We start from the raw sequence: 110,683 nt of genomic DNA on the forward strand, positions 1-110,683 counted from the left end.
TATGCTCCGGTCCGCATCGATCATCGACCAAACCGCCCGCATATCTCTTCAGATATCTATCAATGTCAAAGAGCACGGAGACAAAATCAACCGGCATCGCCTCAATCCCTTGGGGCGCTACCTGCCAACCGTATCTCCAAAATTTCCTTCGCCGTCAGCCCCTTGCGAGCCTTTCCGGCGCCCCGTTGCGGTGTGTTCCGCTTCGGTGAGGCGGTATTTACGGATCACACCGGGGAGTCGCAAGTGCCTTTTTCAAAAAACTTTCGCTTTTCTCCGACAAATCACTCAACACACTGAAATAGCTCAACTTTGCACACCACCGCAAATGCACCCAACTCACGCCAAACCAGCGCAGGGAAGAATCTTGCGCAAATCACCCACCCACGCGAAACCTCCTGCCAGGCATGCCCCAAGGGCACCCCACAAACCAAACCGAGTCACCAACGAAATGAACGAAATCGGACAGCCATGAGGACGGCAAACACCCCGAGCCAGAGCCAACCCTCATTCGAGATGACTTTCATCTGCCAGAGGTAGTGGATCACACCCAGCGCGACGGCCGGATAGACCAGCATGTGAATCCGCCGCCACGTCTTGCCCAGCTTCCGGACCGAAGCGTTGTTCGAAGTGATCGCCAGCGGGATCAGCAGCACGAAGGCGGAGATGCCGAAGAAGAGGTAGGGGCGCTTGATCAGATCGCGCGCCGCCTGCCCCCAGAGCATGCCCATATCCAGCACCGCCCAGGCGATCAGGTGCAGCGCCACGTAGAAGAATGCCAGCAAGCCAATCGCGCGGCGATACTTGATCAGGTTGAGACCGAGGAACCGGCGCGCGGGCGTGATCGCCAGCCCGCCGATCAGGAACCACAAGGCGATCTTGCCCAGACGATGCTCGATCCCTTTCACGGGATCGACACCGATGCCGCCGGTCAGTGTCAGCCAGACCACCCATGCCAGCGGGATCAGCCCGGCGAGATAGACCAACCAGCTGGGCACGCGACGCAGCGCGGTGTTGATCGGGGCGGAGAGCGTTGCGCTGTTCATCAATAGTACTTCGCGAGGTCCATGCCCTTGTAGAGCTGCGCGACCTCTTCGCCGTAGCCGTTGAACATCAGCGTCTCCTGACGGCCTGCAAAGAGACCCGCGCCCACGCGCCGTTCGGTCGCCTGCGACCAACGCGGGTGATCCACCTTCGGGTTCACATTGGCATAGAAGCCGTATTCGCGCGGCTGCAACTTGTTCCAGGTCGTCGGCGGCTGCTTATCCGTGAGCGAAATCTTCACGATGCTCTTGATCGACTTGAACCCGTATTTCCACGGCACGATCAGACGGATCGGCGCGCCGTTCTGGTTTGGCATCTCTTCGTCATAGAGGCCGGTCGCCAGAATGGTCAGCGGGTTCATCGCCTCGTCGATGCGCAGCCCCTCGACGTAGGGCCAGTCGATGCCGCCCTGTTTCTGGCCCGGCATCTGCTCGGGACGGTAGAGCGTCTGGAAGGCCACGTATTTCGCGGACGGCTGCACGCCGACGCGGTTCAGCAGGTTCGAAAGCTCGAACCCGATCCAAGGCACGACCATCGACCATGCCTCGACGCAGCGGAAGCGGTAGATGCGCTGTTCGAGCGTCACGGGCTTGAGGATATCGTCGAGCGGATAGGAGCCGGGCTTGTCGACCATGCCGTCGATCTCGATCGACCACGGGTCTGTCACCAGCTGACCCGCATACTGCGCGGGGTCGGACTTGTCCCAGCCGAACTCGTAGAAATTGTTGTAGGAGGTGATCTCCTTGAGGGTGTTCGGCTTGGCGTCGGTCGAGAATTTCGACGGTTTCGCGTCGATGCTGGCAAAGCTCGGTCCGGCGATCGAACCAAGTGCCATTGCCCCGGCACCCGCCATGATCTGGCGGCGGTTCAGGAAGTCGGCCTTGGGAGTCACATCGGCCCAGCTCGGGTCGGTTGGTCTCGTCTTGCGCATGGAAATCTCCTCTCTGCCCCTACATATGGAGCGGTGCCCGTCGCTTACACTTCGGAACTTACAGCGACATTGTTACCTCTAGGCACGTATAAAAATACGCGCCACTATCGAGACTGGATCAACGGGCGCCGCCAAGGCGCCCGATCGGGAGACAAGGGAGAGAGAGATGAAACGCTTCATCGGCGCCGCACTCGCGGCGGTCATCACCGTGGGCGCGAGCGCGACAACGGCTCAGGAAGCCCACACCTGGACCACCGAAGACACGTTCGACAACGTCACCTTCGCGGTGCAGAACGCGATCATCGGGGCGGGGCTCGTGGTCGATCACGTCAGCCATACCGGTGATATGCTGGAACGCACGAAAGACGCCGTGGGCGGCACCAAGACGCTGTTCACCGGCGCGGACGTCTTCTCCTTCTGCTCGGCGCAGACCTCGCGCGAGGTCATGGAGGCGGACATCACCAACTTTCAGTTCTGCCCCTACACGATCTTCGTCTACCAGACCCCCGAGGACACCGATCACGTGACCGTCGGCTTCCGCTCCTACGAGCAGGAATCAATGCAACCGGTGACCGATCTTCTGACCGGGATCGTCAAAGATGCGCTGATGCTCGACTGACCGATATATAGCCCGCGTGCGCACTCGCGCGCGCGAGCGCTCCGCTCAACTCGCGCCTCGCTCGGCCCGCGCCTCCAGCTGGCTCTTGCGGACATGGCGGATCACCTCGACCAGCAGCGCGGTCAGAAGCCCCACGTTCAGCAGCCCGTTCGCCGCGGCCATCCCGCCAAGGATGCGCCATTGATGGGTCAGCAGAATGTCGCCATAGCCCAGCGTTGTGAAACTCACGAGCGAGAAATAGACCGACTGCTCCATCGTGTGGAACACGCCGAGGAGGCGGAAGCAGAAAGCCCAGAGCCAGACGCCGGCAGTGACCATCGCCAAGGCCCAAAGAGCTGCGACGACGACCATCAGCATCAGTTTCGGACGGTGCGGCTCGCGCAGCATCCACCAGTGCAGCCGCGCGAATGTCGCCTCGATCGCCCAGGCGCTGAGCGCGGCGATGCATACGGTCAAGAGCATCATCACCGAACCGATCGCGATCTGAATGGTCATGGGCGTCTCCTCCTGCCCTAGCTATTTCGCGCCGCCGCACCCACGTCAAGCGCAGCGGTGCCGCACTGGACACAGCCGCTTGCCTGCCCTATCTCGATGCGACCATGGCAAAGCATTCAGACCCCAATTCCAAGCTGATCGCCGAGAACCGGCAGGCCCGTTATCACTACGCCGTCCAGGATACGCTGGAGGCGGGCATCGTGCTGCAAGGCTCCGAGGTGAAATCGATGCGCGTCGGGCAGACGAACATCGCGGAAAGCTATGCCTCCGTCGAGGATGGCGAATTGTGGCTGATCAACTCCTATATCGCGAGCCTGAACCAGGCCTCGCATTTCGGCCATGAGGAGCGCCGCAAGCGCAAACTGCTCGTGTCGAAGCGCGAACTTTCACGTCTTTGGAATGCGACCCAGCGCGAGGGGATGACCATCGTGCCGCTGAAGATGTACTTCAACGAGAAGGGCATCGCGAAGATCCTGATCGGTATCGCGAAGGGCAAGAAACAGGCCGATAAGCGCGAAACAGAGGCGAAACGCGACTGGAACCGCCAGAAACAACGCCTTCTCAAGCAGAATTACTAGGGACACAGGGCGGATTTGCCCGCCCTGCCCTTGCGTCTTGCGCACCGCTGAGTCTAAGCAATCCCGACCGGCAAAAGAGGCGCATGACGATGGATGACCCGAAAACGCTCGTATCGACGGATTGGCTCGCAGCCCATCTGAAGGATCCCGACCTGCGCATTCTGGACGCGTCGTGGTTCCTGCCGCAGATGGAGCGAGATGCAAAGGCGACCTACGAGGCCAAGCATATCCCCGGCGCGCGTTTCTTCGACATCGACGAAATCTCCGACAACCGCTCGGACCTGCCGCATATGGCGCCGCCGCCCGAGAAATTCATCTCGCGGATGCGCGCGATGGGCGTGGGCGACGGCCATCAGGTCGTGATCTACGACCAGCACTCAGTCTTCTCCGCGCCGCGCGTCTGGTGGACCTTCCGCCTGATGGGCAAGACGGATGTGGCCGTGCTTGATGGCGGCCTGCCGAAATGGGAGGCCGAAGGCCGTCCGCTCGAAGACATGCCGCCGATGGTCCGCGACCGTCACATGACGGTGCAGCGCCAGTCCGGTCTGGTGAAGGACGTCACCCAGGTCGCCCATGCCAGCAAGCTTGGCGATCACGAAATCATCGACGCGCGCCCGAACGATCGCTTCCTCGGCAACGGCACCGAGCCGCGCCCGGGACTGCGTTCGGGTCACATCCCCGGCTCGCGCAACCTGCCCTTCGGCGAACTGCTGACCCCCGAGGGCACCTTCAAATCCCCCGACGAGATCAAGGCCCTGTTCAAGGCCGCCGGCGTCGACCTGTCGAAGCCCGCGATCACGACCTGCGGCTCCGGCGTCAGCGCCGCGATTCTCGCGCTCGCGCTGGAGATCATCGGCAAGTCGGACTGGTCGCTCTATGACGGGTCCTGGTCGGAATGGGGCATGTATAACGACCTCAAGGTCGCAACGGGAGAAGCATGATGCTGAACAATCTCAAGCCGCAGGCGCCGGACAAGATCCTCGCGCTGATGGAAGAATACCGCGCCGATGAGCGCGACCAGAAGGTCGATCTCGGCGTGGGCGTCTACAAGAACGCCGAAGGTGAAACCCCGATCATGCGCGCCGTCCACAAGGCGGAAAAGCAGGTCTGGGAAAACGAGACCACCAAGAAATACGCGGGCCTCGCCGGCCAGCCGGAATTCCACGCGGCGATGGCCGAGATGGTTCTGGGCAAGGGCTATCCGGCCGACCGTCTGGCCTGCCTGTCGACCGTGGGCGGCACCGGCGCCTGCCGGATGGGCTTCGAGCTTGCGCGGATGGCGAACCCCGGCACAAAAATCTGGGTCTCCGATCCAACCTGGCCGAACCACCTCTCGATCCTGAAATTCATGGATCAGGACTTCACCACCTATCGCTATTTCGACTCCGAGACTCGCTCGGTCGATTTCGACGCGATGATTGAAGACCTGAAGGGCGCCAAGGAAGGCGACATCGTGCTGCTGCACGGCTGCTGCCACAACCCGACCGGCGCGAACCTGACGCTCGAGCAATGGGGCAAGGTCGCCGATCTGCTTCAGGAAACCGGCGCCGTGCCGATGATTGACCTCGCCTATCAGGGCTTCGGGGACGGTCTGGAAGCGGATGCGGCAGGCACCCGCCTGATCGCCGAGCGTCTGCCGGAAGTGTTGATTGCGGCCTCCTGCTCGAAGAACTTCGGCATCTATCGCGAGCGCACCGGCTGCCTGATGGTTCTGGGCTCGGAAGAGACCAAGAAGACCGTGCAAGGCAACCTCGCCTATCTCAACCGTCAGACCTACTCCTTCCCGCCCTATCACGGGCAGGCGCTGGTCACCCGCGTGCTCACCGATCCCGAGCTTCGCGCCGATTGGGAAGCCGAGCTGGAAGATGTCCGCACCGGCATGCTGGAACTGCGCCAGCAACTCGCGGACGAGTTGCGCAAGCTGTCGAACTCGGACCGCTTCGACTTCGTGGCAGAGCATCGCGGCATGTTCTCGCGCCTTGGCGCCACGCCCGAGCAGGTCGCCGCGATGAAGGAAGGCAACGCGATCTACATGGTCGGCGACTCGCGGATCAACATCGCGGGGCTGAACAAGAACAGCGTGCCGCTGCTGGCCCGCGCACTGATCGACGCAGGCGTCTAAGCACCTACCACAGAATAGAAATTCAAAACGGCGGCCCCTTCGGGTCGCCGTTTTTCGTAGCGGAATTTTCCGCCTTGCGCCCTTGAAATAATAAGCAGGCTCATAATATAGAGGCTTACTTTAATTTCAACGGAGCTCCGGATGCCCGATCAGAGCCTAGGTTTTCTCCTGCACGACGCGACGCGGTTGATCCGCCGTCGCTTCGAGGCACGCGCCAACGAATTCGGCCTGACCACCGCGCAGTGGCGGCTGCTCGTCTACCTCAAGAAGGAAGGCGCGCTGGCGCAGGCCCGACTGGCCGAGCTGCTCGAGATCGAACCGATTTCGGTCTCGCGCCTCGTCGACCGCATGGAAGAAGCCGACTGGGTCTGCCGCAAAGCTGATCCGAATGATCGCCGCGTCAAGCTCGTGCACCCTTCGGTCAAGGCGCGCAACGCTTTTGAGGATGCGCGCTCGATCGCGGACGACATCTATGAACAGGCGCTGGCCGGGTTGAGCGATGACGAAATCGCGACCGCATTGAACACCCTGCGCCAGATCATCCGTAACCTCTCCGAAGACACCTCCTCCACGTCAGAGACACATCATGAGTGACCAGAACCCGACCGCCGAGAGCGCGGAAACCCAATCGAAACAGAAACAGAAGAAGGGGCCGAAATTCTGGCTCCTCATTCTCGTGCCCGCCCTGATCGTACTGGGTGGCGCGTGGTACTGGCTCAGCGCCGGTGGCTCGCAAAGCACCGCCAACGCCAATTATCAGATGGCGCGAATCCCGGTAGCCTCGCAGATCTCGGGCCGCGTGACCGAGGTGTTCGTGCATGACAACGAGCACGTCGAGAAAGGCGCGCCCCTGTTCCAGATCGACAAGAAACCCTACGAGCTGGCACTGGCCAAGGCGCAGGCCGCGCTCTCGCAAGCCCGCCTGCAGGTCGAACAGCTGCGCGCCTCCTACAAGGCCGCGCTCGCCGACGAGAAACAGGCTGCCGACAATGCCGCCTATCAGGAGAAACAGCTCGCCCGTCAGGAGAAGCTGATCAAATCCGGCACCACCACGCAGCAGGCGCTCGACCAACAGCGCACGGCCACGCAAGCCGCGCAGAACACGCTGGCCGCCGCCAAGCAGAAGGTGGCCTCAGCCAAGGTCGCCCTCGACGGCAATCCCGAGATCCCGGTCGACGAACACCCCTCGGTGAAATCGGCGATCGTGGCGGTGAACGATGCCAAATACAATCTCTCGCAGACCGAGGTCGATGCGCCCACCGACGGCATCATCTATCAGGCAGCCTCCTTCAAGGCGGGCGAGATGGTCGGCGCGGGGACAAGCCTCTTCACGCTGGTCGACACCAGCGATGTCTGGGTGATCGCGAACTTCAAGGAAACCGCGCTGACCCACATGCAAGAGGGCCAGTCGGCCACCGTCGAATTCGACGCTTTCCCCGATCGCGAATATCACGCGACGGTCGAGGCCGTCGGCGCAGGCACCGGGGCGGAGTTCTCGATCCTTCCGGCGCAGAACGCGACCGGCAACTGGGTGAAAGTGACGCAACGCGTGCCGGTGCGCCTGCGGCTCGACGATGGCGCGAACCTCGATGGCCTGCGCGCGGGTCTCTCGGCCAGCGTCACCGTCGATACCGCCTCGCAGCCGCGCTACAAGCGTATCCTCGACAAGGCCAACAGCTCGGCCGCCGTGGCGGGCACGACCGAACAGGGGCAGTAAGCCATGGCTGACGCCGCCGAAAAGGAACCCAAGGGAATCGACCCGCATAACGTCCCGCATCGCGCGCTGATCATGGCGTCGCTGATGCTGGCGGTGATCATGCAGGTGCTCGATACCACCATCGCGAACGTGGCCCTGCCCGACATGCGCGCCGATCTCGGCGCGTCGCGCGACACGATCAACTGGGTGCTGACCTCCTATATCGTGGCCGCGGCCATCGTGACGCCGCTGTCGGGCTGGCTCGCCAATCGCTTCGGGCGGCGCGAGATCTTCATGGTCGCGGTGATCGGCTTCGTGGTCTTCTCGATGCTCTGCGGGATCGCGTGGTCGCTCGACGTGATGGTGATCTTCCGCCTCATGCAGGGCGTGTTCGGTGCGGCCATCGTGCCGCTCGCGCAGAACTTCATGCTCGACATCAACCCGCGCGAGAAGCACGGGCAGGCGATGGCGATGTTCGGCGCGGGCATCATGCTCGGCCCGATCATCGGCCCGACGCTCGGCGGTTACCTGACCGAGGTGATCAACTGGCGCTGGGTATTCTACATCAACGTGCCGCTCGGCATGATCGCCATCGCGGGGTCGCTCTTCTTCCTGCCCGAAACGCCCAAGAAGAAGATCGGCTTCGACTTCTTCGGCTTCGCGGCGCTGGCGGTGGCGATCGGCGCGCTGCAGATGATGCTCGACCGGGGCTCCGATCTCGACTGGTTCGCCTCGCGCGAAATCTGGATCGAGGCGGCGCTAGCGATCAGCGGGTTCTGGGTCTTCATCGTCTGGATTCTCAGCGCGAAAAAGCCCTTCCTCGAACCGAAGATGTTCCTCGACCGCAACCTCTCGATGGGGCTGCTGTTCATCTTCGTGATCGGGATCATCCTGCTCGCCTCGCTGGCGCTGCTGCCGCCGATGCTGTCGAATATCTTCGGCTATCCGACGCTGACGACGGGCTTGGTGATGTCCCCGCGCGGGGTCGGGGCGATGATCATGATGCTGCTGATCGGGCGGCTGGTGAAGGTCATCGACCTCCGCATCCTTGTCGTGGTCGGGCTGTCCTTCACTGCCTACTCGCTGCACATGATGTCGACCTTCTCGCCGCAGATGGGTCCGAAATGGATCATCGTCTCAGGCGTGATCCAGGGCTTCGGGCTGGGCTCGGTCTTCGTGCCGATCTCGACGCTGGCCTTTGCCACGCTCGACCCCAAGTACCGCGGCGACGGCACGGCGCTGTTCTCGCTGCTGCGCAATATCGGCTCGTCCATCGGGATTTCGATCGTGACCGCGCTGCTGACGCACAACATCGCGGTGAACCATGCCGAGATCGTCTCTGCGATCAATCCGCAGAACCTTTCGGGCGTGATGAACGGTGCAGGCAGCATCTCGAGAGAGGCCGCGCTTGAGGTGCTCAACAACCTCGCGACGCAACAGGCGGCGATGATCTCTTACGTGGACGATTTCAAGTTCATGATGTGGGTCACACTCGCGGCCATCCCGCTGGTCTTCTTCCTGCGCAAGCCGGATTACCAGAACAGAGGCGGACAGCAGACGCAACAAGGCGCTCCGGTCACCGAGTAAGCCGACACCAGACGCAATGAAAAAGGCCCGGGATCGCTCCCGGGCCTTTCGCTTTGTCTTGGATGCGGCGTCTTAGTTGACGAACTCCGGATAGGCTTCCATGCCGAGTTCCGCCTTGTCGAGACCCATCATCTCGTCCTCGGCCGGAGCGCGGATGCCCATCACGGCTTTGAGGATGAACCAGATGATTGCCGAGACCACGAAGACGAAGATGCCGACGATGATGATCGAGACGATCTGACCGTAGAAGGTGCCGTCGGGGTTGGTGATCGGAACCGCCAGCGTGCCCCAGATACCCGCGCCGAGGTGGACCGGGATGGCGCCCACGACGTCGTCGATCTTCAGCTTGTCGAGCATCGGAACCAGCAGGACCACGATGATACCGCCGATCGCGCCGATGATGGTCGCTGCACCGAGGCTCGGGGTCAGCGGCTCGGCCGTGATCGACACGAGGCCAGCCAGAGCGCCGTTGAGAACCATGGTCAGATCCGGCTTCTTGTAGAGGATCTGGGTCAGGATCAGCGCAGCGATCGCGCCACCGGCTGCTGCGGTGTTGGTATTGGCGAAGATGCGCGAGATATCGGCGACGTTGCCCACGGTGTTCATGTAGAGCTGCGAACCGCCGTTGAAGCCGAACCAGCCGAGCCACAGGATGAAGGTACCGAGCGTGGCGAGCGTCAGGTTCGAACCGGGCATCGCCTGGACCTTGCCGTCCTTGTACTTGCCGATGCGCGGGCCGAGGATCAGAGCACCGGCGAGAGCTGCCCAGCCACCGACCGAGTGCACGACGGTCGAGCCGGCGAAGTCGAGGAAGCCGAAATCGGCGTCAAGGAAGCCACCGCCCCATTTCCACGAAGCCTGGATCGGGTAGATGAAGCCCGTGAGGATCACGGTGAAGATCAGGAACGGCCACAGCTTGATGCGCTCGGCCAGCGTACCCGAAACGATCGACGCCGTGGTGGCGCAGAACATCAGCTGGAAGAAGAAGTCCGAACCGACCGAAGCGTAGGTCAGGTCGACCGAATCCGCGCCGACGCCGACAGGCTCGAGCGAGGTCGTCGAGAAAGCGCCGAGCACGCCGTTGATCGACCAGCCGTCGCCCGGATACATCAGGTTGTAGCCGATCAGATAGTACATGATCGCCGCGATCGCGAAGAGCGCGATGTTCTTGAGCGACTGCATGGTCACGTTCTTCGAGCGTACGAGGCCAGCCTCGAGCATCGAGAAGCCCGCGCCCATCCACATCACCAGGAAACCGGTGACGAGGAACATGAAGGTGTTCAGGATGAAGCCGATCTCGTTGGCCGGCGGATCCATCGCCGCAGGCGCGGCGGCATCCTGGGCCAGCGCCGGCAGAGCCACCGCGGTCAGTGCGACCGCAAGGCCGGTGATTTTCGAAAGCTTGTTCATTTTCCTACTTTCCCCTGTCGCGTCTTAAAGCGCGTCGTCATTGGTTTCGCCGGTGCGCACGCGAACCGCCTGCCCGACATCGAGAACGAAGATCTTGCCGTCGCCGATCTTGTCGGTCTTCGCGGCTTTCATGATCGTGTCGACCACCTCGTCGGCGAGGCCGTCAGCGACCACGATCTCCAGTTTGACCTTCGGCACGAAGTTCACGGCGTATTCGGCGCCACGATAGATTTCCGTGTGACCCGACTGGGCACCGAAGCCTTTGATCTCGGTCACCATCATTCCGCGTACGCCGATGGTGGTGAGCGCCTCGCGCACCTCCTCCAGCTTGAACGGCTTGATTGCTGCAATGATGAGTTTCACCTGACATCCCTTCCTTGTTCAGCCCTTTCGATGCCCGCTTGGCGACATCGCACGGTGATAAGAGGCCCTCTGCGCCCCTTTCGCACAAGGAAACGAGGTTCCGTCCGACTGGCAGATTCAGCGGATTCAGGCCCTAATTTGCACAATTTGTGCGCGTTGCCTAATTTTTAGTCACATTGCAAATCTGAAACGTGATTTTTCGCGGGTCCACATCTCGGGTCGGCCCGTGTAGATTGCGCGAAATTAAAACGCAGGCAGCGGAACAGGCAGATGACTCAGAAAGGCGGAGGGCGCGGGCGCCTCGTGGCCGACAAGCGCTATTCCTCTTCGAAGCAGAAACCCAAGGCATCGAAACCCGCCAAGCCGCGCAAGACCGCGCGCCGTGGCGGCGGCGGTGGCAAGCCTCCCCGGCGGCACGGACCGGTCACCGGCCTGATCATCGGCCTCGCGCGGCTGATCTGGCGCGTGATCTGGGGAATCGGCTGGCGACTCGCGATGATCGTCGCGCTCGTGGTGGGCGCGGCGACCCTGTATTTCTACTCGACCCTGCCAGACTACACGAAGCTGCTCGACGGCCGCACGCGCGGCTCGGTCACTATGCTCGACGATCAGGGCAAGGTCTTCGCCTGGCGCGGCGAAACCTTCGGCGGGCAGATCGACGCGAAGAACGTCTCCCCCTATCTGCGCGACGCCGTGGTCGCGACCGAGGACCGCCGCTTCTACCATCATTTCGGCATCTCGCCGCGCGGCATCGCCTCGGCGATGGCCATCAACATGCGCGAAGGGCGCGGCCCGTTTGACGGCAACGGTGGCTCGACCATCACGCAGCAGACCGCCAAGCTTCTCTGCCTCGGCGTGAAGTTCGACCCGAAGAAGTGGAAGAACGAAGCCGCCTACGAGAACGACTGCCGGTCGGGCGGTCTGCGCCGCAAGATCAAGGAAGTCCCTTACGCCTTCGCGCTGGAGCTGAAATACTCCAAGGACGAAATCCTCTCGATCTATCTCAACCGCGCCTATCTCGGGGCCGGTGCGCGTGGCTTCGAGGCCGCGTCCGAGCGCTATTTCGGCATCTCGGCAGCGAATGTCGATCCGCAGCAGGCTGCAATGTTGGCGGGCCTTCTGAAAGCGCCGAGCTACTACGCCCCGACCTCCAGCCTGAAGCGCTCGCAGGAGCGGGCCGCGACCGTGCTCAGCCTGATGCATGAGCAGGGCTACCTGACGGATCGTCAATATCTGGACGCGAAGAACAACCCCGCGACGCTGAGCCAAGCGGCGCAGAAACGCGCAGGCGGCTATTTCGCGGATTGGGTGATGGACACCATCCCCGACTTCCTGTCGCGCGACACGACCGAGGACGTGGTCATCAACACCACGCTCGATCAGCGCATCCAGTCCGCCGCCGAAGACGCGATGAAATCGGTCTACGAGAACAAGGTCTCGAAGGGGTCAAAAGCCGAGTCCGCGATCGTCGTGATGAGCGCGGATGGCGCCGTGCGGGGCATGGTTGGCGGTCGGGCCACGAAGGTCTCGGGAGCGTTCAACCACGCCACGATGGCGCAACGCCAGACCGGCTCGACATTCAAGCCCTTCGTCTACGCGACCGCGCTAGATCTGGGCTACACGCCGGATTCGATGGTCGATGACGCGCCGGTCACGGTGAAGATGCCCGGCTCGCCCGATTGGAGCCCGCGCAACTACGAGCGCAGCTACATGGGGCCGATCACGCTGACGACCGCACTGGAGCATTCGGTGAACGTCGCGACCGTGCGCGTCTCCGAGGCCGTTGGCCGTGAGAACGTCATCAAGGTCGCGGAAGGCTTCGGCTTCGCGCAGGACCTGCCGAACCTGCCCTCGGTGGCGCTCGGCGTCGGGGAATCGGACTTGCTCGACATGACGGGGGCCTATGCGGGAATCCTCAATGGCGGCTCCTCGGTGCAACCCTATGGCCTGACCTCGCTGACACTGAAGGGCGACGATCAACCGCTCTTCGGCAAACCCGGCGGGATCGGTGAGCGGGTAATCTCGCAAAAAGCCGCACAGGAGCTGACCTACATGATGCGCCAGGTCGTGCTGCACGGCACCGGCCGCCGCGCCAATATCGACGGCTACGAGATCGCGGGCAAGACCGGCACCACGCAGAGCGCCCGCGATGCCTGGTTCATCGGGTTCACCTCCGACTACGTGGTCGGCGTCTGGATGGGCAATGACGACAACTCGCCGCTGAAAGGCACCACCGGAGGCGGCCTGCCCGCCGAGATCTTCCACGAGACGATGAAGCGCGTGCTCGACGGCGAAGATCCCAAGCCGCTTCCGATGGCCCATCCGGGCGACTGGCAGGTGCCGGATCAGCAATATCAGAGCCAAAACCAGAGTGCGGGCCAAGCTCCTGCCCAGCGACAGCCGCAACGGCAACGCCGCGACCCGTCTCAGTCGATTCTGAACGAGCTGCTCAACATCTTCGGCAGCAATTGAGCGAGCAGACCCGAAAAAGAAGAACGCCCGGACCGCTGGCCCGGGCGTTCTTCTTCTCGACAGGCGCTCACCCGGGCCGAAACCCGAACCGCTTACCCGGCCCGCTTCAAGTCCTCGATCATCGCGTCGATATTGCCGCGGCGCCGGTCGAGCATCGCACCGATCTCCGCACGCTCGGAGGCGAGCATGTTCACCCCTTCGACGATCAGGTTGAAGAACTTGTCGCTGCCCGAGCGATCGGAGACCTGCCACAGCACCTCGAACGGCGCCTGCCCCGGCAAGCTCGCGAGCGTCTTGACCTCGTAGAAGGTCTTGACCGGACGCGCGCCCTGTATCTGGAACTTCGCCCCCTGAAACTCTCGGAAGCGCTTGCCGTATTTGCGCGAGAGATAGCCCTGGAACGCCTTGGTGAAGGCCGAGAGCTGCGCCGGGCTCGCCTGCCGCGCCGCGACGCCCAACGCCGAGCGCGCGATGACGTTCACATCGGCATATCTCGCGAAAATCCGCTCGAACATCGCGTAGAGGGCGGAACCGGTGCGACCAGAAGCGATGGCCGCATTTACATCGTTCACCGCTTTCTGGATCAGCGACCGCGCCTGTGCATCCGTCAGCGCGAAAGCCGACCCCGGCAACAGGGCCGCCGCGACACCCGCCGCGCCGAGGCCCAGAACATGTCGCCTACTGCGGCAGTAAGTCTTCGTAGGGATCGTAGGCATTCGCATCGCTGGCCTCCTCGCCGTTGAGTTCGTAGCGCCGGTTCTGCAGATACAGAAGCCGACTCTGGGCATAGCTGTCGGCACTATCGTACAGGATCGAATCGACAGTCGTGCCATACAAGTAGCGCTTCGCGATCTTGCCGCCGAAGCGCAGCGCTCCCGCGGCGATCCGCTCCTTGTCGGGCAGTGCGTTCAGCGGATCGATCACGAAATCGACCACCATCCCGACCGTATCGCGCGTCGTGGACGGGCCGAAGATCGGCAATTCCTGGTAATTTCCTTCGCCCACGCCCCAGACATGCAGCGTCTCGCCGAAATCGGTATCCGTCTCGGGCAGCGAAAAATCAGTCCCCGCCGGGTCGAAGATGCCGCCCAGCCCGATCGTCGAGTTGATGAAGAAGCGGAAAGTATTCTTCACGGCCGGCTCGGGGCGCCCTTGCAGGAGCGAGTTGAGCACTTTGCCCGGAAGGCTGAGATTGCTGCTGACGTTATAAAGCGTCTTCGTGAGCGGACCGGGCGGGCTCGTATCGGCTGGATCGCCCCGTAAGAACGCCGAATCAAGCTGCTTGTTGAACGCGTGGGTCTTGCGATTGGTGGCCTCGTAGGGGTCGTGAATACCCGTTGCGGGCGGTGCAGGCGCGCAGGCGGCCATCCCCAGCGCGAGCGCCGCAATCAAAGCCACCGCAGGCCGTAGCGCGCGCGGACGCGCCGAAGCTCTTTGTTCCATCCACTGCGCCAAAGTCGCTCCCCCTTCGTTGCGGCTTCAGTCCTGAAATAGATAGAGCGCATCCGGCCTTGTCGCAACGCGAGACACGCAGAACTCCGGAGTTCCGGACCCGTTCGATAGAATTGAACGAAAAAGATCGAGGGAATTAACGCCCTGTTCAGCGCGCGTGCGCCACTCTCGACATGCGCGGCGCTCCAAGCAGCGCCCCCATCTCGGGGAGGGCACGATGCCATATTCCAACACCGAAGAAGCGGTCATCAAACGCAACATCATCAAGGGCCGACGCGAAATGGCCCGCCTGCTGCGCGGGGTGCGTGGGCAATTTGCACTGGTCGCGATATTCGCCGCCTTCATCAATGTACTCGTCCTCGCCGGGCCCCTGTTCATGTTGCAGGTCTACGACCGCGTGCTGCCCGCACGGTCGCTGCCGACGCTGATCAACCTGTTCCTGCTGGTGGCCTTTCTGTTCATGATGATGGGCGTGCTCGATTGGGCACGGGGCCGCCTGCTCGCCCGGATCGGCGCGGATCATCAGCGCGGCCTCGAAAGGCGCGTGTTCGACGCCGCCATCGTCGACGTGACGGTCAACACGCAGGAGCGGTCGTCCAACAACGCCCTGCGCGATCTGGAAATTCTACAGCGTTACTATGCCTCCCCAGTCGCGGCAGCGGTGTTCGATCTGCCCTGGACGCCGCTCTATCTCGGGGTGCTGTTCGTCTTCCATCCCTGGCTCGGCGCATTGGCTTTTGCCGGGGGCGCCGCACTGATCCTGCTTTCATTCGCGACGCAATTCGTCACGCGCGCGCGGCTGGATGAGACGGCGCAGCTGGAGAACAAGGCCCGCTACCTGGGAAACGACTTTCTTCGACAGATCGAAACCATCGTTTCGCTTGGCATGCGCGAAAGCGGCTTCAAGCGCTGGCAGGCGGCGCGGCACGAATCCATGAACAACGCAATTCACACCACGGATGTCAGCGGCAGCTTCCACGCCGTGATGCGCGCCCTGCGGCTGCTCCTGCAAACCTCAATGCTCGCCCTCGGCGCCTACCTGGTACTGCAGGGTGAGGTGAGCGCCGGGGCGATGGTCGCAGCCTCGATCCTGATGGGCCGTGCGCTCGCGCCGGTTGAACTCGCCGTGGGCGGCTGGACGCAATGGCAGGGCGCCAGCCTTGCTCGCGACCGGCTGGCCGCCCTTCTCGGCGCCCACCCGCCGGAGCGAAAGGGCTCCGAATGGATCACGCCGAAGCCCCAGCTCACCGTGGAAGGCCTCACCATTCGCCCTGCGACGTCCGACCGCGCGACGCTCGACATGATCAGCTTCTCACTCGAACCCGGCGAAGCCCTCGGGGTGATCGGTCCGCTCGGTGCGGGCAAATCAGTTCTCGCGCGCAGCCTGTGCAACTTCCACCGTCCCAGCGCCGGCACGATCCGCCTCGACGATGTGCCGCTCGACCAATACGACCGCGACAACCTCGGGCGGCTGATCGGTTATCTGCCGCAATCGATCTCCTTTTTCCCCGGCACGGTAGCCGAGAATATCGCCCGGCTCGATCCAGCGCCGGACAAGGACCGGGTCATCGCCGCCGCAAAACGTGCTGGCGCGCACCAGATGATTCTCAAACTGCCCGCCGGATATGACACGCCGATCGAGTTCGAGGGAGCATCGCTTTCCGATCGTCAGCGCCAGCTCGTCGCGCTTTCGCGCGCGCTCTACCACGATCCGATACTCCTCGTTCTCGACGAGCCCAACCTGTTGCTGAACGGTGATGCCGGGCCGGGCCTTCATGCGATGCTGAGCGATCTGAAAGCGCATGGCGGCGCGGCGATCGTGATGACCAACAGCCCCGGGGCACTCGCTGAATGCGACCGTATCCTTGTGCTCGATCGAGGTGCGCAGCGCGCGCTCGGCGCGCGCGACGACGTTCTCAAGCGCATGATCGCCTCGGCCACCAAATCCCGTGTTGTGCCCGCCGCGGACAGTGCGGCGTGAGTGACGCGGACGTCCGTTCAGGACAGGAGAGCCGTCGCCAGGCCTCTTCGCTCCATCGCGTTCCGATCGGCTGCGGTCTCGCAGCGATCGTCGCCTTGTTCATCGGATGCGCCATATGGCTGACCTTCACGCGGCTCGCCGGACTGATCCAAGCCTCGGGCCGCATCGAAGTCGATAGTTCCCGACACGTGATCGAGCATCCGACGGGTGGGATCATCGATAAAGTCTACGTCAAAAGCGGCGATCACGTCACCCGCGGCCAAGTGCTTATACGGCTCGATGCGGATGACATCCGCACCGAGCTGGCTATCGTGGAAGCCTCAGAATTCGCGGTTCAGGCCCAGCGGGCGCGTCTGCAGGCCGAACGAGACGGGACCGAAAGGATCGCTTATCCGGCAAGCCTGTGGGAGGCGGCCAAGCACCGCGAAGATGTCGCGAAGCTGGTCGAGGGGCAGAAGGCTATTTTCGAGGCCCGCAAACAATCTTTCGCCCAGCAACGCGCGGATATGGCGCGGCAGATCCAGCAAATCAGCGCCCAGCGCGACGGAATCGACACTCAGGTCTCGGCCTTGGAACGCGAGGAGCGATTGATCGAAAAGGAACTGTCCCTCCGCGAACGGCTGAAGGATCGTGGACTTGCGACCTCGGCGCAAATCCTCGCACTCACCCGCGAGCAGGTTTCGCTGGAGCGACAACTCGGCGCGCTGCGCGCCCAGAAAACGCAACTTACGGTGCAAAGCGGCGGCGTGGTGCTCACCGCGTCGCGGCTGCAGTCGCAACGCCGGGAGGAAATCGAATCGCAACTCGAGTCCCGCAACGCCCGTGCCATCGAACTCTCGGCGCGCGCGACCCATCTGCGCCGCGAACTGGCGCGGCGCACCCTGCGCGCCCCGGTCAACGGCACGGTGCACGACGTACGTCTGCGCGGCGCGCACGCGGTGCTGCGCCCGGCGGAAATGGCGATGGCGATCGTCGAAACCGGACGGCCGCTTGTTATCAATGCCAGGATCGATCCGATCAACGTCGATGGCGTCGCAGCGGGCCAGAGCGCGATCCTGCGCTTCCCCGGTTTGTCGCGGCGAATATCCAGCGATTTGATCGGAAAGCTCACCCGGATTTCCCCCGATACGCTGACCGACCCGGTGACGGGGGAGAGCTATTACCAAGTGCAGGTCACCTTCGACATTGGGCAGCTCGACACGCAGGAAAGCTCCCTCTTGGTTCCCGGGATGCCCACAGAGGTCTTCCTGCAAACCGAGCCGGTCTCGCCGATCCGCTACCTGCTCAGCCCCTTCCTCGATTTCTTCGCACTTGGGGGAGCGGCAGGATGAAGGTTCGGCCCGACACGGTCACAACCGATCGAGCAAGGCGCGCGTCGGCCAACCGTCCGCAGGCAGTCCGAGCTTCTCCTGCGCCGTCTGGACTGCGTTACGAGTGTTCGCGCCAAGGATGCCGTCCACCGCACCCACGTCATAGCCCTTCGCAACGAGCTTTTGCTGCAGCCGCTTCATCTGCGCCACGCTCAGTCCCGGTTCCGGCGCGCCGGGATCGAGGCGCGGCGCTCCTTCGAGGCGTGTGGCAAAATAGGCCGCGCTGGTGACGTAGACGAAGCTCTTGTTCCACTCGAACAGCACGCGGAAATTCGGATAGACGATAAAGGCGGGCCCCTTGCGCCCCATCGGCAAAAGGATCGATCCGCGCAGGCTGCTGGCAAGCTGCCCTTGCCGCGCACGCACCCCGCGTGCCTTCCAATCGGAGACCGGCAATTCAGTCGTCAGCCCGGTCTTGGACCAATCGAGATCGTCAGGCACCGTGACCTCTTGCATCCACGGCTCGTTCGGCCGCCACCCCATATCGCGCAGCATATTCGCTCCCGACATCAGCGCATCGGGGGCGGACGTCTTCAGACGCACATGCCCATCGCCATCGCCGTCGACACCGTTGCGGAGGATGTCGTCCGGCAGCATCTGCACCTGCCCGATTTCTCCCGCCCAGGCACCGGTGGTTCGCTGGGGATCGAAATCGCCGCGCCGGAAAAGCTTGCCCGCAGCGATCACCTGTGGGCGGAACAGCGCGGGCCGACGGCAATCATGGGCCAGCGTCAGAAGCGCGTCGCGGGTGTTGAAATCGCCCTGCACCGCGCCGTAATCCGTCTCGAGCGCCCAGAACGCCAGCAGCACCCCGCGCGAGACGCCATAGGTCTGCTCCATCCGGTCGAAGGTCTTCGCATAGCGCTTGGCGTTCTTTGCCCCGTTAACCATCCGATTCTTGCTGATCACCGCGCTCGCAAATTCGAGGAATGTCTTGCGAAACACCCCTTGCGCCCGGTCCGCCCGCAGCACGGCCGGGCTCTGCCGCGCACCGGCGAGGAACGCATCAGCCTGTTGCGCGTTCAGTCCGGCCGCCTGCAGATCGCTGCGAATTCCGGACAGGAAACCGGACCAGCTCCCGCCGCACTGCGCATGGGCCAAGCCGGGGGTGAGCATGGGCGAGAAAGCGAGGGTCAGAATGAGCAAAGCCTTACGCATGGGAGCCTCCGGGTTGCGCGGTTCCCCTCAACGCTATCTTGGGCGACCCAGAGCGACAACCCGATGTGCCAGCCGTGCAAGCCGTTGCAATTTCAGCACTCTTCGCAGACGCAGCATCGGATCATCTAAATGGTTAACTTGCTTTTTACATTGGTGTGATCAGCATGGAGCATGGGGAAGCTGTTGGAGGATGTCATGGAATTCCTGCCCAAGGAGGTCCTTGAAGGACTGCGCGCCGCGCAGAAGCGCGATGCGGCGAAAAAGGCGCGCCTGCGGGTTCTCGCGGGCGGCCAGATCTGGCCGGTGCTGCGCCGGGTTCCAGGCGGATTCGCGCTGGACGCGGACGAGGTCACGCATCTGCGCGGTCATGTCGATCTTTACGACGGCGAGACCCATGTCGCGACTTGCCTGATCGTGGCGTCGGAGATTCAGGGGCATGAGTTGATCTGCACCGTGAAGCGGGAAACCGCGGTCAGCGATCGCGCAGCGCTGGACTTCGTGCAGGAAGCGCCGACTCTCTCGGGCTACCTGACGAAGCTCTGAGCGAGCTAGAGATTTCAAAGGAAAGGGCCGGAAAACCGGCCCTTTTTCATTGCAGATCAGCGAAGGCCGCCTGCAGTCGGTCGACCGCCTCGCGCACCCGCGCCCGCGGCGTGGCGAGGTTGAAGCGCAGGAACCTTTCGCCCCCGGCTCCGAAGGTCGCGCCGAGATTCACCGCGATCTTCGCTTCTTTCAGAACGCGCGACTGGTATTCCTCGGGTTCCATGCCGGTGCCGGAGAAGTCGACCCAAGCAAGATAGGTCGCCTCGAGCGGCATCGAATGCAGCCCTGGAATCTCTGCGATCCCCTGATCGAAGATGCGCCGGTTCTCGTCGAGATAGGCGTTCAGCGCATCGACCCACGCGGCGCCCTCGGGGCTGTAGGCTGCCGTCGCCATCGCGATGCCGAAACTGTTGGGTGAAATCCCCAAGGCAGCCATCCGCTTTGCGAATCGGGCGCGCAGGTCCGGATCCGCAATGATCACGTTTCCGGTGTGGGTGCCCGCGATGTTGAAGGTCTTCGTGGTGGCCGTCATCATCACCAGCGGCAGATCGGGCGCGGCGTTCGCCATCGGGATATGCGTTTCGCCCGGCATCACGATGTCATGGTGAATCTCGTCCGAGACCAGCACCAGCCCGTGGCGCTTCGCGAACTCGGCCGTGGCTTCCAGTTCTGCACGGGTCCAGACGCGGCCGCCGGGGTTGTGCGGCGAGCAGAGGACGAGCATCTTCTCGGCCCCGGTCATCAACCCGTCCCAGGCGTCGAAATCCATCTCGTAGCGACCATCGACCAGCTTCAGCGGGCACTCGCGCACCTCGCGCCCGGCCGCACGGATGACCCGCGCGAAGGCGTGGTAGACCGGCGTCATCAGAACGACCGCATCGCCCGGATCGGTATAGGCGTCGACGCAGAGCGCCGTGCCGTTGACCAGCCCATGGGTCGTGAAGATCCAACCCGGTTCGATCTCCCAGCCGTGCCGTTCGCGCATCCACCACTGGATCGCGGCACGGTACTCGTCCTCGCCGCCCCAATAGCCATAGATGCCCTGCCCGACCATCTCCTCGAGCGCGCGCTGAACGCAGACGGGCGGGCGGAAATCCATATCCGCGACCCACATCGCGATCCCGTCTTCGGGCGACACGCCGTAAACCTTTTCCATCGCGTCCCATTTCTGCGAATGGGTGCCTACGCGGTCGATGATTTCGTCGAAGTCGGGTTTGCTCATTTGCGCCTCTCTCTGGTCGGATTGGGCGCATCTGAGCAAAAGCGAAGCCGGGTTACAAACGGCGTTTTGTCACTGGCACAATCACCGCCGCCATTGCACAGAGGCATTGCTTCGCCTAAATCCCTGCCCATGACGCTACGACCGATCCTGATCCATCCCGATCCGCGCCTGAAAAAGGTCTGCGAGCCGGTGCCCGAAGTTAACGACGAGATCCGCAAGCTCGCCGATGACATGCTCGCGACCATGTATGACGCGCCCGGCATCGGCCTGGCCGGGCCGCAGGTCGGCGTGATGAAGCGGATCTTCGTGATGGATTGCGTGAAGGACAAGGAAGCGGCCCCCGAGCCGATGGTCCTGATCAATCCCGAGATCAGCTGGACTTCGGAAGAGACCAATGTCTACGAGGAAGGCTGCCTCTCGATCCCGGATCAATATGCCGAGGTGACGCGTCCCTCCGAGGTGCGGATGAAGTGGCTCGGCCTCGACGGGCAAAGCCATGAGGAACAGTTCGACGCGCTTTGGGCGACCTGCGCTCAGCACGAGTTCGACCATCTCAACGGCAAGCTGTTCATCGACTATCTCGGTCCGATGAAGCGCAAGATGATCACCCGCAAGATGGAGAAGCTCAAGCGCGAGCGCGCCCGTGCGGGCGCGGCCAAGGATCCGATCCTCTGATGGCTGCGCGCGCGTTCATCCCCTATGACGACCGCCGCCTGCATCGCCAGGCCGAGCCGGTCGAGACGATCACCGAAACCGTCCGGATGATCTGGGACGACATGGTCGAGACGATGGACGCGATGCCCGGCGTCGGCCTCGCCGCGCCGCAGATCGGCATCATGATGCGGCTTGCGGTCGTCGATGCGTCGGACAAGCGCGGTCAGGCCGTGCGGATGGCGAACCCCGAAGTGCTGCATGCGTCGGTGCAGATGCGCAAGCACGAGGAGGCCTCGCCCAACCTGCCCGGCGTTTTCGCCCCGATCGAGCGGCCTCGCGCTGTGACGGTGCGCTTCCTCAATGAAGACGGCGAGATGGAGGACCGCGATTTCGTGGGGCTCTGGGCGACGAGTGTCCAGCACCAGATCGACCATCTCAACGGCAAGATGTATGTCGATCATCTCTCGCCCCTGCGCCGCAAGATGCTGGTGCAGAAGTCGAAGAAACTCGCGAAAGGCTAAGCGATGCGCGTCATCTTCATGGGAACGCCGGAGTTCTCCGTCCCCGTTCTGGAGGCGCTGGCCGGCGCGCATGAGGTTGTCGCCGTCTATAGCCAGCCGCCCCGCCCCGCCGGTCGCGGCAAGAAAGAGCGCCCCTCACCGGTCCATGCCAAGGCCGATGAACTGGGGATCGAGGTGCGCACCCCGCGAAATTTCAAAGCCCCCGAGGATCGTGAAGCCTTCGCCGCGCTGAATGCCGATATCGCGGTCGTCGTGGCCTACGGGCTGATCCTGCCGCAGGCCATTCTGGATGCGCCCGCGAAGGGCTGCCTGAATATCCACGCCTCGCTGCTCCCGCGCTGGCGCGGGGCCGCGCCGATCCACCGGGCGATCATGGCAGGCGACAGCCAGACCGGCATCTGCATCATGCAGATGGAAGCCGGACTCGATACCGGGCCGGTTCTGCTGCGCGAAGCGACCGAGATCGGCGCGACCGAGACCACCGGCGAGTTGCATGACCGGCTAAGCGCAATGGGCGCCCGGCTGATCCTCGATGCGCTGTCCGAGATCGACTCGCTGATCCTTCAGCCTCAGCCGGAGGATGGCGTCACCTATGCCGCGAAGATCGACAAGGCCGAAGCGCAGGTCGATTGGACGCGCCCGGCCGACGAGGTGATCCGCCATATCAACGGCCTCTCGCCCTTCCCTGGCGCCTGGACCGAGATCGCGGGTGAGCGGATCAAGCTGCTGCGCGCCGCCCCGGCAGAGGGCAGTGGCGCGCCGGGCGAAATCCTCGACGGGTTTACGATTGCCTGCGGCACTGGCGCGCTGGAAATCCTCGAGGCGCAACGCCCCGGCAAGCGTCCGATGTCGGGCGACGACGTCTTGCGCGGCCTGCGCCTGCCCGCTCGCCTCAGCTGAGCGCAACTACCTTCCCAAAACGCACAACTTGCGGCAGACTTGCGGGAAAACCACAAGGAGCAGTCGATGACCCCCCGCATGAGTGAGTTCGCCTGATGGGCGTTCTGTTCGGCTTTCTCGCGACGGCAGGCAGCCGCATCGTAGGGATTGGCTTCGCACTCGCCATCTGGCTGCTCGCGCGCCCGGGAGGCTGGGCCGTGCTCGTGGTGCTGACACTGCTCGCCTTGCGCGTGTTTCCCGGTCACCAAGTTTGAGTTCAGAAGGTCGAGGCCCAGATGTTATTCGTTAATTCCCTGAGCGGCAGCGATATCGTGATGATCGCCATCGCGATGCTGCTGATCCTGTCCGTCTTCCTCGGCGTCCGGATCGTGCCGCAATCCGAAAAACATGTCGTGGAGAGATTCGGCCGGCTGCGCGCGGTGCTCGGCCCCGGCATCAACTTCATCGTGCCCTTCCTCGACCGCGTGCCGCACAAGATCTCGATCCTCGAGCGCCAGCTGCCCAATGCGATGCAGGATGCGATCACCGCCGACAACGTGCTGGTAAAGGTCGAGACCTCGGTCTTCTACCGAATTACCGAGCCGGAGAAGACCGTCTATCGTATCCGCGATGTCGATGCGGCCATCGCGACGACGGTGGCGGGGATCGTGCGCTCCGAGATCGGGGTGATCGAACTCGACGAAGTGCAATCGAACCGTGCCCGTCTGATCGAGAAGGTCCGCGAGCAGGTTGCCGTGATGGTCGACGATTGGGGGATCGAGGTGACCCGTGCCGAGATTCTCGACGTCAATCTGGACGAGGCGACCCGCGCCGCGATGCTGCAGCAGCTCAACGCCGAACGCGCGCGTCGGGCGCAAGTGACCGAGGCCGAGGGCAAGAAGCGCGCGGTCGAGCTCGCCGCCGAAGCGCAACTGTTCCAGGCGCAGAAAGAGGCCGAAGCCCGCCGCATCTCGGCGGATGCCGAAGCTTATGCGACCGAGGTGGTTGCGCAGGCGATCGCCAAGAACGGGCTCGAGGCCGCGCAATATCAGGTCGCGTTGAAACAGGTTGATGCGCTGGCGCAGGTGGCCAAGGGCGAAGGCAAGCAGACCGTGATACTGCCCGCCGCAGCCCTGGAAGCCTTCACCGACGCTTTCCAACTGCTGAGGAAAGCATGATGGACCTGTGGCAACTCCCGTGGGTCTGGGTCGTCGCCGGTCTTGTGCTGGGCGTCGCAGAGATGCTCATCCCCGGCTTCATCTTCCTCGGCTTCTCGATCGGGGCCGTCGTCACGGGCGCGCTCGTCTGGATCGGCATCGTCGGAAATTCGGTCCCGATCACGCTGATCACCTTCGCGATTCTGTCGATCATCGCATGGCTCGTGCTTCGCAAGCTGATGGGCGTGCGACGCGGTCAGGTGAAGCACTGGCATGACGATATCAACGAGAACTGACCCCGTGTGACGAAACCGCGTCCGGCGGGTTCCCGCGCACCCCGGGAACTGGAAGCGGCCTATCGATGTTCTCTCGCCAATACGCAGAGAGAGATGAAAATCGACAGGAGATCATCATGTCTGACACGCATAATCACGAACGCTCGGGTCTGGGCGGCATCTACTTCGTTCTGGGCGCGGTCGTCGTTGCGCTCGGTATCGTCCTTTGGCTGATGATGGCGCCCGGGGACGAAAGCGCCACCACCGCGCCCGCAGAAAGCGACGCAAGCTCCACTTCGGTCACGATCGAAAACAGCGACTCCGCTGCCCCGGCGGATTCGTCGGGCGCGACCGCCTCGGGCGATGCTGCGGCGGGCGATACCGCGGCTAGCGACAGCGGCAGCACCGACACCAGCGGCGCTGCCGCCGAGGCCACCACGCAGAGCGGCGGATCGAACTGATTTCCGCCCTTCTGGATCACGCGCAAGTGAAGCGGCGTCCTGCGGGGCGCCGTTTCATTTTGCGCCGCGCTCCGCCTATCTGAGGACAGGAGGAGGAACGCAGGCCATTGCCTCGCGTTTCCTTTACCGAGGGACCAAAGCGAAGAGGCGAGCAGAAATGGCCAAGGATTCGAACCGACAAAGCAGTATCGGCGGCCTGATACTCACCCTTGTGGCGCTGGTCGCGGCGCTGGGTGTCGTGGTCTGGTTGGTTGCGGATACGCCGGTTGACGGGGGCGATGAAGCCGCCACCGATCCACCGAGCGAACAGCAGATGTCAGATCCGAATGCCGCGAAGGTCGAAGTCGCGCCGAACTCGAAGACGAGTGGCCCGGCCACCGGCGGCGATGGCCAGTGACCTAAGCGCCAGTCAGCCCCGAAGCTCTTGGAGGATCGCTTCCGCCGCGGCGCGCGGATCGGGCGCGCGGTGGATTGGGCGGCCAACGACGATATGGTCAGCGCCTGCGTCCACGGCGGCTGCCGGGGTCGCGATCCGCTTCTGGTCGCCGAGGTCGGCCCCGGTCGGGCGCACGCCCGGCGTCACGATCAGCTTGCCGGTTGCCTCGGGCAATGCCCGGATCATCGCCGCTTCCTGCGGCGAAGCGATCACGCCATCCGCACCCGCGTCGAATGCACGGCCCGCACGTTCGGCGACGAGATCGCTGATCGCACCCTCCTTGATGAGCGCGCCGTTCAGGTCTTCCCGGTCGAGCGAGGTCAGGATTGTCACGGCGAGGATTTTCAGGTCGGTGCCCGCGGCGCCTTCCTTCGCGGCCTTAACCACATAGGGATCGCCATGCACGGTGAGGAAATCAAGGTCGAACTGCGCCAGACCGCGCACCGCGTTTTCCACCGTCGCACCGATATCGAACAGCTTCATGTCGAGGAAGATGCGCTTGCCCTGATCCTGCTTCAGCTCGCTCGCCAGCGCGAGGCCACCGCCGGTGAGCATCCCCAGACCGATCTTGTAGAAGGACACCGAGTCGCCCAACTGGTTTGCCAGCACGAGGCCTTCATAGGCGCTCGGCACGTCGAGGGCGACGATGAGACGGTCGTCGGCGGGCAGGGTCATGTCGGTCATCGCAGAGCGCTCCTTTTCAAGATCGCCCCCTGATGCGGATCAATCACCGCTACGTCAAGCCGTTCGCGGGTTCACAGCCCGCCGATACCACGGCGCTGCGCTTCGCGGGTCAGCGCACGAGTAAGCTGTCGATGTGGGATGTTCTGGCTGGCTTCGATTCTGACGGGCACCCGCAGCGGCTGCGCGACCCCGGGGATGAAGAATTCTACGATCGCCTCGAAACGGCGTTGCGCGGCATTGTAGATCAGGCGCGCGATATGCGTGGCGTTGCCATGGTGCATGGACCCGGACCCTCCTCTGTGGTCGTCCTCTATGCTTGTCTTCACGTAAACGCTAAACCTTGCGATCTGGTTTCCTCCTGCGGCGAAATGGTCCATCGAAAAGACTTGAAGCGGCGCATGCCACATCCCATTTTTCATAGCGAGACCCGGTCAGGACGGCGCCTAATACAGGGCCAGACACATCCCGGGGGCTTTAAAAAAGGAGAATGCCGATGAACATGGAGAAGTTCACGGAGCGGTCTCGCGGCTTCCTTCAGGCCGCGCAGACGATCGCGATGCGCGAGGGTCATCAACGTGTGGTGCCCGAGCATCTTCTGAAGGCATTGATGGATGACGATCAGGGGCTGTCGGCCAATCTGATCAAGCGCGCCGGTGGCGAGCCTGCCCGCGTGCTCGAGGCCGTCGATCTGGCGGTGTCGAAACTGCCGAAAGTGTCGGGCGGCGACGGGCAGGTCTATGTCGAGCAAAGCCTCGTGCGCGTGCTCGACGAGGCCGAGAAGATCGCCAAGAAAGCGGGCGACAGCTTTGTGCCGGTCGAACGTGTTCTGATGGCTCTGGCCATGGTGAACACGCGCGCCAAGGACGCGCTCGATGCGGGCGCTGTGACGGCGCAGAAGCTCAACGCCGCGATCAACGACCTGCGCAAGGGCCGCACGGCGGATTCGGCCTCGGCCGAAGAGGGCTATGAGGCGCTCAAGAAATATGCGCGCGATCTGACCGAGGCCGCCGAGCAAGGCAAGATCGACCCGATCATCGGTCGTGATGACGAGATTCGGCGCACCATGCAGGTGCTCAGCCGTCGGACCAAGAACAACCCGGTCCTGATCGGTGAACCCGGCGTGGGCAAGACCGCGATCGCGGAAGGCCTCGCGCTGCGCATCATCGACGGCGACGTACCGGAATCGCTGCGCGACAAACGGCTTCTCGCGCTCGACATGGGCGCGCTGATCGCCGGTGCGAAATATCGCGGTGAGTTCGAAGAGCGTCTGAAAGCGATCCTCAAGGAAATCGAGGCCGCTGCGGGTGAAATCATCCTGTTCATCGACGAGATGCACACGCTCGTGGGTGCCGGGAAATCCGACGGCGCGATGGACGCGGCGAACCTGATCAAGCCGGCGCTGGCCCGTGGTGAGCTGCACTGCGTGGGCGCCACGACGCTTGATGAGTATCGCAAATATGTCGAGAAGGACGCGGCACTGGCTCGGCGCTTCCAGCCCGTGATGGTGGAAGAGCCGACGGTCGAGGACACGATCTCGATCCTGCGCGGTATCAAGGAGAAATACGAACTCCACCACGGGGTGAAGATCTCCGACTCGGCGCTGGTCTCGGCTGCGACACTCTCGCATCGCTACATCACCGACCGCTTCCTGCCCGACAAGGCGATCGACCTCGTGGACGAGGCCGCCTCGCGCCTGCGCATGGAAGTGGACAGCAAGCCCGAGGAGCTCGATGCACTCGACCGTCAGATCCTGCAGATGCAGATCGAAGCGGAAGCGCTGAAGAAAGAGGACGATACCGCTTCGAAGGATCGTCTCGAGAAGCTCGAGAAGGAACTGGCGGATCTGCAGGATCGCGCCTCGGAAATGACTGCCAAGTGGCAGGCCGAGCGTGACAAGCTGGAATCGGGCCGCAACCTCAAGGAGCAACTCGACAAGGCCCGGGCCGAACTGGATCAGGCCAAGCGCGAAGGTAATCTCGCCCGCGCCGGTGAGCTGAGCTACGGCATCATTCCGAGCCTCGAGAAGCAGCTCGCCGCGGCCGATGAGGCCGAAGGCGAAGAGCTGATGGTCGAGGAATCGGTGCGCCCCGAGCAGATCGCCGAAGTGGTCGAACGCTGGACCGGCATCCCGACCTCCAAAATGCTGGAGGGCGAGCGCGAGAAGCTGCTGAAGATGGAAGACGAGCTACACAAGCGCGTCGTCGGTCAGAATGCAGCGATCACCGCCGTGTCGAATGCCGTGCGCCGTGCACGTGCCGGGCTCAACGACGAGAATCGCCCGCTGGGCTCGTTCCTCTTCCTCGGCCCGACCGGTGTGGGTAAGACCGAGCTGACCAAGGCGGTCGCCAACTACCTGTTCGACGACGATCAGGCGATGGTGCGGATCGACATGTCCGAGTTCATGGAGAAGCACTCCGTGGCCCGGCTGATCGGTGCCCCGCCCGGGTATGTCGGCTATGACGAGGGTGGCGTTCTGACCGAGGCGGTCCGGCGGCGTCCCTATCAGGTCGTGCTGTTCGACGAGGTCGAGAAGGCGCATCCGGACGTGTTCAACGTGCTGCTGCAGGTGCTCGACGATGGTGTGCTGACCGATGGTCAGGGCCGCACGGTCGACTTCAAGCAGACGCTGATCGTGCTGACGTCGAACCTCGGCTCGCAGGCGCTCAGCCAGCTGCCGGATGGTTCGGATGCAGGCGAGGCCAAGCGTCAGGTGATGGATGCGGTGCGGGCGCATTTCCGCCCCGAATTCCTGAACCGTCTCGACGAGATGGTGATCTTCGATCGCCTGAACCGCAAGGACATGGACGGGATCGTGGAAATCCAGCTCAAGCGGCTGGAGAAACGTCTGGCACAGCGCAAGATCACGCTGGATCTGGACGAGTCGGCTCACAAGTGGCTCGCCGATGCAGGCTACGACCCGGTCTATGGCGCGCGTCCCCTGAAGCGGGTGATCCAGCGCTCGCTGCAGGATCCGCTGGCCGAGGCGATCCTTGGCGGCGAAATTATGGACGGTGCGACGGTCGAAGTCACGGCTGGCCCGAACGGGCTGATCGTCGGCGGTCACGTGGCCCCCTTGGGTGGCACGAAACCCGCCGATGGCGTGCCGCTGCACTAAGAGCCACCTGAAGACGGATTGAGAGGGGCGGAGCGATCCGCCCCTTTTTCGTTAGCATCAAGGGGCGCTGCCCCTCTTGGCTGCGCCAATTCAGCCCGGGATATTTCCGCCAAGGCGAAGAGAGAGTATCTAAGGGATACACCCCCGGATCGAGAGCCCATGCCTGCCCTTTGTCGCCATTGCCTGAAGAGTTTTGACGAGGCGCCGAAGCGTTGCCCCGCCTGCGGCAAGGCGCGCATCGTGGCGCATCCGGAGCTGTTCGACCTGCCCATCGCACATATCGATTGCGACAGTTTCTATGCTTCGGTCGAGAAGCGCGACAATCCCGAGCTGTCTTCGCAAGCGGTGATCGTGGGCGGCGGCACGCGCGGAGTGGTGACGACCTGCTGCTACATCGCGCGAATCTCAGGGGTGCGCTCGGCGATGCCGATGTTTCAGGCGCGCAAGCTTTGCCCCGATGCGGTGATCATCAAGCCGCGGATGGAGCATTACGCCAGCGTCTCGCGCGAGATCAGGGCGAAAATGGTGGAGCTGACGCCGCTGATCGAGCCGCTCTCGCTCGACGAGGCGTTCCTCGATCTGGGCGGCACGGAGCGGCTGCACCATGCGCCGCCTGCCCTCCTGATGGCGCGGCTTGCGCGCGAGATCGAGACGGAGATCGGGGTCACGGCCTCGGTCGGTCTTTCGCATAACAAGTTCCTCGCCAAGATCGCCTCGGATCTCGACAAGCCGCGCGGGTTTTCGGTGATCGGGCGCGGCGATACGGAAGAGTTCCTCCGCGACAAGCCGGTGTCGATCCTCTGGGGCGTGGGGGCGGCAACGCGCTCGGCCCTGGGGCGTGCGGGCATCCGCACGCTTGCCGATATTCGCCGCGCGGGGCTGTCGCGGATGGAGGATCGCTTCGGCGCGTCTGGGCGGCGCCTGTTCGAACTGGCGAACGGCCATGATGCCCGCCGGGTCTCTCCCGACTCGCCGATGAAATCCGTGTCGAACGAGACCACCTTCAACACTGACATCGCCGATCGCGAGGCACTGATGGGCAAGCTGTGGCATCTGGCCGAGAAGGTCTCGGCCCGGATGAAGGCGCGCGATCTGGCGGGGCGGACCGTGACGCTGAAGCTGAAAAAGGCGGATTTCGCGACGGTGACCCGGCAGACCCGGCTGGAAGAGCCGAGCCAGCTGGCCGACACGCTCTATCGGGCGGGGGAGACGCTGTTCGACAAGCTGCCGAAGGGGCAGGCCTACCGACTGATCGGGATCGGGTTCTCGGACCTCATGGCGGCGGATGGGCGCGATCCGGCAGGCGACCTGCTCGACCCTTATGCGGGCAAGCGCGCAAGCGCGGAGCGGGCCAAAGATGCGATCCGGGCGCGATTCGGGGCGGATGCGATCCGCAACGGGCGCGGCTGGGACGGGGAGTGACTTACTCCGCTGCGTGGCGCAGCGGATGTGCCCCGAGATCAGCAATCTGACGCGCCGCCCGGCTCATCAGCGCAGCGAACGCATTGAAATTCTCGTTCGGCGCGATGCGGTGCTGGTCCATGTAGAGGGCGCGGTCGATCTCGATCTGGATCGCGTGATAGCCCTCGCGCGGATGCCCGTATCGCTGGGTGATATAGGCTCCGGCAAAGGGGCTGTTGCGCGCGACGTTCAGCCCCTCGCCTTCGAAGATCAGTTCGATCTCGCGCACGATCTCCCGGTCGGCACTGGTGCCGTAGCGATCGCCGAGCACGATTTCCGCGCGGCGCGGGCCGGTCGTGGCCAGCGCCTCGGAGGGCATCGAATGCATATCGAGCAGAATTGCCTGCCCGAAAGCGTCATGCGCCTCGGCCATCAGCGCTTCAAGCTGCGCGTGATAAGGTCGCCATACATGGTTGATCCGCGCCTCGGCCTCAATCAACGGAATCTTGCCGCGATAGATCGCCCGCGCACCGGATACCACGCGGGGAATCACCCCGAGACCAGCCGCGACGCGCGGCCCCGGATGCGCCCGGTCCAGCCCGGCGATCAGCGCCGAATCAAGCTCGTCCTCCGCCCGATTGAGATCGACCCACGCCCTCGGATATTGCGCACAAAGAAGCGGGGCGCCGAATTGCGGCACATCCGCCAGCAACTCATCGACGAAGGCGTCTTCGGAAGACCGCAGGCGCAGCATGTCCAGAACGGCGCGTTCCTGCAGGCTATGCGGGTAGTGTGCACCGGAATGGGGCGAGGCGAAGACCGCAGCGGTCCGCAACGCCTTGGGGCGATCCAGCCGGAACGGCGGCAAAAGGGCTGGGATGTCGGACATGAAACCTCTTATGATCGCTTAATATCCTACACCGGAACGCTTTCGCGCCAAAAGCCTCTTGAAAGCCGTTTCGACTCTTTATATAGACCCCCAGACCGACGCGACACCGCGCCTTTCGGTTCCCTTCGCGGCCTAGCCGCAAGCGCGAATCAAAGGCACCAACGGGGTCGAACGGGTGTGGGCGGTTAGCTCAGCGGTAGAGCACTACGTTGACATCGTAGTGGCCACTGGTTCGATCCCAGTACCGCCCACCATCTATTCACCGCCCCCGGCTTGCAAGCCCGGGGCATTCGTTTTTCAAGGCGCACCGCGCGCCGCGATACAGGAGAAGGCCGATGAAGGTCCGCAACTCGCTCCGCTCGCTCAAGCAGCGTCATCGCGATTGCCAGGTCGTGCGCCGCAAAGGCCGCGTCTACGTGATCAACAAGACGCAGAAGCGCTTCAAAGCCCGTCAGGGCTGAGGCAGCCGAGCCGAAACGAATAAAGGCCGCGCCAGGGATTTCCCGGCGCGGCCTTTTTCTTTGTTCAGCGCTTCGAGGCTGAAAGGGATCGGCGCTTATTGCACGCCGATCGCCCCGGCCAGAAGCTGCGCCACGGTGGCCTGATCGAGGTAGCCTGTAGCTTCCAGCCCGCCCGCCGTCTGATAGCGACGAATCGCGCGGCGCGTATCCTTGTCGAACACACCGTCGACCTTGCCGGGCTTCAGGCCCATCTGGGCAAGGCGTTGCTCCACCAGCGATTTCGCGACGCCGGGCAGGTTGAGGGCGGCCTCTTTCGCGGCGGCCGCATCCATCGCGTCGCTTTGCTGATTCTGTTGCTGCAGCTCGGCAATGCGTGCCTCGGCCTCGGCTTTGAAGGCCGGGTCGGAGCGGCTTGCGAGATAATCCCGGTAGCTGGCGATGGTGTCGGCTTTGCGCGCGGCGTCCCAGTCTGCGCGATCCGCAGCCTGAGCCTCGGAGCGGCGATCCGCTTCGATCTTGTCGAGACGCTCCTGCGCGAGTTCCGCGAAAAGACCGTCGGGATATTTTTTGAGATAGGCGCGCAGCCCGGCCTCATCACCCGCCTTGCCGGTCTGCTCCCAATAGGCACGGTCCTGCTGGTCGATCTTGGCCTGACGCGCCTCGGCCTCTGCCTTCAGCTCGGCGGCGCGCTTCTCGCCCTGCGCCGTGAGCGCGGTGAGCTGTGCGCGGGTCAGGTAGCTCGTATCGTCGAAGCCGTTGGCCTTCTGCCAGCGCGCGATCGCCCCGCGCGAGCCCGGCCCGAAGATGCCGTCGACGCCTTTCGGGTCGAATTTCAGGATCGTCAGGTACTGCTGCACCTCGCGGCGCTGGTCGCGGCTAAGGTTCAGCGCCTCCTCCGCGACCTTCGCTTTTTGCTGCGGTTCGTCACGCAGTTGCTGGATGCGCTGTTTCGCCTGAGCGGCATTCGCGCCATTCGGGTAGCGGTCGAGATAGAGCTGATAAGCGGTGATCGAATCCTCGGAGCGCGCCATGTCCCAATACGGGGCAGACGGGTCTGCTTCGGGGGTCTTCACCGGGGCGGGTTTCTTCCCCGTCGGCTCGGTGACCAGGGTGAGATCTTGCGTCATGTAGCCACTGGCGGTCAGGTCTGCAGATTGCGCCGACCGCATCAGCGAGGCGCCAGGCTCGGTCAGATTGCCCGACATCAGGCTCGCGACGTTTTTCGGGCTGCCGCGCAGCACCGTCACACCTTGCGGAATGTCGAGCGTGCCGATCCCGGGTTGGGTCAGGCCGTTGCCGTTGCCCGCGTCATCCGCCGCGCCGAGCAGCAGCACCGCGCGGCCCGGATGCGCGGCCAGAACCGTCATCACGGCGGACAGCGGCAACGCCTCGCTCACCGCTTCGGGCAGCGAGGTGTCGCGGACATCGACCGGCAGATACCACGTCTCGCCGTCGGAATGGGCGAAGCGACCCGAGAGCGCCACGACCAGCCGGTCGGCCTCGGGCGCGCGGGTCACGAAATCGCGGAAGCGGGAGCGGATCTCGGCGGCGTCGGCGTCATCCTCGATCAGCACCGAGAAACCTGCCGTCTGCAGCTTCGCTTCGCTATCGGTCAGCGCGGTACCCGAGCGAAGATCGTCGATCCGCTGGTAATTGGAATTGCCCAGAAGCAACGCCAGATCGGCGGCATGGGCGGGAAGGCCTAGCGCCGCGATCGCGGCACCTGTCAGAAGAAGTTTACGCATGGGGTCCTCCATCTCTCTTACGCGAGGAAACCCCTGAGATCGCGGCTGGGTTCCTCAGTCGTAGCTGCGCTGGTCGTCGATGACCTTACCATCATTCGGAAGCGACCCCGGCGCCACCAGTTCGATCACGCCTTTCATCTTGAGCGCCGCGCGCACGCCGCCGTCGAAACGCGTCGGGTCGTCGGCCTCGGTTTCGATCTGCACGGTCATCACGTCCATCTCGCCGTCGCGCGTGGCGATGACGCGGGCCTTCTGCACCTCTGCATGGGCGGAGACGAAGCTCGCCACCTGTTCGGGGCGTACGAACATGCCCTTGATCTTGGTGGTCTGATCGGCGCGGCCCATCCAGCCCTTGATACGCATGTTGGTGCGCCCACAGGGGCTGACGCCTTCCATCACCGCCGAGAGATCGCCGGTGGCGAAGCGGATCAGCGGGTAGTCGGGATTGAGCGTGGTCACGACGACCTCGCCGACCTCGCCGGGGGCCACCGGATCGCCGGTGCCGGGGCGGACGATCTCGACGATCACGCCTTCGTCCACGATCATCCCCTCCATCGCGGCGCTCTCATAGGCGATGTTGCCCAGATCGGCGGTGGCGTAACATTGCAGGCAGGAGATCCCGCGGTCGGCATAGCTCTGGCGCAGGCTCGGGAAGAGTGCGCCGCCCGACACGGTGGCCTTGGTGATTTTCAGAGCCTCGCCCATCTCTTCGGCTTTCTCGAGGATGATGCGCAGGTAATCGGGCGTGCCCGCGTAAACCGTCGAGCCGATATCGGCGGCGGCGCGGACCTGCAGCTCCGTCTGGCCGGTGCCTGCGGGCAGCACGGCGGCGCCGACCGTGCGCGCGGCATTTTCGAACATCATCCCCGCCGGGGTGAGGTGGTAACCAAAGCAGTTCTGCACGATATCGCCCGGACCGACGCCTGCGGCATGGACGAAGCGCCCCAGCCGCCACCAATTGTAACTGACATCGCCGGGCTCGTAGATCGGACCGGGCGACTGGAAGATATGGGCGAAGGCATGTGCGGGTTTCATGACCAGCCCGCCGAAGGGTGGCGCGCCTTTCTGCGCAGAGCCGAGGTCGGACTTGCGTAGCACCGGCAGCTTCGCGAGCGCCTCGCGCGATGTGACAGCTCTCGGGTCGACGCCTTGCAGATGCGCCGCGATCCCCGGAGCTGTCATCGCCGCGCCGATCAGAGCCGGCAGGCACTCCGCCAAAGAGGCCTCACGCGCGTCGGCGCTGCGGGTTTCCAATTCGTCGAAATGTTCGCGCATCTCTCGACCCTTTCCGTTCAGCGGACAGACCGCCCCTGTGCCGCGCCGAAAATGCTGCGCAGCAATTTAATTGAATCAGTAGGTTAGCGTCACGCCAGCCAGCGTTTCCGGCGGCGATAGCTTCGCACGTCGCGGAAGCTCTTGCGGCCTTCGTCGGACATGCCGAGGTAGAATTCCTTCACGTCCGGGTTCTCGCGCAATTCCTTTGCGGGACCGTCCATGACGATGCGGCCGCTCTCCAGAATGTAGCCGTAATGCGCATAGCGGAGCGCGACGTTGGTGTTCTGCTCGGCCAGAAGGAATGTGACGCCTTCGTTCTCGTTGACCGATTTCACGATCTCGAAGATCTGCTCCACCAGCTGCGGCGCGAGACCCATCGAAGGTTCGTCCAGCAGGATCGTCTCGGGGCGGCTCATCAGCGCGCGGCCCATCGCGACCATCTGCTGCTCCCCGCCCGAGGTATAGCCCGCCTGCGATTTGCGGCGCTCCTTGAGGCGCGGGAAATAGGTGTAGACCATTTCCAGATCGTCCTGGATCGCGGCGCGCCCGTCCTTGCGAGTATAGGCACCGGTCAGCAGGTTTTCCTCGACGGTCAGGTGTTCGAAACAATGCCGCCCCTCCATCACCTGGATCACGCCCTTGCGGACCAGCTCGGCGGGGGAGCCGTCCTGCACCCGTTCGCCGCGATAGGTGATCGAGCCTTTCGTCACCTCGCCGCGTTCGGACTTGAGCAGGTTGGAGATCGCCTTGAGCGTCGTCGTCTTGCCCGCGCCGTTGCCGCCCAGAAGCGCGGTGATCCCGCCCTTGGGCACGCTCAGGCTGACCCCTTTGAGCACGAGGATGACGTGATTGTAGATCACCTCGATATTGTTGACCTCGAGCAGGGTCGTGTCGGATTTCGAAGCGTCGAGCATGGTTCTCTCCGGGACATTGGGGTGGCCCCCGGCGGCGCGCGCCGGAGGCCGTTTTCGATCAGTTACACTGGTTGGTGATGCCGTTTTCCGAAGCGAAGGCTGCGGAATCTTCTTCGATCAGCGGGTTGAGCACGTCCTTGTCGGATTCGATCCAGTCGGAGGCTTCGTTCCACTTCTTCGCAGCGGCATCCCACTGGAAGACCTTGGCGGAGCCGGGGCCCCCGTGGTTCTCACAGCTCGCCTTGATCGGCTGGGCGAAGTTCGGCAGGCCGAGCTCTTCCAGACGGGCTTCGGTCAGGTCGAGGTTCTCGAAACCGTCGCGCACTTCGGCGGCGTTGACGTTCGACTTGCCGGTCATTTCCTGCGCCTTGCGGATCGCTTCCGAGATGATCATCGCCGCGTACATGCCGCGCGAGTAGAGCATCGTGCCGACCTCATCGCCCGCACCCGAGGCCTTGCCGGCATCGACCACGTATTTCTTCAGGTCGTCATAGACCGGGTAGTCCATGCCGGTGCCGTGGAACGAGAGCGCCTTGTAGCCCGAGGCCTTGTCGCCTGCCGGAGCCACGTCGTTCTCCGAACCCGACCACCAGACGCCGATGAAGTGATCCATCGGGAAGCGGATGTTGACGGCTTCCTGGATGGCGACCTGGTTCATGACGCCCCAGCCCCACATCAGGACATAGTCGGGCTTGTCACGACGGATCTGAAGCCACTGCGACTTCTGCTCCTGCCCGGGATGGTCCACGGGCAGGGTCGACAGCTCGAAACCGTGCTTCTTGGACAGCTCTTCGAGCGTGCGGATCGGCTCCTTGCCGTAGGCGGAGTTGTGGTAGACCAGCGCGATTTTCTTGCCTTTGATGTCGCCACCTTCCTGATCAATGATGTGTTTGATCGCAACCGAGGCGCCATCCCAGTAGTTGGCCGGGAAGTTGAAGACCCACTTGAACACCTTGCCGTTCGCGGCCGAAGTGCGGCCGTAGCCCGGGGTGTAGAGCGTGATGCCGTCAGCGGTGACCTTCGGGATCAGCTGATAGGTGATGCCGGTCGAGAGTGGGTTATAGGCCAGCGCGCCTTCGCCCTTGGTGGACTCATAGCATTCCACGCCCTTCTCGGTGTTGTAGGCGGTTTCGCATTCGGGCGTCTTGACCATCTCACCGCCAATGCCGCCGTCACGCTCGTTAAGCAGGGTGAAATAGTCGTTGAAGCCATCGGCGTAGGGGATGCCGTTCGCGGCATAGGGCCCGGTGCGATAGCTGAGGTTCGGCACCACCAGTTCGGCGAAAGCCGGGGCCGTGGTCAGCGTCATCGCCGCCGCGACCAATGCGGTTAGGGTCTTCTTCATTCGGTTCTCCTCCCAGAATGTTCGAGTTTTGCGCCGGGCGTTTCCCGGTTCTTTGTGTTGGGCGGCCCGGCCCTCAGTGCGGGAAGGGCCAAAGCCGGAGTTTCTCTTTCGCGACGCGCCAGAGCTGTGCGAGGCCGTGCGGTTCCGCGATCAGGAAGGCCACGATCAGCCCGCCCACGATCATCAGCTCGATATGGGCGGCGAGATCCGTGGGCCAACCGAAGGTGCCGACGAGCACGTTCTTGAGGAAGACCGGCAGCAGCACGAGGAAGGCAGCACCCGCAAACGAGCCGAAGATCGAGCCCAGACCGCCGATGATCACCATGAAAAGGATCAGGAAGGACTTCTGGATGCCGAAGGCTTCGCCCACTTCCGCCGCGCCAAGGTAGACCGCGAAGAACAGAGCACCCGCGATGCCGATGAAGAAGGAGCTGACCGCGAAGGCCGACAGTTTCGTCGTCAGCGGGTTCACCCCGATGATCTCGGCGGCGATATCCATGTCGCGGATCGCCATCCATTTTCGCCCCACGGTGCCACGCGTCAGGTTGCGCGCGACCAGCGCCACCAGCGTCAGCATCACGAGGCAGAACATGTATTTCGCCATCGCCGAGGTCTGCGCGCCAGTCACGAAGACGCCGAACACGGTGCGCTCGGGCGCGTTGATCTGACCCGAGGCCGAGTAATTGTAGAACCACGGCACCTTGTTGAAGAGCCAGACGAGGAAGAACTGCGCCGCCAGCGTCGCCACCGCGAGGTAGAAGCCCTTGATGCGTAGGCTCGGCAGGCCGAAGATCACGCCGACTGCCGCCGTGATGAATCCCGCGATGATCACGTGGAAGAAGATGTTGATGTCCGGGAAGGCCGTCATCAGTTTGTAGACGGAATAGGCGCCCACCGCCATGAAGCCGCCGGTGCCAAGGCTGACCTGCCCGGCATAGCCCACGAGGATGTTCAGCCCGATCGCCGCGATGGCGTAGATCAGGAAGGGCACCGCGACCGCGTTCGCCCAGTAGTCGTTGATGAACAGCGGCACGATCCCGAAAGCGACCACCAGCACCGCGTAATAGCGCAGCCGGTCGAACTTGATCGGGAAGGTCTGGCTGTCCTCCCGGTAGGATGTCTTGAAATCACCTGCTTCGCGGTAAAACATCAGCCTCTCCCTTTCGCCAGGGAGAGCGCGTCGTCCCCCGTCAGCAGTCGCCGCGCCGGATCCTCACCCAGGCCCAGAGCCCGGCACCCGCCCCCAGGGCGGCCAGCACGATATTCAATGTTTGCAAGGTGGTCGGTTCTTCCGGCGGCGCGGCCAGCGCGATCCATCCGAATGCGAGCGCAGCTCCCCAGCCAATCGTGAACACGGTTGCGCAGGTCTTCATCGGTAACGGTCCTCCCAATGATCGTCACATCAGCGCGACGACACTGGGCTCCCCTCCCGTTGACGCCACGATATGCGGCAGCTTGTCGCACCCCTGCGACGCGATCAAGATTTTTCTCACCTTGCCGTGACAGCATCGTGATCATCGGTCAGACCCTCTCGATGATCTTCTCGCCGAACAGACCCTGCGGCCGGAACACGAGGAAGACGAGCGCGAGGACATAGGCGAACCAGTTCTCGGTCGCACCGCCAAGGAAGGGCGCCCCGATCAGCAGTTCGAACAGTTTCTCGCCCACACCGATGATCAGACCGCCGACGATGGCGCCGGGGATCGAGGTGAAGCCGCCCAGCATCAGCACCGGCAGCGCCTTGAGCGCAATCAGCGAAAGCGAAAACTGCACGCCCGATTTCGACCCCCACATGATGCCCGCGACCAGCGCCACGAAGCCCGCGATGGACCAGACGAGGATCCAGATGAAGCGCAGCGAGATCCCGACCGAAAGCGCGGCCTGGTGATCGTCTGCCACGGCACGCAACGCCCGGCCCTGCTTGGAGTATTGCGAGAACACGGTCAGCGCGGCCACCAGCAGCACCGCGACGATGGCCGCGACGATATCGAGATTGTCGATGAAGAAGCCGTAGCCGAACATGTTGTAGGTGACGGTGTCGATGGTCTCGTTGATGCCCTGCGGCAGCCCCACATCGAGCGTCTTGATGTCCGAGCCCCACATCACGTCCCCGAAGCCTTCGAGGAAATAGGCCATCCCGATTGTCGCCATGAAGAGGATGATCGGCGCCTGGTTGACCAGATGCTTGAGCACCAGCTTTTCGATGATGATCGCGAGGATCACCATCACGCCCGCCGCAAGCAGTATCGCGACGATCGCCGGAATCTCCCACGGGAAGTTCGTGTAGTGATTGCCCGTCATCGCGTTGATGAGATGGGCGAAGGGCACCTGACCCTTCTGGATGCCGACCAGCGTCAGCGCCGCGAAGAGTGCGAGCACGCCCTGCGCATAGTTGAAGATGCCGGAAGCTTTGAAGATCAGCACGAAGCCCAGAGCCACGAGCGCGTAGAGCACCCCGGCCATCAGGCCGTTCAGCGTCACCTCGGCGGCGTAGAGAACGATATCAGGCATGACGCGCCTCCGATGTCTGAATTGCGAAGCGGATGGTCTCAGTCATGGGCCACCCCCAGATAGGCGTCGATCACGTCTTGATTGTTGCGCACCTCGTCGGGCGAGCCGTCACCGATCTTCTTGCCGTAATCCATCACGACCACGCGGTCGGAGAGATCCATCACGACGCCCATATCGTGTTCGATCAGGACGATGGTGGTGCCGAATTCGTCGTTCACGTCGAGGATGAAGCGGCTCATGTCCTCTTTCTCTTCGACGTTCATCCCGGCCATCGGCTCGTCGAGCAGCAGGATCTTCGGCTCCGCGGCAAGCGCGCGCGCCAGTTCCACCCGCTTCTTCAGGCCGTAAGGCAGACGCCCCACCGGCGTTTTCCGGATATTCTGGATCTCGAGGAAGTCGATGATCTTCTCGACCTTCTCGCGGTTCTCGTGTTCCTCGGCGGCGGCACCGGTCCACCACCAACCTGCCTGCGCCACGAGACCCTTCTTCATATGGGTCAGCCGACCGGTCATGATGTTGTCGAGCACCGACATGCCGTCGAACAGCGCGATGTTCTGGAAGGTGCGTGCGATACCAAGACGCGCGACCTGATAGGGTTTCATCGGCCCGCGCTTGATGCCCTTGTAGAACACCTCGCCCTCGGTCGGGATATAGAAGCCCGAGATGACGTTCAGCATCGAGGATTTCCCCGCGCCGTTCGGACCGATGATCGCGCGGATTTCGCCCTCGCGGATGTCGAAGGAGATATCCTTGATCGCCACCACCCCGCCGAAGCGCAGCGTGATGTTCTTCATCTCCATGATGACCCCGCCGATCTGGCGGCCGTCGGCGGTGACGTATCCGTCTTGCATGTCTTTCATTCCGCCGCCTCCGCCATCTGTTTCGGGGCCACGACCTTCGCGTCGGCGATCTTCAGCGTCGCCTTGATCGAGCCCTTGCGCCCGTCCTCGTAGGTCACTTCCGTTTCGGTGTAGATCTCGTCGCGCCCGTCATAGAGCGCCGCGATCAGGTCGGCGAATTTCTCGCCGATCACGTTGCGGCGTACCTTGCGGGTCCGGGTCATCTCGCCGTCATCGGCGTCGAGTTCCTTGTGCAGGATCAGGAAGCGATGGACCTGACAGCCCGAGAGCATCGGGTCTTCGGCGATGCTTTCATTCACCTCTTCGACGTGTTCGCGGATCATCTCGTAGACGCGCGGGTGGCCCGCAAGCTCCTGGTAGGAGGCGTAGGAGATGTTGTTGCGTTCGGCCCAGTTGCCGACCGCCGTGAGGTCGATATTGATGAAGGCCGTGCAGCGATCGCGCCCTGCGCCGAACACCACCGCCTCGAGGATCGAGGGGTAGAACTTCAGCTTGTTCTCGACATATTTCGGCGCGAACAGGCGACCGTCGGCCATCTTGCCCACATCCTTCGCGCGGTCGATGATCCGCAGATGGCCGGTGTCTTCCTCGAAGAAGCCCGCATCGCCCGTTGCGACCCAGCCTTCCGGGTCCTTGGTCGAGGCCGTACTTTCCGGGTTCTTGTAATACTCCACGAAGGTGCCGGGGCTGCGATAGAAAACCTCGCCATTGTCGGCGATCTTCACCTCGACGCCCGGCGACGGCACGCCCACCGTATCGGCGCGGACTTCGCCATCGGGCTGCTGGGTGATGAAGACCGACGCCTCGGTCTGGCCGTAGAGCTGCTTCAGGTTGATCCCGAGCGAGCGGTAGAAGGAGAAGATCTCCGGCCCGATCGCCTCGCCCGCCGTGTAACCCACGCGAATGCGCGAGAAGCCCAGCGTGTTCTTGAGCGGGCCATAGACGAAGAAATTGCCCAGCGCATATGACATCCGCTTGCCGAAGCTGACGGGCTTGCCGTCGAGAATGTCGGGGCCGACATCGCGCGCGACCTTCATGTAATGGTCGAACAGCTTCTTCTTCAGCTTGCCCGCATCTTCCATGCGGATCATCACCGAGGTCAGTTGGTTCTCGAAGACCCGCGGCGGCGCGAAGAAATAGGTCGGCCCGATCTCACGCAGGTCGATCATCATCGTCTCGGGACTTTCCGGGCAGTTCACGGTGAAGCCCGACCAATAGGCCTGCCCGATCGAGAAGATGAAATCGCCCACCCATGCCATCGGCAGGTAGGCCAGAACCTCGTCATTATGGTTCAGGTGATCGAATTCCGAGGACGCCTTCGCAGTCTCGATGATGTTGCGATTCGACAGGACCACGCCCTTCGGCTTGCCCGTCGTGCCCGAGGTGTAGAGCATCACGCAGGTGCTGTCATAGGTCAGCTCGGCGATGCGCTTGTCGAGCTCGGCCTCGTAGCGCGAATGGCCCGCGCGGCCTTCGGCCTGCACGTCCTCCAGCGCGTTCATCCGCGAGTGGTCGTATTTCCGCATGCCGCGCTTGTCGGTGTAGGTGACATGGGTGACCGCATGGATGCGGTCCTCGATCTCGACGATCTTGTCGACCTGCTCCTGATCGCCGCAGACGACGAAGCGCGCGCCGCAATGCTCCATCACATAGGCCATCTCTTCGGCCGCCGCGTCCTGATAGAGCGGCACCGGAATCGCGCCGCACATCTGCGCCGCGACCATCGACCAGTAATGCATGGGGCGGTTGCGCCCGATGATGGCGACATGATCGCCCCGCTCCACGCCGAGGCTCAGGAAACCCAGCGCCATGGCGCGGATTTCCTCGGCCGCTTCGGCCCAGCTCCAGCTCTGCCAGATCCCGAATTCCTTTTCGCGATAGGCGGGGTAGCCACCGTATCGGGCCACGTTCCGCGCCAATAGCGCAGGAATCGATTGGGCAGAGTCCTGCCCCTTCGCGACTGCGTCAGCCAAATTTTCCTCCCTCGCGCCGGTATGTCCGGCGTCCCTCGACCGCTCTGGGCGCTCCTCCGCGCACAGTTCGGCATGGCTCGACAGTCTCTGTCAAAGTTTTCGTGATCTTTTCGTGATTGTAACGAATTCTTACGACTTCGCTGCGCAGCGAAACGCGCTTTGCCGCGCCGTCCGCCGGTGGTAGCAAAAGCCAAGGAGCGGGAGGGGCAAGGTGAGCGAAACAAGCCGCGAGCGGCTGACACAGGCGGGGCTGAACCTCATCGGACAGGCGCTGTCGATCTTCGACAGCGATCTGCGGCTGGCCGTGTCGAACCGACAATACCAGCTGATGTTCGACCTGCCCGATGCGCTGACCCGACCCGGCACCACCTTCGAGGATACGATTCGCTTCCTCGTGACGCGGGGCGAATACGGCGAGGTGGACGATATCGAGGCCGCCGTCCGCGAACGGGTCGAGACCGCGCGCGCCTTCGAGGCCCATTACATGGAGCGGCAACGCGCGAATGGGCGCACGATCTCGGTCGAGGGCGCGCCTCTGCCCGAAGGCGGCTGGGTCACGGTCTATACCGATATCACGCCGGTGAAGCGGCAGGAGGCACTGTTGCGCGCGCGATCCGAAGAGTTGTCGGGTCAGCTCCTCGACCATGCCGAGGCGCTCGCGGCGGCGAACCGCGAACTCGCCGCGACCAACATGGCGCTGGAGGAAACCTCGCGCCAACTGGCCATCACCGAGGCCCGCACCCGGCAGGTGACCGAGATGATGCCTGCCCATATCGCGCGGGTCGATCGCGACCTGATCTACACCTATTCCAACCGGCGTCTGTCAACCGTGATGCCCGGCTCGCTCGCCAATGCGGTCGGCCACCATGCGAGCGAGGCGCTCGGCCCAGAGACCTATCGCAAGATCACCCCCTGCTTTCGCCGCGCGCTTGCCGGCGAGGCAAGCGTGGTCGAGATCACCCATGACCCGTCGGGCCGCCGCATCCGCGTGGCGCTGACCCCCGATCTCGCGGGTGAGGACAAGGTAACCGGGATCTATATCCTCTCCACCGATGTCACGCACGAAGCGCAGGTCCGCGCGGCGCTGGCGCAAACGGCGAAGCGCGAATTGGCAGCGCAGCTGTCCTCGGGGCTGGCGCATGATTTCGCCAATCTGCTGACGATCATCCTCGGGTTGCAGGGGCGGCTCGAACGGATGGAGGGGCTGCCTGCGGAGGCGCAGGAGGCGATCCGCGCGACCCTTGGCGCGGCGCGGCGCGGCGGCACGCTTCTCGACCGGATCGCCGCGATCTCGGGACCGCGCGAGTTGCGCCCGCAGGCGGTGGTGCTGGACGATCTCTTCGACGATCTCGCCGCGATGGCGGGGCCGACGCTGCACGATCCGGTGACGCTCGACTTCGCCAATAACGGTCTGAGCGACCCGATCCTGCTCGATCCCGGGCCGCTGCAGGACAGCCTTCTGAACCTGATCCTGAACGCCAATCACGCAATGCGGGCGAAGGGCGGCACGATCAGTATCGAGGCCCGCGCGGTACGCGACACCTGGGTCGAGATCACCGTCACCGATCAGGGCGGAGGCTTCTCGGACGAGGCGCTCGAACACGCGCTCGACCCGTTCTTCACGACAAAGGGCAAGGAGGGCTCCGGGCTCGGCCTGTCGATGGTCTATGACCAGACCAAGCTCGCGGGCGGCACGCTGCGGCTGGAGAACACCGAGGACGGAGCGCGCGTAACGATGCGGTTACCGCTGAAAGCCGCCGCCCGGCAAGCCGACCCAATGATGGTTCTGCTGGTCGAGGATGACGAGGACATCCGCGCCAGCACCCGAGACATGCTCCGCGCCCTCGACCATACGGTCGTAGAGGCGGGTACGATCGCCGAGGCCGAGGCGCTTCTGAACCTGCCCGACATTGAACTGGTCCTGTCGGATATCCAGCTGCCCGGACCGCGCAGCGGGGTGGATCTTGCCCGCAGTATCGGCGATCAGGTTCCAATGATCCTGATGACCTCGCTGCCACCGGGCGATGCGCTGCGCGCGCAGGCCCCCTGCCCGGTGCTTCAGAAACCCTTTACCGCCGCGCAGCTTGCGGCGTTGCTTGCGGGAGTGCCTCGATGAGTGCCGACCATCCCCTTGTCGCGATCCTCGACGACGAGCCCGAAATTCGCCGGATGCTCTCCGATGCGCTCGAAGAGGCCGGGTTTCGCACGACCTGCTATGCCCGCGCAACCGAGTTCGAAGTTGGGCTGAAGCGCTCTTCGCCGGATGTCTGCCTCGTCGATCTGGGGCTACCTGATCGCGACGGACTGGCGCTGGTGCATCGGCTGGCGCTGGAATCCGGCGCTGCGATCATCATCATCTCGGGCCGCGCGCAGGTGCAGGACCGGGTGACTGGGCTGGAGCTTGGTGCGGATGATTACATCATCAAGCCCTTCGATCCCGCCGAGGTCGTGGCGCGCATCCGCGCCCGCCTGCGCAAGGGGCGCAGCGAAAGTCCCGCGCAGGCGCAAACCGCCCGTTTCGCAGGCTGGACCGCGCATTTCGACCGCTACCTCCTCGTCGCGGAAGATGGGGCCGAAACCTCATTCTCCCATGCCGAGGGGGAAGTGCTGCGGCTGTTTCTCGAAAGCCCGAACCGGCTGATCACCCGTGCGCAGATGCAGGAAAGCTTGGGCGGCGCGGCGGGCGAGAGCTTCGACCGGGCGATGGATGTGCGGATCTCTCGGCTGCGCACGAAGCTTCGCGAAGATCCGAAAAACCCACGCCTTATCAAAACGATATACGGCGCGGGGTACATCTTCCTGGGCGAAGTCCGCTGGAGCTGAGGACATAGCCCGCGCTGCGGGCAGCAAGGCATTAACCTCTTTTTGCTGGCCAAAACCGCTCCGCTCTGATTCACTTCACGAAATCGGGATACAGGGGCACTGCCATGCTCAATCTCCTTCTACACACGCCGACATCGCGACGGTTCTATCGCGTGGAAGTCTCCGACAACCTGTTCGGGGAATATACCGTGCTGCGCGAATGGGGGCTGCAAGGTCAGACCGGCGCCTCCTGCCTGCGCTGGTTCTCCAACCTGCGCGAAGCGGTCCATGCCGCCGAGCGGTTTCGCCGCCGGGCGCAACGGCGCGGCTACGCGCTGAGCGCGGCGGACGCAGGCGGCACGCAAAGCTGACGCGGCGAGCCGGATCGGTTCAATCCTCGGACTTCTCGGCCTTCGCCGCCGCCCTTTCCTCGCGCTTGATCTTCGCCCGCATCTTCTCGAGCCGCGCCTTGAGCCGACTACGCCGCCGGTTCTGATAGGCGGTGATGATCGGCAAGGACACGTAGTAGCAGATGGTCGCCGAGATCACGCCGGGAACGATTCCGCCGATCAAGTAGGGTAGCCAGACGTCGGTGAAGAACCGCTCCAAACCGCTCCATTCGGCATGTTCGGGGGTGAACATCGCCCAGAAGTTATGCAGCAGATCGTGGCTCGCCGCCTGAAAGGTCTGCAGCAGGCTTTCGGGCTCTCCGCCATGATCGAGCCGGTCGCCCAGGATCTTGTGCCCAAGCTTCGTCGAGAAGACAGCGATGATCGGGAAGGTGACCGGATTGCCGAAGAAGGTGGCGAGGATCGCCGCGAGGATATTGCCGCGCATGATCCAGGCCACGGCCGCCGCGCTGACGAAGTGAAATCCGAAGAGCGGCGTGAACGAGACCAAGACCCCGGCCCAGACGCCGCGGGCGATGCGATGCGGGCGGTCGGGCAGTCGGTTGACGCGGTGCTTGACGTATTGGAAAGCCCGGGACCAGCCCGAACGCGGCCAGATCGCCTCGCGCAGGTTGGCCAGAAGCCCCCTTTTTTCGCGCCGCCTGAAGACCACGCCGCCGTCCTTTCTCCCCCCTGCGCCGTGTGCGTCAGGGTTTGCGCGACAGGTTCCTGATCCGCTCCACCTGCGCCACGTCGCTCTCCGCCTCAAGGGCGGTAAGCAGGCGATGCATATGTTCCGCATCGCACAATTCGACCTCTACGAGCACCGAATAGAAATCCGGCTTGCGCTCCACGAAGTTGAGGTCCGAAATATTTGCCTTCTGCTGGCCGATCAAGGTGCAGATATGTCCCAGCACGCCCGCGTCGTTCGAGATCGTGACCTTGAGCGTCGCGGTATAGGCAGGCGGGTGTTGCCCGGTTTTCCAATGCAGATCGACCCAGCGTTCGGGCTGATCCTCGAACTCTTCGAGAGCGGGGCAATCGATGGCGTGGATCACCACGCCCTTACCGCGATAGGTGATGCCGACGATCCGCTCTCCCGGGAGCGGCTGGCAGCAATCGGCACGGCGGAAGCTCTGATCGGCGGCGAGCCCCAGAACGGCGCGGGTCGGCTCGATCTCGGCGCCTTCGCGGCGTTGCGCGAGTTCCGGGTAAAGCGCGTCCAACACGTCCGAGGCCGCCAGTTCCGCAGATCCGAGCCGCGCGAGAACCTCGTCCTGATCGCCGATCCCCAGCGCCTTGCCGGCGGTGCGCAGCGCCTTGTCGGTCACGCGGCGGCCGACATGCTCAAACGCCACCCGTGCCAATTCCTGACCCAGCTTGATGAAGCGGTCGCGATCTTCCTCACGCAGCGATTTGCGGATCGCTGCCTTGGCGCGCCCGGTCGCCACTATATCGAGCCAGGTCAACTGCGGACGCTGGCCCGAGGCGGTGATCACCTCGACCGACTGGCCGTTTTTCAAGCGCGTCCAGAGCGGAACGCGGATGCCGTCGACCTTGGCGCCGACACAGCTATTGCCGATACGCGTGTGGATCGCATAGGCGAAATCGATCGGAGTGGCGCCTTTCGGCAGCTTCACCACATCGCCTTTCGGCGTGAAGCAGAAGACCTGATCGGAATACATCTCGAGTTTGACGTTCTCGAGAAACTCGTCGTGATCGCCATCGCCATCGGGGTCCGAGAACCGCTCGCTCAACGAGGCCAACCATTTCGCCGGATCGACCGCGAAGGGGTTCTGCGCGCGCTCGCCATCGCGATAGGACCAATGCGCCGCGACGCCTGCCTCGGCGACTTCGTGCATCTGGCGGGTGCGGATCTGCACCTCGACGCGCTTGCCGTCGCGCCCCGACACCGTGGTGTGAATCGAGCGATAGCCGTTGGTCTTCGGCTGGCTGATATAATCCTTGAAGCGGGTCGGCACCGCGCGCCAACGGTGGTGGATCAGCCCGAGAACCCGGTAGCAGTCCATCTCGGTGCGAGTGATGACGCGGAAGCCGTAGATATCCGACAGGCGCGAGAAGGTGAGCTGCTTCTCCTCCATCTTGCGCCAAATCGAATAGGGCCGCTTCGCGCGACCGAACACGTCGGCGTCGATATCCTCGTCTTCGAGCAGCGCGCGGATGTCGGCGGTGATCTTCGGTATCACATCGCCGGTTTCCTTTTGCAGGCTGACGAAGCGCCGAATGATCGAGGTGCGCGCCTCGGGGTTGAGTACCTTGAAGGCGAGGTCTTCGAGTTCCTCACGCATCCACTGCATACCCATCCGGCCTGCGAGCGGCGCGTAGATCTCCATCGTCTCGCGCGCTTTCTGAGCCTGCTTTTCCGGCCGCATCGAACGGATCGTCCGCATGTTGTGCAGGCGGTCGGCGAGCTTCACGAGGATCACCCGCAGGTCTTTCGACATCGCCATGAACAGCTTGCGGAAGTTTTCCGCCTGCTTCGAGGCCGCGTTCGAGAGTTGCAGGTTGGTCAGCTTGGTGACGCCGTCGACCAGCTCGGCGATCTGCTCGCCGAACATCCCGGCGACCTCGCCATAGGTCGAGCGCGTGTCTTCGATCGTGTCGTGCAGAAGGGCGGTGACGATGGTCGCATCATCCAGACGCTGTTCGGTCAGAATCGCCGCCACCGCGACGGGATGCGAAAAATAGGGCTCGCCCGAATGCCGGAACTGCCCTTCATGCATATCCTTACCGTAGGCATAGGCCTTCCGGATCAGATCCGCATCGGTCTTGGGATTATAATTGCGGACGAGCGCGATCAGGTCTTCGACGTCGATCATTCGCGCTCGTTCCGGCCAATCAGTGGATTACTCGCGCCCTTGCGCGTCCATCAGCGCGCGCAGCATGCGCTCTTCGCTCATGTCGTCCTCGACGGCACGATCGGGGGATTCGCCACCCATGAGCATCGCCATCGAGTCCTCTTCGGGCTCGTCGACCTCGATCTGGGTCTGGTTGCTCTCGATGAGACGCTCACGCAGATCCTCGGCCGATTGGGTCTCCTCGGCGATTTCGCGCAGAGCGACGACGGGGTTTTTATCGTTGTCGCGCTCGACCGTGATGGGAGCGCCAGCAGCGATTTCGCGGGCACGATGCGAAGCAAGCATTACCAGCTCGAAGCGGTTCGGAACCTTGTCAACGCAATCTTCAACCGTCACGCGGGCCATGAATCTCTCCAGAAGAACTCGGATTGAGGGCCCTACTTAGGCTTTGCAGTGCGGAAACACAAGCGCCCATCCACCCCGCCCGCAGGGTTTTGCCCCCCTCATAGCGGAGAAATCGACGATTTTTCCGCCTCCGGAAGCGCTGCAAGCATCTCCATCACGCTTTGCCCCGTCACCGGATGGGGCCAGAGCGGCGCGATTTCGGCAAGGGGAATCAGCACGAAAGCCCTGTCCTGCAAGCGCGGATGCGGCAGGATCAGCTCGCTCGGGGCCTCGCGCTGCTGCGCGTCCTGCGGAAGATTCTGCCAGCGCAAAAAGGCGTCGCGATCCGGCAGAACCCGCTCCTCTGATGCAATCAGGTCAACATCAATGACCCGCGCGCTCCAGCGGCCTTCCCGCACGCGGCCAAATTCTTCTTCCAAGACATGAAGTTGCGCGAGGACATCGCGAGGTTGCAAATTGCATCGCATTTTGCAACAAGCGTTCACGAAGTCGGGACCGGCCCCAGCGGGAACGGCGGGCGTCGACCAGAAGCGGCTAATTGCCACCATGGAAAAACCCAGTTGCTCCAAGCGCTCCAAAGCGGCGCAGAGCGTTTCGCGAGGAGACCCATATTGGCTCGGTAAATTCGCCCCTAAAGCGACCAAATAGTTAGTGTCCATAAAGACAGATTCCGTTTCCCTCGCGAAATGCGATATGTCCTAGTTAAATCTGGTCGGCCCTCCCCGCCTGTGCAAGACTAAGATACGGTTAATCCTTTCCGTATCGGCACATGAGCGATCTGGTCCACCCCACCTGTGCAAGAGGACTGTATGTTCTACAAGGACGAACGACTCGCCCTGTTCATAGACGGATCTAATCTTTATGCGGCCGCCAAGGCGCTTGGCTTTGATATTGATTACAAGCTGTTGAGACAAGAATTCGAGCGCCGCGGCAAACTCGTGCGCGCGTTTTATTACACAGCCCTCCTGGAGAGCGAAGAATATTCGCCGATCCGTCCGCTGGTGGATTGGCTGAATTACAACGGCTTCGCGATGGTTACCAAGCCCGCGAAGGAATATACGGATTCCATGGGCCGCCGAAAGGTGAAGGGCAATATGGATATCGAGCTGGCCGTCGACGCGATGGAGCTCGCACCGCGCCTCGATCATATCGTGCTGTTCTCTGGCGATGGCGATTTCCGGCCGCTGGTCGAAAGCCTTCAGCGTCAGGGCTGCCGTGTCTCGGTCGTCTCGACGATCCGCTCGCAGCCGCCGATGATCGCTGACGAACTGCGTCGCCAGGCCGATAATTTCATCGAACTCGACGCGCTGCGCGAAGTTATCGGGCGTCCGCCTCGCGAGCCGCGCGAAGGCGAAGACGGCAGCGAGAGCTGATCCGGGGCCTGACGCGGGCCGTAATTCGTGATTGAAGGGGCGTGCGGATCACCTGCGCGCCCTTCGTCTTTTCCGGGATCGTTCTCCCGGCTGCTTTTCACGAAAGCCCTGATGCTCGAAAACGTCTCCCTGCTCGGCCTCTTCGTCTCGGCCCTTCTGGCCGCCACGCCGATCCCCTTCCAGTCGGAAGTGGTTTTTGTGGCGCTGCAGACCCTCGGCACCCAGAATATCTGGCTGATGATCCTCGTCGCCGCCGTGGGTAATACGATCGGCTCGCTCGTCACTTATGCGATCGGTCTCGGCGTGACCCGCTGGAAAGATCGCAAATGGTTTCCCGCGAACGAGACGCAGCTCGCGCGCGGCCACCGTTGGTTCGAGCGCTGGGGGATCGGGCTATTGCTGCTGAGCTGGGCGCCCGGAGGCGACCTGATCTGCCTCGTCGCGGGCATCCTGCGGATGTCGATGTGGCTGTTCCTGCCGCTGGTCTTCATCGCGAAAGCGGGACGCTACGCGGTGCTGGCATGGCTGACGGCACAGGCCATCGGGCTTGCAAGCTGATCGCCTCTGGACGCGAGGCTGGTGGAGCTTTACGTCTGAACCCGAACAAAGGAGCGCGCGATGAAACCCTCCCTGACACTCTATCTCGCAGCCCCGCGCGGCTTTTGCGCGGGCGTCGACCGGGCGATCAAGATCGTCGAGATGGCCCTCGAGAAATGGGGCGCCCCGGTCTATGTGCGCCACGAGATCGTGCATAACAAATACGTCGTCGACAGCCTGCGCGACCAAGGCGCCGTCTTTGTCGAAGAGCTCGACGAATGCCCCGACGACCGACCGGTGATCTTCTCGGCCCACGGCGTGCCGAAATCGGTGCCCGCCGAGGCTTCGCGGCGCGAGATGATCTATGTTGACGCGACCTGCCCGCTGGTGAGCAAGGTCCACAAGGAAGCCGAGCGGCACTCGAACGAGGGGCTGCAGATGGTCATGATCGGCCATGCCGGCCACCCGGAAGTTCTCGGCACGATGGGGCAACTGCCTGAAGGCGAGGTGCTACTGGTCGAAACGGTCGAAGACGTGGCCAAGATCACACCGCGCGACCCCGACCAACTGGCCTTTATCACCCAGACCACGCTTTCGGTCGATGACACGGCAGCAATCGTCGAGGCCCTGCAGGACCGCTTCCCGAAGATCGTCGGCCCCGCCAAGGAAGACATCTGCTATGCCACCACGAACCGTCAGGCGGCGGTGAAGGCGATGGCCGATCAGATCGACGCGCTGCTGGTGATCGGCGCGCCGAACTCGTCCAACTCGCGGCGTCTCGTCGAGGTCGGCAAGGCTTCGGGCTGCGCCTATTCGCAACTCGTGCAACGCGCCGAGGATATCGACTGGCGCGCGCTGGAAGGCGTGAAGACGGTCGGCGTGACCGCAGGCGCGTCAGCACCGGAAGTGCTGATCGACGAGGTGATCGACGCTTTCCGCCAACGCTTCGACCTGACGGTCGACCAGATCGAAACCGCCCGCGAGGACATCGAGTTCAAGGTGCCGCGCGTATTGCGGGAAGCCTCGTGATGCGCGGTATGGGTCCGAAAATCCCCGGCGGCGCGCTGATCCTCGGCCTTGCCGGGCTGATCCCGTTCCTTTGGGGCGTGCTGGTGGTGCAGACCGGGCAATTCGCCTTCGTCGCCGATCCGCGTGTAGCCGTGCTCGCCTATGGCCTGATGATCTTCTGCTTCATGGCGGGCAGCCTCTGGGGCTTCGCGGCGCGGGCGGAATGGGAGACGGGCTATTTCCTCGCCGTGGCCCCGGTCCTCTTCTTCATCGCTTTCGTGGCGCTCGGGATGCCGGTGAATTTCGTGCTGCTTCTCGGCTTCCTCGCCCTGCTGCCGCTCGACTGGCTGTTCCAGAAGTTCGGTCATACGCCGCTCTGGTGGCTGAAACTGCGCATCGGCCTGACGGCAGTCGTCGTCGCCTGCCTGATCGCGATCGTAAGGACGTAACGAGATGAAGCTTTATTCGATGCCCTCCTCGGGCAACAGCTACAAGGTGCGTCTGCTGATGGCGCTGCTCGGTCAGAGCTACGACCGGGTCGATGTGGAATATGACAGCGACGCTTTGGCCGAGGCTCATGAAAGCGGGGCCCTTCCCTTCGGCAAAGCACCCACGCTCCAACTCGATGACGGGCGGGTGCTGGGCGAATCCAACGCGATCCTGACCTATCTCGGCGAAGGCTCGCGCTTCGTGCCGGAGGATCGTTTCGCCCGGGCGCAGATGCTGTCCTGGATGTTCTGGGAGCAGAACCAGCACGAGGGCGTCATCGCCGTGCGCGCCGCGATCCTCTGCTATCCGCATCGCGGCCATGAGCGAACGCAGGAGACGCTTGACGCGCTGGAAGTGCGCGGCCACGTCCTTTTGGGCATCATGGAGCAGCGGCTGGAGCAGGCGGATTGGCTTGCAGGCGACGCGATGAGTCTCGCCGATATCTGCCTCTACGCCTATACCCACACCGCCGACACGCGCGGCGGCTATGATCTCGAGCCCTTCCCGGCGCTGCGCCGCTGGCTCGACCGGATCGCTAAGCTCGACGGCTATGTGGGTCTCGATGGCTAAGCTTTACGCATGGACGGATGGCGCGTGCAGCGGCAATCCCGGCCCCGGCGGCTGGGGCGTCTTGATGCGCGCGATGGACGGCGAAGCGGTCGTCAAGGAGCGCGAGCTCAAGGGAGGCGAGGCCGAGACCACCAATAACCGGATGGAGCTTCTGGCCGCGATCAACGCGCTGGAGGCCCTGACCCGCGACACCGCGATCACGATCACCACAGACTCCGCATACGTGAAGAACGGCGTGACCGGCTGGATCCACGGCTGGAAGCGCAACGGCTGGAAGACTGCGGCGAAGAAACCGGTGAAGAACGTCGATCTCTGGCAGCGGCTCGACGAGGCGCAGCGCCGCCATCTCGTGACCTGGGAATGGATCAAGGGCCATGCGGGCCACCCGGAGAACGAGCGCGCCGATGAATTGGCCCGCGCCGGGATGGAGCCCTTCAAACCGGCCAAGCAAAAATGACCGCCTTACCCGCATGGCTGGGAGATTTTCCCGTGGGTGCGGCACTGGATTACGCTTCGGTGCTGGTCTTCGCACTGACCGGGGCGCTGGTCGCCTCGCGCCAGCAGCTCGACCTCGTGGGCTTCATCTTCGTTGCCGCGCTGACTGCTATCGGCGGCGGCACCCTGCGCGACCTGCTTCTCGGCCGTGACCCGGTCTTCTGGGTCGGCGATCCCACCTATGTGCTGATCGCGGCGGGGGCGGCGGTGGTGGTCTTCTTCACCGCGCACCTCTTGGAAAGCCGCTATCGTGCACTGCTGTGGCTGGATGCCTGCGCATTGGCGGTGGCGGTACCGGCGGGCGTGGCGATCACGATGCGGCTGGAGCATGGCCCGGTCATCGTGCTGATCATGGGCATCGCCACCGGCACCTTCGGGGGCCTGATGCGCGACGTGGTTTGCAACGAGGTGCCGCTGGTCCTCAAACAGGGCGAGCTCTACCTGTCCTGTGCCTTCGCAGGGGCAGCGAGCGCGCTGGTCGCGACGGCGCTCGGAGCGGATACGCTGCTGGCGCTGCTGATCTGCGGCGGCGTGACCTTTGCGCTGCGCGCTGGATCGCTGCGCTTCGGCTGGAAGCTCCCGGTCTACAAGGCCCGCCCGCCGAGGCAGTATTAACCGAAGTAACTCAGCACGACCGGCGCGAGGAAGGCGGTCAGCACCGCGTTCAGCCCCATGCCGATGGACGCAAAGGCCCCCGCAGTCTCATGTACCTGAAAGGCGCGCGCCGTGCCGATCCCGTGGGCCGCGACGCCCACCGCGAAGCCCCGCGCCCGCCAGTCGCGAAAGCCCAGCAGGTTGAGCATCGGCGTCACCGTGATCGCCCCGATCATCCCGGTCAGGATCACCAACGCCGCCGTCAGCGACGGCTCCCCGCCCAAGCTTTGCGAAATCCCGATAGCCACCGGGGCCGTCACCGATTTCGGCGCGAGCGAGGCGAGCAACTCAGGCCCCGCCCCCATCGCCTTCGCAATCGCCAGAACCGAGACGATGGCCGTGACCGACCCCGCCACCAGCCCCGCTACGATCGGCAGCAGGGCGCGCTTCACCTTGGGCAGGTTCGCATGCAGCGGCACCGCCAGGCAGACCGTCGCCGGACCCAGCATGAAATGCACGAATTGCGCCCCATCGAAATAGCGCTGATAGGGCGTGCCGGTCATCAGGAGCACCGCGCCGAGGATCACCACCGCGATCATCACCGGATTGGCGAAGGGGTTGCGGTTCACGCTTTTGAAGATCGCATCCCCGATCCAATAGGCGATTAGCGTCGCCCAGAGCCACAGCAGCGGTTCGGAGGACAGATAGGACCAGAGCTTGAACGGATCAGTCATCCACATCGCTCCGCGTCAGCTTCGCCACCGCGACGAAAACCGCCGCACCGACCACGATCGCCAGCATGGTCGAGACCACCAGCGCCACCGCCAGCCCCACCCCATGCTCGCGCAGCGCGCCGAGATGCGCGACGATCCCCACGCCCGCCGGCACGAAGAGAAGCGACAGGTGTTGCAAGACGAACTGGGCAGTGGGGCGCACGATCTGCTGCACCTTGCCCGAGACGCTCATCACGATCAGCAGGAAGATCATCCCCAGAACCGGGCCGGGAAGCGGTAGCTGCAAGGCGCGGGACAGGATCTCGCCGGCGAGTTGGCAGGCGAGGATCAGGGACAGGGCTGGGATCATCGGTCGGCTCCTTGGGTCGCTTTCGATGCTAAGCCTGCCCGCACAAAAGGAAAAGACGGACTATTCAAGAGCTTCAGGCGAGACACGCTCCTCCCGGCTTCGAGAATCCGGAGCGCAAATTGCGCGAAACACCGGCGAGAATACGCCAATATCTTGTGGATAATGCCGCCATCATCTCCAGATGAAGTGTCTTCCCATTGACTCGCAGGCCTGCTCTACGGACACTTCTCAGTACTCATTCAGATTCGGAAAGTTCGGCAATTGCGCTTCTCTCGGCTACGTCTCAACGGTTTCAAGAGCTTCGTGGACCCCACGGATCTCGTGATCCATGACGGGCTGACCGGCGTCGTCGGGCCCAATGGCTGCGGCAAGTCGAACCTCCTGGAAGCGCTGCGCTGGGTGATGGGCGAGAACCGCCCCTCGGCGATGCGCGGCGGCGGGATGGAAGACGTGATCTTCGCGGGGGCCTCGTCGCGGGGCGCGCGCAATTTCGCGGAAGTCGCGCTGCAGATCGACAATACCGAGCGGCTCGCGCCCTCGGGGTTCAACGACAGCGACGGGCTGGAGATCGTGCGCCGGATCACCCGCGATGCGGGCTCGGCCTACAAGGTGAACTCCAAGGACGTGCGCGCTCGAGACGTTCAGATGCTGTTCGCGGACGCCTCGACCGGCGCGCATTCGCCCGCACTCGTGCGGCAGGGCCAGATTTCCGAGCTGATCAACGCCAAGCCGAAGAACCGTCGCCGCATCCTCGAGGAAGCGGCCGGGATTTCCGGGCTCTATCAGCGCCGCCACGAGGCGGAGCTGAAGCTGAACGGCGCCGAGCAGAACCTGACGCGCGTCGATGACGTGATCGAGCAACTCGCCTCGCAGCTGGCTACCCTCGCCCGGCAGGCCCGTCAGGCCGCGCGCTACCGCACCATCGGCGAAGAGCTGCGCCGCGCCGAGGGGATGCTGCTGTATCGTCGTTGGCGCGAAGCCGATCTGGCCCGCACGACCGCCGAAGAGGCGCATCGCGAGAAGGTCACCGGGGCCGCGCAAGCCGAGAGAGCCTCCCGCGAGGCGGCGAAAGCCCGGCAGGGCAAGGAAGACGCATTGCCGCCGCTGCGCGAGGAAGAAGCCATCGCAGGCGCGATCCTGCAACGCCTCACCGTACAGCGCGACGCGCTCTCGGATCAGGAAGATCAGGCGATTGCGCGGATCGAGACGCTGAAGGCGCGGATCGAGCAGCTCGTGCGCGACATGGAGCGCGAAGCGGGCCTAAATCGCGATGCGGGGGAGACGATCGGGCGGCTCGAATGGGAGCAGGCGCAGATCGCGAAAGCCTCCGAGGGGCATGAAGACAAGCTGGCCGCAGCGGTCGATGCCGCCCATGAGGCCGCGCAGATTCTGCAGGAGCGCGAGGCGCAACTGTCGGAACTGACCGAGGATGTCGCGCGGCTCGCGGCCCGCCACCAGTCGTCGCAGCGTTTGGTGACCGACAACCGCGCAACGGCCGAGAAATCCGAGGCCGCCGCCGCGCAGGCGAAGGAAGCTGCCGAGGCTGCTGCCGCCGCGCTTGCGAAGGCGAATGCGGAATTCGAGGCGGCCGAAGGCGCACAGACACAAGCGCAAGCTGCCGCCGAAGCTGCCGAAGAGTCGTTGGCCGCCGCCGATGACGCGCGCGCCGAGGCGCAGGGCCGCGAAAGCGCAGCCCGGGCAGCGCGCTCGGAGGCCGAGGGCGAAGCGGGGGCCTTGCGCGCCGAAGTCTCGGCACTGGCTCGTCTGGTCGAGCGCGAAGCCTCCAACGGTCAGCAAATTCTCGACCGCGTCCGGGTGGATCGTGGCTACGAGGCGGCCCTTGGTGCCGCCCTCGCCGATGACCTGCGCGCGCCGGAAGTCGGCGAGGATGACGCGACCGGCTGGCAAGCCCTCCCCGACTATCCCACGCCGCACCCCCTGCCCGCCGGGGTCGAGCCGCTCTCGGCCCATGTCGACGTGCCCGACGTGCTGGTCCGCCGGATTTCGCAGATTGGTCTGGTAGAGGATTATGACGAGGGCGCGCGGCTGCAGGATCAGCTGGCCCCCGGTCAGCGGCTGGTGTCGACCGAGGGCGACCTGTGGCGCTGGGACGGCTATCGCGCCGGCGCCGAGGATGCCCCGACCGCCGCCGCACTGCGCCTGCAACAGCTCAACCGTCTGGTGGAATTGAAGCGCGATCTCGAAGAGGCCGAGGCGCGCGCTTCGGGCGCGAAATCCGCTCATGAGGCGCTGACCGCCGCGCTGGCCGAGGCCACACGCGCCGATGCCAGCGCCCGCGAGGCGCGCCGCGAGGCCGATCGCCGTCTGGCCGAGGCGGGCCGCGCGCTCAGCCGCGCCGAGGCCGATCGTTCCATCGCCAGCTCCAAGCTTGAAAGCGCACAGCTCGCCGTCGCACGCCACGAGGAAGAAGCTAGCAGCGCGCGGATGGCGCTGCGCGAGGCGGAGAATGCGCAATCCTCCCTGCCCGATCTGGACGCCGCGCGCGGCGACGTCGAGGCTGTGAAGATGACCGTCGAAGCGGCGCGGATGACGATGATGACCAAGCGCTCCGCCCATGACGAAATCCGTCGCGAGGGCGAGGCGCGGCTGAAGCGTCGGCAGGAGATCACCAAGGAAATCTCCGGTTGGCGGCACCGGCTGGAGACCGCAGAGAAACGCTCCGCCGAGCTGGAAACCCGCAAGATCGAGAGCGAGGCGGAGTTGAAAGACGCCTCCGCCGCCCCTGAGGAATTGGCCGCGAAACGCGCCGAGCTGTCGGAAGCCATTGCCACCGCCGAAGCGCGTCAGGCCGAAGCGTCGGAAAAGCTGTCGGGCGCGGAAACCGCCCTGCGCGAGGCGCAGCTGGCCGAGCGCGAGGCCGAACGACTGGCTGGCGAGGCGCGCGAAGCCCGCGCCCGCGCCGAGGCCCGCGTCGACGCGGCGCGCGAAACCGTCGCCTATGCCGCCGAACGCATCCTCGAGGAAACCGAGAAGTCGCCGCAGGATCTGCTGGAAAGCCTCGATACCGATCCCGATAAGATGCCCGACGCGGAGAAGCTCGACGCGGAAGTGAACCGGCTCAAGCGACTGCGCGAGAGCCTCGGCGCAGTCAACCTGCGCGCCGAGGAAGATGCGCGCGAGGTACAGGAAGAGCATGACGCGCTGGTGCAGGAGAAATCCGATCTCGAAGAGGCGATCCGCAAGCTGCGCGCCGGGATTTCGGGACTCAACCGCGAAGGGCGCGAGCGTCTTCTGACCGCGTTCGAGCAGGTGAACGAGAACTTCCGCACGCTGTTCACCCACCTCTTCGGCGGTGGCTCTGCGAACCTGCAACTGGTCGAAAGCGACGACCCGCTGGAGGCCGGTCTCGAGATCATGTGCCAGCCGCCGGGCAAGAAGCTGTCCACGCTGTCGCTGTTGTCGGGCGGGGAGCAGACGCTGACCGCGATGGCGCTGATCTTCGCGGTCTTCATGGCCAACCCCGCGCCGATCTGCGTGCTTGACGAGGTCGACGCGCCGCTAGACGACGCCAACGTTACGCGCTTCTGCGACCTGCTCGACGAGATGACGCGGCGCACCGATACGCGCTTTTTGATCATCACCCACCATGCGGTGACGATGGCGCGGATGGACCGGCTGTTCGGGGTGACGATGCAGGAGCAGGGCGTGAGCCAGCTCGTCTCGGTCGACCTGAAGAAGGCCGAGGCGCTGGTGGCGTAACAGCAAGGGGCTCCGCCCTCGTCGCCGTAGGGCGACAAAACTAAAGGGTGAAGGGGCTCTACCCTGCGCTATCGCGCCCCGGGATATTTTCATCAAGAAGAAGAGAAGCGATTCCGCTTGCGGGAGAAAAGGCGCGCGCCTAGCCTCGCGTCGAATTTCACATGGAGGGCGCAATGGCCAAGATCGAAGCACGTCTCGAAGAGTTGGGGATTCAGCTTCCCGATGCCCCGGCACCGGCCGCGAATTACGTGCCCTTCGTGCGCACCGGCAATCAGCTGTTCGTCTCGGGGCAAATCTCGAACGGGCCCGAGGGTCTGATCCGCGGCAAACTCGGCGACGGCATGGATGTCGAAGAGGGCGCGATGGCGGCGCGTTTCTGCGGGCTGGCTCTGATCGCCCAGGCGAAAGCCGCCATCGGCGATCTCGACAAACTCCGCGTGGTGAAGCTGGTGGGATTCGTGAACTCCACCGCTGATTTCACCGATCAGCCCAAGGTCATCAACGGCTGCTCCGACCTGATGGTCGAGGTCTTCGGCGAAGCCGGGCGTCACGCGCGTTCGGCGGTCTCGGCGGCTTCGCTGCCGATGGGCGTCGCAGTCGAGATCGAGGCGATTTTCGAGGTCGCGTGATGGCATTGCATCCTGATTTTCTCCGGCTTCCGATCGCGCATAGGGCTTTGCACGACTACACGCTGGGCCGCCCTGAGAACAGCCGCGGGGCGATCCGCGCGGCAATCGCCGCGGGTTACGGAATCGAGATCGACGTGCAGCTCTCCGCCGATGGCGTGCCGATGGTGTTTCACGACTACGCGCTGGACCGGCTGACCGCAGAGCGCGGCCCGGTACGCCAGCGAACGGCGGCGGAGCTGGGTGCGATCCATCTGAGCGGCACGGAGGAAGGTATTCCGACCCTCGCCGAAGTGCTGGAGATCGTGAAAGGCCAAGTGCCGCTTCTGGTCGAGATCAAGGATCAGGACGGGGCTCTCGGTTCGCAGATCGGCGCGCTGGAGGAGGCGACGGCGCTGTTGCTGCGCGATTACGAGGGCCCGGTCGCAGTGATGTCCTTCAACCCCCATGCGGTGGCGGCTTTCGGCGAATTGGCCCCGGACGTCGCTGTCGGTCTGACAACCTCGGCCTACCAGCCCAATGACTGGGCTCTGCTGCCCGCGGCGCGCGGCGACGAGCTGCGCCACATCCCCGATTTCGATCGCGTCGGGGCGGCCTTCATCTCGCATGAGGCGAAGGACCTGAACGCGCTTCGGGTGACCGAGCTGAAATCGCTCGGCGTGCCGGTTCTGTGCTGGACGATCCGCTCCGTCGACGAGGAGGCGCTGGCGCGGCGGGTCGCCGATAACGTGACCTTCGAAGGCTACCTCTCGGCGCTTCCGGCTTGACGCGGAGCGCGCGGGGCACAGATTCAGGCAAAGGATCGCCTAACCTCCCGGGATGAAATGGATCAAAGCGTTGAAATCACGCTTTATTCGGATATTTCCGAAATAAGTGAAACAGACTGGAATGCCTGCGCCTGCCCCGAAACCGGGGATGGGGAACGGGCGTTCGACCCGTTCACCACACATCGGTTTCTTGCCGCCCTCGAGGCCTCCGGCTCGGTCGGGCCGGGCACGGGCTGGGATGCGCGGCATCTGGTGGCGCGGATGGGCAATCGGATCATCGGCGTCGCGCCGCTCTACGTGAAATCGCACAGTCAGGGCGAATATGTCTTCGATCACGGCTGGGCCGATGCGTTCGAGCGCGCGGGCGGGCGCTATTACCCCAAGCTGCAATGCGCGGTGCCCTTCACCCCAGTGGCCGGGCGGCGTCTGCTGGTTCTGCCGGGGCTGGAAGAGGCCGGGGGCCGCGCGCTTCTGGCTGGCATGGCGCAGATCGCGGAAGGGGCCGGGGTTTCCTCGGTCCATATGACGTTTTGTACCGAGGACGAGGCTGAGCTTGCCACCGAAGCGGGCTGGCTGCCACGGATCGGGCAGCAGTTCCATTGGTTCAACGAGGGGTATGAGAGTTTCGACCAGTTCCTCGGCGAACTGAGCTCACGCAAGCGCAAGGCTTTGCGCAAGGAGCGTCAGCGGGCGCAGGCCTTCGGCGGCGAGATCGTGCAGTTGACCGGCGACGACATACGGCCCGAGCATTGGGACGCGTTCTGGCAGTTCTATCAGGACACTGGCGCGCGAAAATGGGGCCGCCCCTACCTGACTCGTGCCTTCTTCGATCTTCTGCACGAGATGCGCGACGACGTGCTTCTGGTGCTTGCGATGAACGGCGACCGCCCGATCGCCGGTGCGCTGAACCTGATCGGGCGCGAGGCTCTGTTCGGGCGCTACTGGGGGTGTATCGAGGATCACCCCTTCCTGCATTTCGAGCTTTGCTACCATCAGGCGGTCGATTACGCGATCGCGCACAAGCTGAGCCGGGTCGAGGCCGGCGCGCAGGGCGAACACAAGCTGGCGCGCGGCTACCTGCCCGTCGCCACCCATTCGGCGCACTGGATTGGCCATCAAGGTCTGCGCGGCGCGGTCGCGGAGTACTTGGAAGCCGAACGCGCCGCCGTGGACGAAGATATCGAGATACTTACCGAAATGGGCCCATTCCGGAGCCCCTCGGGTGGCAGCGATGAGCAGGCGTGATAAGTAGCAGTGTTAAAGGACGTATGACGGGAGCGATGAATGAATTTCAATGACCTGACCGATGTCAGCGCGTGGCTGACGCAGGATCGGATCGATGCGGCCATCATGGTTGCGGTGAATGTGGTGGCTGCGCTGGTGATCCTGCTGGTCGCAATGGCGATCTCGGCCTGGGCCAAACGGCGCATCGTGGCGCTGTCGCAGCGCTACAAGCGGCTGGACGACACGCTCTTCGGCTTCCTCGGGAACATGGTGAAATACCTGATCCTCGCGATCGGGGTGATCTTCATCCTAAACCGCTTCGGCATCCAGACCACGTCGCTGGCCGCCCTCGTCGGTGCTGCCGGTCTGGCCATCGGTCTCGCGCTGCAGGGCACGCTGTCGAACCTCGCCGCCGGGGTGATGATCATCCTGTTCCGCCCGTTCCGCCAAGGCGACTACATCGCCGCGGGCTCGGAAAGCGGCACGGTGACCGAGATTCAGCTCTTCTACACGGTCCTGACGACCTATGACGGCATCCAGATCATCGTGCCCAACAGCGACATCTGGTCGAGCGCGATCACCAATTACTCCGCCAATCCGACACGTATGATGGATCTGACGATCGGCGTCGCCTATGACGCGGATCTCAAGAAAACGCAGGAAGTGCTGGAGAAGATCTCGCTCTCCGATCCGCGCGCCCTGCCGGAGCCCGCGCCGGTGATCCGCGTGAAGCAGCTCGGCGACAGCTCGGTCGATTTTACCTTCCGTGTCTGGGCCACAACCGCCGACTTCTGGGGGCTTCAGGCGGAATATACCCGCAAGATCAAGGAGGAGTTCGACGCGAACGGCATCGGCATCCCCTTCCCTACGCGCACGCTCGAAGTGGTGCAGGTGCCGAAGATCGAAACCCGCAGCGTGACACGCGAAAGCGGCGCCGCTTGAACTGGCGGCCCGCTGCTGCAAGGCTGCGGGCCAGCTTAACGTATCAGGGAGTAAGCGATGACTTCGAAGCTCGAACCCGAGGAACGCAGGGCGCTGCTGAACGCGCTTGAAGATACCGGATGGCGCGCGGCCGATGGACAGGATGCCCTGATCAAGCGGCTCCTGTTCAAGGACTTCTCCGCCGCGTGGGGCTTCATGAGCCAAGCCGCGCTTTGCGCCGAAAAGATGGATCACCATCCCGACTGGCGCAACGTCTACAACAAGCTCGAGATCACGCTGACGACCCATGACTGCGGCGGCATCAGCGTGCTCGATATCGAGCTAGCCGGTGCGCTGGACTCGCTGGCCGAAGGCGTCGCCGAGGTCGATCGCGACATCGGACGCCCGTTGATGCGACTGGCCGAGCCGGTTCCGAAAGACGAAGACTGACGAAAAACGCCCGGCTCCTTGGCCGGGCGTTTTCCTTTGCATTTGGGCCGCGGATCAGATCTCCGCGAGAAGCCCTTCGCCTGCGGAGGCTTCACAGGTGCCGGGGCTTTCCTCGACATTCAGCTGCTTGACCACACCGTCCTCGACGAGCATCGCATAGCGCTTCGAGCGGTTGATGAGACCCGCGGGCGGCGCCGTGAAATCCATCTCGATCGCCTGCGTGAATGCGGCTTCCGGGTCGGCCAGCATGGTCAGCCCCGCCTCGGTCGCGCCCGTCGCCTCGCCCCACGACTTCATCACGAAGGGGTCGTTGACCGAGACGCAGATGATCTCATCCACGCCCTTCTCCGCAAATTGGTCCTTGGTGCGGATGAAGCTCGGCACATGGGCGGTCGTGCAGACGCCGGTATAGGCGCCCGGCACCGCGAAGATCACGATCTTGCGGCCCTTCATCTTGTCGCCAAGGCTCACGGGTTGCGGCCCTTCATCGCCCATCGCGAGGAGAGTCGCGCCAGGAAGAACGTCGCCGGTCGAAATAGTCATGAAAAGCTCCGATTTGTTCGCGTTGCACTTGTTCCGCCCGTCGATATAGGGTCATGCGCGAGCCGGGCCAGTGGAGAAAGATATGGGTGGAATAGTGATCGTCGGCGCGGGACAGGCCGCAGCCTCGATGGCCGCGAAACTGCGGGCACTGAAATATGACGGCACGATCACCGTGATCGGCGCAGAGCCGGTGCCCCCCTATCAACGCCCACCGCTGTCGAAAGCCTATCTGCTGGGCGAGATGGAGCTGGAGCGGCTGACCCTGCGCGCCCCGGACTGGTGGCAGGAAAACGACATTACGCTGCGGCTCGGCACCTCGGTCACCGCAATCGACACCGAGGCGCGGACGGTGACCCTGTCGGATGGCGAGACGCTGGATTATGCCGAACTGGCGCTCTGCACCGGGGCCACGCCGCGCCGCCTGCCCGCCGCGATTGGCGGCGATCTGGGCAATGTCTTCACCGTGCGCAACCTCGCCGATGTCGACCGGATGCAGCCCCTTTTCACCGCCGGCAAGCGGCTGGTCGTTATAGGCGGCGGCTATATCGGGCTCGAGGCGGCCGCGGTCGCGCGCAAGCTCGGCCTCGAGGTGACGCTGGTCGAGGCCGCACCACGCATCCTCGGCCGCGTCGCCTGCAAGGAGACCGCAGACGCGATCCGCGCGCTGCACAGCGAGCGCGGCGTGAAAATTCTCGAAGGGGTCGGCCTGACGCGACTGACCGGCGAGGGGACCGTCACCGGCGCGATCCTCGAGGACGGGCGCGAATTGCCCGCCGATTTCGTGATCGTGGGCATCGGCATCACCCCCGACGAGGAAGTCGCCCGCGAAGCCGGTATCCATTGCGAGAACGGCATCGCTGCCGACGAACAGGGCCGCACCTCCGCGCCCCATATCTGGGCGGCGGGGGATTGTGCCTCCTTCCCCGGCACAGAGGAGCGGATCCGCCTCGAATCCGTCGGCAACGCGATCGACATGGGCGAGCTGGTCGCCGAGAACATGCTGGGTGCAGGTCGTCCTTACGCCCCGAAAGCGTGGTTCTGGTCGGACCAGTTCGACGCGAAGCTGCAGATCGCCGGGCTCAATGCAGGCTACGACCGGGTCGTCACCCGCCGCGATGAGGGCAGCAGCTTCTGGTATTTCCGCGACGGCCGCCTGATCGCAGTGGACGCGATCAATGACGCGCGCGCCTACATGGTCGGCAAGCGCCTGATCGAAGCTGGCAAACCCGTCACGTCCGAGGCGGTCGAGACCACGGCAGAGCTGAAAGCCCTGATGAAATGAGAATTATCGGAGGCGCGAAACGCGGGCTGAAGCTGGCGGATGTGGGTGTAGGCGATATGGATGCCCATCTGCGCCCCACGACCGACCGCGTGCGGGAGTCGATCTTCAACCTGCTGACCAATGGCGGGCACGGCAATCCGGTGCCCGAGGCGCGGGTGCTTGACCTCTTCGCAGGTACCGGCGCACTGGGGCTGGAGGCGCTGTCGCGCGGCGCGGCTCGCGTGGCTTTCGTCGATGACGGCACCGCCGCCCGCGCGCTTCTGCGCCGCAACATCGAGGCTATGCGCGCGATGGGCGTGACGGATGTCTGGCGGCGCGATGCGACCAATATGGGCCCCAATCGCGGCCCCGGCTACGACCTCATCTTCCTCGATCCGCCCTACGGGATGGGCTTGGGCGAACGCGCCCTCGCCTCCTGTCTCGAGAATGGATGGATCGCTCCGGGTGCGATGATCGTTTGGGAGGAGAACACCGCGCCGATCCTGCCCGCCGCCCTCGAACAGCTCGACCAGCGTCGCTATGGCGACACGCTCGTAACTCTTGCCCGGATGCCCGAATGACGCAACACCACCCGATCCCGCACGCCGTCCTGTTCGATTGCGACGGGGTGCTCGTCGACAGCGAGCCCGCGACCTTCGATCTGATTCAGGAAGAATTCGGCCGCTACGGCGTGCACAAGACGATCTCCGAACTGGAAGACGCCTTCATCGGATCCACCATCGAGAACGTCTATCAATGGGGCCGCGAGCATGGGGCCGATCTGCCAGAGGGCTGGGTCGACAGCTATTACAAGGCGCTCTACGCGCGGTTGCGCGAGGGGACCGAGCTGATGCCCGGCATCCCGCGCCTTCTCGCGCGTCTCGATGCGGAAGGCATTCCCTTCGCGGTCGGCTCGAACGGCCGGAAAGCGAAGATGGAGGCGACACTGGGCCAGCACCCGGATATCCGCACGCGGCTGGAGGGGCTGCTGTTCTCGGGTCAGGACATGGGCATGCCAAAGCCAAAGCCCGATCTCTACATCCATGCCGCGCGCCATCTGGGCGCCGATCCGGCGGCCTGCGTGGTGATCGAAGACAGTCCTACCGGGGCGCGTGCGGCGAAAAACGCGGGGATGCGTTGTTTGGGCTACTCGCCGAAAGGCGACAATCCGCGGCTCGCGGCGGAAGGCGCAGAGCTCTTCACCGACATGCGTCAGGTGCCGCGGCTCATCGGCCTCGACCCCTGATCTTCGGCTTGGCTAAAATATCCCGGGGGGTGAGCCGGGATCAGCCGCCTTCCAGTGGAAGGACGCCCCGGCGAACGCCCGAAGCGCAAGCGCAGGGCTGGCGCAGCCAGCGGGGGCAGCGCCCCCACTAACTCCTGAACCTTAGCGCCAAGTCGGGTGGAAGCGCCCCGCCGGCGAGGTGGTGAAGATCTCGCAGCCATCGGCGGTCACACCCACCGAATGCTCGAACTGCGCCGACAGCGATTTATCCCGCGTCACGGCGGTCCAATCGTCGGCCAGAACCTTTGTCTCGGGGCGGCCGAGGTTCACCATGGGCTCGATCGTGAAGATCATGCCCTCTTCGAGCATCGCGCCGGTACCCGCGCGCCCGTAATGCAACACGTTCGGCGGCGCGTGGAACACCTTGCCCACGCCGTGACCGCAGAAATCGCGCACCACCGACATGCGGTTGCTTTCGACGAATTTCTGGATCGCGTGGCCGATATCGCCAAAGGTGTTGCCGGGCTTCACCTGCTCGATGCCGACCATGAGCGAGTCATGGGTGACCTGAATCAGACGCTCGGCCTTGCGGCTCAGGTTGCCCGCGACATACATGCGCGAACTGTCCCCGAACCAGCCGTCGAGGATCACGGTCACGTCGATATTGATGATATCGCCGTCCTTCAGCTTCTTGTCGCCCGGGATGCCGTGACAGACGACATGGTTCACCGAGATGCAGCTCGCGTGCTGATAGCCGCGATACCCGATGGTCGCCGAGGTCGCGCCCAACTCGCCCACGCGGCGTTCTATAAAGGCGTCGAGTGCTGCGGTCGTGACCCCCGGCTCCACCAGGTCGGCGACCTCGTCGAGGATCTGCGCCGTCACCTGCGAGGCGGCGCGCATTCCTGCAAAATCGCTCTGATCGTAGATCCGGATCCCGTCCTTCGTGGTGCGGCCCTGAGTATCGTCCAACGGTCTGCTCCTTAAGGGTTTCGGCCTTTAGATAGTCACAAAAGCGGGGCTTGGCCAGTGCCCGGGCTTTTCGCGCCCCGTTCCGCGCCCTATACCAAGTCGAAAGGAGCCTCACAGATGCCAAATCCCACCGCAGCGATCCTGATCATCGGCGATGAAATCCTCTCGGGGCGCACCCGCGAGGGAAACGCCCATTATCTGGCCGGACAGCTGGTCGAGCGCGGAATCACCTGCCGCGAGATCCGCGTGGTGCCGGACGACAATGACGTGATCGTTGCCGCGGTGCGGGAGCTTTCGGCAGCCCATGATCACCTTTTCACCAGTGGCGGGATCGGCCCGACCCATGACGATATCACCGCCGATGCGGTAGCCGAGGCGATGGGCGCCAAGCTCGACGTGCGCGAGGATGCCAAGGCGATCCTCGCCGCGCATTACGCCGCGCGCGACGCTGAGTTCACCTCCGCGCGCCTGCGCATGGCGCGGATCCCCGACGGGGCCGAGCTGATCGAGAACCCGGTCTCTGCCGCGCCGGGTTTCTCGCTGGGCAATGTCCATGTGATGGCGGGCGTGCCGAACATCTTTCAGGCGATGGTCGAAGGGCTTTTGCCGAAGCTCACCGGCGGCGCGCCGATGCTCTCGCGCAGCCTGCAGGTTCTGCGGGCGGAATCGTCGGTGGCCGATGATCTGCGCGCGCTGGCTGGCCGCTTCCCCGACCTTTCGATCGGTTCTTATCCTTTCGTTCAAGAAGGCCGCTACGGCACCAATCTCGTGCTGCGCGGCACCGATCCCGATCAGGTCGAGGCGGGCTTCGCCGCGCTGACGGCCGCCTTCCCGGAGGGCACATGATCGACGCCTACGCGATCATCGACGCGACCTGGCCAGCCGCCGAATATCGCCGTGCAGGCGGATTTCTGATCCGCGATGGGCAAGGCGGCGGATCGCGCGTCAGCTGCGCTACGCTGGAAGTCCCGCTGGAGCAGGCCGACATTCCCGCCGCCGAAGCTGCGCATCGCGCTTTGGGCCAGCGTCCGCGCTTCATGATCCGCGCGGGAGACGAGGCGCTCGACGCGGTTCTGGAGGCGCGCGGCTACGAAGCTTATGACCCGGTGCGGATCTGGTCGGCTCCGATCGCGGCGATGCAGGGCGAGGTGCCGCCCGTGACCGCTTTCGCCCATTGGCCGCCGCTGCAGATCGCCCGCGACCTCTGGACCGAGTTGGATGTCGGGCCCGAGCGGCAGGCGATCATGGACCGCGCAGAGGTGCCGAAAACCTGCGTTCTGGGCCGCAAGGACGACCGGGCCGCGGGCGTTGCCTATATCGCTCTCTACGAGGACGCGGCGATGCTCCACGCGCTCGCCGTTGCGCCGAAATACCGCCGCATGAGCCTCGCGCGCGAGATGATCTACGAGGGCGCTCGCTGGGCCGTTGAGGCCGGGGCAGAGCGGTTCGAGATGATCACGACGCTCGCCAATGACGCCTCGAACGCCCTCGCCGAGAGCTTCGGCATGGAAGTTCGCGCGCAGTATCACTATCGCCGCGCGCCGGAGGTGGCATGATCCGCCGCGCGCCACTCCTGCTGGCCAGTCTGCTCGCCGCCAGCCTGCCCCACGCCACATGCGCCGCCTCGTTAGATCTGACGTTGCCCGCCGGCGCCACCCAATCCGCGCAGGAAACGAGCCCCGCCACCAGCTACCAATTGGCGGTCGGTCCGTGGCAGGACGGCAAGCTCGAGACCCGCGATCTCGAGGGTGCGCGCTCCGACACGGCCTATCAGCTGCGGGCCAATCAGAATACGACGCTACAGATCCTCGCGCCGCTGCGCGATCAGCTCAAGCAGGCGGGCTACGACATCCTCTATGAGTGCGACACGCAGGCCTGCGGCGGCTTCGATTTTCGCTACGCGCTCGACCTGCTGTCCGAGCCCGCGATGCATGTCGATCTGGGCGATTTCCGCTACATCGCGGCGCGCAAGGATGCCGATTACCTTGGGATCACCGTCTCGCGGTCGTCCGAGTCGGGCTTCATTCAGGTGACCGAGCTGCGGGTGCAGGACGTCACCCCCGCTCGGCCCGACGACCCGCTCGGCGCGCCGCAAACCGCGCCGGTTCTGCCGCGCGCCGATGCCCCGGCCGTCGCCCCCTCCGCGCTTGCGCAGACGCTGGAGGCGCAGGGCTCGGTCGCGCTCGACGATCTCGACTTCCCATCGGGGGCATCCGCGCTCGGCGAGGGCGATTTCGCCTCGCTGCAGGCGCTGGCCGAGTTCCTCAAGGCCAACCCGGATTATCAGGTGATGCTGGTGGGTCATACCGATGCGGTCGGTTCGCTCGCGGCCAATATCGCGCTGTCGAAGAAACGCGCGCAATCGGCACGGCAAAAATTGATCGGCGATTACGGGGTGGCGGCGTCACAGGTCAGCGCCGAGGGGGCGGGCTTCCTCGCCCCGCGCGCAAGCAATCTGACCAAAGAGGGACGCGAGAAAAACAGACGGGTCGAAGCGGTTCTCACCTCGACCCGGAGTTAGCGCCAGCCGGCGGAATGGCCCGGCGCGGGAGGGAGTTCGGTCTCACCAGTTGTCGGGGCCCTTCTCGGCGAAGGTCTTGGCGAGGAAATCGATGAAAGCGCGCACTTTCGGCTGTGTGAAACGCCCCGGCGGATAGATTGCGTAGATGCCCAGCGTTTCCATCGGCAGATCGGGCATCGCTTCTTCCACGAGGCCCTCGCGCATCGCGTCGGCATAGAGGAACGAGGGCAGGTAAGCGATCCCGAGACCGGCCGTCGCGGCATGCAGCAGCGACTGACCGTCATTGACCGTCAGCCAGCCCGCCGAGCGGACCTGACGCCGTTCGCCCGAAGGCGCGGTCAACTTCCAGACATTGCCCGCCGACTGGTTCGAATAATGCAGCAGTTTGTGGTTGTTGAGATCGTCGATCCGCTCGGGGCGGCCGAATTTCTTGAAGTAGTCTGGCGAGGCGATCATCCGGCGCGAAGTCTCGGTCAGCTTGCGCGCGCGCAGGCTCGAATCCTCCAGTTCGCCGACGCGGATCGCCATGTCGAACCCTTCGGAAATAAGTTCGACGTAGCGGTTGTTCAGCACCATATTCACGGTGATTTCGGGGAATTCCTGCAGGAATTCGCCCAGAACGGGAGAGAGAAGGTTCACACCGAAATCGGTGGCGACCGAGATGCGCAGCAGCCCCGAGGGCGCCGTCTGCATCGACGTCACCAGCGCATCGGCCTCGCCCGCATCGTTGAGAACGCGACGCGCGCGGTCGTAATAAGCCAGCCCGATTTCCGTCGGCGAAACGCGACGCGTGGTGCGATTCAGAAGACGTGCGCCGAGGCGCGCCTCCAACGCCGAGACATGCTTCGACACAGCCGATTTGGAGATGCCCATCTTCTTGGCTGCATCGGTGAAGCCCCCCTGATCCACAACCGTGGCAAAGGCTTCCATTTCAGTCAGGCGATCCATCCCAAACACCCTTCGGCTTGTAATTTCTGTTTCTTATTTTCCGCTTATCGAGCCGAAATCGGGCGCAATTTAGACTTCGCGGCGACAATACGAGGGTAACAATGGGAGAGAATCCCGCAGGTTGGTGACCTCTGCGAAACGGTGGCGCTTTCGCTCTGACGCCGCGTTTGACGTGACAAGCCTGGCCTTGCGCCGCAGAGTGCGGGCCAAATCAGGGAGGGTTACATGAGCCAATATCCGCATATCTTCACGCCGCTCGATCTGGGCCACGTGACGCTGCCGAACCGCGTGCTGATGGGCTCGATGCACACCAATCTCGAAGAGCGCGGCGACTGGAATGCGGTGGCCGAGTTCTATGCCGAACGCGCGCGCGGCGGTGTCGCGCTGATGGTGACGGGCGGCATGGCCCCTAATAACGAAGGTGGCGTCTTTCCCGGCGCGGCGGGGCTGTTCACCCCCGAGGACATCGCGCATCACAAGATCATCACCGACCGCGTTCACGAAGCGGGCGGCCGCATCGCGATGCAAATCCTGCACGCCGGGCGCTATGCCTATGGCCCCGATTGCGTGGCGCCCTCTGCGATCAAGTCCCCGATCTCGCCTTTCCCGCCGAAAGAGCTCGACGAAGCCGGGATCGAGAAGCAGATCGCCGACATCGCCACCGCCGCCGCGCGCGCCCGCGAGGCGGGTTATGACGGCGTCGAGGTGATGGGCTCCGAGGGCTATTTCCTCAACCAGTTCCTCGTACGCCACACCAACAAGCGCGAAGACGGTTGGGGCGGCTCGTTCGAGAACCGGATGCGCCTGCCCGTCGAAGTGGTCAAGCGCGTGCGCGAAGCGGTCGGCCCCGATTTCATCGTGATCTTCCGCATCTCGCTGATCGACCTGATCCCCGACGGCTCGACTTGGGAAGAGGTCGTCACCCTCGCGAAAGCCGTCGAGGCAGCGGGCGCCACGATGCTCAACACCGGCATCGGCTGGCACGAGGCGCGGGTGCCGACCATCGTGACGTCGGTGCCGCGGGCGGCCTTCACCTGGCTCACCGGGCGGCTCAAGCCCGAGGTCTCGATCCCGGTCATCACGTCCAATCGCATCAACACGCCTGAAGTCGCCGAAGAGGTGCTGGGCGACGGCTGCGCCGACATGGTGTCGATGGCGCGCCCCTTCCTCGCCGATGCGGATTTCGTGGTGAAGGCGAAAGAGGGCCGCGCCGCCGAGATCGCACCCTGCATCGCCTGCAATCAGGCCTGTCTGGACCACACCTTCCAGGGCAAGGTCTCGAGCTGCCTCGTGAATCCGCGCGCCGCGCATGAGACCGAGATCGTCATCACCAAGACCGAGGCGCCGAAATCCATCGCCGTCGTCGGCGCGGGCCCGGCGGGCCTGTCTGCCGCGATCACCGCGGCCGAGCGTGGCCATGCCGTGACCCTGTTCGACCGCGCCTCGGAGCTCGGCGGGCAGCTGACCATGGCGCGCGCGATCCCCGGCAAGGAGGAATTCCACGGGCTCACCGACTGGTTCAAGACCATGATCGAGAAGACCGGCGTGACGGTGAAGCTGGAGACCGAGGCCACGCCCGATCTCCTCGCCCCCTTCGACGAGATCATCATCGCAACCGGCGTGCAGCCGCGCGACCCGGAAATCCCGATCGAGGGCGGGCAGGTCGTGAGTTACATCGACATCCTCAAGGGCCGCGTCACCGCCGGCAAGCGCGTCGCGGTGATCGGCGCGGGCGGCATCGGCTTCGACGTGGCCGAATTCCTGACGGTGACCGAAAGCCCGACGCTGGATCTGGAAGAGTGGAAGCGCGAATGGGGCGTCGGCGATCCGGCGCAGACGCCGGGCGGGTTGACGAAGCCCGAGCCCGAAGCCCCAGCCCGCGAAGTGACGCTGCTGCAGCGCAAGAAGGAAAAGCTCGGCCGCCGCCTCGGCAAGACCACGGGCTGGGTTCACCGCGCGGCGCTGCATATGAAGGACGTGAAAATGATCGGCGGCGTGAATTACGAGAAGATCACCGCCGAGGGGCTGCATGTCACTTTCGGTGAGGCGCGCGAGAACCCGACGCTGATCGAGGCCGATACGGTGGTGCTCTGCGCGGGCCAACTCTCGGACCGCTCGCTGGCCGATCAGCTGATCGCGGCGGGTCGCAGCCCGCATGTGATCGGCGGCGCGGATGTGGCGGCGGAACTCGACGCGAAACGCGCCATTGATCAGGGCACCCGGCTCGCCGCGGCGCTCTGATCAACTCTTCGGATTGGAAGAAATATCCCGGGGGGCTCGCATCGCGAGCGGGGGCAGAGCCCCCTCCGTCTTCAAATCTGTCGCCGTCCGGCGACCGGGGGGCAGAGCCCGCTCCCGGCCTCAGTTTGATCGCCACGCCCCGCCATCTGCGCCAAAGCGGCTCGCCAGATCGGCGACCAGCGCCATGTCCACCGCATCCAGCGGCCCCTCATGGCGCGGGCGGAAGCGCAGGCGGAAGGCTGGCAGGATCGTCGCGAGCGGCGCTTCCGGGTAGCCAAGGCTCGAGGCCAGTGCGAGGAAACTCTCGGGATCGACCGCGGGCGCAGCAGCGCCCCGCTCCGGCCAGATCGCCAGTCCCTGCCGCGCGAGGCGCTGCCAGTCGAAACGCGGGCCCGGGTCGATCTTGCGCTCGGGCGCGAAATCCGAATGGCCAATGACGTTCTCGGGTGCAATTTCCCAGCGGCGCATGATCTGCCGCAGCAGCTCTTCCAGTGACGCCATCAGCGGCTCGGGGAACGGACGATCGCCCTCGTTGTCCAGTTCGATACCGATCGAGCGCGAATTCACATCGCCCAGCCCCTGCCAGCTTCCCAAGCCCGCATGCCAGGCGCGCATCTCCTCTGGGACAAGCTGCTCGACCGAGCCATCACGCCCGATCAGCCAATGCGCGGAGACCTCCGCCTCGGGCAGGCAAAGGCGCGTCCGCGCGGCCTCGCAGGACCACATCGCGGTGTAATGGATAATGATCAGTTCCGGCACCGCCCCCTCGCGGCGCGGGCCGTAATTGGGCGAGGGCCAGTCGGCGCTCACTGACGCGCGGTCTGGAACGGCGTCGGATCCCAGTCGCAGGCGAAACCGTCGCCATCGGGATCGAGGTTCAGCCGGTCTTTCTGCGGCCCGCCTGCGGAGAGGAAGGCGCGTTGCGCCTGATCGGCAGAGACGTATTTCGCGCAGGCCTTGCTCGACGAGGTCAGCTTGATGCCCGAGCGCTTGTAGACCGAGTCGCCCGGACGGTTGGACACCGACAGCGCATAGGCAGCGAGGTTCGGCCCCGAGCTGTCCTGATTGCTGATCGTGTTCTGCGCGGGCGCGCTGCTCGACGCGGTGGTGTCGAAGTTCGGCGAGCTGGCCATGGTGCTGGAACCGGCAGTGCTGTTCGACGCGTCGGTCTCCTGCAGCGCGGCCATCGCATCTGCCCCGATCGCGGCGCCGCTATTGTCGCTGCTGTCGGAGCTGGAGGTCGAAGGATTGTCGCCGATGGTGCCGCCCGCATCGATGGTCGGTGCGGAAAGCGCGTTGGTCGTGCCGGGCGTCGCCGTGCCGGTCGCGTTCAGCGGCGCGCCGGGCGCATCGGGGTTGGTCGAGCCGTTGTCGGTCGGCAGGACGCTTTGTGCCGAGGGCGGCACGATGGGCTGGCCGCGCAGTTCGGCCTCGCGACGGGCTTCGGGGCCGCTGTCGGGGATCGAAGAGATACAGCCCGAGAGGGCCAGAACGCCGCCGAGGATCGCGAGTGCCTGTTTCATGTTACCACCATTTCTCCGGTTTGGCCGAGAAGCCCGCGGCCTGTTCGAGGACGTGGGCGTGGTTCAGCAGATCGCCCTCTTCCCAGGGCCGCCCGATGAGTTGCAGCCCCAGCGGAAGGCCCTTGCTGTCCAGCCCGCACGGCACCGAAACGCCGGGAAGGCCTGCAAGGTTCACCGTCACGGTGAACACATCCTGCATATACATCTCGACCGGATCGGCGCCGTCCATCTCGCCCAGACCGAAAGCGGCAGACGGGGTGGCAGGCGTCAGGATCGAATCGATGCCCTGCGCGAAAACTTCTTCGAAGTCGCGCTTGATCAAGGCGCGCACTTTCCGGGCGCGGTTGTAATAGGCGTCATAGAAGCCTGCCGACAACACATAGGTGCCGATCATCACGCGACGCTGCACCTCGGGGCCGAAGCCTTCGGCGCGGGTCTTCTCGTACATGTCGACGATGCCCTCGCCTGCCGCGAGCTTGGCGCGGTGGCCGTAGCGCACGCCATCATAGCGCGCGAGGTTCGACGAGGCTTCCGCGGGAGCCACGACGTAATAGGCGGGCAGCGCGTATTTCGTATGGGGCAGCGAGATATCGACGATCTCGGCCCCCGCATCTTTCATCATCGCGATGCCGTCGTCCCAGAGCTTCTGGATCTCGGCGGGCATACCATCGATGCGGTATTCTTTCGGGATACCAATCTTCTTGCCGCGAATGTCGCCGGTCAGCGCGGCCTCGAAATCCGGGACCGGAATATCGGCGGAGGTCGAATCCTTCGGATCGTGCGAGCACATCGTGCCAAGCATGATCGCCGCGTCGCGCACCGATTTGGTCATCGGACCCGCCTGATCAAGCGAAGAGGCGAAGGCCACCACACCCCAGCGAGAGACCCGGCCATAGGTCGGCTTGATGCCGACGATGCCGGTGAAGGCGGCGGGCTGGCGGATCGAGCCGCCGGTATCCGTGCCGGTCGCGGCAAGGCACAGGTCGGCAGCCACAGCCGCGGCCGAACCACCCGAAGACCCGCCCGGGGTCAGTTTCCGGTCATCGATCTTCCAGGGGTTCACCGCAGGGCCGTAGCAGGCGGTCTCGTTCGACGAGCCCATCGCGAATTCGTCCATCGACAGCTTGCCGAGCATCACCGCGCCCGCGTCCCACAGGTTCTGCGTGACGGTGGATTCGTATTCCGGCTTGAACCCGTCGAGGATGTTCGACGCGGCCTGCGTCGCCACACCCTTGGTCGCGAAAAGATCCTTGATCCCCAGCGGGATGCCGCACATCGCGGGCGCGTCGCCCGACTTGATGCGCGCATCGGCGGCCTTGGCCTGCTCCAGCGCGATCTCAGGGGTCTTGTGCACGTAGGCGTTCAGCGCGCCTGCGCCTTCGATTTCGCCCAGGCAGGCCTCGGTCAGCTCGACCGAAGTCACATCGCCCTTCTTGAGCGCATCGCGCGCGTCGGCAATCGTCAGTTTGTTCAGGCTCATTCGACCACCTTCGGCACGGCAAAGAAGCCCTCGCGGGCATCGGGGGCGTTCTTGAGGATTTTCTCGGGATAACCACCATCGGTCACCTCGTCGACGCGGCGCTTGAGGCGCATCGGCGTCACGGAGGTCATCGGCTCGACGCCCTCAACGTCGACCTCGTTGAGCTGCTCCATGAAGGTCAGGATGCTGGAGAGTTCCTGCGCGAGCTCGGGCAGATGGTCTTCGGGCACCCGGATCCGGGCCAGATGCGCCACTTTGCGGGCGGTGTCGATATCGATGGACATGTGCTTCTCCGCTTGTCTTGGAAGGCGGTTTAGCCCGAGCCACTGGGGCTTTCAAGCGCCGCGCCCCGGCATCGGCGCGCCCCTGCCCTGTCCCACGCGAATTTGCGCGCTAATCTTGGAACATGCGCAGGGCTTATACGTCACCCTGTCACAACCGAAGTGCCTAACGGAGGAAATCCATATGAAACTCATCTGGCTCGGCCATTCCGGCTTCCGCATCGAAACCGGCGACGCCGTGATCCTGCTCGATCCGTTCCTCACCGGCTCGCCGGTCTTTCCCGACGACAAGCGCGGCGAGGCGATCGAGGGTGCGACGCATCTGCTGCTGACCCACGGCCACGGCGATCACGCTTCGGACGCGGTGCCGATCGCGAAGGAACTGGATATCCCGATCTACTGCATCCACGAGCTGTCGATCATGCTCGGGGCCGAGGGGGCCGAGACGGTCGGTTTCGGCAAGGGCGGCACGGTCGATCTGGGCGGTGTGAAGGTCACGATGGTGAACGCGACCCATTCCGCCTCGGTCGATTACAAGGACGGCAACCCGGCCTATGCGGGCCAGCCCGCGGGCTTCATGATCGAGGCCGAGGGCCACACGATCTACGTCAGCGGCGATACCGACATCATGGCCGACATGGACTGGATGGGTGAACTGCACAATCCCGATATCGGCATCCTCGCGGCGGGCGGCCATTTCACGATGGACATGAAGCGCGCGGCCTGGGCGTCGAAGAAGTATTTCAACTTCAAGACGGTCATCCCCTGCCACTACAAGACCTTCGATGCGCTGGAGCAATCCGCGCAGGCGCTGATCGACGGTCTGCCGGGGGTGGATGTCATCGAACCAGAGATGCTCAAAGCGATCGAAATATAAGCTGCAGCCCGCCGGGCGAGGGCTGGCTTTGCTTGCAGCCTGAAGCCCGGCGCGCTAGCTTCTCGCCCGGATCGGGAGGCCGAATAGATGTCAGACTTACTGTCCTTCAAGGAGATGTGCGAGCGGTTCGACGTGACCCCGCGCACGCTGCGCTATTACGAGTATATCGAGCTTCTCAATCCCCAGAAGGAAGGCCGCTCGCGCTATTACGGCCCGCGCGAAATCGCGCGGATGACGTTGATCTTGCGCGGGCGTCGATTTGGCTTCTCGCTCGAGGAGTTGCGCCAATGGCTGCTGATCTATGATCAGCAAGGCACCGAAGAGCAGAACCGCGTCTGGGTCGAACTGGCCGACCGGCAGCTTGACGTGCTGACGCGACAACGCGAAGAATTGGACGCGGCAATCGACGACCTCCGACAATTGCGTGATCAGGTTCAGGACACTCTTGATTCTTGAGCCTGAAATGCATTCCTTAACGTCAGCGAGGTCGTGTGAACGCCTTGTGAGCTTGACGATTATGGCCAGTTTCGACGAAAGAAACTTGCTTTACCGTACGGTAAAAATTCCCTGACATTACGTCATTGGATTCGTGACGCCACGTTACGGTGACGCGAACGTAAAGAAGTCTTGTATTGTGACTGCGGACAGACGATCTGCCGCGTCGCATTACGCAAAGGAAACGCGAGGCAGAGAGTATGACCGACACAGTAATGACGATCCGCGAGATGTGCGATGCCTTCGAGGTGACCCCGCGCACCCTGCGGTTCTACGAAAGCAAGGAGTTGCTGTTTCCCATTCGCGAGGGACAGAAACGGCTGTTTACGCGGCGCGACCGCGCCCGGCTGAAACTGATCCTGCGCGGCAAACGTTTCGGGTTTTCGCTGGAGGATATCCGCCAGCTGCTGGACCTCTACGAGATGGGCGACAAGCAGAAGACGCAGCTGAACGAGACGATCAAGCTCGCACAGCAACGTCTGGAGGAAATGACGCGCCAACGCGAGGAACTGGGTCAGGCGATCGACGAACTGGCCAGTCAGATCGAGTGGGCGGAGAAGGAACTGGAGAAGGCGCGCCACGACGACGCGGCCTGATCCGCGACGACTAAAGGGAGCGAACCATGTCGAGCTTTATCGCCAACACCAAAGACATGCAGTTTGTGCTGCATGACCTGCTCAAGGTTTCGGATTCGGACGTGCCGGGTTACGAAGAAATGGACCGCGACTTCACCGAAGCCGTTCTCGACGCTGCGGGCAAGGTCTCGTCGGAGGTGCTGGCCCCGCTGAACGAGGTGGGCGACAAGGAAGGCTGCGTGCTCGAAAACGGCGTGGTCCGCACGCCCAAAGGGTTCGACAAGGCGTTCGAGGCGATGAAAGAGGGCGGCTGGACCGCGCTCGACTGCGATCCTGAATTCGGCGGTCAGGGCATGCCCTACCTGCTGAACTGCGCGGTGGGCGAGATGTTCGTCTCGGCCAACATGGCCTTCAACATGTACCAGGGCCTGACCCACGGCGCCTATTCGGCGATCCACACCCACGGCACGGACGAGCAGAAGCAGACCTATCTGCCGAAGATGGTCACCTGCGACTGGACCGGCACGATGAACCTGACGGAGCCCCATTGCGGCACCGATCTGGGTCTCATGCGCACCAAGGCCGAGCCGCAGGATGATGGCTCCTACGCGATCACCGGCACCAAGATCTTCATCTCGGCGGGCGATCACGACCTGTCGGATAACGTGATCCACCTCGTGCTGGCGAAAGCGCCGGGCGGTGGCGAAGGCACCAAGGGCGTCTCGCTCTTTATCGTGCCGAAATTCCTCGTCAACGAGGACGGCTCGCTGGGCGAGCGCAACTCGCTCTCGGTCGGCAAGCTCGAAGAGAAGATGGGCATCCACGGCAACGCGACCTGCGTCATGAACTACGACGGCGCGAAGGGCTGGCTGCTGGGCGATCTCCACAAGGGGATGCGCGCGATGTTCACCATGATGAACGAAGCGCGTCTCGGCGTCGGCCTTCAGGGCTATGCCGTGGCCGAAGCCGCCTATCAGGAAGCCGTGGCTTACGCGAAGGACCGCATTCAGGGTCGCGACGTGACCGGCGTGAAAGCGCCCGAGAAGGCCGCCGATCCGATCATCGTGCACCCGGACGTGCGCCGGATGCTGATGGACCAGAAGAGCTTCGTAGAGGGCGCCCGCGCCTTCACCTTCTGGGGCGCGCATCTGATCGACCGCTCCCATGGGCTCAACGACGCCGAAGCCGAAGGTCTGATCTCGCTGATGACCCCGGTCATCAAGGGCTTCCTTACCGACAAGGGCTTCGAGACCGCCGTCTCCGCGCAGCAGGTCTTCGGTGGCCACGGCTATACCGAGGACTGGCCGATGTCGCAGCATGTGCGCGACGCGCGCATCGCGATGATCTACGAGGGCGCCAACGGCATTCAGGCACTCGACCTCGTGGGCCGCAAGCTCGCAGCCGACGGTGGCAAGCACGTCATGGCCTTCTTCGAGATGGTCAAGGCAGAGTGCAAGTCGCATGACGACGATGAGCGGATGAAGCCCTTCACCGATGCGCTGAAGAACGCCTCCAAGCAGCTTCAGACCGCGGGCATGTTCTTCATGCAGAACGGCATGAAAAACCCGAACGCGGCGCTGTCGGGCAGCTATGACTTCATGCACCTGATGGGCCACGTCTGCCTCGGCCTGATGTGGACGCGGATGGCGAAAGCCGCCTTCACCGCGCTCGACAACGGGGCGTCGGACACTGCCTTCTACGAAGGCAAGATCGCGACGGGCCGCTACTACATGGCGCGTCAGCTTCCCGCCTGCGCCATGCATCTGGCGCGGATCGAGAGCGGTGCGGACCCGGTCATGGCGCTGACCGACGACCAGTTCTGAGACGAACGGATCAAACGAAAATGAACGGCGGGCCTCGGCCCGCCGTTTCAATTTTCGATCACCGCCATGTCAGGCGAAGTGTAGCGCCGGGCGATTGTTTTGCGGCCATGCAAGTCTAACCTCGGAATCTCAACCGAGACACGATTCCCGCCGAGCCCCGCCGCCATGTATCTCAATAACGCAGAAACCCACCGCCGATACGATGCCGCGCTCGCAGAGCTGCGGGCGCGGGGCGTGTTCCGCTCGACCCGCCCTTCCATGGGCGCGCGGGTACTGCATTGGCTGGGCTTCGAGCCGCGCCCGATTCCCTATCTCGACTGGAAGCAGAACCTGCTGATCTTCGGCGCCGGGTTCGCGGTGGCGCAGCTCCTCGTGGATCATCTGCTGAGCGCGACGGAGGGCATGTCCTACGCGCCGCATCTGGTAACGCTGGTGATCTCGGCGCTCGCCTTCGGGGCGCTGATGGCGCTGTGGCAGATCCACCGCAAGAACAAGCTCGGGCTGAGCGATTGGGACGACCTCTAGGCGCGGTCCCGATGCTTGGCTTCGGAGCACGGGCGGTCTGGCCAGCGCGCAGGTTTCTTCCTAAGCTGCGCGCAACCTGACGCGCCTTCCCGCGCTACATTGCCCCGGAGCCTGAATGCCCAAACGACTGCGCCTGACCCGTCGCTTTCCCGTCGCCATGACCAATGACGCCTATCGCAGCCTCAACCGCTTCGCGCAGGAGGCGGAAATCACGCCCGACGAGGCGCTGACCTTCCTGTTCGAGCATTTCAACTCCGTCACCCACGAGGAAAATCTCAACCACCGCCTGCGGCTGTTCAAGGCCGAGCTTGGCGAGCGCAAAGCCTGATTTCGAAAGGACATCCATGACCCGCCTGTCTCTCGCTTTCGCTGTCGCATCCCTTGCCGTCTCGGCCCTGCCCGCCTTTGCCTTCGACTCCGCCGACCGCAACGCTGTCACGCAGGAGGTCGCGGGCTTCACCAAGGCGGTGGAAGAGAAGGACTACTCGGTCTTCTTCGACACGGTGCCGCCGAAGATGATGCAGGCCATCGCGGATCAGACGGGCGTACCGAAAGAACAGCTCGAAGAGATCATGCGCAAGCAGATCAACGACGCGATGGCCTCGGTCACGATCGACGAGTTCGAGATGAACACCAACGAAATGAAAACCGGCGAGACGTCTTCGGGCCGGGCCTATGCGCAGATTCCGACATCGACGGTGATGGAGGTGCCCGATATGGGCAAGGTGCGCTCGACCAATACCACGCTGGCGCTGCAGGATGGCGAGGAATGGTATCTTGTGCGCATCGACAGCCCGGCGCAGATCGCGGTATTGCGCAAGGTGTATCCCGATTTCGAAGGAATCGAGTTTCCCAAGGGAACGATGCAGGCGGTGCGCTAACCGCGCCGCTCCTCTCGCTTTTTCCGTGCTTTCCGTTCACGTCCGTTCACCTCTCGCAACGGAACGTCACCCTCTCCCTCGCGTTGGACGCAACGTCGTGATCGAATGACGTTGCGGCGGAATGCCCACGAGGGGCTTACGTTCGCGTCACTTAGGGGCCAGATTGGCATCGTGATCAGGGAGGACCGCAACGAATGGCGGCACAACTTTATTGCTTCGGAGAGTCGGGGAACGCTTACAAGGCGGCGCTGACGATGGAATTGGCGGGCTACGACTGGGAGCCGGTCTATGTCGATTTCTTCAACGGCGAGGCGCGCAGCGCCGAATACCAGGCGCTGAACGAAATGGCCGAGGCGCCCGTCTTCAAAGAGGGCGACCTGACCCTGTCGCAATCCTGCGTCATCCAACTTCACATCGCGGAGCAGACCGGCAAATTCCTCGCCGAGGACCGCAACGAAATGCTGCGCTGGATGTTCTGGGATGCGCAGAAAGGCTCGGGCCAGCAAGGCGGGTTGCGCTTCCTGATGAACTTCCTGCCCGAAGAGAAGCGTCCGCAAGAAGCGATCGGCTGGCTCAAGGGCCGCGTGCTGACCGCGATCAAGACGCTGGAGAAACATATGGAGGGTCGCGACTGGGTCGTCGGCGACCAGCCCAGCTTGGCCGATTTCGCCTGCTGCGGCTATCTCTACTACCCCGAGCCCTTTGGGTTCGACCGCAAGGAATTCCCCAATATCGACCGTTGGCTGGATGGCATTGCCGCCCTGCCCGGTTGGAAACACCCCTATGATTTGATGCCCGGCAATCCTTCCGACCGGGCGTGAGGAGGAACCATGACGGAAGCCTATATCTATGACGCAGCCCGCACTCCGCGGGGCAAGGGCCGCAAGGACGGCTCCTTGCACGAGGTCAGCTCGGTCGCGCTGTCCGCGCGGCTGCTGAACGCGGTGGCCGAGCGCAACAACCTCGAAGGCCATGCGGTCGAGGACGTAATCTGGGGCAACGCGACCCAGGTGATGGAGCAGGGCGGCTGCCTTGCGCGCTCGGCGGTGCTTCTGTCGGATCTCGACGAGCGCATCCCGGGCCTGTCGATCAACCGCTTCTGCGCCTCGGGCATGGAAGCGGTGAACCTCGCCGCGAACCAGGTGCGCGGCGGCGCGGGCATGGGCTATATCGCAGGCGGCGTCGAGATGATGGGCCGTGTCGCGATGGGCTCGGACGGCGCGGCAATCGCCGTGGACCCGTCGCTCGCGATGAAGACCTATTTCGTCCCGCAGGGCATTTCGGCCGATATCATCGCCACCGAATACGGCTTTAGCCGCGAAGACGTCGACGCGCTCGGCGTGGAATCGCAGCGCCGTGCGGCGGAGGCGATCAAGGAAAACCGTTTCGCAAAATCCATCGTGCCGGTGAAGGACCAGAACGGTTTGACCATTCTCGAGCAGGACGAATTCCCGCGTCCGGGCACGACGATGGAATCGCTCGGCAGCCTGAAGCCGTCCTTCAAGGAAATGGGCGAGGTCATGCCCGGCTTCGACAAGGTCGCGATGCTGAAATACCCGCACCTCGATCACATCAACCACGTCCATCACGCCGGCAACTCCTCGGGCATCGTGGACGGGGCCGCCGCCGTGCTGATCGGCAACAAGGAATTCGGTGAGGCGCATGGCCTCAAGCCGCGCGCGCGCATCCGCGCCACCGCGAAGATCGGCACCGATCCGACGATCATGCTGACCGGCCCGGTGCCCGTGACCGAAAAGATCCTCGCCGATTCGGGCATGTCGATCTCCGACATCGACCTGTTCGAGGTGAACGAGGCGTTTGCTGCGGTCGTGCTGCGCTTCATGCAGGCCTTCCAGGTCGACGCATCGAAGGTCAACGTCAACGGCGGCGCGATCGCGCTTGGCCACCCGCTCGGCGCCACCGGCGCGATCATCATCGGCACACTGCTGGACGAGCTCGAACGCCGCGACCTGAACACCGGTCTGGCCACGCTCTGCGTTGCGTCCGGCATGGGCGCCGCGACCATCATCGAGCGCGTGTGAGGGAGGAACAAATGGCTGATTTCAAATACGAACTTGGCAGCGACGGCGTTGCCGTCATCACTTGGGACGTGCCCGAGAAGTCGATGAACGTGATGAGCATGGAGGGCTTCGCGCTTCTCGACAGCTTCATCGACAAGGCGCTGGCGGATGACGCCGTGAAGGGTGTCGTGATTACCTCCGGCAAGCCCGATTTCGCGGGCGGCATGGACCTCAACGTCATCGCGCAGATGCGCGAAGGCGGCGCTCAGGCGATCTTCGACGGGGTCATGCAGATGCACCATGTCCTGCGCAAGATCGAGCGCGCCGGCATGGACCCGAAGACCAACAAGGGCGGCAAGCCGATCGCGACCGCGATCCCCGGCACCGCGCTCGGCATCGGTCTGGAACTGCCGCTGTCGACGCACCGCACTTTTGTCGCTGACAACCCGAAGGCCAAGATCGGCCTGCCCGAGATCATGGTCGGTATCTTCCCCGGCGGCGGCGGCACCACCCGCGTCTCGCGCAAGCTCGGCGCGATGGCGGCGGCGCCCTTCCTGCTGGAAGGCAAGCTCTCGGACCCCAAGAAGGCGAAAGCTGCGGGCCTGATCGACGAGGTCGTCGAGGATCCGCTAGCCGCCGCGAAGGAATGGGTTTTGGCCGCGAAAGACGCCGATCTGGTCAAACCGTGGGACGCGAAGGGCTTCAAGATGCCCGGCGGCGCACCCTATCACCCGGCGGGCTTCATGACCTTCGTCGGTGCTTCCGCGATGGTGCATGGCAAGACCGCGGGCATCTATCCGGCGGCCAAGGCGCTTCTGTCGGCGGTCTATGAAGGCGCGCTCGTGCCCTTCGATCAGGCGATCAAGATCGAGGCGCGCTGGTTCACCAACGTTCTGCTGAACCCGTCGTCGACCTCGATGATCCGTTCGCTCTTCATCAACAAGGGCGCGCTGGAGAAGGGCGCGAACCGTCCCGACGTGTCGGACCAGAGGGTGAAGAAGGTCGGCATCCTCGGCGCGGGCATGATGGGCGCAGGCATTGCCTATGTCTCAGCCAAGGCCGGTATCGAAGTCGTGCTGATCGACAACAGCCAAGAGGCCGCCGATCGCGGCAAGTCCTATTCCGAAGGCATCCTCGACAAGGGCATCTCGCGCAAGAAGGTCACCGAAGAGGGCAAGGCCAAGACGCTCGGCCTGATCAACGCGACCACCGATTACGCCGCGCTGGAAGGCTGCGACCTGATCGTGGAAGCGGTGTTCGAAGATCCGGGCGTCAAAGCCGAGGTCACCAAGAAAGCCGAAGCCGTCATCCCGCAGGATGCGATCTTCGCGACCAACACCTCGACCCTGCCGATCACCGAGTTGGCCAAGGCCAGCGCACGCCCCGAGCAGTTCATCGGCATCCACTTCTTCTCGCCCGTCGACAAGATGATGCTGGTCGAGATCATCAAGGGTGCCGAAACCGGTCCTGTGGCCGTGGCCAAGGCGCTCGACTTCGTGCGCCAGATCCGCAAGACGCCGATCGTGGTGAACGACGCGCGCTTCTTCTACGCCAACCGCTGCATCATCCCCTATATCAACGAGGGGATTCGCATGGTGGCCGAAGGGGTGAACCCGACGCTGGTGGAACACGCCGCGACTATGGTCGGCATGCCGCTCGGACCGCTGCAGCTGGTAGACGAGACCTCGATCGACCTCGGCGTGAAGATCGCGAAGGCCACCAAGGCGGCGATGGGCGATGCCTATCCCGATGAGGCGGTCGATGACGTGCTGTTCTGGATGGCCGACGAAGGCCGGATGGGCCGCAAGTCGAACGCGGGCTTCTACGACTATGACGACAAGGGCAAACGCCAAGGCCTCTGGGATGGGCTCGACGCCAAGTTCCCGCGCGCCGACGAGCAGCCCGACGTGCATCACGTGCAGCATCGCCTCCTGATGGCGCAGGTGCTGGAAGCCGTGCGCGCCTTTGAGCAGGGCGTGCTGGAAGACATCCGCGAGGGTGACGTGGGCGCGATCCTCGGCTGGGGCTTCGCCCCGTGGTCGGGTGGCCCGTTCTCGTGGCTCGACATCCTCGGCGCCGGCAAGGCGGTGGAGATCTGCGAGGCGCTCACCGCGCAATACGGTCCGCGCTTCGAAGCCCCCGCCCTGCTGCGCGACATCGCAGCCAAGGGTGACACCTTCTATGGTCGTTTCGGCGACGGTCAGGCCGCGAAAGCCGCCTGATCCGACGGCGCCAGAAAACCAGAACGCCGGGACCGAAAGGCCCCGGCGTTTTTCTATGCGCGCGCCTTCCTCTGCGCCGAAGCGTTCGCCTATTCCCGGGCAAAGGAAAACGCCGCACCCTGGTCTGGGGGTGCGGCGTTCGGCCTGTCAGAATTTCAGGAGGGGATCAGGCCGGGCTATCACTCTGCCGCGTAAGCATGTGCGGTCAGATCTTCGTCGATCAGCCCCGCGACGATCGAGCGCGCCATCTCGAGCGACAGCGTCTCGTAGTTCGGGCCCGCATCATCGTCGAAGAGCGCTTCGAGCCGGTGGCTGTTGACCGAACCGCAATGGACCATGCCAGAACCATTAGCGTAGACGATCTCCTCCTCCTCAAACTCCAGCACGATCACGTCGATCGGACGGTGGGGTGTAATCCGATCGATCCCGCGATAGCCTTCAAGTGCCGAAGCGGGGATCACGGCGAAGGGGTCACCGTAAATTGCCTCGGCCATGTCGCTTTCCACCATCATGTTCTGTTCAGGCAAAAGCAGCATCGGGGTTTTGTTGCCCAACGCGCCGACCGGCACGGCGAGCGGCTTGCGATGGTCCGGGCAACGCCCGTGACCGAGCCAGAGTTGAGTCCGTTTGACGTCCGCGACGGGACGCAGGCCACTGTCGAAAGTCATGACCATGTCACCGGCTGCGATCGCTTCCACCGGGCGCCAGCCCATGGCGGTGGCGATGCGCGTTCCGGCGACGATTCCCGACGCAGCTCCGTTGTCGAGCATTCGCCCGGAGGTTGCGCCCGCCAGAGCGGTATCAAAGGCGCAATCGTCGTCCCAGGTCGTCGTTGCACTGCGGGTCATGTCGGTCTTCCTTCTGAAAGTCGGCGAGGCCATTTCTTGGTCCTACCCAGATCAATTGATTCCTAGGGAGTTTCCGGGGCCGAAAGGTGACCGAAATGTGGCAAACCTATACTTTCGGACAGTAAGTTGCTCACGGACCCGTGATTGACCTATCTTTTTGGATAGGGGACACGCTCGATTGACCTATCTTTTTGGATAGGGACGCGTTCACCGCCCGTAAGAATGGCCCAAAATGCGTCGCAATCTGCAATCGCGCGAAAATTTAGAATCGGTAACCGAACCGCGCGATGTCTTCGGCACAGAGTTTTGAAACCGCTTCAGCGTCGGCATCCGAAAAATACTCGCGCCAGTTGCGCTTCCGCGCGGAAATGTTGGATCGCGCGAAGGGCGTCACGGAAAACCCCAGATGCGTCGCGAGGGGTGCGGCATCGGCCTCTACATCTTCAAGGCGAATATAAAGGTCGCAAATCTCCTCCCCGTCCGGCAGCCGCGTGTAGCTGCCATAAGGGGCCGCCGCGAGCGATGCCTGGGTGTGCGGATGGTTTATGAAGTCCGAAAAGCTGAGTGACTTTGCTAACGCCACGGCCGGATGCGCCATCTGCTGCTCGCGCAACCAATGGTAGTAGCTGACGACCCGATCCCACGGGTTCCGCACAAGTGTGAAAGTGAAATAGGCCCGAGCCTGCTCTTCCGTATAGAGCCCCAGCCCGTCGCTCAGCGTGGAATGCTTCCAAAGCCGCCCTTGCGTCTCGCGGCCCGCCAGCCTGCGTTTGCGCCGCTGCGCCTTGGGCGTGTCTCCGATCAGAAGATCGTCCGCCATGGCGCGGTCCTCCAGCGCGAGCGTCAGCGCCGTGCCGCCCGTCTTCGGGATGTGAACGAAGATATAGCGACGGCCATGCGAAACGATCATGCGCGAGACACTATCTCTGACGAAAGATGACGCAAACCCCCTTTTCTTTCGCGCGGAGCCGCCTGAAGATGCCCGAACAATTGAGGAGGAGGTTTTCATGGGCTGGCTTGCCGACGAGACGGGTTTGGAGAAATGCGCGGCGAATTACGCCCCGCTTACACCTTTGTCGCATCTCAACCGCGCGCTGGAGGTCTTCCCCGAGCGGCTGGCGGTGATCTACGGCAGCCGCTCTTATAATTACGTCGATTACCACGCGCGCGTGAGCCAGCTCGCCTCGGCGCTCAAGGCGCGCGGCGTGAACTCGGGTGACGTGGTAGCGACGATCCTGCCCAACACCCTGCCCCAGATCGAAGCGCATTTCGGCGTGCCCGCCTGCGGCGCGGTGCTGAACGCGATCAACACACGGCTCGATGTCGATACCGTCGCCTATATCTTCGAACATGGCGGCGCGAAGATCGTGCTCTGCGACGTGGCCTTCCTGCCGGTGGCCGAAGAAGCCGTGAAGAAGATGAAAGGCCCCGCGCCGCAGATCGTGGAGGTGGCCGACCCCGATCACGGGTTCGAGCCGACCGGGCATTACCTCGAATACGAGGCGCTCGTAGCCGAGGGCGATCCGATGTTCGACTGGATCATGCCTGAGGACGAATGGGAGAGCATCGCGCTCAACTACACCTCCGGCACGACCGGGAAGCCCAAAGGCGTCGTCTATCACCACCGCGGCGCCTATCTCTCGACGCAGGCGAACGCGATCTCGTGGCGGATGCAGCTTTACCCGGTTCTGCTGACCATCGTGCCGCTGTTCCATTGCAACTCCTGGACCCATAGCTGGATGGCCCCGATGATGGGCGGCACGGTCGTCGGCTGCCGGGACGTGACCGCGAAGAACATCTATGACGCGATCGCCGATCACGGGGTGACGCATTTCGGTGGCGCGCCGATCGTGCTCAACACCATCGTCAACGCCAAGGACGAGCATCGCCGCCCCTTCGATCACGTGGTCGAAGTCTTCACCGCCGGCGCCCCGCCGCCCGCCTCGACGCTGGCCGCGATCGAACCGCTGGGCTTCAACGTCACGCAAGTCTACGGGCTGACCGAAACCTATGGTCCTGCCGTGGAATGCACCTGGAAGCCATCCTGGGACGGCGCAACCGGCGAGGAACGTGCCGAACTGAAGGCGCGCACGGGCGTGTCGATGCCGATGCTCGAACAGGTCACCGTTCACGATCAGGGCAAGGAGGTCGCCCGCGACGCTCAGCATCTGGGCGAGATCGTCTTCCGCGGCAACATGGTGATGAAGGGCTACTTCAAGAACCCGCAGGCGACGCGCGAGGCCTTCGAGGGCGGCGTGTTCCACTCCGGCGACATCGCCTTCATGCATCCCGACGGCTACATCAAGATCACCGACCGCGCGAAGGACATCATCATCTCGGGCGGGGAGAACGTCTCCTCGGTCGAGGTGGAAGGCGTGATCTGCGCCCACCCGGCGGTCTCGCTCGCCTCGGTCGTAGCGAAGCCCGACGAGACCTGGGGCGAGGTGCCCTGCGCCTTCGTCGAGCTGAAGGAGGGCAAGGAGGCGACGGAAGAGGAGTTGATCAAGTTCTGCCGCGAGCGGCTCGCGGGCTTCAAGACGCCCAAGCGCGTGGTCTTCTCCGAACTGCCGAAAACCTCGACCGGGAAGATCCAGAAATTCGAGCTGCGGGCCGTGGCCAAGCTGCTCGACGCGTAGGTCTTTCTTCTACGCGTGCGCGCGCCCGCGCGAGGGCGCGCGCAAAAGGCTCAGCTTTCGCTCTCGGCGCAATGCTGGCGGAAGGCGCGCGACAGCATGTCCAACTCGGTGCGCAGCAGGTCGATCTCGGCGCGCAGATCACCCGCGAGCGGCGCGCCTGCTACCAGAGAGAAGCGGTCGATCACCTCGCCATCCGATTTGCGGCAGACGAGGAAGGTCAGTACCCCCTCACTCAGCAACTCCGCCGGGATCGGCTGCGAGAGGCGCCAGTCGCCCGGCTCGCCAGTCAGCAACAGCCCTTCCAGCACCTCGCCCTGATGGCGCACCTCAAGATCGGGCGTCTCTTTCTCGTGGCTCACCGCCTCCCAGCGCCCGGCCTTGATCCGTGAATTTTCCAGCATCCTCGCCTCCGTCACAGCTCGGCGCGCGGGTAGCGCGCGAAGGTGAGATCGCGGATCACCACCTCGTTCATCCGTGGGTTTTCGAAAATCAGGTCGACCCATACCTTTTCCAACCGCCGCTCGTTCATCCGCGTATAGGCCAGATCGAATTCGACATAGCGCGCGCCCTCGCCTCGGGGCAATTCGCGCACCAGCTGCTCCGAATTGGGGCCGTGCTTGATGTTGAGGCGGCAGAACACCTCCAGTTCCCGCTCGCACTCCAGCTGCATCTCCAGCCGGATGAGATGGTTGAGTTGCAGCCCGCCAAGCGCCGCATCGGGCAGGTCGAGCACCAGCGACAGGAACGAGCCTTCGAAGCGCAGCACATCGAGCCGCAGCCCGAACGGCGCGAGCGTCTCGCCCTTGGTATTACGGATCTGGCGCAGCGTTATCTCGGACCGAGGGCAGTCATGGAACAGGATGAGGTCATAGCCAAGCTTGTCGCGACTTTGCGCCCCCGCGACACCGTGCGGATGCGCCTTCACCCGCCAGAGCAGCGGACGCCACGCCCAGTCACTGCCCGCGGGCTTGCGAACCGACGTATCACCGGGAAAGGCCGTCAGCCGCTGCTCGGTCGCGCGGAGCACCGTGTCGAGCTCGTTGCGCAGCGCGCGCGCCCGGGCGCGCAGACTGCGCAGTCCATCAGGCCCAAGCGTGGGCACCGTGGACGCCGCATCGCGCCAGCGCCGCAAGCTGCGCCGCTCGGCAATCCGTTGCAACAGCGATCCGCCGTTTCGCCCCGCCATGTCCCGCCCTTCTTTCCCGTCCTGCCGTTGCCGCTTGCGGCATCACAGCAGTTATTCCTTATCAGCGGATTCTGAGAAAGGGAAATTTCCGGGCGAAGTCATCATGTTCCGGCGTGGCGACGCGCGCTCGGAGCGTCACGTCCGCACGGTCAGTTCGCGGCGCGGATCGCGGCGATGAATTTCTCCAGCAACTGGCGCTGCTGGGCGTAGCTCAATTCGCCTTCCTTCAGCGGCATAACCGACAGCGCGGTGATCCGCCCGCCAAGCGCGGTGACGCCCCGCAGATAGGTCTTGGCGATCGGCGGCCCGCCGGTGCCGGAGCGATCCTCGACCCGCAGCAGCAAGGTGCCATCGGCGATATCGGTGCCTTTGATAGTGACGTCGCCCGCCTCGCCGGATCGCGACAGCGCCGCCCGCCCAATCTCGGAATGGAAGAAATCGCCGATCTTCTTGAGCCGATCCCGTGACAGCTTGCCGGAGCCATCCTCCAGCGCGGGCGGCCCGACGGTGACGCTCAGCAGCGCGGGCTCTGGCGCATGGGCATCCTCGGCATTGCGCGAGATTGCAGCGCAATTGCCGAACAGCGCGAACCCCCCCGCACCGGAATTGCGCAGGCTTTTCGGATCGACGCACCAGCCCTTCGGCGCGGCTACCGTCAGCGCGCCATTCGCGAGCGTGGTGCGGGCTTTTGCGACCTGCGCCGAACCGAAGGCTGTCGGCTGACACCCCGCCAGCAATCCGGTGCCCCCCAGCGCGAGGGCGAGGGGGGCCAAAAGACGCGACGAGCGGTGTTTGACAGCAGAAATCATGAGTTTTGAGATAGCCTCAGGGCCCTCAACGCGCAAGTCTGCCGGGGCTCGCCGCACTGCGGCTGCGCGGGGTTCAGCCCAATGTGATCCGGCGCGCAGCTGCCGCGCCATCCTCCGGATCGTGGCTGACCATCAGGCAAGGGATCCGCTCGGCCGCGAGATGCTGCAGCGTGAAACTGCGGATCTCGGCCCGCAGCTCCGCGTCGAGCGCGGCGAAGGGCTCGTCGATCAACACCGCGCGGGGCCGGGCAAGCAGAGTGCGCATCAGCGCCGCACGGGTGCTCTGCCCGCCCGACAGCGTCGCCGGATCGCGATCAGCCATGCCCGCAAGCCCGGCCTGTTCCAATGCCGCCTCGACCGCCGCGCGCCGGGCCGCCTTGCCCTTCACCTGCCCGGGCAGCCCGAAGGCCAGATTGTCGCCCACCGAGAGATGTGGGAAAAGCTGCGCCTGCTGAAACAGCATCCCGATGCCGCGTTTCTCGGCGGGCAGCTGCGTGACGCTTTCGCCATCGAGCCGCACATCGCCCGAGGCCGTGAACCCACGCGGCAGGTGCCCGCCGATATGGGCGAGCAGGCTCGACTTGCCGATCCCGGACGGCCCCATCAGGCAGACGGTCTCGCCAGGCGCCACGACCAGCGACAGCGGCGCGAAGAGCGGCGCGGAGGTGCCGGGCGCGGTCAGGCTCAGATCGATCAGCTCGAGGCTCATGCCACTCCTCCGCGCAACCCGCGCCGATTGCGATGCCACCATGCCGGCACGGCGAGCGCCAGCGCGAAACCCAGCCATGGCAGCGCCGCCTGCATGAGCGCGAGGATCGCGGCCAGCCGCCGATCCGCCCCCGAGGCGAGCGCGACCGCTTCGGTCGCCAGCGCCTGAACGCGCCCCGCCCCGGGCAGCAGAACTGCGAGATATTGCGCGACCGACACCGCGACCCCGATCGCCGCCGCCGCGCAGATCGGACCGAGCAGCATCGGCAGCTTGATCCGCAGCAGGCGTCGCGTCGGCCCGGCCCCGAGGCTCGCCGCACTGGCGAGATGCGCCGGGTCGAGCGCGCGCCACGGCCCGGCCAGCGCGATCATCACATAGGGAAAGACGAACAGCAGTTCGGCCCATGTCACCGCGACCGGCCCGGGCGGCAGGCCGAGCCAGAGAAACCCCGTCGTCAGCCCCTGCAGAAACCCGATCTGCGGCAGCAAAAGCGGCAGGACGATCAAGGCGCCGAGCGGCAGGCGCTTGCCGGAGCGATCCTCGCTTTCCAACCAGAGCATCGCGAGGATCACCGCCAGCCCGGTCGAGACCAGCGCAAGGGACAAGCTGGTCAGAGCGGGCCCTGCCCAATCCGCGCTGGCCCAGCGTTTGAGCGTCAGATCGGCGGGCATGGCATCGGGAAAGCGCCAGAAGCTCGCGAGGCTCCACAGGATCAGCGCGCCGAGCGATCCGATCGCCAGCAGACCGCCCGCCCCGATCAGGCCAGCGCCGCTCCAGTTTCGCCGCGAGGTGCCGCGATGCCCAGCGCGGATCGCCGTCTTGCCCAGCCGTGCCACCGCGCGCTCGCCGGCCATCCAAAGCGCCGCACTCGCCCCCATCACCACCAGCAGGATCACCGCCAGCGCCGAGGCGGGCACCGCCTGCGCGGGATCCGGCGCGCCGTAGAGCCGCAGGATCCGCACCGCCAGCGTCGGCGGGTTCGACGGCCCGAGGATCAGCGCCATGTCCACGACCGACAGCGAGAAGGCCAGCACGATCAGCACCGGCAGGCGCAGCGCCGGGTAAAGCTGCGGCCAGACGATCCGCGCCCAGACGCGCCCCGGCGCGTAGCCAAGCGCACGCCCCGCCGCCATCTGCGCCGCCACCGGTCGCTGCGCGACGGCGACCAGCGTCATCAGCGTCAGGAACGGCACCTCTTTCAGCATCAGCCCGACGATCAGCGACAGCCCCCACGGGTCGCCCACAGTGACGATCTGCGGCGGCAAGTCCCAGCCAGTCGCCCAGGGCGAGATCAACCGCGCGGCCCAGCCCGAGGGCGCGATCAGGAAGGCCAGCCCGATCGCCAGCGCCGCATGGGGCGCCGCGAGCAGAGGCGTCAGCCAGCGCGACGCCGATTGCCGCGTCATCAGCCTGCGCGCGAGCGGGATCGAAGCCGCAAGCGACAGCAGCGTAGCCCCCAAACCGGTCACCAGCGTCAGCCGCAGCGAGGTGAGGATACCGGGCGCGGCCAGCGCCTCGGCGAAACCGTTCCAGCCCAGCGCGACCCGCCCCAGCCCCGGCTGCCAGCCGAAGCCGGTCGCCAGCGTCAGCGCCGCGCCCAGCAGCACCGGCGCGCCGATCACCAGCGTCAGGATCGCCCCGGCGAGCCGCATCGGAACCTCACTTCGTGTAGCGCTGCGCCCAGTCCTCGGTGAGCTTGGTCATCCAGCTCGGGTGCGGCTCGGGCAGGGTCGGGCCCAACTCCTCCAGCGTCGGCAGCGCGGGCGCGGTGGGCAAATCAGCGAAGGCCTGTTTCGCCGCCTGGTCCAGCTTCGCCGGATCGAGCACCGAGAAACTTCCCAGCACGCGGATGTCCTGCATATGCGCCTGCGTGGCCGGATCGAGCAGGAAATTCGCGACCAGCTCCGCCCCCGCCTGATGCGCCGCGTTATAGGGAATCGCGACGTAGGAGATATTCCCGATCGTGCCACCTTCGGGCACCCAGACACGGACCGAGGGCGGCAGCACGCCCTGTTCGATCATCGCGGCGGGCGCGGCGGGATCGAAGAACATCGCGAAATCGACCTCGCCATCGGCCAGCAGTTGCGCCTGCACGCTTTCGTTCTCGGGGAAGGATTTGCCTTCGCGCCACATCAGCGGGCGCAACGCATCGTACCACGCCCAGAGCGGCGCGGTTTCCTTGGTATAGGCCTCGTCCGTCACGGGCTGCGACAGCGCCGCCGGATCGGGCGCCAACTCGACCAGCGCCTGCTTGAGGAAGCTCGCCCCCATGAAATTCGACGGGTTGGGATGGGTGAAGCGGCCCGGATGCGCCTTGGCCCAATCCAGAAGCCCCGCCATATCCTTCGGCGGTTCGTTCACCCGCTCCGCATCATAGGCGAAGGCGAATTTCGCAAGCCGCCAAGGGCTCTCATAGCCCTCGGTCGGCACGGTGAAATCGGTCGTGGCCGCCGAGCCTTCCGACAGGTCGAGATATTTCGCATTGGGCAGATCGCTCACGAACGGCCCATGCAGCAGCCCCGCGTCCTTCATCGCCAGAAAGTTCGGCCCGTTGATCCAGATAAGGTCCACCGCGCCGCCGTCATCTTTGCCTGCCGCCTTCTCGGCCTGCACGCGCGAAACGGCTTCGGCAGTGTCGGACAGTTTCACCTGCTCGACCGTGACACCGTATTTCTCCTGCATCTGATCGGACACCCAGTCGATGAAAGCGTTGGTGCGCGGATCGCCGCCCCAGGCGTTGAAATAGACCGTCTGGCCCTTCGCCTCAGCCTGCGTCTGTGCCCAATCGGCGAAGGCGGGCGCGGCGAGCGGCAGCGCGAGACTCGCGGCAAGAACCGGGACGGCAAGAAGGTTTCTCATACTCTCTCCGTTCAGGAAAACGCCCGCCAGCCCATCAGCCAGCGGGTCACGGTGGTCACGAAACAGGCGGCGGCGAAGATCCCGGCTAGGATCGGGAAGGCTTGCGGAAACAGGCAGATCGCCGCGAAGAACAGGATCGTCTCGGCCCCTTCGGTAAGGCCGCCGAGGTAGTAGATGCCCTTCGTCGGATAGGCATCGGTGCTCATCCCGCGCTTGGCGGCGATCGAGGCGAAAGCGAGGAAGCTCGACCCGGTGCCGACGAAGGCCGCGATCAGGATGGAAGCGGCGAGCGCGTTACGGGCCGGATCAGCCAGAGCGAAGCCCACCGGGATCAGCGCGTAGAACAGAAAATCCAGCGCGATATCGAGGAACGCACCGCGATCGGTCGGCCCCTTGATCCGCGCGATGGCCCCGTCGAGCCCGTCCGCGACCCGGTTGATCAGGATCAGCGCCAGCGCCAGCCAATAGGCGTGCAAGGCCAGCGCCGGAATCGCGAGCAGACCCAGCGCGAAGCCCGCCACCGTCACCTGATCGGCGCGGATATCGCGCGCGGCCAGCGCCTCGGCGGGGGGCTGCATCATGGCACGTTGCAGCGGCAGGAGAGCTGCGTCGATCATCCGCGCCTCCATGTCATGAAGCGCTCGGCGATACGTAGCGTTCGCGGGTTCACATGCGACTGCCGCCAGCGCCCGGCGGCGTTCTTCGCGGCCTCCGACCAGCTCGGATAGATATGCGGCGTCGAGAGAATCTTGCCCAAGCCCAGCCCGTGCCGCATCGCCAGCGCGAATTCCGCCAGCACCTCGGCCGCATGCGCTCCGCAGACCGTGGCACCGAGGATCTTGTCCGAGCCCTTCGCGGTGAGAATCCGCACGAAGCCCTGTCCCGCGCCTTCGGCCAGCGCCCGGTCCAAATCGCCAAGCGGATATGTCGTGACTTCGTGATGCACGCCCTCGGCCTCGGCCTGAGTCGCCGTGATCCCCACCCGCGCCAGCTCCGGCGTGGTGAAGACCGCATGCGGGATCGGCGCGGCATGGGCCTTGAAGCGCCAGAACGGCGAGGCCAGCGAATTCGCCGCCGCGATCCAGCCCTGATGGCCCGCGGCGTTGGTAAGCTGCAAGGGCCCGGCCGAATCGCCTGCGGCGTAGATATTCGGCATCAGCGTCTCGAGGTAGTCGTTCGTCTCGATCACTTTGTTTGCCGGAATGCCCAGCTCCTCCAGCCCAAAGCCTTCGAGCCGCGCCTTGCGTCCGACCGCGACCAGCAGCGTGTCGAACTGAATCTTGGAGCCGTCTTCCAGCTCCAGCCATTTACGTCCATCCGTGCTGGACTCCTCCCGCCCGAAGCGGATCGCCTTCGCACCAAGCTTCAGATCGGCCCCATCGGCGCGCAACGCGGCCGCGATGGCGTCCGAGGCCTCGGTATCTTCACGGATCAACAGCCGCTCCGCCGCCTCGACGACCGTCACGCCCGCCCCAAGACGCGCCAGCGCCTGCGCTATCTCGCTGCCGATCGGGCCACCGCCAAGGATCACCATCCTCTCGGGCGGCGCAGGCATCGCAGCGAGCGCCTCCCACAGCGTGTCCGAGGTCAGGGGCTCGACCGATCCGATCCCCTCGATCGGCGGGATCACCGGAGCCGCGCCGGTCGCGAGCACGACGCCGCGCGTCGTCAGGCGCTGGTCGCCCACGCGCACGGTCCACGGGTCTTCCAGTCGCGCATGGCCTTCGATCACCTCGACGCCCAAACCTTCATAGCGCTCCACGGAATCATTCGGCTCAATCTGCGCGATCACCTCGGATATCCGCCGCGTCACGACGGACCAATCGACCGAGACATCCGCGCGCACGCCCAGCGCCTCGGAACCGCGTGCCACACCCACAGCCCTCGCCGAGGCAATCAGCGCCTTCGACGGCACGCAGCCGAAATTCAGGCAATCGCCGCCCATCGGGCCGTCCTGCACCAGCGTGACTTTCGCCTTTGCTTGGGCCGCGACATAAGACGCCACAAGCCCCGCCGCCCCTGCGCCGATGACGATCAGGTTGCGGTCGAACTTGGCCGGGCGCTCATAGCCGCGATAAGCGCGCTTGCGCGCCCAGAATCGTAGCGCCGCGCGCGCCACCCACGGAAACACCGCCAGCGCCGCGAAGGCGCCGAGCAGCCCCGGTGAGACGATCCCCGACAGGCTGCCCAGATCGCCCAGTTGCGCGCCCGCCGCGACATAGACGGCCGTGCCGGGCAGCATGCCGAGCTGCGAGACGGCATAGAATTTCCATGCTTTCATCCGGGTCAGCCCGAAGGCGAGGTTGATGACGAAGAACGGCACGACCGGAATCAGCCGCAGCGAGAACAGATAGAATTCCCCGTCGCGCGCCGCCCCTTTCTCGATCTTCGCAAGCCGTGGGCCAAGCCGCCCGCGCACCCAGTCGCGCATCAGGTAGCGCGCGACCAGAAAGGCCAGCAGCGCCCCGATGGATGACGCGAAGGAGATCAGCACCAGCCCCTGCCAGAATCCCAGCAGCGCCGCGCCCAAAAGGGTCAGCCAGACCGCAAAGGGCAGCGACAGCGCCGTAACGACAACGTAGGTGACGAAGAACCCGATGGGCAGCGCCAGCGGATGCGCCTCGCGCCACGCCGCGAGACTGTCGCGCAGGGCGCGCAGCCGTTCGGGGTCGGGATCGGCCACCAGAAGGGTCGCGATCACCGCCAGAGCGATCAGGCCAAGGAATATCAGAGGTTTGCGCATGGTCCTCCCGTGGGTGACGCCCCAGTGATAGAGGCGATGCGATCTTTCCCCAAGTCGTTTCACGCGCGGATTTCGTTACGCGCTTTCTCTCGGGTTCGCTATTTGGCACTGTTACGCAGAAAACGGAGGCGGGGATGCATTTCATTGCAGTCGATGGCGGAGGCAGCGGATGCCGGGCGGTGTTCGCCGATGCGTCAGGCCGCGTCATCGGGCGCGGCGAGGCCGGCCCCGCGAATATCGCCTCCGACTACGACGCGGCGCGGCAAAATATCTTCACCGCCATCGAAACCGCGATGCGGCCCCTCGATGCACCGAAGATTCGCGCGGTGCTCGGGCTGGCCGGGGCGAACCATGCGCCCGCCGCCGAGGCTTTGGCCGCCGAGCTGCCTTTTCCCGCCCGCGTCGTACAGGATGTGACGACCTCGGTGCGCGGCGCCCTAGGACCGGAGGACGGTATCGTCGCGGCCATTGGCACCGGCTCGTTCTTCGCGCGGCAGCTGGGCGGTCAGCAACACGCGATCGGTGGCTGGGGCTTGCGGCTGGGCGATGAGGGCTCGGGCGCTTGGATGGGCCGGGCGCTCGGAATGCGGGCGGGGCGTGCGCTGGATGGTTTCTGCCCGGTGACGCCGCTGCTGCGCGACTTCCTCGACGAGATGAACGGGCGCAACGGGCTGATCGCGTTCAGCCTCGACGCCACCCCCGCCGATTGGGCGCGGTTTGCGCCGCGCGTCCTGCAGTCGACCGACCCTGCCGCGGTTGCCGTGCGCGAGGCTGCGCAGACGGAGATCAGGGAGGCCATCGCGCTGTTGCAACCCGAAGAGCCGCTGCCCGTGACGTGGCTCGGCGGACTCGGACAGGGTCTGGCGGTGCAAGATTGGCCGCAGCGGGCGGCGAAAGGCAACGCGCTGGACGGTGCCTTGGCATTGGCGATGGAGGATGCGTTTTGGACAAGCTGATCCTGACGGGCGCGCGCGTTTTCGATGGCGCCGCCTTCCACGAAAACTATGCAATCGTGCTGGAACAGAGTCGAATCTCGGCGCTCTGCCCGATCGCGGAGCTGCCAGAAGGCGAGGTGATCGAGTTTCCGGGAGGCACGCTCGCGCCCGGGCTTGTCGATCTGCAGGTGAACGGCGGCGGCGGCGTGATGCTCGACGGGCGCGCGACGCTGGAGACGATCGCGACGATCTGCGCCGCGCATGCCGATCTTGGCGCGACGACGATCCTGCCGACGCTGATCACCGATACCCGCGCCGCGACCCAGACCGTGCTGGCGGCAGGTATCGCCGCCGTGTCGCGAGTGCCGGGCTTCGGCGGGCTGCATCTGGAGGGCCCGCATCTCGACCCGAAGCGCCCCGGTTGTCACCCGCCGGGTTGCATCCGACCGATGGACGAAGAGGATATCGAGACGCTGCTGGAGGCGAAGACCGGGCTGCCCGCGCTGATCGTGACGCTCTCGCCCGCCAACGCGACGCCCGAACAGATCGCGCGCCTCTCCGATGCCGGTATCGTCGTCAGCCTCGGCCATTCCGATTGCAGCTTCGCGGAGGCTCAGGAGGCCATCTCGGCAGGCGCGCGGATGGTCACCCATCTCTTCAATGCGATGAGCCAGCTGGGCTCGCGCGAACCCGGACTCGTCGGCGCGGCGCTGTCGCAGCCGGTCTCCGTTGGGCTGATCGCGGACGGCATCCATGTGCATCCCGAGACGATCCGGCTGGCGCTGGAGGCGAAACGGCAGGGCGAGGTCTTCCTCGTCTCCGACGCGATGGCCTGCGCCGGGTCCGATCTGACCGAGTTTGATCTCGCCGGTCGCCGCATCCTGCGCCGCGACGGGGCGCTGCGGCTGGAGGACGGCACGCTCGCCGGGGCCGATCTGTCGCTGCCGCAGGCGGTGCGCTTCATGATCGAGAAGGTTGGCGTATCACCGGAACAGGCGCTTGCGATGGCAAGTCGTATCCCGGCAGAGGCAATCGGCGCGCCGGTGGGCCGGATCGCCCCCGGTCTCGCAGGGGATCTGGTGCATTTAGATGACGATTGGCGCCTGACCGAAGTCTGGCAGGGCGGTCAGGCGAAATCTTCCACCGCATAGCCCTGAATGTAGAGCAGCGCGCTCAGATCGCCGAAGTTGATCCGGATGTCGCATTCGGCGGCAACGGAGGGCTTGGCATGCAGCGCCACGCCCGCACCGGCGAGCTTCAGCATTCCCAGATCGTTCGCCCCGTCGCCCACGGCCATGACCTGCGCGTGATCCAGCTTCAGTTTTTCCGAAATTTCCAGCAAAGCCTGAACCTTGGCCTCGCGCCCGAGGATCGGCTGCGAGGGCACGCCCGTCAGCTTGCCATCCTCGACCAGCAGCAGGTTCGCGCGGTTCTCGTCGAAGCCCAGCGTCTCCGCGACATAGCCGGTGAAGGCCGTGAAGCCGCCCGAGACGAGCACACAGTAGGCACCATGGGCCTTCATCGTCGCGACCAGATCGTGCCCACCGGGCATGAAGCTGATGCGGTTCGCGATCACCTCGGAAATCACGCTCTCGGGCAGCCCTTTCAGCAGACCGACCCGCTCGGTCAGCGCGCCTTCGAAATCCAGCTCGCCATTCATCGCCCGCGCGGTGATCTCCTTCACGCGTTCACCCACGCCCGCCACGTCGGCCAGCTCGTCGATGCATTCCTGCTGGATCATCGTCGAGTCCATATCTGCCAGCAGCATCTGCTTGCGACGCCCCTCGGCGGGCTGCACGACCAGATCGACGCCCAGCCCCTGCAGGCCCTCCCACGCCTCCCAACGATTCGACGGCACGCGGTCCACCATGAACTCGGCTGCGACATTCGGGTTGAGCCAACGCGCATCGCCACCGCCCCATGCGCCACAGAGCGCATCGAGCGTGCCTTGATCCAGATTGGCCTCTTTCGGGTCAGCGATCAGCGTGGCGGTAAACATGCGCGCTCCTTGGGGAATATCGGCTCCGAATTTTGATGCCGGAATTAGACCAATTTCCCGGCGCATGCCAGAGCGTCGCCACGGGGCAACCTGCGCCTCCTCCCCGGGTGTCGGTCGCCTCGCTATTTCTCGGCTTCACCCGTTCCGGAACGCTCCGCGCGCGTTGCTATCTCTGTCTGGCAGACTTCGCGGAACGTCTTCCAGACCTCCGCCATCTCGGGGTCGGCTTTCAGTTCGGCGATCCGCGCATGATGAGCGTCGATCGCCGCAGTGTGCAACGCGGACAACACCGGATCTTCGAGGAAGCGGCCCATCTCGCGCCGGATCGCCAATCCATAGCGCAGCATGGTCCGGTTTTCTTCGCGCGCAGAGCTGCGTTTGCGCGCATAATTGGCAGTCAGCCGGTCCGGCCGCACCGCGTCGCCGCGCTCCATTTTCAGTAACAGGCTTTCCGCCGAGCGTACCGAATAATGCGCGAGCCATGCCTGATCATATCGCCCGCGCACATCGTAGCCGCGATCCGTTCCGACACGGTATTTACGCGGCACGGGGACGCCGGCACCGTCGAGCCAACGAATGCCGCGCCGTCGCTCCATCTGCGGACGATGGTTGTTCCATTCGAGGACCGTCGGCGTGACCTTTGCGATCGTCTTCACGCCACGACGGGCACGGCGCGCTCCGGGTCTCATGTCGATCGCCCAGGTGAAACGCTCGGTAACGAGACCTTCTTCGAAGCTTTCTCGCCCGCCGAACCCGAAGAGCAGCTCACCGAAGGAGATCGCATCGGGATAATCGTGCAATGCCAGAAGCCCCGGAAGGGTGCCATCCGCCACGTCGATATGCAGAAATTCGTCGGTATCGCAGATCATCGTGTAATCGGCCTCGCGGTGGCGCCGCAATTGCGACCCGTAAGCCAAGGCTTGTCGATGGAAGCGTTTGGTGTCCGCCAGATATGCTGGGTTGGGCAAGTGTTGCACGACCCCGAGAGCATCGAGCCGGTCCAGAATCGCATCCGTGCCATCGAAGCAGTCGTTCGAAAAGACGATGAAATCGGTCACCCCGAGATTGCGCCAATGGGCCAACCATTCGAGGATGAAAGGCCCTTCGTTCTTCATCAGGGTGATGATGCAAATTCGCATCGGCGTGATCACGGCTGCCTCCGGGGCGCTGTCTTTAGTCATGTCTGAAAGCTCTTGGGTCGCCCAGTTCGAGCGGAGTGACGCGAACAAATGTCACGAGCTGAAAGATTTATCATACTGTTTATAAAATAAGATTTTGCCTTGGCTCATATGCTCGCCGGCGCGTATCGTTGAAACGATACAACATCACGACCGCCGCACCAGTCTGCATCGAGATCCGGCATCATTTTGACGCAGGTGTGGCCTCGCGGTGAATTCTCCCCTTGCACCAGAGCGGCCCCACGCGTACATCCGGCGGCGGGACACCCTTCCCCAACGAAGGGCATATATCTGGAAGGATACCAGCAATGGCTATTCAAGCTCCGGCTACGCGGCCGGCAAACCCGCGTTTTTCTTCGGGCCCCTGCACGAAGATCCCTGGTTTCTCCCTCGACATGCTCAATGACGCGCCGCTGGGCCGTTCGCACCGTGCCGCTATCGGCAAGGCGAAGCTGAAAGAGGCGATCGACACCACCCGCGAAATTCTGGGCGTGCCCGCCGATTACCGCATCGGCATCGTGCCCGCCTCCGACACCGGCGCCGTCGAAATGGCAATGTGGTCGCTGTTGGGCGAGCGCAAGGCGACGATGGTCGCTTGGGAAAGCTTTGGCGCCGGCTGGGTGACCGATGTGGTCAAGCAGCTCAAGATCGAGGCCGAGACGAAGACCGCCGACTATGGCGATATCGTCGATTTCTCCACCATCGACTTCAACACCGACGTGGTTTTCACGTGGAACGGCACCACCTCGGGCGTGCGCGTCCCCAATGGCGATGCGATCCCGGCGGACCGCGAAGGCCTCACCATCTGCGACGCCACCTCGGCCGCTTTCGCGATGGAGCTGCCCTGGGACAAGCTCGATGTCACCACCTTCTCCTGGCAGAAAGTGCTGGGCGGCGAAGGCGGTCACGGCGTGCTGATCCTGAGCCCCCGCGCCGTCGAGCGGCTGGAGAATTACTCCCCCGCCTGGCCGCTGCCGAAGATCTTCCGCATGACCAAGGGCGGCAAGCTGAATGAGGGCATCTTCAAGGGTGAGACGATCAACACCCCCTCGATGCTCTGCGTCGAAGACTACCTCGTGTCGCTGAACTGGGCGAAGTCGGTGGGCGGGCTGAAAGGCCTGATCGACCGCGCCGATGCCAACGCGAAAGTCGTCTGGGATTTCTGCGCCGAAAAGCCGTGGATCGCGAATCTCGCCAATGATCCGGCGACCGCGTCGACCACCTCGGTCTGCCTCAAGTTCACCGACGATCGCATCAAGGATGGCGCAGCCTTCGCCAAAGCCGTCGCCAAGCGGCTCGAAGCTGAAGGCGTCGGCCTCGATCTCGGCGCCTATCGCGACGCCCCGGCCGGTCTGCGCATCTGGTGCGGCTCGACCGTCGAGACGGCGGATGTCGAGGCGCTGATGCCTTGGGTCGAATACGCCTTCGAGGCCGAGATCGTCGCGCAAGCGTGATCCGTGACAGATTGGCGGGCCTCCGGGCCCGTCCTTTCCCGATATTCTGAAAATTCAAGGAGCCCAGAAAATGGCCCCCAAGGTTCTCGTCTCCGACAAGCTCTCGGAAACCGCCGTCCAGATCTTCCGCGACCGTGGCATCGAGGTCGATTTCGAACCCTCGCTCGGCAAGGACAAGGAAAAGCTCGCCGAGGTGATCGGCAAGTATGACGGTCTCGCCATCCGCTCGGCCACCAAGGTCACGGCGAAACTGCTGGAAAGCGCGACCAACCTGAAAGTCGTCGGCCGCGCCGGTATCGGCACCGACAATGTCGACAAGGAAGCGGCGAGCAAGAAAGGCGTGATCGTGATGAACACGCCCTTCGGCAACATGATCACCACCGCCGAGCACGCCATCGCGATGATGTTCGCCGTTGCGCGCCAGATCCCCGAAGCCGATGCCTCGACGCAGGCTGGCAAATGGGAAAAGTCGAAATTCATGGGGGTCGAACTGACCGCCAAGACGCTCGGCGTGATCGGTGCGGGCAATATTGGCGGCATCGTCTGCGACCGCGCGCGCGGCCTGAAGATGAAGGTCGTGGCCTATGATCCCTTCCTGAGCGAAGAGAAGGCGGCCAATATGGGCGTCGAGAAAGTCGAGCTGGACGAACTGCTGCGTCGCGCCGACTTCATCACTCTGCACGTGCCGCTTACGGATTCGACCCGCAACATCCTCTCGAAGGAAAACCTGCAGAAAACCAAGCCCGGTGTGCGCATCATCAACTGTGCGCGTGGCGGCCTGGTCGACGAGCAGGCGCTGGCCGATCTGATCAAGTCGGGCCATGTCGCGGGCGCGGCCTTCGACGTCTTCGCCGAGGAACCGGCGACCGATAACGTCCTCTTCGGCCTGCCGAACGTGGTCTGCACGCCGCACCTCGGCGCCTCGACCACCGAAGCGCAGGAGAACGTGGCCCTGCAGGTGGCAGAGCAGATGTCGAACTACCTGCTGGACGGCGCCGTCGAGAACGCGCTCAACATGCCCTCGATGACCGCTGAAGAAGCGAAAGTCATGGGCCCCTGGGTGAAACTTGCGCAGCACCTCGGCGGCTTCATCGGCCAGATGACAGAGGACGCGATCAAGGCGATCAACATCACCTTCGACGGGGTGGCGTCCGAGATGAACCTCAAGGCGCTCGACGCGGCTGTCGTTTCGGGCATCCTCAAGGCCAGCCAGCCGGACGTGAACATGGTCTCCGCCCCGGTCATCGCGAAAGAGCGCGGCATCCAGATCTCGACCACCTCGCAGGACCAGACCGGTATCTTCGAGGGCTACATCAAGGTCACCGTCGTCTCGGAAAGCAAGGAACGCTCGATCGCGGGTACCGTGTTCTCGGATGGCAAGCCGCGCTTCATCCAGATCAAGGGCATCAACATCGACGCCGAAGTGGGCGAGCACATGCTCTACACCACCAACGACGACGTGCCCGGCATCATCGGCAAGCTCGGCACGATCCTCGGCGAGAAGGGCGTGAACCTCGCGAACTTCACCTTGGGTCGTTCCAAGCAGGGCGGCGAAGCGATCGCCATCGCCTATGTCGACGAGGCGGTCAGCGCGGACGTTGTCGAGGCGCTGAAAACCTCGGGCGGCTTCAAGCAGGTCAAGCCGCTGGAATTCGTCCTCGGCTGACTTAGCTGAACGGTTGAAACCGGGCCCTCCGCCGTGCGCGGGGGGCCTTTGCATTGGAAGGGGCACTCATGCGGACCTACGCGATCGGCGACATTCACGGGCATCTCGACAAGCTGCGCGGGGCGCATGACCTGATTGCGGCGGATCGCGACACCTATGGCGAGACGGAGGCCCCGATCGTGCATGTCGGCGATCTGGTGGATCGCGGACCGGACTCGGCGGGTGTGATCGACTACCTGATGAAAGGTCAGCAGAGCGGCGAGAACTGGATCGTGTTGCGCGGCAATCACGACCGGATGTTCCTGGGCTTCCTCGACGATCCCTATACCGAAGACCCGATCCTCAGCGCAGAGGTCTCCTATCTCAATCCGCGTGTGGGCGGCGAGGCGACACTGGAGAGCTACGGCATCCCCGACGCGTTCTCGCGCCCACTCGACGAGGTCACATCGGAGCTTTCCGCCATCCCGCAGTCCCATCGCGACTGGCTCGCGCACCAGCCCGCCTATTTCCCCCGCGGCGAGGCGATCTTCGTTCACGCAGGCATCCGCCCCGGCGTGGCGATGGAGGATCAGGTGGAGGATGATCTCCTGTGGATCCGCAAACCCTTCCTGACCGACCCGCGCGACCACGGGGCGCTGATCGTGCATGGGCATACAAATATCAAGGCGGCCACCCATTACGGCAACCGCCTCAATCTCGATTCCGGCGCGGGCTATGGCCACCCGCTCTCGACCGTGGTGATCGAAGGCCGCGACGCGTGGCTGCTGACCCCCGAGGGCCGGGCCGAACTGCCACGCGGCTAACGCTTACCGCGGCTCGAAATAGTCGAGCGGGATTTTCAGGTAAGACCGACCATCCCCCTCGGCCTCGGGCTTGCGCCCGCCGCGGATATTCACCTGCAAAGCGGCCAGCATCAGCTTGGGCAGCGGCAGGGTCGCGTCGCGTTCTTCACGCGTCTTGATGTACTCCTCGCGGCTGATGCCGTCCTTGACGTGCTTGTTGTGCTTGCGGTGATCGGCCACGGTCGCGCCGGTCTGCGGCTCCTTGCTCTCGCCGGGATAGTCGTGCCCGATGAACAGCCGCGTCTCGGCGGGCAGATCGAGAATCGCCCGGATCGAATCCCACAGCTCGGCCGCAGAGCCGCCCGGAAAATCCGCCCGGCTCGTGCCGCTTTCGGGCTGCATCAGCGTATCATGCACGAAGGCCGCATCGCCCACGACATAGGTGATCGAGGCCAGCGTATGCCCAGTCGAGAGCATCACCTTCACATCGAGATTGCCGATCCTGAACGTCTCGCCCTCGGCGAACAGGTGATCCCATTGCCGCCCGTCCTGCGGCAGCTCGGGCGTGTTGTAGATCTCGGCCCAGAGGCTTTGCACCTTGCGCACGCGCTCGCCTATGCCGCGCTTGGCGCCCAGTTTCTCGGCCAGCCAGACGGCGGAAGAAAAGTGGTCGGCATGGGGATGCGTATCGAGCACCCACTCCACGTCGATCCCCTCGGCCTTGACGTAATCGAGGATTTTCTCGGCATTGCCCAGGGTCGTGGCGCCCGCCTGCGGGTCGTAATCCCAGACCGGATCGACCACCGCCCCCTTCATCGTATCGGGGTCGTGAAAGACGTATTGCCAGCTTCCGGTGGGTTTATCCCAGAACCCTTTGACGATCGGGTTGGCAGTCATGTCGGCCTCCTAGTCATATTCGCTTTCTAGAATGTGTTTCCTATGTCGCGAGTTTCAACCCGGCTCCCTTGGCAAATGACGTCTCGTCATAACCATGCGGGCGCGCTGGCGCGGGGTCAGCCCATTCGCTACCCTCGCGCCGACCCAAACATTGGAGGCTACCCATGACCGGTATCGTCATTCTCTCCGGCACCCGCACGCCCATCGGCACGTTCGGCGGCACGCTGTCCGGCTTCGCGCCGATCGACCTCGCCACCCATGTCTCGAAAGAGGCGATCTCGCGGGCGGGCGTGTCGGCGGACAAGATCGGTCAGGTGGTCTTCGGCCATATCATCAACACCGAACCGCGCGACATGTATCTCAGCCGGGTGGCGGCGGTGAATGCCGGCGTCCCGGTCGGCACGCCCGCGATGAACGTGAACCGCCTTTGCGGCTCCGGCGTGCAGGCGGTCGTGTCCGCCGCGCAGATGCTGATGCTGGGCGATGCCGATTTCGCGCTGGCAGGCGGTGCCGAGGTGATGAGCAAATCGCCCTATATCCTGCCCGCCGCCCGCTTCGGTCAGAAGATGGGCGACGCGAAGATGCTCGACATGATGACCGGCGCGCTGTCGTGCCCCTTCGGCACCGGCCATATGGGCGTGACGGCCGAGAACGTGGCCGCCGAGTGTTCGATCTCGCGCGAAGAGCAAGACGCCTTCGCGATGGAAAGCCAGGAGCGTGCGGCAAAAGCGATCTCCGAGGGCCATTTCAAGGAAGAGATCGCCCCCGTCGAGATCACCACGCGCAAGGGCACGACCGTCTTCGACACCGACGAGCACCCGAAACAGACGAGCCTCGAGAAACTCGCCTCGCTCAAGCCGGTCTTCCAGAAGGACGGCTCGGTCACCGCGGGCAACGCCTCGGGCATCAATGACGGTGCGGCGGCACTGGTTCTGGCCCGCGAAGAGGCCGCGAAAGAGGCGGGTCTGACCCCGCGCGCCAAGATCACCGGCTACGCCATCGCGGGCGTCCGCCCCGAGGTGATGGGCCTCGGCCCGATCCCCGCCGTGCGCGCGCTGCTGGAAAAGACCGGCATGCAGGCCTCCGAGTTCGACTGGATCGAAAGCAACGAAGCCTTTGCCTCGCAGGCGCTGGCCGTCTCGCGCGAGCTGGGTCTGGATGCGTCGAAGGTGAACCCCGATGGCGGCGCGATTGCGCTCGGCCACCCGGTCGGCGCCACCGGCGCGATCCTGATCGTGAAGGCGCTGCACGCGCTGGAGCGCACCGGCGGCAAGCACGGCCTCGTCACCATGTGCATCGGCGGCGGGCAAGGCATCGCGCTCTCGATCGAACGTCTCTGAGGCCCGGTCTTTGAGGGTCAAGCGGGCGGGCAATCCATAGCAATTTAAGGATTTTCCCGCCCGCCCATCATCGCGGTTAACCTGCCTTTCACGCAGCACTGCAACTCTGCCTCCCGGACCACACGGGGGGGCTTTGCCGCGTCCATGCACAAGGCGATCGCAGAGAAACTGGCACAGGAACGCCGCGGGCGACTCGCGGCGGAAAAGCTGTTGGAGCAGAAGCGCCAGGAACTCTTCGCCGCCAACCAGAAGCTGGCCCAGCACGCAAGGATGCTCTCAGATCAAGTTGTGGAGCAGCGCGAAGGTCTTGCCCGCGCGCTTAGCGAACGCGAAACCCTGCTGGGCGAGAACAGCCGCGTGCGCAACGATCTCGAACGGGCCAATTCGCTCGCCCAGATCGCGCAGGCGCGGCTGTGGCACGCGGTCAATTCGATCTCGGACGGCTTCGCGGTCTTCGACAGCGATCTGCGCCTCGTCGCCGCCAACCAGTTGTTCCTCTCCTTCTTCGAAGGCGAAATCGCGATCGGCGTCGGCGTCGCCTATGACGAAGTGATGCGGATCGCGGCAGAGCGCGGTGTCTTCGACCTGCAGGGGCGCGATCCGCACGATTGGCATTTCGAGATGTGCGAACGCATCCGTCGCACCGAGATCCCCCCGATGGCGCTGCGCACGCAGGATGGCCGCTGGTTCCGGCTCAACGACACATGGGGCGCGCAGGGCGATCTCGTCACCTTCGCGCAGGACATCACCGGCGCCGTCGCGCGCGAAGCGGAGTTGCGCGATGCCCGCGACCGGGCGGAGGCGGCGAACCGCGCGAAATCCGCCTTCCTCGCCAATATGAGCCACGAGATCCGCACGCCGATGAATGGCGTCGTCGGGATGGCGGACCTGCTGGTCGAGACCGATCTGACCGAAGAGCAGCGCTTGTTCGCCGAGACCATCCGCTCCTCCGGCGAAGCGCTTCTGACCATCATCAACGACGTGCTCGATTACTCGAAGATCGAGGCGGAGCGGATGCGGCTTTACCCCGAACCCTTCGATCTGGAACGCTGCCTGCACGAGGTGACGGTGCTCTTGCAGCCCTCTGCCAAGGACCGCGATCTGAAGCTTCTGGTGGATTACGACCTGTTCCTGCCCACCCGGTTCGAGGCCGATCCCGGACGGATGCGGCAGATCCTGACCAACCTTCTGGGCAATGCGGTGAAATTCACAAAAGCCGGTCACGTCCTCGCCCGCGTCGTGGGGGTCGAACGCGAGGCCGGTCACTACGAGCTGCACATCACCGTCGAAGACACCGGCATCGGCATCGCGCCCGAGCTGCTCGATCACGTCTTCGGCGAGTTCAATCAGGTCGAGGCCGAGAGTAATCGCAAGTTCGAAGGCACCGGGCTTGGTCTCGCGATCACCCGCCAACTGGTGGAGTTGATGGGCGGCGAGGTCTGGGTGGACAGCGCGCTTGGCGAAGGCTCGTGTTTCGGCCTCAAACTGGTGCTGCCCCGCGCCGAACCGGTCGAGCCGATCGACGCCCCCTCCCCGCCGATCACGCTGCACGCGGCGCTGGTGGTCGACGATCTTCTGGTCAATCGCGTCATTCTGGAGCGGCAATTGCAGACCTACGGGCTGGAGGTGACGCTTTGTCGCTCCGGCGAGGAGGCGTTGCAGGTGATCGAGGATGGCAGCGCTTTCGACGTAATCCTGACCGATCATCGGATGCCCGCGCTCGACGGGGTCGCACTCGCGCAGAGGCTTCGGGCGGATGGCGGCGACGTGCCGATCCTGCTGCTCAGCTCCGACCCGGAGGCTGCGAAGGCCGCGATGGACGAGGGTGTCACCGGCTGTCTGCAAAAACCGGTGCTGCGCTCGGAACTGTTCCGCGCATTGCAGGACCTGTCGCGGGCCGCCGAAGCGACACCTGATCCGCCGCCTCCCAGCCCGCCGCCAGACCTGACCGAGCGGCGTGCGATGCGGATCCTCGCCGCCGAGGATAACCGCACCAATCAGCTGGTCTTTTCCAAGATGGTGAAGGATCTCGATATCGATCTGCGCTTCGCCAATAACGGACATGAGGCCGTCGCCCTGTGGCGCAGCTTCCAGCCCGATCTGATCTTCATGGACATTTCGATGCCCGGCATGGACGGGCGCGAGGCGGCGCGCGAAATCCGGGCGTTGGAAGGCGCGGCACATGTGCCGATCTGCGCGCTCACCGCCCATGCGATGGAGGGTGATAGCGAAGGCATCCTCGCCGCCGGGATCGATCACTACCTGACCAAGCCTTTGAAGAAACGAGAGATTACCGAACGCATCCAGTCGGATCGCCCCGCAGATGCACGCCCACCCGCGGTCGACCAACCCGCCTAGCGGTAGTCGGCCAGCACCGCCAGGAACGCCTCTGCAAAGCGGTCGAGCTTCGCCTCGGGCAGGTTGGAAATCCGGGCTAGATCGTCGCGGTTGCGCGGCTTCGTCTCCGCGATCTTGCGGATCGTCGAGGCCGAGCAGGAGAGCGGGCGATCATAGCCATCCGCGCCGCGTTCGAGATTTCGCTGCGCATCGGCCAACCGGTCGTAAATTTCCCCCTCGGTCGAACCTGCGAGCTTGCGGCGCAGCGGGTGCATCTCTTCCACCGCGCCGGCGATCACCTCCAGAAACTCCGCGCCGTAGCTTTCCAGCTTTTTGGCACCGACACCGCTGATCGCCGCCATTTCGTCGAGCGTTCCGGGGCGTTTCTCGGCCATCTCGATCAGGGTGCGGTCGGTGAAAACGACATAGGCAGGCACGCCCTGCGCCTCGGCCAGCGCGCGCCGCTTCGCCTTCAGCGCCGAAAGAAGCGGCGCGTCGTCGTCGCTCACCAGCGTCCGGACCACGTGTTTGGTCTTCGCCTTCGCCACCAGATCGCGGCGCAGCGTGATCGACTGCTCGCCGCGCAGGATCGGATGGGCAGTCTCGGTCATCACCAGCGCGCCGTGCCGCGCCGCGTCGGGCCGGATCAGGTCGTGGCCCATCATCTGCCGAAACACCGCCTGCCATTGCGGACGGCTCAGATCGCGCCCGACCCCGTAGGTCGGCAGCTTGTCATGGCCCCATTGCTTGATCTTGTCGGTCTGCGAGCCCAGCAGAATCTCGATCAGATGCCCCGCGCCGAACCGTTCCTCCGAGCGCAGCGCGGCGGACAGCGCCTTGCGCACGGCCTCGGTCCCGTCGAACAGCTCGGGCGGCGTATCGCATAGGTCGCAATGCCCGCAGGGCGCGGCCTCTTCGCCGAAATAGCGCAGCAGTTTCACCCGGCGGCATTCGGTCGCCTCGGCCAGACCCAGCAGCGCATTCAGCCGCCCGTGATCGGCCTCCTTGCGCTCGGGCGGGGCG

Annotated in this window: 112 protein-coding genes and 1 tRNA gene (1 of these 113 cut by a window edge); 65 read left to right on the forward strand and 48 right to left on the reverse strand. The window is 64.3% G+C overall.

The features are described from left to right. On the forward strand, positions 1 to 297 hold a 297-nt coding region (locus B6V72_RS19300), incomplete at its 5' end, for a hypothetical protein (protein WP_206185783.1). A 140-nt stretch (positions 298 to 437) separates the two neighbouring features. Here B6V72_RS19300 and msrQ read toward each other — a convergent pair. Both msrQ and msrP read right to left on the reverse strand, forming a co-directional pair. After that, positions 438 to 1,043, reverse strand: coding sequence for a protein-methionine-sulfoxide reductase heme-binding subunit MsrQ (gene msrQ, locus B6V72_RS08885; protein ID WP_088719781.1), 606 nt, complete (start codon positions 1,041 to 1,043; stop codon positions 438 to 440). Further along, positions 1,043 to 1,972, reverse strand: coding sequence for a protein-methionine-sulfoxide reductase catalytic subunit MsrP (msrP, locus tag B6V72_RS08890; RefSeq protein WP_088725160.1), 930 nt, complete (start codon positions 1,970 to 1,972; stop codon positions 1,043 to 1,045). The genes msrQ and msrP overlap by 1 nt, the downstream gene beginning before the upstream one ends. Positions 1,973 to 2,138: 166 nt before the next feature. Between msrP and B6V72_RS08895 the strand changes: the two genes are divergently transcribed. Next, a complete protein-coding gene (locus B6V72_RS08895) occupies positions 2,139 to 2,591 on the forward strand; it encodes a DUF302 domain-containing protein (protein WP_088735371.1) in 453 nt (150 codons plus the stop codon). A 45-nt stretch (positions 2,592 to 2,636) separates the two neighbouring features. On the opposite strand, the gene B6V72_RS08900 is transcribed toward B6V72_RS08895, so the two are convergent. Then, the gene (locus B6V72_RS08900; RefSeq protein WP_075775445.1) at positions 2,637 to 3,086 is read right to left on the reverse strand and encodes an ion channel; all 450 of its coding nucleotides are present in this window, start codon (positions 3,084 to 3,086) and stop codon (positions 2,637 to 2,639) included. 104 nt (positions 3,087 to 3,190) lie between these two features. Here B6V72_RS08900 and smpB point away from each other — a divergent pair, with 104 nt between their 5' ends. The 6 genes from smpB to B6V72_RS08930 all read left to right on the forward strand — a co-directional run bounded on the left by smpB (position 3,191) and on the right by B6V72_RS08930 (position 9,069). Further along, on the forward strand, positions 3,191 to 3,664 hold the full coding sequence (gene smpB / locus B6V72_RS08905; protein WP_075775444.1) for an SsrA-binding protein SmpB: 474 nt from the start codon (positions 3,191 to 3,193) through the stop codon (positions 3,662 to 3,664). Positions 3,665 to 3,747: 83 nt separating this feature from the next. Then, positions 3,748 to 4,605: a 3-mercaptopyruvate sulfurtransferase gene (gene sseA, locus B6V72_RS08910; RefSeq protein ID WP_088735372.1), complete on the forward strand. Its 858-nt coding sequence runs from the start codon at positions 3,748 to 3,750 to the stop codon at positions 4,603 to 4,605. Then, positions 4,605 to 5,786: an amino acid aminotransferase gene (locus B6V72_RS08915; protein WP_088735373.1), complete on the forward strand. Its 1,182-nt coding sequence runs from the start codon at positions 4,605 to 4,607 to the stop codon at positions 5,784 to 5,786. Before sseA ends, B6V72_RS08915 begins: the two co-directional genes overlap by 1 nt. A gap of 141 nt (positions 5,787 to 5,927) precedes the next feature. Further along, the gene (locus B6V72_RS08920; protein WP_075775442.1) at positions 5,928 to 6,380 is read left to right on the forward strand and encodes a MarR family transcriptional regulator; all 453 of its coding nucleotides are present in this window, start codon (positions 5,928 to 5,930) and stop codon (positions 6,378 to 6,380) included. Continuing rightward, positions 6,373 to 7,503: an HlyD family secretion protein gene (locus tag B6V72_RS08925; protein ID WP_075775441.1), complete on the forward strand. Its 1,131-nt coding sequence runs from the start codon at positions 6,373 to 6,375 to the stop codon at positions 7,501 to 7,503. The genes B6V72_RS08920 and B6V72_RS08925 overlap by 8 nt, the downstream gene beginning before the upstream one ends. A 3-nt stretch (positions 7,504 to 7,506) precedes the next feature. Next, complete coding sequence (locus B6V72_RS08930) at positions 7,507 to 9,069, forward strand: DHA2 family efflux MFS transporter permease subunit (protein ID WP_088719785.1); 1,563 nt, start codon at positions 7,507 to 7,509, stop codon at positions 9,067 to 9,069. A gap of 72 nt (positions 9,070 to 9,141) precedes the next feature. Here B6V72_RS08930 and B6V72_RS08935 read toward each other — a convergent pair whose 3' ends face one another. Together B6V72_RS08935 and B6V72_RS08940 are read right to left on the reverse strand one after the other, a co-directional pair. After that, positions 9,142 to 10,479, reverse strand: a complete 1,338-nt coding sequence (locus tag B6V72_RS08935; RefSeq protein WP_088719786.1) for an ammonium transporter — start codon at positions 10,477 to 10,479, stop codon at positions 9,142 to 9,144. Positions 10,480 to 10,503: 24 nt separating this feature from the next. After that, positions 10,504 to 10,842, reverse strand: a complete 339-nt coding sequence (locus B6V72_RS08940) for a P-II family nitrogen regulator (protein ID WP_075775438.1) — start codon at positions 10,840 to 10,842, stop codon at positions 10,504 to 10,506. 270 nt (positions 10,843 to 11,112) lie between these two features. On the opposite strand from B6V72_RS08940, the gene B6V72_RS08945 reads away from it, so the two are divergent. Further along, positions 11,113 to 13,314, forward strand: a complete 2,202-nt coding sequence (locus B6V72_RS08945; protein ID WP_088735374.1) for a transglycosylase domain-containing protein — start codon at positions 11,113 to 11,115, stop codon at positions 13,312 to 13,314. A gap of 92 nt (positions 13,315 to 13,406) precedes the next feature. On the opposite strand, the gene B6V72_RS08950 is transcribed toward B6V72_RS08945, so the two are convergent. Continuing rightward, a complete protein-coding gene (locus B6V72_RS08950) occupies positions 13,407 to 14,030 on the reverse strand; it encodes an ABC transporter substrate-binding protein (protein ID WP_075775436.1) in 624 nt (207 codons plus the stop codon). Beyond that, the gene (locus B6V72_RS08955) at positions 13,993 to 14,757 is read right to left on the reverse strand and encodes a VacJ family lipoprotein (protein WP_088735375.1); all 765 of its coding nucleotides are present in this window, start codon (positions 14,755 to 14,757) and stop codon (positions 13,993 to 13,995) included. The genes B6V72_RS08950 and B6V72_RS08955 overlap by 38 nt, the downstream gene beginning before the upstream one ends. Before the next feature lie 289 nt (positions 14,758 to 15,046). Here B6V72_RS08955 and B6V72_RS08960 point away from each other — a divergent pair, with 289 nt between their 5' ends. Both B6V72_RS08960 and B6V72_RS08965 read left to right on the forward strand, forming a co-directional pair. Continuing rightward, entirely contained in the window at positions 15,047 to 16,747 is a 1,701-nt protein-coding gene (locus B6V72_RS08960) for a type I secretion system permease/ATPase (RefSeq protein ID WP_088735574.1), read from the forward strand. Further along, on the forward strand, positions 16,744 to 18,078 hold the full coding sequence (locus B6V72_RS08965) for an HlyD family type I secretion periplasmic adaptor subunit (RefSeq protein ID WP_168173029.1): 1,335 nt from the start codon (positions 16,744 to 16,746) through the stop codon (positions 18,076 to 18,078). Before B6V72_RS08960 ends, B6V72_RS08965 begins: the two co-directional genes overlap by 4 nt. Positions 18,079 to 18,096: 18 nt before the next feature. On the opposite strand, the gene B6V72_RS08970 is transcribed toward B6V72_RS08965, so the two are convergent. Further along, entirely contained in the window at positions 18,097 to 19,275 is a 1,179-nt protein-coding gene (locus tag B6V72_RS08970; RefSeq protein ID WP_088735377.1) for a lytic murein transglycosylase, read from the reverse strand. A 195-nt stretch (positions 19,276 to 19,470) separates the two neighbouring features. Between B6V72_RS08970 and B6V72_RS08975 the strand changes: the two genes are divergently transcribed. After that, positions 19,471 to 19,818: a hypothetical protein gene (locus B6V72_RS08975; protein ID WP_088719793.1), complete on the forward strand. Its 348-nt coding sequence runs from the start codon at positions 19,471 to 19,473 to the stop codon at positions 19,816 to 19,818. 46 nt (positions 19,819 to 19,864) lie between these two features. Here the strand turns inward: B6V72_RS08975 and B6V72_RS08980 are convergent, their stop codons facing one another. After that, a complete protein-coding gene (locus tag B6V72_RS08980; RefSeq protein ID WP_088735378.1) occupies positions 19,865 to 21,040 on the reverse strand; it encodes a MalY/PatB family protein in 1,176 nt (391 codons plus the stop codon). 129 nt (positions 21,041 to 21,169) lie between these two features. On the opposite strand from B6V72_RS08980, the gene def (B6V72_RS08985) reads away from it, so the two are divergent. The 8 genes from def (B6V72_RS08985) (at position 21,170) to B6V72_RS09015 (ending at position 25,384) form a co-directional block, all read left to right on the forward strand. Beyond that, complete coding sequence (gene def, locus B6V72_RS08985; RefSeq protein ID WP_075775430.1) at positions 21,170 to 21,715, forward strand: peptide deformylase; 546 nt, start codon at positions 21,170 to 21,172, stop codon at positions 21,713 to 21,715. Next, the gene (gene def, locus B6V72_RS08990) at positions 21,715 to 22,215 is read left to right on the forward strand and encodes a peptide deformylase (protein WP_088723088.1); all 501 of its coding nucleotides are present in this window, start codon (positions 21,715 to 21,717) and stop codon (positions 22,213 to 22,215) included. Before def (B6V72_RS08985) ends, def (B6V72_RS08990) begins: the two co-directional genes overlap by 1 nt. Positions 22,216 to 22,218: 3 nt before the next feature. After that, positions 22,219 to 23,115 (forward strand): methionyl-tRNA formyltransferase, encoded by an 897-nt coding sequence (fmt, locus tag B6V72_RS08995; RefSeq protein WP_088735379.1) that lies wholly within the window; start codon positions 22,219 to 22,221, stop codon positions 23,113 to 23,115. Positions 23,116 to 23,210: 95 nt separating this feature from the next. Next, a complete protein-coding gene (locus tag B6V72_RS19175) occupies positions 23,211 to 23,369 on the forward strand; it encodes a hypothetical protein (RefSeq protein ID WP_157771525.1) in 159 nt (52 codons plus the stop codon). A gap of 21 nt (positions 23,370 to 23,390) precedes the next feature. After that, positions 23,391 to 24,272 (forward strand): SPFH domain-containing protein, encoded by an 882-nt coding sequence (locus B6V72_RS09000; RefSeq protein ID WP_075775427.1) that lies wholly within the window; start codon positions 23,391 to 23,393, stop codon positions 24,270 to 24,272. Further along, on the forward strand, positions 24,269 to 24,547 hold the full coding sequence (locus tag B6V72_RS09005; protein WP_088735380.1) for a hypothetical protein: 279 nt from the start codon (positions 24,269 to 24,271) through the stop codon (positions 24,545 to 24,547). Before B6V72_RS09000 ends, B6V72_RS09005 begins: the two co-directional genes overlap by 4 nt. Before the next feature lie 116 nt (positions 24,548 to 24,663). Continuing rightward, positions 24,664 to 24,987, forward strand: a complete 324-nt coding sequence (locus B6V72_RS09010; protein ID WP_075775425.1) for a hypothetical protein — start codon at positions 24,664 to 24,666, stop codon at positions 24,985 to 24,987. Between the two features lie 157 nt (positions 24,988 to 25,144). Then, on the forward strand, positions 25,145 to 25,384 hold the full coding sequence (locus B6V72_RS09015) for a hypothetical protein (protein WP_075775424.1): 240 nt from the start codon (positions 25,145 to 25,147) through the stop codon (positions 25,382 to 25,384). 12 nt (positions 25,385 to 25,396) lie between these two features. Here B6V72_RS09015 and pyrF read toward each other — a convergent pair whose 3' ends face one another. Next, positions 25,397 to 26,098 (reverse strand): orotidine-5'-phosphate decarboxylase, encoded by a 702-nt coding sequence (gene pyrF / locus B6V72_RS09020; protein WP_075775466.1) that lies wholly within the window; start codon positions 26,096 to 26,098, stop codon positions 25,397 to 25,399. 80 nt (positions 26,099 to 26,178) lie between these two features. Further along, entirely contained in the window at positions 26,179 to 26,388 is a 210-nt protein-coding gene (locus B6V72_RS09025; RefSeq protein ID WP_075775423.1) for a hypothetical protein, read from the reverse strand. 212 nt (positions 26,389 to 26,600) lie between these two features. On the opposite strand from B6V72_RS09025, the gene clpB reads away from it, so the two are divergent. Both clpB and B6V72_RS09035 read left to right on the forward strand, forming a co-directional pair. After that, entirely contained in the window at positions 26,601 to 29,222 is a 2,622-nt protein-coding gene (gene clpB / locus B6V72_RS09030) for an ATP-dependent chaperone ClpB (protein WP_088723092.1), read from the forward strand. Positions 29,223 to 29,381: 159 nt separating this feature from the next. Beyond that, complete coding sequence (locus B6V72_RS09035) at positions 29,382 to 30,644, forward strand: DNA polymerase IV (RefSeq protein WP_088719797.1); 1,263 nt, start codon at positions 29,382 to 29,384, stop codon at positions 30,642 to 30,644. 1 nt (position 30,645) lies between these two features. Here B6V72_RS09035 and B6V72_RS09040 read toward each other — a convergent pair whose 3' ends face one another. After that, complete coding sequence (locus B6V72_RS09040; RefSeq protein WP_088735381.1) at positions 30,646 to 31,512, reverse strand: N-formylglutamate amidohydrolase; 867 nt, start codon at positions 31,510 to 31,512, stop codon at positions 30,646 to 30,648. Positions 31,513 to 31,691: 179 nt separating this feature from the next. On the opposite strand from B6V72_RS09040, the gene B6V72_RS09045 reads away from it, so the two are divergent. Further along, positions 31,692 to 31,766: transfer RNA gene (locus B6V72_RS09045), tRNA-Val, on the forward strand. An 81-nt stretch (positions 31,767 to 31,847) separates the two neighbouring features. Then, positions 31,848 to 31,973: a type B 50S ribosomal protein L36 gene (gene ykgO / locus B6V72_RS09050; protein WP_038074920.1), complete on the forward strand. Its 126-nt coding sequence runs from the start codon at positions 31,848 to 31,850 to the stop codon at positions 31,971 to 31,973. A gap of 95 nt (positions 31,974 to 32,068) precedes the next feature. On the opposite strand, the gene B6V72_RS09055 is transcribed toward ykgO, so the two are convergent. The 9 genes from B6V72_RS09055 to B6V72_RS09095 all read right to left on the reverse strand — a co-directional run bounded on the left by B6V72_RS09055 (position 32,069) and on the right by B6V72_RS09095 (position 42,596). After that, a complete protein-coding gene (locus tag B6V72_RS09055) occupies positions 32,069 to 33,718 on the reverse strand; it encodes a peptidoglycan-binding protein (protein ID WP_168173030.1) in 1,650 nt (549 codons plus the stop codon). 54 nt (positions 33,719 to 33,772) lie between these two features. Continuing rightward, complete coding sequence (locus B6V72_RS09060) at positions 33,773 to 34,993, reverse strand: AMP-binding protein (RefSeq protein WP_088719800.1); 1,221 nt, start codon at positions 34,991 to 34,993, stop codon at positions 33,773 to 33,775. An 89-nt stretch (positions 34,994 to 35,082) separates the two neighbouring features. Continuing rightward, a complete protein-coding gene (locus tag B6V72_RS09065) occupies positions 35,083 to 35,907 on the reverse strand; it encodes an ABC transporter ATP-binding protein (RefSeq protein ID WP_088735383.1) in 825 nt (274 codons plus the stop codon). 58 nt (positions 35,908 to 35,965) lie between these two features. Continuing rightward, positions 35,966 to 37,252, reverse strand: a complete 1,287-nt coding sequence (locus B6V72_RS09070; protein WP_075775416.1) for an ABC transporter substrate-binding protein — start codon at positions 37,250 to 37,252, stop codon at positions 35,966 to 35,968. Between the two features lie 73 nt (positions 37,253 to 37,325). Continuing rightward, positions 37,326 to 38,402, reverse strand: coding sequence for a branched-chain amino acid ABC transporter permease (locus tag B6V72_RS09075; protein WP_075775415.1), 1,077 nt, complete (start codon positions 38,400 to 38,402; stop codon positions 37,326 to 37,328). 40 nt (positions 38,403 to 38,442) lie between these two features. After that, positions 38,443 to 38,625 carry a hypothetical protein gene (locus tag B6V72_RS09080; RefSeq protein WP_075775414.1) on the reverse strand — a complete coding sequence of 61 codons (183 nt, stop codon included), beginning with the start codon at positions 38,623 to 38,625 and terminating at the stop codon, positions 38,443 to 38,445. Positions 38,626 to 38,773: 148 nt separating this feature from the next. Then, positions 38,774 to 39,763, reverse strand: coding sequence for a branched-chain amino acid ABC transporter permease (locus B6V72_RS09085; RefSeq protein ID WP_075775413.1), 990 nt, complete (start codon positions 39,761 to 39,763; stop codon positions 38,774 to 38,776). A gap of 38 nt (positions 39,764 to 39,801) precedes the next feature. Then, complete coding sequence (locus B6V72_RS09090) at positions 39,802 to 40,623, reverse strand: ABC transporter ATP-binding protein (RefSeq protein ID WP_088735384.1); 822 nt, start codon at positions 40,621 to 40,623, stop codon at positions 39,802 to 39,804. After that, on the reverse strand, positions 40,620 to 42,596 hold the full coding sequence (locus B6V72_RS09095; protein WP_088735385.1) for a long-chain fatty acid--CoA ligase: 1,977 nt from the start codon (positions 42,594 to 42,596) through the stop codon (positions 40,620 to 40,622). The genes B6V72_RS09090 and B6V72_RS09095 overlap by 4 nt, the downstream gene beginning before the upstream one ends. Before the next feature lie 211 nt (positions 42,597 to 42,807). Between B6V72_RS09095 and B6V72_RS09100 the strand changes: the two genes are divergently transcribed. The 3 genes from B6V72_RS09100 to B6V72_RS09110 all read left to right on the forward strand — a co-directional run bounded on the left by B6V72_RS09100 (position 42,808) and on the right by B6V72_RS09110 (position 45,769). Next, a complete protein-coding gene (locus tag B6V72_RS09100; RefSeq protein WP_088723097.1) occupies positions 42,808 to 44,712 on the forward strand; it encodes a PAS-domain containing protein in 1,905 nt (634 codons plus the stop codon). Further along, positions 44,709 to 45,419, forward strand: a complete 711-nt coding sequence (locus tag B6V72_RS09105) for a response regulator transcription factor (protein WP_075775409.1) — start codon at positions 44,709 to 44,711, stop codon at positions 45,417 to 45,419. Before B6V72_RS09100 ends, B6V72_RS09105 begins: the two co-directional genes overlap by 4 nt. A gap of 104 nt (positions 45,420 to 45,523) precedes the next feature. Then, a complete protein-coding gene (locus B6V72_RS09110; protein ID WP_075775408.1) occupies positions 45,524 to 45,769 on the forward strand; it encodes a WGR domain-containing protein in 246 nt (81 codons plus the stop codon). 19 nt (positions 45,770 to 45,788) lie between these two features. Here the strand turns inward: B6V72_RS09110 and B6V72_RS09115 are convergent, their stop codons facing one another. The 4 genes from B6V72_RS09115 to folK form a co-directional block, all read right to left on the reverse strand. Beyond that, complete coding sequence (locus B6V72_RS09115; RefSeq protein ID WP_075775407.1) at positions 45,789 to 46,460, reverse strand: DUF2062 domain-containing protein; 672 nt, start codon at positions 46,458 to 46,460, stop codon at positions 45,789 to 45,791. Between the two features lie 34 nt (positions 46,461 to 46,494). Further along, positions 46,495 to 48,627, reverse strand: coding sequence for a bifunctional (p)ppGpp synthetase/guanosine-3',5'-bis(diphosphate) 3'-pyrophosphohydrolase (locus B6V72_RS09120; RefSeq protein ID WP_075775406.1), 2,133 nt, complete (start codon positions 48,625 to 48,627; stop codon positions 46,495 to 46,497). Positions 48,628 to 48,654: 27 nt separating this feature from the next. Next, positions 48,655 to 49,011: a DNA-directed RNA polymerase subunit omega gene (rpoZ, locus tag B6V72_RS09125; RefSeq protein WP_075775405.1), complete on the reverse strand. Its 357-nt coding sequence runs from the start codon at positions 49,009 to 49,011 to the stop codon at positions 48,655 to 48,657. 98 nt (positions 49,012 to 49,109) lie between these two features. After that, complete coding sequence (folK, locus tag B6V72_RS09130; protein WP_075775404.1) at positions 49,110 to 49,670, reverse strand: 2-amino-4-hydroxy-6-hydroxymethyldihydropteridine diphosphokinase; 561 nt, start codon at positions 49,668 to 49,670, stop codon at positions 49,110 to 49,112. 150 nt (positions 49,671 to 49,820) lie between these two features. Between folK and B6V72_RS09135 the strand changes: the two genes are divergently transcribed. The 7 genes from B6V72_RS09135 to B6V72_RS09165 all read left to right on the forward strand — a co-directional run bounded on the left by B6V72_RS09135 (position 49,821) and on the right by B6V72_RS09165 (position 54,098). Next, positions 49,821 to 50,384 (forward strand): NYN domain-containing protein, encoded by a 564-nt coding sequence (locus B6V72_RS09135; protein WP_075775403.1) that lies wholly within the window; start codon positions 49,821 to 49,823, stop codon positions 50,382 to 50,384. Positions 50,385 to 50,495: 111 nt separating this feature from the next. Beyond that, the gene (locus B6V72_RS09140; RefSeq protein WP_088723099.1) at positions 50,496 to 50,942 is read left to right on the forward strand and encodes a YqaA family protein; all 447 of its coding nucleotides are present in this window, start codon (positions 50,496 to 50,498) and stop codon (positions 50,940 to 50,942) included. A gap of 60 nt (positions 50,943 to 51,002) precedes the next feature. Then, a complete protein-coding gene (gene ispH, locus B6V72_RS09145; RefSeq protein WP_088719805.1) occupies positions 51,003 to 51,950 on the forward strand; it encodes a 4-hydroxy-3-methylbut-2-enyl diphosphate reductase in 948 nt (315 codons plus the stop codon). Further along, a complete protein-coding gene (locus B6V72_RS09150) occupies positions 51,950 to 52,378 on the forward strand; it encodes a DUF3429 domain-containing protein (protein WP_077701026.1) in 429 nt (142 codons plus the stop codon). The genes ispH and B6V72_RS09150 overlap by 1 nt, the downstream gene beginning before the upstream one ends. Positions 52,379 to 52,382: 4 nt before the next feature. Next, entirely contained in the window at positions 52,383 to 52,988 is a 606-nt protein-coding gene (locus B6V72_RS09155; RefSeq protein ID WP_088735386.1) for a glutathione S-transferase family protein, read from the forward strand. Beyond that, the gene (gene rnhA / locus B6V72_RS09160; protein ID WP_088735575.1) at positions 52,981 to 53,445 is read left to right on the forward strand and encodes a ribonuclease HI; all 465 of its coding nucleotides are present in this window, start codon (positions 52,981 to 52,983) and stop codon (positions 53,443 to 53,445) included. Before B6V72_RS09155 ends, rnhA begins: the two co-directional genes overlap by 8 nt. Positions 53,446 to 53,477: 32 nt before the next feature. Beyond that, entirely contained in the window at positions 53,478 to 54,098 is a 621-nt protein-coding gene (locus tag B6V72_RS09165) for a trimeric intracellular cation channel family protein (protein WP_240497708.1), read from the forward strand. On the opposite strand, the gene B6V72_RS09170 is transcribed toward B6V72_RS09165, so the two are convergent. Together B6V72_RS09170 and B6V72_RS09175 are read right to left on the reverse strand one after the other, a co-directional pair. After that, positions 54,095 to 54,811 carry an LrgB family protein gene (locus B6V72_RS09170; protein WP_088735387.1) on the reverse strand — a complete coding sequence of 239 codons (717 nt, stop codon included), beginning with the start codon at positions 54,809 to 54,811 and terminating at the stop codon, positions 54,095 to 54,097. The genes B6V72_RS09165 and B6V72_RS09170 overlap by 4 nt on opposite strands. Beyond that, positions 54,804 to 55,160 carry a CidA/LrgA family protein gene (locus B6V72_RS09175; protein WP_088719809.1) on the reverse strand — a complete coding sequence of 119 codons (357 nt, stop codon included), beginning with the start codon at positions 55,158 to 55,160 and terminating at the stop codon, positions 54,804 to 54,806. Before B6V72_RS09175 ends, B6V72_RS09170 begins: the two co-directional genes overlap by 8 nt. 261 nt (positions 55,161 to 55,421) lie before the next feature. Here B6V72_RS09175 and smc point away from each other — a divergent pair, with 261 nt between their 5' ends. The 6 genes from smc (at position 55,422) to B6V72_RS09205 (ending at position 62,868) form a co-directional block, all read left to right on the forward strand. After that, on the forward strand, positions 55,422 to 58,880 hold the full coding sequence (smc, locus tag B6V72_RS09180; RefSeq protein ID WP_088735388.1) for a chromosome segregation protein SMC: 3,459 nt from the start codon (positions 55,422 to 55,424) through the stop codon (positions 58,878 to 58,880). 173 nt (positions 58,881 to 59,053) lie between these two features. Next, entirely contained in the window at positions 59,054 to 59,509 is a 456-nt protein-coding gene (locus B6V72_RS09185; RefSeq protein ID WP_088735389.1) for a RidA family protein, read from the forward strand. Next, complete coding sequence (locus B6V72_RS09190; protein ID WP_075775394.1) at positions 59,506 to 60,273, forward strand: glycerophosphodiester phosphodiesterase family protein; 768 nt, start codon at positions 59,506 to 59,508, stop codon at positions 60,271 to 60,273. The genes B6V72_RS09185 and B6V72_RS09190 overlap by 4 nt, the downstream gene beginning before the upstream one ends. 57 nt (positions 60,274 to 60,330) lie before the next feature. Next, positions 60,331 to 61,518 (forward strand): GNAT family N-acetyltransferase, encoded by a 1,188-nt coding sequence (locus B6V72_RS09195; RefSeq protein ID WP_088735390.1) that lies wholly within the window; start codon positions 60,331 to 60,333, stop codon positions 61,516 to 61,518. Between the two features lie 39 nt (positions 61,519 to 61,557). Further along, a complete protein-coding gene (locus tag B6V72_RS09200) occupies positions 61,558 to 62,439 on the forward strand; it encodes a mechanosensitive ion channel domain-containing protein (protein WP_075775392.1) in 882 nt (293 codons plus the stop codon). A gap of 57 nt (positions 62,440 to 62,496) precedes the next feature. Next, entirely contained in the window at positions 62,497 to 62,868 is a 372-nt protein-coding gene (locus tag B6V72_RS09205) for a 4a-hydroxytetrahydrobiopterin dehydratase (protein WP_088723105.1), read from the forward strand. Between the two features lie 54 nt (positions 62,869 to 62,922). Here B6V72_RS09205 and B6V72_RS09210 read toward each other — a convergent pair whose 3' ends face one another. After that, entirely contained in the window at positions 62,923 to 63,411 is a 489-nt protein-coding gene (locus tag B6V72_RS09210; RefSeq protein WP_075775390.1) for a peroxiredoxin, read from the reverse strand. Between the two features lie 82 nt (positions 63,412 to 63,493). On the opposite strand from B6V72_RS09210, the gene B6V72_RS09215 reads away from it, so the two are divergent. From B6V72_RS09215 to B6V72_RS09225, 3 genes are read left to right on the forward strand one after another with little or no spacing between them, the layout of a single operon-like run. Next, positions 63,494 to 64,693 carry an FAD-dependent oxidoreductase gene (locus tag B6V72_RS09215; protein ID WP_088735391.1) on the forward strand — a complete coding sequence of 400 codons (1,200 nt, stop codon included), beginning with the start codon at positions 63,494 to 63,496 and terminating at the stop codon, positions 64,691 to 64,693. Beyond that, positions 64,690 to 65,253, forward strand: coding sequence for a 16S rRNA (guanine(966)-N(2))-methyltransferase RsmD (rsmD, locus tag B6V72_RS09220; RefSeq protein ID WP_088723107.1), 564 nt, complete (start codon positions 64,690 to 64,692; stop codon positions 65,251 to 65,253). Before B6V72_RS09215 ends, rsmD begins: the two co-directional genes overlap by 4 nt. Further along, complete coding sequence (locus B6V72_RS09225; RefSeq protein WP_240497709.1) at positions 65,250 to 65,918, forward strand: HAD family phosphatase; 669 nt, start codon at positions 65,250 to 65,252, stop codon at positions 65,916 to 65,918. Before rsmD ends, B6V72_RS09225 begins: the two co-directional genes overlap by 4 nt. Before the next feature lie 141 nt (positions 65,919 to 66,059). Here the strand turns inward: B6V72_RS09225 and map are convergent, their stop codons facing one another. Beyond that, a complete protein-coding gene (gene map, locus B6V72_RS09230; RefSeq protein ID WP_075775386.1) occupies positions 66,060 to 66,869 on the reverse strand; it encodes a type I methionyl aminopeptidase in 810 nt (269 codons plus the stop codon). A 117-nt stretch (positions 66,870 to 66,986) separates the two neighbouring features. Between map and B6V72_RS09235 the strand changes: the two genes are divergently transcribed. Genes B6V72_RS09235 through B6V72_RS09245 form a run of 3 tightly spaced genes read left to right on the forward strand, consistent with a single transcriptional unit; the run spans position 66,987 to position 69,390 of the window. Beyond that, positions 66,987 to 67,715, forward strand: a complete 729-nt coding sequence (locus B6V72_RS09235) for a molybdopterin-binding protein (protein ID WP_088735392.1) — start codon at positions 66,987 to 66,989, stop codon at positions 67,713 to 67,715. Continuing rightward, a complete protein-coding gene (locus B6V72_RS09240) occupies positions 67,712 to 68,425 on the forward strand; it encodes a GNAT family N-acetyltransferase (RefSeq protein WP_075775384.1) in 714 nt (237 codons plus the stop codon). Before B6V72_RS09235 ends, B6V72_RS09240 begins: the two co-directional genes overlap by 4 nt. Then, positions 68,422 to 69,390: an OmpA family protein gene (locus B6V72_RS09245; protein WP_088735393.1), complete on the forward strand. Its 969-nt coding sequence runs from the start codon at positions 68,422 to 68,424 to the stop codon at positions 69,388 to 69,390. The genes B6V72_RS09240 and B6V72_RS09245 overlap by 4 nt, the downstream gene beginning before the upstream one ends. A 42-nt stretch (positions 69,391 to 69,432) precedes the next feature. Here the strand turns inward: B6V72_RS09245 and B6V72_RS09250 are convergent, their stop codons facing one another. Then, positions 69,433 to 70,338, reverse strand: coding sequence for a LysR family transcriptional regulator (locus B6V72_RS09250; RefSeq protein ID WP_075775383.1), 906 nt, complete (start codon positions 70,336 to 70,338; stop codon positions 69,433 to 69,435). Positions 70,339 to 70,563: 225 nt separating this feature from the next. On the opposite strand from B6V72_RS09250, the gene B6V72_RS09255 reads away from it, so the two are divergent. Next, positions 70,564 to 72,579, forward strand: coding sequence for an NADPH-dependent 2,4-dienoyl-CoA reductase (locus tag B6V72_RS09255; RefSeq protein WP_088735394.1), 2,016 nt, complete (start codon positions 70,564 to 70,566; stop codon positions 72,577 to 72,579). A gap of 120 nt (positions 72,580 to 72,699) precedes the next feature. On the opposite strand, the gene B6V72_RS09260 is transcribed toward B6V72_RS09255, so the two are convergent. The 4 genes from B6V72_RS09260 to gatC are packed head-to-tail and all read right to left on the reverse strand — an operon-like array spanning position 72,700 to position 75,866. Then, positions 72,700 to 73,389, reverse strand: a complete 690-nt coding sequence (locus tag B6V72_RS09260) for an N-acetylmuramoyl-L-alanine amidase (protein ID WP_240497710.1) — start codon at positions 73,387 to 73,389, stop codon at positions 72,700 to 72,702. Then, entirely contained in the window at positions 73,386 to 74,102 is a 717-nt protein-coding gene (locus tag B6V72_RS09265; RefSeq protein WP_075775380.1) for a hypothetical protein, read from the reverse strand. The genes B6V72_RS09260 and B6V72_RS09265 overlap by 4 nt, the downstream gene beginning before the upstream one ends. A 1-nt stretch (position 74,103) precedes the next feature. Beyond that, positions 74,104 to 75,582 (reverse strand): Asp-tRNA(Asn)/Glu-tRNA(Gln) amidotransferase subunit GatA, encoded by a 1,479-nt coding sequence (gene gatA, locus B6V72_RS09270; protein ID WP_075775379.1) that lies wholly within the window; start codon positions 75,580 to 75,582, stop codon positions 74,104 to 74,106. Continuing rightward, positions 75,579 to 75,866 carry an Asp-tRNA(Asn)/Glu-tRNA(Gln) amidotransferase subunit GatC gene (gatC, locus tag B6V72_RS09275; RefSeq protein ID WP_075775378.1) on the reverse strand — a complete coding sequence of 96 codons (288 nt, stop codon included), beginning with the start codon at positions 75,864 to 75,866 and terminating at the stop codon, positions 75,579 to 75,581. The genes gatA and gatC overlap by 4 nt, the downstream gene beginning before the upstream one ends. Before the next feature lie 181 nt (positions 75,867 to 76,047). Here gatC and B6V72_RS09280 point away from each other — a divergent pair, with 181 nt between their 5' ends. From B6V72_RS09280 to B6V72_RS09325, 10 genes are all read left to right on the forward strand, one after another. Next, positions 76,048 to 76,740: a metal-dependent hydrolase gene (locus B6V72_RS09280; RefSeq protein WP_075775377.1), complete on the forward strand. Its 693-nt coding sequence runs from the start codon at positions 76,048 to 76,050 to the stop codon at positions 76,738 to 76,740. Between the two features lie 87 nt (positions 76,741 to 76,827). Beyond that, positions 76,828 to 77,196 carry a MerR family DNA-binding transcriptional regulator gene (locus B6V72_RS09285; protein WP_075775376.1) on the forward strand — a complete coding sequence of 123 codons (369 nt, stop codon included), beginning with the start codon at positions 76,828 to 76,830 and terminating at the stop codon, positions 77,194 to 77,196. A 239-nt stretch (positions 77,197 to 77,435) separates the two neighbouring features. Continuing rightward, complete coding sequence (locus B6V72_RS09290; protein ID WP_075775375.1) at positions 77,436 to 77,831, forward strand: MerR family DNA-binding transcriptional regulator; 396 nt, start codon at positions 77,436 to 77,438, stop codon at positions 77,829 to 77,831. A 26-nt stretch (positions 77,832 to 77,857) separates the two neighbouring features. After that, the gene (locus B6V72_RS09295) at positions 77,858 to 79,633 is read left to right on the forward strand and encodes an acyl-CoA dehydrogenase C-terminal domain-containing protein (RefSeq protein WP_075775374.1); all 1,776 of its coding nucleotides are present in this window, start codon (positions 77,858 to 77,860) and stop codon (positions 79,631 to 79,633) included. A 165-nt stretch (positions 79,634 to 79,798) separates the two neighbouring features. Then, positions 79,799 to 80,158 (forward strand): DUF6404 family protein, encoded by a 360-nt coding sequence (locus tag B6V72_RS09300; protein ID WP_075775373.1) that lies wholly within the window; start codon positions 79,799 to 79,801, stop codon positions 80,156 to 80,158. Positions 80,159 to 80,273: 115 nt separating this feature from the next. Further along, complete coding sequence (locus B6V72_RS09305; RefSeq protein WP_075775372.1) at positions 80,274 to 80,486, forward strand: hypothetical protein; 213 nt, start codon at positions 80,274 to 80,276, stop codon at positions 80,484 to 80,486. 16 nt (positions 80,487 to 80,502) lie between these two features. Further along, positions 80,503 to 81,039 (forward strand): hypothetical protein, encoded by a 537-nt coding sequence (locus tag B6V72_RS09310; RefSeq protein ID WP_088723113.1) that lies wholly within the window; start codon positions 80,503 to 80,505, stop codon positions 81,037 to 81,039. 194 nt (positions 81,040 to 81,233) lie between these two features. Then, a complete protein-coding gene (locus tag B6V72_RS09315) occupies positions 81,234 to 81,860 on the forward strand; it encodes a glutathione S-transferase family protein (RefSeq protein WP_088723114.1) in 627 nt (208 codons plus the stop codon). Positions 81,861 to 81,869: 9 nt separating this feature from the next. Next, the gene (locus tag B6V72_RS09320; protein ID WP_075775369.1) at positions 81,870 to 83,081 is read left to right on the forward strand and encodes an acetyl-CoA C-acetyltransferase; all 1,212 of its coding nucleotides are present in this window, start codon (positions 81,870 to 81,872) and stop codon (positions 83,079 to 83,081) included. Between the two features lie 11 nt (positions 83,082 to 83,092). Further along, positions 83,093 to 85,282 carry a 3-hydroxyacyl-CoA dehydrogenase NAD-binding domain-containing protein gene (locus tag B6V72_RS09325; protein ID WP_088735395.1) on the forward strand — a complete coding sequence of 730 codons (2,190 nt, stop codon included), beginning with the start codon at positions 83,093 to 83,095 and terminating at the stop codon, positions 85,280 to 85,282. 179 nt (positions 85,283 to 85,461) lie between these two features. Here B6V72_RS09325 and B6V72_RS09330 read toward each other — a convergent pair whose 3' ends face one another. After that, entirely contained in the window at positions 85,462 to 86,130 is a 669-nt protein-coding gene (locus B6V72_RS09330) for a Hint domain-containing protein (protein WP_075775367.1), read from the reverse strand. 262 nt (positions 86,131 to 86,392) lie between these two features. Continuing rightward, the gene (locus tag B6V72_RS09335) at positions 86,393 to 87,040 is read right to left on the reverse strand and encodes a sulfotransferase family 2 domain-containing protein (RefSeq protein WP_088735396.1); all 648 of its coding nucleotides are present in this window, start codon (positions 87,038 to 87,040) and stop codon (positions 86,393 to 86,395) included. A 97-nt stretch (positions 87,041 to 87,137) separates the two neighbouring features. Between B6V72_RS09335 and B6V72_RS09340 the strand changes: the two genes are divergently transcribed. Continuing rightward, positions 87,138 to 88,766, forward strand: a complete 1,629-nt coding sequence (locus B6V72_RS09340) for an AMP-binding protein (protein WP_088727657.1) — start codon at positions 87,138 to 87,140, stop codon at positions 88,764 to 88,766. A 50-nt stretch (positions 88,767 to 88,816) separates the two neighbouring features. On the opposite strand, the gene B6V72_RS09345 is transcribed toward B6V72_RS09340, so the two are convergent. From B6V72_RS09345 to B6V72_RS09380, 8 genes are all read right to left on the reverse strand, one after another. Then, a complete protein-coding gene (locus B6V72_RS09345) occupies positions 88,817 to 89,167 on the reverse strand; it encodes a hypothetical protein (protein WP_233243058.1) in 351 nt (116 codons plus the stop codon). Between the two features lie 11 nt (positions 89,168 to 89,178). After that, positions 89,179 to 89,952: a DUF6478 family protein gene (locus B6V72_RS09350; RefSeq protein ID WP_088735397.1), complete on the reverse strand. Its 774-nt coding sequence runs from the start codon at positions 89,950 to 89,952 to the stop codon at positions 89,179 to 89,181. A gap of 149 nt (positions 89,953 to 90,101) precedes the next feature. Continuing rightward, a complete protein-coding gene (locus tag B6V72_RS09355) occupies positions 90,102 to 90,761 on the reverse strand; it encodes a hypothetical protein (protein WP_088719828.1) in 660 nt (219 codons plus the stop codon). 73 nt (positions 90,762 to 90,834) lie between these two features. Next, on the reverse strand, positions 90,835 to 91,470 hold the full coding sequence (locus B6V72_RS09360) for an ATP-binding cassette domain-containing protein (protein WP_088735398.1): 636 nt from the start codon (positions 91,468 to 91,470) through the stop codon (positions 90,835 to 90,837). Continuing rightward, the gene (locus B6V72_RS09365) at positions 91,467 to 93,122 is read right to left on the reverse strand and encodes an ABC transporter permease (protein WP_088735399.1); all 1,656 of its coding nucleotides are present in this window, start codon (positions 93,120 to 93,122) and stop codon (positions 91,467 to 91,469) included. The genes B6V72_RS09360 and B6V72_RS09365 overlap by 4 nt, the downstream gene beginning before the upstream one ends. Before the next feature lie 7 nt (positions 93,123 to 93,129). Next, positions 93,130 to 94,329 (reverse strand): ABC transporter substrate-binding protein, encoded by a 1,200-nt coding sequence (locus tag B6V72_RS09370; protein ID WP_088735400.1) that lies wholly within the window; start codon positions 94,327 to 94,329, stop codon positions 93,130 to 93,132. Positions 94,330 to 94,340: 11 nt separating this feature from the next. Next, positions 94,341 to 94,946 (reverse strand): CDP-alcohol phosphatidyltransferase family protein, encoded by a 606-nt coding sequence (locus B6V72_RS09375; protein WP_088723122.1) that lies wholly within the window; start codon positions 94,944 to 94,946, stop codon positions 94,341 to 94,343. Further along, positions 94,943 to 97,072 (reverse strand): bifunctional TVP38/TMEM64 family protein/FAD-dependent oxidoreductase, encoded by a 2,130-nt coding sequence (locus B6V72_RS09380; protein ID WP_088735401.1) that lies wholly within the window; start codon positions 97,070 to 97,072, stop codon positions 94,943 to 94,945. Before B6V72_RS09380 ends, B6V72_RS09375 begins: the two co-directional genes overlap by 4 nt. 134 nt (positions 97,073 to 97,206) lie before the next feature. Between B6V72_RS09380 and B6V72_RS09385 the strand changes: the two genes are divergently transcribed. Both B6V72_RS09385 and nagA read left to right on the forward strand, forming a co-directional pair. Next, complete coding sequence (locus B6V72_RS09385; RefSeq protein ID WP_088727652.1) at positions 97,207 to 98,028, forward strand: BadF/BadG/BcrA/BcrD ATPase family protein; 822 nt, start codon at positions 97,207 to 97,209, stop codon at positions 98,026 to 98,028. Next, positions 98,016 to 99,158, forward strand: coding sequence for an N-acetylglucosamine-6-phosphate deacetylase (gene nagA, locus B6V72_RS09390; RefSeq protein WP_088735402.1), 1,143 nt, complete (start codon positions 98,016 to 98,018; stop codon positions 99,156 to 99,158). The genes B6V72_RS09385 and nagA overlap by 13 nt, the downstream gene beginning before the upstream one ends. On the opposite strand, the gene serB is transcribed toward nagA, so the two are convergent. Both serB and B6V72_RS09400 read right to left on the reverse strand, forming a co-directional pair. Continuing rightward, positions 99,134 to 100,006: a phosphoserine phosphatase SerB gene (serB, locus tag B6V72_RS09395; protein WP_075775355.1), complete on the reverse strand. Its 873-nt coding sequence runs from the start codon at positions 100,004 to 100,006 to the stop codon at positions 99,134 to 99,136. The genes nagA and serB overlap by 25 nt on opposite strands. 122 nt (positions 100,007 to 100,128) lie before the next feature. Continuing rightward, positions 100,129 to 101,187 carry a glycosyltransferase family 2 protein gene (locus B6V72_RS09400; RefSeq protein WP_088735403.1) on the reverse strand — a complete coding sequence of 353 codons (1,059 nt, stop codon included), beginning with the start codon at positions 101,185 to 101,187 and terminating at the stop codon, positions 100,129 to 100,131. 305 nt (positions 101,188 to 101,492) lie between these two features. On the opposite strand from B6V72_RS09400, the gene B6V72_RS09405 reads away from it, so the two are divergent. The 3 genes from B6V72_RS09405 (at position 101,493) to B6V72_RS09415 (ending at position 105,107) form a co-directional block, all read left to right on the forward strand. Continuing rightward, positions 101,493 to 102,638 carry a phosphoserine transaminase gene (locus tag B6V72_RS09405; protein ID WP_088735404.1) on the forward strand — a complete coding sequence of 382 codons (1,146 nt, stop codon included), beginning with the start codon at positions 101,493 to 101,495 and terminating at the stop codon, positions 102,636 to 102,638. Between the two features lie 70 nt (positions 102,639 to 102,708). After that, the gene (gene serA / locus B6V72_RS09410) at positions 102,709 to 104,304 is read left to right on the forward strand and encodes a phosphoglycerate dehydrogenase (RefSeq protein ID WP_075775352.1); all 1,596 of its coding nucleotides are present in this window, start codon (positions 102,709 to 102,711) and stop codon (positions 104,302 to 104,304) included. Between the two features lie 68 nt (positions 104,305 to 104,372). Beyond that, the gene (locus B6V72_RS09415) at positions 104,373 to 105,107 is read left to right on the forward strand and encodes a metallophosphoesterase family protein (RefSeq protein ID WP_088735405.1); all 735 of its coding nucleotides are present in this window, start codon (positions 104,373 to 104,375) and stop codon (positions 105,105 to 105,107) included. A 3-nt stretch (positions 105,108 to 105,110) separates the two neighbouring features. On the opposite strand, the gene B6V72_RS09420 is transcribed toward B6V72_RS09415, so the two are convergent. Next, positions 105,111 to 105,983 (reverse strand): MBL fold metallo-hydrolase, encoded by an 873-nt coding sequence (locus B6V72_RS09420; RefSeq protein ID WP_088735406.1) that lies wholly within the window; start codon positions 105,981 to 105,983, stop codon positions 105,111 to 105,113. A gap of 164 nt (positions 105,984 to 106,147) precedes the next feature. Between B6V72_RS09420 and B6V72_RS09425 the strand changes: the two genes are divergently transcribed. After that, positions 106,148 to 107,323, forward strand: coding sequence for an acetyl-CoA C-acyltransferase family protein (locus B6V72_RS09425; protein ID WP_088725203.1), 1,176 nt, complete (start codon positions 106,148 to 106,150; stop codon positions 107,321 to 107,323). A 144-nt stretch (positions 107,324 to 107,467) separates the two neighbouring features. Continuing rightward, positions 107,468 to 109,681 carry a response regulator gene (locus B6V72_RS09430; protein ID WP_088735407.1) on the forward strand — a complete coding sequence of 738 codons (2,214 nt, stop codon included), beginning with the start codon at positions 107,468 to 107,470 and terminating at the stop codon, positions 109,679 to 109,681. Here B6V72_RS09430 and recQ read toward each other — a convergent pair. Continuing rightward, positions 109,678 to 110,683 carry the end of a DNA helicase RecQ gene (gene recQ, locus B6V72_RS09435; protein ID WP_088735408.1) on the reverse strand. The gene runs 1,058 nt beyond the window's last position, so only the last 1,006 of its 2,064 coding nucleotides appear in the window; the start codon falls outside the window, past its right edge; it ends in the stop codon at positions 109,678 to 109,680. The genes B6V72_RS09430 and recQ overlap by 4 nt on opposite strands.

This window comes from Thioclava sp. F34-6 (assembly GCF_002213235.1).
GTDB lineage: Bacteria > Pseudomonadota > Alphaproteobacteria > Rhodobacterales > Rhodobacteraceae > Thioclava > Thioclava nitratireducens.

Bases quoted from the DNA above. Each gene is read 5' to 3' on its own strand.
- B6V72_RS09105 (WP_075775409.1), top strand. From the start codon at position 44,709: ATGAGTGCCGACCATCCCCTTGTCGCGATCCTCGACGACGAGCCCGAA.
- clpB (WP_088723092.1), top strand. From the start codon at position 26,601: ATGAACATGGAGAAGTTCACGGAGCGGTCTCGCGGCTTCCTTCAGGCC.
- B6V72_RS09375 (WP_088723122.1), bottom strand. From the start codon at position 94,946: ATGATCGACGCAGCTCTCCTGCCGCTGCAACGTGCCATGATGCAGCCC.
- B6V72_RS09265 (WP_075775380.1), bottom strand. From the start codon at position 74,102: ATGAAACAGGCACTCGCGATCCTCGGCGGCGTTCTGGCCCTCTCGGGC.
- B6V72_RS09380 (WP_088735401.1), bottom strand. From the start codon at position 97,072: ATGCGCAAACCTCTGATATTCCTTGGCCTGATCGCTCTGGCGGTGATC.
- B6V72_RS09060 (WP_088719800.1), bottom strand. From the start codon at position 34,993: ATGCGCGAACATTTCGACGAATTGGAAACCCGCAGCGCCGACGCGCGT.
- B6V72_RS09210 (WP_075775390.1), bottom strand. From the start codon at position 63,411: ATGACTATTTCGACCGGCGACGTTCTTCCTGGCGCGACTCTCCTCGCG.
- B6V72_RS09285 (WP_075775376.1), top strand. From the start codon at position 76,828: ATGTCAGACTTACTGTCCTTCAAGGAGATGTGCGAGCGGTTCGACGTG.
- B6V72_RS09215 (WP_088735391.1), top strand. From the start codon at position 63,494: ATGGGTGGAATAGTGATCGTCGGCGCGGGACAGGCCGCAGCCTCGATG.
- B6V72_RS09315 (WP_088723114.1), top strand. From the start codon at position 81,234: ATGGCGGCACAACTTTATTGCTTCGGAGAGTCGGGGAACGCTTACAAG.
- serA (WP_075775352.1), top strand. From the start codon at position 102,709: ATGGCCCCCAAGGTTCTCGTCTCCGACAAGCTCTCGGAAACCGCCGTC.
- B6V72_RS09140 (WP_088723099.1), top strand. From the start codon at position 50,496: ATGCTCGAAAACGTCTCCCTGCTCGGCCTCTTCGTCTCGGCCCTTCTG.
- def (WP_075775430.1), top strand. From the start codon at position 21,170: ATGACGCTACGACCGATCCTGATCCATCCCGATCCGCGCCTGAAAAAG.
- B6V72_RS09420 (WP_088735406.1), bottom strand. From the start codon at position 105,983: ATGACTGCCAACCCGATCGTCAAAGGGTTCTGGGATAAACCCACCGGA.
- B6V72_RS09065 (WP_088735383.1), bottom strand. From the start codon at position 35,907: ATGCTCGACGCTTCGAAATCCGACACGACCCTGCTCGAGGTCAACAAT.
- fmt (WP_088735379.1), top strand. From the start codon at position 22,219: ATGCGCGTCATCTTCATGGGAACGCCGGAGTTCTCCGTCCCCGTTCTG.
- sseA (WP_088735372.1), top strand. From the start codon at position 3,748: ATGACGATGGATGACCCGAAAACGCTCGTATCGACGGATTGGCTCGCA.
- gatC (WP_075775378.1), bottom strand. From the start codon at position 75,866: ATGTCCATCGATATCGACACCGCCCGCAAAGTGGCGCATCTGGCCCGG.
- rsmD (WP_088723107.1), top strand. From the start codon at position 64,690: ATGAGAATTATCGGAGGCGCGAAACGCGGGCTGAAGCTGGCGGATGTG.
- B6V72_RS09070 (WP_075775416.1), bottom strand. From the start codon at position 37,252: ATGAAGAAGACCCTAACCGCATTGGTCGCGGCGGCGATGACGCTGACC.
- B6V72_RS08935 (WP_088719786.1), bottom strand. From the start codon at position 10,479: ATGAACAAGCTTTCGAAAATCACCGGCCTTGCGGTCGCACTGACCGCG.
- B6V72_RS09075 (WP_075775415.1), bottom strand. From the start codon at position 38,402: ATGTTTTACCGCGAAGCAGGTGATTTCAAGACATCCTACCGGGAGGAC.
- B6V72_RS08955 (WP_088735375.1), bottom strand. From the start codon at position 14,757: ATGGAACAAAGAGCTTCGGCGCGTCCGCGCGCGCTACGGCCTGCGGTG.
- B6V72_RS08895 (WP_088735371.1), top strand. From the start codon at position 2,139: ATGAAACGCTTCATCGGCGCCGCACTCGCGGCGGTCATCACCGTGGGC.
- msrP (WP_088725160.1), bottom strand. From the start codon at position 1,972: ATGCGCAAGACGAGACCAACCGACCCGAGCTGGGCCGATGTGACTCCC.
- B6V72_RS08915 (WP_088735373.1), top strand. From the start codon at position 4,605: ATGCTGAACAATCTCAAGCCGCAGGCGCCGGACAAGATCCTCGCGCTG.
- rnhA (WP_088735575.1), top strand. From the start codon at position 52,981: ATGGCTAAGCTTTACGCATGGACGGATGGCGCGTGCAGCGGCAATCCC.
- gatA (WP_075775379.1), bottom strand. From the start codon at position 75,582: ATGAGCCTGAACAAACTGACGATTGCCGACGCGCGCGATGCGCTCAAG.
- B6V72_RS09295 (WP_075775374.1), top strand. From the start codon at position 77,858: ATGTCGAGCTTTATCGCCAACACCAAAGACATGCAGTTTGTGCTGCAT.
- B6V72_RS09110 (WP_075775408.1), top strand. From the start codon at position 45,524: ATGCTCAATCTCCTTCTACACACGCCGACATCGCGACGGTTCTATCGC.
- B6V72_RS09005 (WP_088735380.1), top strand. From the start codon at position 24,269: ATGATGGACCTGTGGCAACTCCCGTGGGTCTGGGTCGTCGCCGGTCTT.
- smpB (WP_075775444.1), top strand. From the start codon at position 3,191: ATGGCAAAGCATTCAGACCCCAATTCCAAGCTGATCGCCGAGAACCGG.
- B6V72_RS09345 (WP_233243058.1), bottom strand. From the start codon at position 89,167: ATGCTGGAAAATTCACGGATCAAGGCCGGGCGCTGGGAGGCGGTGAGC.
- B6V72_RS09430 (WP_088735407.1), top strand. From the start codon at position 107,468: ATGCACAAGGCGATCGCAGAGAAACTGGCACAGGAACGCCGCGGGCGA.
- B6V72_RS09150 (WP_077701026.1), top strand. From the start codon at position 51,950: ATGCGCGGTATGGGTCCGAAAATCCCCGGCGGCGCGCTGATCCTCGGC.
- B6V72_RS09355 (WP_088719828.1), bottom strand. From the start codon at position 90,761: ATGATTTCTGCTGTCAAACACCGCTCGTCGCGTCTTTTGGCCCCCCTC.
- B6V72_RS08950 (WP_075775436.1), bottom strand. From the start codon at position 14,030: ATGCCTACGATCCCTACGAAGACTTACTGCCGCAGTAGGCGACATGTT.
- B6V72_RS09305 (WP_075775372.1), top strand. From the start codon at position 80,274: ATGCCCAAACGACTGCGCCTGACCCGTCGCTTTCCCGTCGCCATGACC.
- B6V72_RS09090 (WP_088735384.1), bottom strand. From the start codon at position 40,623: ATGAAAGACATGCAAGACGGATACGTCACCGCCGACGGCCGCCAGATC.
- B6V72_RS09225 (WP_240497709.1), top strand. From the start codon at position 65,250: ATGACGCAACACCACCCGATCCCGCACGCCGTCCTGTTCGATTGCGAC.
- B6V72_RS09025 (WP_075775423.1), bottom strand. From the start codon at position 26,388: ATGCACCATGGCAACGCCACGCATATCGCGCGCCTGATCTACAATGCC.
- B6V72_RS09205 (WP_088723105.1), top strand. From the start codon at position 62,497: ATGACTTCGAAGCTCGAACCCGAGGAACGCAGGGCGCTGCTGAACGCG.
- B6V72_RS08980 (WP_088735378.1), bottom strand. From the start codon at position 21,040: ATGAGCAAACCCGACTTCGACGAAATCATCGACCGCGTAGGCACCCAT.
- msrQ (WP_088719781.1), bottom strand. From the start codon at position 1,043: ATGAACAGCGCAACGCTCTCCGCCCCGATCAACACCGCGCTGCGTCGC.
- pyrF (WP_075775466.1), bottom strand. From the start codon at position 26,098: ATGACCCTGCCCGCCGACGACCGTCTCATCGTCGCCCTCGACGTGCCG.
- B6V72_RS09400 (WP_088735403.1), bottom strand. From the start codon at position 101,187: ATGACTAAAGACAGCGCCCCGGAGGCAGCCGTGATCACGCCGATGCGA.
- B6V72_RS09135 (WP_075775403.1), top strand. From the start codon at position 49,821: ATGTTCTACAAGGACGAACGACTCGCCCTGTTCATAGACGGATCTAAT.
- B6V72_RS09360 (WP_088735398.1), bottom strand. From the start codon at position 91,470: ATGAGCCTCGAGCTGATCGATCTGAGCCTGACCGCGCCCGGCACCTCC.
- rpoZ (WP_075775405.1), bottom strand. From the start codon at position 49,011: ATGGCCCGCGTGACGGTTGAAGATTGCGTTGACAAGGTTCCGAACCGC.
- serB (WP_075775355.1), bottom strand. From the start codon at position 100,006: ATGTTTACCGCCACGCTGATCGCTGACCCGAAAGAGGCCAATCTGGAT.
- ispH (WP_088719805.1), top strand. From the start codon at position 51,003: ATGAAACCCTCCCTGACACTCTATCTCGCAGCCCCGCGCGGCTTTTGC.
- B6V72_RS09365 (WP_088735399.1), bottom strand. From the start codon at position 93,122: ATGCGGCTCGCCGGGGCGATCCTGACGCTGGTGATCGGCGCGCCGGTG.
- B6V72_RS09000 (WP_075775427.1), top strand. From the start codon at position 23,391: ATGTTATTCGTTAATTCCCTGAGCGGCAGCGATATCGTGATGATCGCC.
- B6V72_RS09330 (WP_075775367.1), bottom strand. From the start codon at position 86,130: ATGACCCGCAGTGCAACGACGACCTGGGACGACGATTGCGCCTTTGAT.
- B6V72_RS09235 (WP_088735392.1), top strand. From the start codon at position 66,987: ATGCCAAATCCCACCGCAGCGATCCTGATCATCGGCGATGAAATCCTC.
- folK (WP_075775404.1), bottom strand. From the start codon at position 49,670: ATGGACACTAACTATTTGGTCGCTTTAGGGGCGAATTTACCGAGCCAA.
- B6V72_RS08925 (WP_075775441.1), top strand. From the start codon at position 6,373: ATGAGTGACCAGAACCCGACCGCCGAGAGCGCGGAAACCCAATCGAAA.
- B6V72_RS09300 (WP_075775373.1), top strand. From the start codon at position 79,799: ATGTATCTCAATAACGCAGAAACCCACCGCCGATACGATGCCGCGCTC.
- B6V72_RS09325 (WP_088735395.1), top strand. From the start codon at position 83,093: ATGGCTGATTTCAAATACGAACTTGGCAGCGACGGCGTTGCCGTCATC.
- B6V72_RS19175 (WP_157771525.1), top strand. From the start codon at position 23,211: ATGGGCGTTCTGTTCGGCTTTCTCGCGACGGCAGGCAGCCGCATCGTA.
- B6V72_RS09085 (WP_075775413.1), bottom strand. From the start codon at position 39,763: ATGCCTGATATCGTTCTCTACGCCGCCGAGGTGACGCTGAACGGCCTG.
- B6V72_RS08975 (WP_088719793.1), top strand. From the start codon at position 19,471: ATGGAATTCCTGCCCAAGGAGGTCCTTGAAGGACTGCGCGCCGCGCAG.
- B6V72_RS09280 (WP_075775377.1), top strand. From the start codon at position 76,048: ATGAAACTCATCTGGCTCGGCCATTCCGGCTTCCGCATCGAAACCGGC.
- B6V72_RS09080 (WP_075775414.1), bottom strand. From the start codon at position 38,625: ATGAAGACCTGCGCAACCGTGTTCACGATTGGCTGGGGAGCTGCGCTC.
- B6V72_RS09170 (WP_088735387.1), bottom strand. From the start codon at position 54,811: ATGACTGATCCGTTCAAGCTCTGGTCCTATCTGTCCTCCGAACCGCTG.
- B6V72_RS09340 (WP_088727657.1), top strand. From the start codon at position 87,138: ATGGGCTGGCTTGCCGACGAGACGGGTTTGGAGAAATGCGCGGCGAAT.
- B6V72_RS08945 (WP_088735374.1), top strand. From the start codon at position 11,113: ATGACTCAGAAAGGCGGAGGGCGCGGGCGCCTCGTGGCCGACAAGCGC.
- B6V72_RS09240 (WP_075775384.1), top strand. From the start codon at position 67,712: ATGATCGACGCCTACGCGATCATCGACGCGACCTGGCCAGCCGCCGAA.
- B6V72_RS09255 (WP_088735394.1), top strand. From the start codon at position 70,564: ATGAGCCAATATCCGCATATCTTCACGCCGCTCGATCTGGGCCACGTG.
- B6V72_RS09195 (WP_088735390.1), top strand. From the start codon at position 60,331: ATGGATCAAAGCGTTGAAATCACGCTTTATTCGGATATTTCCGAAATA.
- B6V72_RS08970 (WP_088735377.1), bottom strand. From the start codon at position 19,275: ATGCGTAAGGCTTTGCTCATTCTGACCCTCGCTTTCTCGCCCATGCTC.
- B6V72_RS09175 (WP_088719809.1), bottom strand. From the start codon at position 55,160: ATGATCCCAGCCCTGTCCCTGATCCTCGCCTGCCAACTCGCCGGCGAG.
- B6V72_RS09040 (WP_088735381.1), bottom strand. From the start codon at position 31,512: ATGTCCGACATCCCAGCCCTTTTGCCGCCGTTCCGGCTGGATCGCCCC.
- ykgO (WP_038074920.1), top strand. From the start codon at position 31,848: ATGAAGGTCCGCAACTCGCTCCGCTCGCTCAAGCAGCGTCATCGCGAT.
- def (WP_088723088.1), top strand. From the start codon at position 21,715: ATGGCTGCGCGCGCGTTCATCCCCTATGACGACCGCCGCCTGCATCGC.
- B6V72_RS09335 (WP_088735396.1), bottom strand. From the start codon at position 87,040: ATGATCGTTTCGCATGGCCGTCGCTATATCTTCGTTCACATCCCGAAG.
- B6V72_RS09405 (WP_088735404.1), top strand. From the start codon at position 101,493: ATGGCTATTCAAGCTCCGGCTACGCGGCCGGCAAACCCGCGTTTTTCT.
- B6V72_RS08960 (WP_088735574.1), top strand. From the start codon at position 15,047: ATGGCCCGCCTGCTGCGCGGGGTGCGTGGGCAATTTGCACTGGTCGCG.
- B6V72_RS09370 (WP_088735400.1), bottom strand. From the start codon at position 94,329: ATGAGAAACCTTCTTGCCGTCCCGGTTCTTGCCGCGAGTCTCGCGCTG.
- B6V72_RS09055 (WP_168173030.1), bottom strand. From the start codon at position 33,718: ATGCGTAAACTTCTTCTGACAGGTGCCGCGATCGCGGCGCTAGGCCTT.
- B6V72_RS09155 (WP_088735386.1), top strand. From the start codon at position 52,383: ATGAAGCTTTATTCGATGCCCTCCTCGGGCAACAGCTACAAGGTGCGT.
- B6V72_RS09245 (WP_088735393.1), top strand. From the start codon at position 68,422: ATGATCCGCCGCGCGCCACTCCTGCTGGCCAGTCTGCTCGCCGCCAGC.
- B6V72_RS09425 (WP_088725203.1), top strand. From the start codon at position 106,148: ATGACCGGTATCGTCATTCTCTCCGGCACCCGCACGCCCATCGGCACG.
- B6V72_RS09035 (WP_088719797.1), top strand. From the start codon at position 29,382: ATGCCTGCCCTTTGTCGCCATTGCCTGAAGAGTTTTGACGAGGCGCCG.
- B6V72_RS09015 (WP_075775424.1), top strand. From the start codon at position 25,145: ATGGCCAAGGATTCGAACCGACAAAGCAGTATCGGCGGCCTGATACTC.
- B6V72_RS09250 (WP_075775383.1), bottom strand. From the start codon at position 70,338: ATGGATCGCCTGACTGAAATGGAAGCCTTTGCCACGGTTGTGGATCAG.
- B6V72_RS09185 (WP_088735389.1), top strand. From the start codon at position 59,054: ATGGCCAAGATCGAAGCACGTCTCGAAGAGTTGGGGATTCAGCTTCCC.
- B6V72_RS09010 (WP_075775425.1), top strand. From the start codon at position 24,664: ATGTCTGACACGCATAATCACGAACGCTCGGGTCTGGGCGGCATCTAC.
- B6V72_RS08900 (WP_075775445.1), bottom strand. From the start codon at position 3,086: ATGACCATTCAGATCGCGATCGGTTCGGTGATGATGCTCTTGACCGTA.
- B6V72_RS09310 (WP_088723113.1), top strand. From the start codon at position 80,503: ATGACCCGCCTGTCTCTCGCTTTCGCTGTCGCATCCCTTGCCGTCTCG.
- B6V72_RS08930 (WP_088719785.1), top strand. From the start codon at position 7,507: ATGGCTGACGCCGCCGAAAAGGAACCCAAGGGAATCGACCCGCATAAC.
- B6V72_RS09385 (WP_088727652.1), top strand. From the start codon at position 97,207: ATGCATTTCATTGCAGTCGATGGCGGAGGCAGCGGATGCCGGGCGGTG.
- B6V72_RS09320 (WP_075775369.1), top strand. From the start codon at position 81,870: ATGACGGAAGCCTATATCTATGACGCAGCCCGCACTCCGCGGGGCAAG.
- B6V72_RS09350 (WP_088735397.1), bottom strand. From the start codon at position 89,952: ATGGCGGGGCGAAACGGCGGATCGCTGTTGCAACGGATTGCCGAGCGG.
- B6V72_RS09290 (WP_075775375.1), top strand. From the start codon at position 77,436: ATGACCGACACAGTAATGACGATCCGCGAGATGTGCGATGCCTTCGAG.
- B6V72_RS08920 (WP_075775442.1), top strand. From the start codon at position 5,928: ATGCCCGATCAGAGCCTAGGTTTTCTCCTGCACGACGCGACGCGGTTG.
- B6V72_RS09200 (WP_075775392.1), top strand. From the start codon at position 61,558: ATGAATTTCAATGACCTGACCGATGTCAGCGCGTGGCTGACGCAGGAT.
- B6V72_RS09415 (WP_088735405.1), top strand. From the start codon at position 104,373: ATGCGGACCTACGCGATCGGCGACATTCACGGGCATCTCGACAAGCTG.
- B6V72_RS09120 (WP_075775406.1), bottom strand. From the start codon at position 48,627: ATGATCGACGTCGAAGACCTGATCGCGCTCGTCCGCAATTATAATCCC.